This is a genomic window from Cellulomonas endometrii (genome assembly GCF_949769265.1).
GTDB classification, from domain to species: Bacteria; Actinomycetota; Actinomycetes; order Actinomycetales; family Cellulomonadaceae; genus Cellulomonas; species Cellulomonas endometrii.
In genome coordinates this window covers 1-115,343 of sequence record NZ_CATKPC010000008.1, presented here as the reverse complement: position 1 = coordinate 115,343, position 115,343 = coordinate 1, and the positions used below count along the sequence as shown (strand labels likewise).

Sequence of the window (115,343 nt, the reverse complement as noted above, 5' to 3'; positions counted from 1 at the left end):
GGCGTCCGAGCTGGCCGCGCGCCAGCGCGCGATGCACACCGCGACGGAGAACGCCGAGGACCTCGTCCGCATGTACACGCGGCTGGCGAACCAGGCCCGCCAGGCCGAGATCACCCAGGAGATCAGCGAGATCGTGTCGGGCGCCGACGCGCTCGCCTCCTGACCAGCAGTCCCCCAGAACCACGCCGCCGGGCTCCGGCGGACGACCGAAGCGAGGCAGACATGACCGCGACCACCGTCGACGCGAAGGACTCCACCCGCACGCCGGGCGTGGGCCGCGTCGCCCGTGTGATCGGGCCCGTCGTGGACATCGAGTTCCCCGCGGACCAGATCCCGGAGATCTACAACGCGCTGACCGTCCCGATCGACCTGTCGGGCCAGGGCGAGGGCGAGGCGTCGTTCACGCTGACGCTCGAGGTCGCCCAGCACCTCGGTGACTCGCTCGTCCGCGCCATCGCGCTGAAGCCCACGGACGGCCTCGTCCGCGGCGCCCAGGTCACCGACACCGGTGCCCCGATCAGCGTCCCGGTCGGCGACATCACCAAGGGCCACGTCTTCAACGTCACGGGCGAGGTGCTCAACCTCGCCGAGGGCGAGAAGTTCGAGGTCACCGAGCGCTGGCCGATCCACCGCAAGCCCCCGGCCTTCGACCAGCTCGAGTCGAAGACCCAGATGTTCGAGACCGGCATCAAGGTCATCGACCTGCTGACGCCGTACGTGCTCGGCGGGAAGATCGGCCTCTTCGGCGGTGCGGGCGTCGGCAAGACGGTCCTCATCCAGGAGATGATCCAGCGCGTCGCCCAGGACCACGGCGGCGTGTCGGTGTTCGCCGGCGTCGGCGAGCGCACCCGCGAGGGCAACGACCTCATCGTCGAGATGGAGGAGGCGGGCGTCTTCGACAAGACCGCCCTCGTCTTCGGCCAGATGGACGAGCCGCCGGGCACGCGTCTGCGCGTCGCCCTGTCCGCGCTGACGATGGCGGAGTACTTCCGCGACGTGCAGAAGCAGGACGTGCTGCTGTTCATCGACAACATCTTCCGGTTCACGCAGGCCGGTTCCGAGGTGTCGACGCTGCTCGGCCGCATGCCGTCCGCGGTGGGCTACCAGCCGAACCTCGCCGACGAGATGGGCCTCCTGCAGGAGCGCATCACCTCGACGCGCGGCCACTCGATCACCTCGCTGCAGGCGATCTACGTGCCCGCCGACGACTACACCGACCCGGCCCCGGCCACGACGTTCGCGCACCTGGACGCCACCACGGAGCTGTCCCGCGAGATCGCCTCGCGCGGTCTGTACCCCGCGGTGGACCCGCTGGCGTCGACGTCGCGCATCCTCGACCCGCGGTACGTGGGCCAGGAGCACTACGACGTCGCCACCCGCGTGAAGTCGATCCTGCAGCGCAACAAGGAGCTGCAGGACATCATCGCGATCCTCGGTGTGGACGAGCTCTCCGAGGAGGACAAGACGGTCGTGGCGCGTGCGCGCCGCATCCAGCAGTTCCTCTCGCAGAACACCTACATGGCCGAGAAGTTCACCGGCGTCGTGGGCTCCACGGTCCCGGTGTCGGAGACGGTCGAGGCGTTCAAGAAGATCGCGGACGGCGAGTTCGACCACATCGCCGAGCAGGCGTTCTTCAACATCGGCGGGCTCGAGGACCTCGAGCGCAACTGGGCCCGCATCCAGAAGGAGTACGGCGTCTGACGCTGACGCCACCCGCGTCACGTCCGCCGTCCCACCGTCACCGCAGGAGGTTCCCCCACATGGCCCAGCTCGAGGTCGACCTCGTCGACACCGACGGCACCATCTGGTCCGGCGAGGCACGCCAGGTCAGTGCGCCCGCCTCCGACGGTGAGATCGGCATCCTCGCAGGTCACACCCCGGTCCTCTCCGTGCTCCGGCGCGGAGAGGTCCGGGTGATCGAGGCCGGCGGCGCCGTGCACCGGTGGACGGTCGAGGGCGGGTTCCTCTCCGTCGACGCCGACCAGGTGACCGTCGTCGTGGACGCCGCCGAGGCGGTGGCCTCCGGCACGTCCGGCCGCTGACGGACCGGCGGTGAGCGGGCACCAGATCGCGCTCGTCGCGCTGCTGCTCGTCCTGGCTGCGGTCGTCGTGGTCGGGCTCGGGGTGTCCCGCTGGCACACGCTCACGCGGCGGGTGGGCTCGTTCCGCTGCTCCGTGCAGCAGGGCGGGCGCGGGGTGCGGGGCATCGCGCACTACGGCGCGCGGCACCTGTACTGGTGGCGGCTGCGGTCGCTCGCGCCGCGCCCGGAGCACGTCTGGCCCCGCGGGGCGATCGCGGTCGTCGAGCGGCGGCCGGTCGCACCGGGCGGCGACCTGCGCGGGCCGCTGCTCGTGCGCTGCGAGGTGGGCGGCGGCGAGTCCGTCGACCTGCTGATGACCGCCGAGGCCTACGCCGGGCTGACGTCCTGGCTCGAGGCCGCGCCGCCGGTCGCGCACACCGTCATCTGACCCGGGCCCTCGCGGGCGGCGCGAGCCCGGGCGACCCGTCGCCGCGAAGGAGATCCCGATGCGCCTGCTCGTCGCGCGCTGCTCGGCCCGGTACAGCGGCCGGCTGAACGCCCACCTGCCGCTCGCCACCCGCCTGGTCGTGGTCAAGGCCGACGGCTCGGTGCTGCTGCACTCGGACGGCGGCTCGTACAAGCCGCTGAACTGGATGAGCCCGCCGTGCACCCTGCGCACCGAGGACGCCGCGGGGGAGGCCCTGGAGCGCGGCGTCCGGCAGGTGTGGACCGTGCAGCACACGAAGAGCGACGACCGGCTCGTGATCGAGCTGCACGAGGTGCTGCACGACTCCGAGCACGACCTGGGCGTCGACCCGGGGCTGGTCAAGGACGGCGTCGAGGCGCACCTGCAGGAGCTGATGGCCGCGCAGATCGACGTCCTCGGCTCCGGGCACACCCTGGTGCGGCGCGAGTACCCGACGGCGATCGGGCCGGTCGACATCCTGGCGAAGGACGCCTCCGGCGTGACCGTGGCGGTCGAGATCAAGCGCCGGGGCGACATCGACGGCGTCGAGCAGCTGACCCGGTACCTGGAGCTGCTCAACCGCGACCCGCTGCTCGCACCGGTGCGCGGGGTGTTCGCGGCGCAGGAGATCAAGCCGCAGGCGCGCGTCCTGGCGACCGACCGCGGGATCGCCTGCCTGGTCCTGGACTACGAGGCGATGCGCGGCGTCGACGACGTGGACTCCCGCCTGTTCTGACGCCCCGTCCCGCGGCGCGGACCGCTCGGGTGGGACGTCCCGACCGACGCGCCGACGGCGTGTCCGCTCGAACCGTCCACTCAGGGTGCGAGGTGCGGCCGATGAGGGCGTCCCGTGGGCCAGAATGGGCGGGTGACCCGCGCTCAGAGCCCCGCCGCCGACCTCGTGCTGCGCGGGGAGGTGGTGACGCCGACGGAGGTCGTGCCCGACGGGGCCGTGGTCCTGTCGCAGGGACGGATCGCCTGGGTCGGTCCCGCCTCCCAGCTGCCCGGCACGTGGGCCGACGACCTGCCCACCGACCCGGCGCCCGGGACCACGCTGCTGCCGGGGCTCGTCGACCTGCACGACCACGGCGGCGGCGGGGCCAGCTTCCCGGACGCGACGACCCGCGAGGACGCGCTGGTCGCGGCCCGGGAGCACCTGCGGCACGGGACGACCAGCCTGGTGGCCTCCCTGGTGACGGCGCCCCGCGACGTGCTGCTGTCGCGGGCCGCGCTGCTCGCGGACCTCGTCGAGTCGGGCGACCTCGTCGGCATCCACTCGGAGGGGCCGTTCCTGTCGGTCGACCGGTGCGGCGCGCAGAACCCGGCGGACATGCTCGCGGGCGACCCCGGCCTGGTCGCCGACCTCGCGGCCGCCGCGCGCGGTCACCTCGTCACGATGACCGTCGCGCCGGAGGTGCCGGGCGTCGCCGACGGGCACGGCGGGGCGGACGGGCCCGGCACCGGGGGCGACGACGTGCTGGCGGCGCTCGTGCGCAGCGGCGCGGTGCCGTCGGTCGGCCACACCGACGCGTCGTCCGAGCAGGTCGACGCCGCGGTGGCGCGCACCCGGGCCCTGCTCGCGGGCGGCCGGCGCAGCGCCGCGGCCGGCGGCGGGGGCGGCCGCGGTCGCTCGCCGCGCCCCACCGCGACCCACCTGTTCAACGGGATGCGCCCGCTGCACCACCGGGACCCGGGCCCGATCGCGGCGTGCCTCGCCGCCGCCGCGCGCGGGGACCTCGTGGTGGAGCTCGTCGCGGACGGCACGCACCTCGCGGACGGCACCGTGCGGGCGGTCTTCGACCTGGTCGGGCCGGGCTCGATCGCGCTGGTGACCGACGCGATGGCCGCGGCGGGCATGGCCGACGGCGACTACCGCCTCGGCCCGATGGCGGTGCGGGTCGGTGACGGCGTCGCGCGGATCCTCGAGGACGACGGCGCCGCCGGGGCGATCGCCGGCGGCACCGCGCACCTGCTCGACGTGGTGCGGACCGTGGTGGGGTCGGGCATCGGGATCGTCGCCGCCGTGCGCGCCGCCGCGACCACCCCCGCCGAGGTGCTCGGGCGGCCCGACCTCGGGGCGCTGGCCGTGGGCCGTCGCGCCGACGTGGTGGTCACGGACCAGGACCTCGCGCCCGTGGCGGTCTACCGGGCGGGGCGGCTCGTCACGGACTGAGCCGCCCGGACCGCCGGGCCGCACCGGCGGTCCGTGCCGGTCGGCGTCACGACCGGGGCGTCGTGACGCTCCCGTGGTCCGTGTACGCGGGCCCGACCAGGCGGGTCTCCGCCAGGTCCTCGCCGCCCAGGCGCGCCATCACCATCTCGACCGCGATCCGGCCGATGCGCTCGCCCGGCACCTCGATGGTCGACACCGGCACGGGCAGCGCGGCGGCGATGTCCGCCGGGCTGACCGCCACGACGGACAGGTCCTCGGGCACCCGCAGCCCCCGCTCCGCGGCGCGCGCGAGCACGCCGCCGAGCGCTGCCTCGTTGTGCACGACCAGGCCGGTGGTCCCGGGGTGCTCGTCGAGCACCCGGTCCATCGCGAGCGCGCCGCCGGTGAACGTCGGGTCCGCGGGGACGACGACGGCCTCGACGCCGCTCGTCGCCGCCTGGTCGAGCACGCCGTGCCGCATGCGCACGGCGTAGTTCGCGCGGTGGTCGAGCCGGTCCTGGGAGGCCCCGACGAGCGCGAGGCGCGCGTGGCCGTGCCGCGCGAGCTCCCGGACCGCGAGGCGTCCGGCGCCGTCGAAGTCCAGGTCCACGCAGCTGAGGCCGGTGGTGTCGTCCGGCACGCCGATGAGGATGCTCGGCAGGGTCAGCGCCCGCAGGGCGGGCAGCCGGGCGTCGTCGGCCTCGATGTCCATGACGATCAGCGCGTCCGCCGTCGAGCTCGCGGCGACCCGGGTCATGCCCTGCGGGTCGTCCTGCGTGAGCACCAGCACGTCGTGGTCGTGCTCCCGGGCGGTCGTCACCACGCCGCCGACGAACTGCATGATGATCTGCACGTTGATGCCCGGCCGGAACGGCACCATGAGGGCGATCACGTTGCTCCGGCTCGACGCGAGCGCCCGTGCGCCGGCGTGCGGGCGGTAGCCGAGGTCCGCGACGGCGCGCTGCACGCGGTCGCGGGTGGGGGCGGAGATGGTGCGCTTGCCGCTGAGCACGTAGCTCACGGTCGACACCGAGACGCCCGCCGCCCGGGCCACGTCGCCGATGGTCGCCATCCGCCCAGGGTAGTAGCGCGTGCGCCCGCGTCGGCGCAGGTCCGGGGCCTGGACGCGCCGGGAGGCGGGACCCGCCGGCACGCAGGCGCGAGCCGGGCCGGTTCCGCCCCCGGCGCGACGGGCGCACCGGGCGTCCGGAACGGTCCTGACGTGTGCAAACGCTTCGACGATCGCGTCTCGCGCGACGCGCTCCGACGGAGGGTCGCGGGGAGGCCGCCGCCCGATCACACGGGTGGACACGCCGGGCGCGTCGTGACATAGTATCGAACCGCTTCGACGAACGCCGTGACCGATTCGATATCTCCGGGTCTGGACGCCATGCACCGAGCCGTCCTACAGTGGCGGCGCGCGAAGCGCTTCGACACCCCATCGACGAGGTGTCGCGACGGCCGTCGAGGAGGAGGGCGAGGGGATGGTGACCATGCAGGACGTGGCCCGTCGCGCCGGCGTCGCCCTCTCGACCGTCTCGGCCTCGCTCACCGGCGCCCGCCCGGTCGCCGCGACGACCCGTGCCCGCGTCACGGCGGCGATGGACGAGCTCGGCTACCGGCCGAACGCCCTCGCCCGCGGCCTGGCCTCCCGCCGCAGCCGCGTGCTGGCGCTCACCTACCCCGTGGGGGACGCCGGCCTGAGCCGCACGTCGGCGGAGTTCGTGCTCGGCGCGGCGGAGGTCGCCCAGCAGCGGGGGTACCAGCTGGTGCTCTGGCCGTTCGCGGTGGACGACGCCGAGGGGATCGTCGAGGTCGCCCGGCAGGGACTCGCGGACGGCGTGCTCCTCATGGAGGTGCACCTGGACGACGCGCGGGTGCGTGCCCTCCGCGCGGCGGGCGTCCCGGTCGCGCTGATCGGCCGGACCGCCGACGACGCCGACCTGCCCAGCGTGGACGTGGACTTCGCGGCCACGCTGGACGAGGCGGTCGCGCACCTGGCAGGCCTCGGGCACCGCCGCATCGCGTTCGTCAACCACGCCGCCCACCGCGTCGCCGAGGGCCACGGCCCCACGGTGCGGGCGTCGGCGGCGTACGAGCGGGCGATGGCGGACCGGGGTCTGACTCCCGTGCAGGTGCACGCCGAGGAGTCGGTCCCGGGCGGGCGCGCCGCCCTGGCCGGGCTGCTCGACTCCGGCGACCGCCCCACGGCCGTCATCACGATGAACGAGGACGCCACGTTCGGCGTCGTCGCGGAGCTCGCCGCCCGGGGCGTCGCGGTCCCGGACGGCCTGTCCGTCCTGGCGGTCGTGTCGTCCCCGGCGGTCGCGGGGCAGACCGTCCCGCCGCTGACCACCATGCACGCCCCGGGCGCCCGGCTCGGCGCGGCGGGCGTCGACGCGCTGCTCGCCCTGCTGGACGACGGCCGCACGCCGCCGCCCGCGCTGGTGCCGTGCCGGCTCGTGGACTGCGGCAGCACCGGACCGGCCCCCGTCCGCGCGGGCGCCGCCACCTAGACAGCACGACACGGCGACCGGCACCCGCCGGCCCGAGACAGCACAGCAGGAACTCGACGAGGAGGACGTGTGATGGCAGTTCAGCGCAGGAGGTACCTGGCGGGCGCCCTGGTGCTCGCTCTACCGCTGGCCCTGGCGGCGTGCGGTGGGGACAGCGGGAGCAGCGGCGGCGGGGATGCCGACACGCTGACCATCTGGCACTACGAGAACGAGGACTCGGCGATGGGCCAGGCGTGGGCCAAGGCCATCGAGATCTTCGAGGACGAGAACCCGGACGTCGACGTCGTCGTCGAGAACCAGACGTTCGAGCAGATCCAGAAGAACGCCAAGATCTTCCTCACCGGCGACGACGTGCCGGACGTCATGGAGTACAACAAGGGCAACGCCACGGCCGGGCAGCTCGCGTCGCAGGGCCTGCTGACCCCGCTGACGGAGGAGGCCGAGTCCCGCGGCTGGGACGAGACGCTCCCCGCGTCCATCCAGACGACCGCGACGTACGACGAGCAGGGCCTCATGGGCTCGGGCGACTGGTACGGCGTCCCCAACTACGGCGAGTTCGTGGGCGTCTACTACAACCAGGACATGCTGGACCAGTACGGCATCGCGGTGCCGACGACGTTCGACGAGTTCGAGGCGGCGCTGAAGACCTTCAAGGACAACGGCGTCACGCCGCTGGCCGAGGCCGGCGCCGAGTACCCGATGGGCCAGCTCTGGTACGAGCTGGTGCTGCACTACGCCGACCGCGACCTGATCGACGACTACCAGCTGTTCAACGCCGACGTGGACTTCCAGAACGAGGCGTTCACGCAGGCCACCGAGAAGCTCGACGAGTGGGTCAAGGCCGGCTACATCGCGTCGGACTCGGCGGCCCTGACCGCCGAGGACATGGGCGTCTCGTTCATCAACGGCACCTACCCGCTGATGGTCTCCGGCTCCTGGTGGTTCGGCCGCCTGGCCGAGGAGATCCCGTTCACCTGGGGCCAGACGCTGTTCCCCGAGAACACGATGCACCCGGGCTCGTCCGGCAACCTCTGGGTCGTCCCGGAGAACGCGACGGCGAAGGACCTGGCGTACGAGTTCATCGACATCACCCTGCGCCCGGAGGTGCAGGAGATCCTCGGCCAGGCCGGCGGTCTGCCGGTCGCCGGTGACTCCTCGACCATCACGGACGAGAAGACCAAGGAGATGACGGAGAACTTCGAGGCGATCCTCGACGAGGACGGCCTCGCGTACTACCCCGACTGGCCGGTCCCGGGCTACTACGACGTGATCGTCAGCGAGCTCCAGTCGCTGGTCAACCAGTCCAAGACCCCCTCCGAGGTGCTGGACGGCCTGTCGTCCGCCTACGAGGACGGCAAGACGGACCTGCTCGAGGGCTGACCCTCGCACCCCGCCCGGCCGGCGGCGCGACCCGCGTCGCCGGCCGGGCACCCCGGACGAACCTCGAGGAGCCGCATGACCACCGTCGACCGCACCGCGCCGCCCGCGGCCACGCGGGCCGGACGCACCCCGCGCCGCCCGCGCCGCTCGCGGGAGCGGCTGGGGTACCTGCCCTACCTGCTGCCCGGGCTGATCGCGTTCACCGTCGTCATCCTGATCCCGTTCGGGATGAACATCTACTACAGCCTGCACAAGTGGAAGGGCGGGAACGCCCCGCTGCGCTGGTACGGGCTCGGCAACTACACCGACCTGCTGGCCGACGAGCAGTTCTGGACGTCGTTCCGGAACTCGATCGCGATGATCATCGCGATGGTGGTGGTGCCGACGCTGATCGGCCTGCTGCTCGCGACGACGCTGTTCGACGTCCTGGGCAAGCGGTTCGGCCCGCGCGTGGCCTCGGTGCTGCGCGCCACGTACTACCTGCCGCAGATCCTGCCCGTCGCCGTCGCCGGCGTGCTGTGGAACTGGATCCTCAACTCCCAGACCGGCGCGGTGAACGTGATCCTGCGGGAGATCGGCGTCGCGAACCCGCCGAACTGGCTGGGGTCGACCGACACCGCGCTGCCGACCGTGATGGTCGTGCTGATCTGGATCCAGATCGGCTACCCGGTCGTCATCTTCATGTCGGCCCTCCAGCGGGTCGACCCGGAGCTGTACGAGGCCGCGGAGCTGGACGGCGCGGGCTGGTGGCACCGGTTCCGGGCGATCACGCTCCCGCAGATCAAGCCCGAGACGTTCGTCATCACCCTGACCTGCACCGTGGCCGCGCTCAAGGTGTTCGGCCCCATCTACGTGCTGACCCGCGGCGGCCCGGAGTCCTCGACCCTGGTGCCGAGCTACTACTCGTACCTGAACTTCTTCGACAAGTCGAAGGTCGGCTACGGCGCCGCGATCGCGAACGTCCTGACGGTGCTCATCATCCTGATCGCCGTCGCCATCATGGTGCTGCAGGCCCGCAGCGCCCGCCGTGAGGAGGAGGGTCGCTGATGGCTGCCCCGATCGAGACGCTGCCCCCGCGGGCGGTGGGGTCGCGCAAGCCGCCCGCCCCCGCCAAGGCCACCGACGCCGACCGACGGCACCGCCGCGGCACCGCCCGCTGGTTCGTGCTCGCCGGCGCCGTGCTGGTCGCGGCCGTCATGCTCGTGCCGTTCGTGATCATGGTGCTCAACGCGTTCAAGGCGCCGGCGGACTACTCGCAGAACGGCCCGCTCAGCTGGCCGGTCGAGCTCTACACCGAGGGCCTGCGGAACTTCTGGGAGCGCGTGAACTTCCCGGAGAAGCTGGTCAACTCCATCTGGATCTCCGCCACGGTCGCGATCTTCGGCACCGGGCTGTCGCTGTTCAGCGCGTACGCGCTGGGCGTCGGCAAGGTGAAGGGCCGGATGTCGATCGTCACGCTGTTCCTGCTCGCGAACATGCTGCCGCAGGAGGTGCTGGTCTACCCGCTGTTCCAGATGGCGCAGGAGGTCGGCCTGTCCAACAACCAGTGGTCGGTGATCATCATCTTCACCGTCATCCAGTCGGCGTTCGGCACGTACCTGCTGTCGTCGGTGCTCGGGACGTTCCCGAAGGCGCTGCTCGAGGCCTCGGCGCTCGACGGCGCGGGCCGGTGGCGCACGCTGTGGAGCATCGTGTTCCCGGTCGTCCGGCCGACGCTGTCGGTCCTGGTGATCTTCTTCTTCATCTGGACCTGGAACGAGTTCTTCATCCCGCTGGTCATGCTGACCACGAACGCCACCCAGACGATCCCCGTGGCCCTCGCGTCGCTGCAGGGCGACCGGATGATGGACGCCCCCACGACCAACGCGGGCGCCCTCGTGTCGATGATCCCGGCGATCGTCTTCTTCCTCATCTTCCAGCGCACGCTCACCCGCGGGATCACCGCGGGCGCGGTCAAGTAGGACGGGTACCACCACATGAAGTTCACCGACGGCTACTGGCAGAACCTGCCCGGGGTCACGGTCCTGCGGCCCCGCGCGGTCGACGAGGTCGTGCTCGGCGAGCGGTCCCTGACCGCCTACGCGGGCACCGGCCGCCTCGAGACCCGCGGCGACACGCTGAACAGCCCCCTGATCACGTTCACGCTCGACTCCCCGGCCGAGGGGGTGCTCGGCGTGACCATCGAGCACCACCGCGGCGGGGTCGATCCCGGGCCGGCGTTCGCGCTCGCGGGCAACCGCCCCGACGTGACCGTCACCGGGCCGACGGCCGAGGACCCGCGGGCGACCCTCACCACCGGCAACCTCACCGCGCGCGTCGCGACGTCGGGGGAGTGGGCGCTGGACGTCGAGGTCGACGGCCGGCACGTCACCGGGGCGACGTCCCGCGGCGTCGGCGTGGTCACCGACGCCGAGGGCCGGCACTTCGTGCGCGAGCAGCTCGGGCTCGGCGTCGCCGACCACGTGTACGGGCTGGGCGAGCGGTTCACGCCGTTCGTCAAGAACGGCCAGACGGTCGAGGTCTGGAACGCCGACGGCGGCACCGCCTCCGAGCAGGCGTACAAGAGCGTGCCGTTCTACCTGACCGACGCCGGGTACGGCGTGTTCGTCGACCACCCCGGCCACGTGTCGTTCGAGATCGGGTCCGAGGTCGTGTCCCGCACGCAGTTCAGCGTCGAGGGGGAGCGGCTGCGGTACCTCGTCATCGCGGGCCCGACGCCGAAGGACGTGCTGCGCCGCTACACCGCGCTGACCGGCCGGCCGGCGCGCGTGCCGGACTGGTCCTACGGGCTGTGGCTGTCCACGTCGTTCACGACGGACTACGACGAGGACACGGTCATGTCGTTCATCGACGGCATGGCCGACCGGGGGCTGCCGCTGTCGGTCTTCCACTTCGACTGCTTCTGGATGCGCCGGTTCCACTGGTGCGACTTCGTCTGGGACCCGGCGACGTTCCCGGACCCGAAGGGCATGCTCGCCCGGCTGCACGACCGCGGCCTGCAGGTGTGCGTGTGGATCAACCCGTACATCGCGCAGCGCTCGCACCTGTTCGAGGAGGGCCGCGAGCTCGGCTACCTCGTGAAGCGCGCGGACGGCTCGGTGTGGCAGTGGGACCTGTGGCAGGCGGGCATGGCGCTCGTCGACTTCACGAACCCCGACGCCACCGCCTGGTACCAGGGCAAGCTCCGCGAGCTGCTGGACATGGGGGTCGACGCGTTCAAGACCGACTTCGGCGAGCGGATCCCCACCGACGTCGTGTGGCACGACGGCTCCGACCCCGAGCGGATGCACAACTACTACACGCACCTGTACAACAAGGCGGTCTTCGAGCTGCTGAAGGAGGTCCGCGGCGAGGGCGAGGCCGTGCTGTTCGCGCGCTCCGCGACGGCCGGCGGCCAGCAGTTCCCCGTGCACTGGGGCGGCGACTGCGAGTCCACGTTCGTCTCGATGGCCGAGTCCCTGCGCGGCGGGCTGTCGCTCGCGTCGTCGGGGTTCGGGTTCTGGTCGCACGACATCGGCGGGTTCGAGGGCACGCCCGACGCCGCCGTGTTCAAGCGGTGGCTCGCGTTCGGCCTGCTCTCGTCGCACTCGCGGCTGCACGGGTCGTCGTCGTACCGGGTGCCGTGGGCGTTCGACGAGGAGTCCGTGGACGTCACGCGCCGGTTCACCGAGCTGAAGCTGTCGCTCATGCCGTACCTGTCGGCGGTCGGGCGCGAGGCGCACACCGACGGCCTGCCCGCGATGCGGCCGATGGTCGTGGAGTTCCCCGACGAGCCGGGCGCCGCGACGGTCGACACCCAGTACATGCTGGGCGGGTCGCTGCTGGTGGCGCCGGTGTTCTCGGCGGACGGCACGGTCGAGGTCTACGTGCCCGAGGGGGAGTGGACGTCGCTGCTCGACGGGTCCACGCTGTCCGGCCCGCGCTGGTACACGCAGACCCACGGGTTCGACTCGCTGCCGCTGCTCGCGCGGCCCGGGACGGTGCTCCCGGTCGGCGCGCGGACCGACCGGCCGGACTACGACCACACGGAGGGCGTCACGCTGCGGGTGTTCGGCCTGGGCGACGGCGACGAGCGCGTCGTGACGGTCGCGGGCGCTCGCGGCGACGCGGTGTTCCACGTGACCCGCGCCGGCGGCACGGTCCTGGTCGAGGCGAGCGGCGCGGTGCCCGCGGCGTGGTCGGTCGCGGACGGGCTGGGCGCCCCGGTCGCCGCGGAGGGCGCCACGGCGGAGGCGGCCGCCCCCCTGGCCGCCCCGGCCCCCCCCGGCGCCCCCCCCTCGCCCCCACCCCCGGCGAGCCGGCGCCGAGACTGCAGCAGCCGGGCGGTTCGACGCGCTCGAACCCCCCGCCTGCTGCAGTCTCGGGGGCGGAGGCCTGAGGAGGCGTGCAGGGAGGCGCACAGGCCGCCCGCGCAGGAAGCCGTGCGGGAGCGCTTCCACGCTCGTGTATCGTATCGATTCGACAGTGTCGTCCCGTCCTACCGACAGCCCCGAGGAACCCCATGACCACGTCCCGTCCGTCCGGACGCCAGTTCCCCGCCGACTTCCTGTGGGGGTCGGCCACCGCCTCGTACCAGATCGAGGGTGCCGCGACCGAGGGCGGCCGCGGCCCGTCCATCTGGGACACGTTCTCCGCGCAGCCCGGCGCCGTGCTCAACGGCGACACCGGCGCGGTCGCCGCCGACCACTACCACCGCGTGCCCGAGGACGTCGCCCTCATGCAGGGTCTCGGCCTCCAGGCCTACCGCCTGTCGATCGCCTGGCCGCGCGTGCAGCCCACCGGCTCGGGCGAGTTCAACCAGGAGGGCATCGACTTCTACGTCGACCTGGTCGACCGGCTGGTCGAGGCCGGCATCGCCCCGGTCGTCACGCTGTACCACTGGGACCTCCCGCAGGCCCTGGAGGACGCGGGCGGCTGGACCAACCGCGAGACCGCCTACCGGTTCGCCGACTACGCGCGCCGCATGGCCGAGGCGCTGGGCGACAAGGTCACCGTGTGGACCACGCTCAACGAGCCGTGGTGCTCGGCCTACCTGGGCTACGCCTCCGGCGTGCACGCGCCCGGCCGCACCGACCCGGCCGCGTCCCTCGCCGCGGTGCACCACCTCAACCTCGCCCACGGGCTCGCGGCCCGGGCCGTGCGGGACGTGCTCGGCGACGCCGCGCAGGTGTCCATCACCCTGAACCTGCACGTCACCCGCGCGGCGTCGGACGCCCCGGAGGACGTCGCCGCGAAGCAGCAGGTCGACACCGTGGCGAACGAGGTGTTCCTGCAGCCGCTGCTCGAGGGCCGCTACCCCGAGCAGGTGTTCGCCCAGACCGCCGCGGTCAGCGACTGGTCCTTCGTGCAGGACGGCGACCTGGAGCTGATCCGCCAGCCGATCGACCTGCTGGGCGTCAACTACTACTCGACGGGCCGGGTCCAGCGCCTGCAGGGCGAGCCGGTCGTCGGCGACGGCAGCCCGGGCGTCGACGGCCACAAGTCGTCCGAGGTCAGCCCGTGGGTCGGCTGCGACGACGTCGAGTGGCTGCCGCAGCCCGGCCCGCACACCGCGATGGGCTGGAACATCGAGCCCGCCGGCCTCACGGAGCTGCTGGTCTCGCTGCACGAGCGCTACCCCTCGCTGCCCCTGGCGGTCACAGAGAACGGCGCGGCGTTCGCCGACGAGGTGTCGGCCGACGGCCGGGTGCACGACCTGCCCCGCGTGGAGTACCTGCACGACCACATCGACGCGGTCGGTGCCGCGATGGACGCCGGCGCCGACGTGCGCGGGTACTTCGTGTGGTCGCTGATGGACAACTTCGAGTGGGCCTACGGGTACGACCGCCGGTTCGGCATCGTCCGCGTCGACTACGACACCTGCGAGCGCACCCTGAAGGACTCGGCGCTCTGGTACCGGGACCTCATCGCGACGCGCACCATCGCGCCGGCGGAGACGGCCGCCGCGCTGTCCTGATCCCGCACGCCCCGGAGGGCGGTCACCGCGCGTCGGTGGCCGCCCTCCGGCGCGTCCGGGAGAATCGGTGCGTGCCGTCCAGCCGCCGCTCCAGCAAGCGCCCGTACTCCGCGGAGCACGTGCCGCTCGACACGGAGCGGGTCCGCGGCGGCCGGTCGACCGAGGACGCCGCCGACGGGACGTGGACCGTGCAGCGGGTGGCCGGGTCGGAGCGCACCTACCGCTGCCCCGGCTGCGACCAGGAGATCGCGCCCGGCACGCCGCACGTCGTCGCCTGGGCGTCCGACGGGCTGTTCGGTCCGGAGGCCGCGGTCGCCGACCGCCGCCACTGGCACGCCACCTGCTGGTCCGCGCGGGCCCGCCGCCGTCCGACCCGGCGCTGACCGGTGGGGTCCGGGCGGGGTCCGGACTACCCTCGACGGCGATGACCACCGACGCCGCGCCCACCACGATCCGCTCGCTCACCGTGCTGCCCGCGCACCGCGAGGACGTCGAGCTGCACACCGCCGACGGCCTGACGCTGGTCGGCGAGCTCGCCCTCCCGGTCCAGCCGGACGGCACGCCGAAGACGCCCGCGGCGACCCTCGTCACGCTGCACCCGCTGCCCACGCACGGCGGCTACATGGACTCGCACGTCCTGCGCAAGGCCGCGTGGCGGCTCCCGGCCCTGGCGGACCTGGCCGTGCTGCGGTTCAACACCCGCGGCACGTCGAGCCCGCGCGGCACCAGCGGGGGCGCGTTCGACGAGGGACGGGCGGAGAGGTTCGACGTGCACGCGGCGATCGAGCTCGCGGAGTTCCGGGACCTGCCGCACCCGTGGCTGGTCGGCTGGTCGTTCGGCACCGAGCTGGCCCTGATGCACGGCCTGGACCCCAGCGTCGAGGGTGCCGTCCTGCTCTCGCCGCCGCTGCACCGGGCCACCGACGCGGACCTCGACGCCTGGGACGCCGACGGCAAGCCGCTCGTCGTGCTGGTCCCGGAGCTCGACGACTACCTGCGTCCCGACGAGGCGCGGCGGCGGTTCGCCCGCGTGCGCCAGGCGGAGGTCATCGGCGTCGACGGCGCGAAGCACCTGTGGGTGGGGGAGCCGTACGTGCGCCGGGTGCTCGACGAGATCGTGCGGCACGTGCGGCCCGAGGTCGCGGTGCCGCTCCCGACCACGTGGGACGGTCCGAGCGAGCAGGCGGACCCGCCGCCGGTGCCGCGGTCGCAGGAGGACACCGGTTTCGCCGGGTCCGCGGAGGAGGACGCATGACGCACCACCAGCCGCACGCCACCGCGGTGCTGCACGCCCTGCGCCCGGGCACCGGCGTGCCGCTGGTGCTTCTGCACGCCTTCCCGCTCGACGCCCGCATGTGGGCGGACGTCGCCGCGCTCCTCCCGGCCGGGCTGCCGGTCCTCGCGCCCGACCTGCCCGGGCTCGGAGCGGCCCAGGGCGTCCCGCTGCCCGAGCCCGCGCTCGAGGCGTCCGCCGACGCCGTCGCCGCCGCCCTGGCCCAGGCCGGGCACCACCGGGCGGTCGTCGCCGGGCTGTCGATGGGCGGCTACGTCGCCCTGGCGCTCGCCGAGCGGCACCCGGAGGTCGTCGCCGGCCTCGGCCTGCTGGACACGAAGTCGACCGCGGACACCGAGGAGGCGCGGGCGAACCGCCTGCGCGTGGCCGGCGTGGTCGAGGACGCGGGCTCCGTCGACGAGGTGCTCCCGATGGCGACCGGCCTGCTGGGCGCGGCGTCGCGCGAGCGGCCCGAGCTCGTCGGGCGCCTGGAGGCCTGGATCGGGGCGCAGCCCCCGGCCGGCGTCGCCTGGTCGCAGCGCGCGATGGCCGCCCGCCCGGACCGCACGGCCGTCCTGGAGGGGTTCGCCGGGCCCGGGCTGGTGCTCGTGGGCGAGGAGGACGTGCCGACGCCCGTAGCGGAGGCGCAGCGGATGGCGGACGCCCTCGGCGTGCAGCCCGTGGTCGTCCCGGACGCCGGGCACCTCACGGCGGTGGAGGCACCGACCCGGGTGGCGGCGGCACTCGGCGACCTGGTGACGCGCGCCCGCGCCTGAGCCTGCGACGGACCCCGCGCCCGACCCCGCGACCGGCTCAGCGCGGTGCAGCGTCGTCGCCGAGCGCGCGGGCCAGCGCGACCGGCAGGTCCAGGGACTCGCCGTCCTTGCCGCCGGCGCCGAGCACGAGCGGCGGGTCCTGCGGCTGCGGGCTGACCCCGCGCAGCCGCGCGGCCAGCGACGGCGGGACCGTCAGCACGTAGAAGCCGCCGTCCGTCCCGACCGCGACCGTCCGGTCGCGGCGCAGGTACCAGCCGTGCAGCGGCGTGCGGTACCGGCCCCGGCCGCCGTACCCCTGCGCGTGCAGGGGCACCGGCGCCACGCCCCGCGCGGTGGCGTCCGCGACGAACCGGGCGATCAGCTCACGGGCCTTCGCGGACTCCGCCTGCCGGCGCGCGCGCAGGGCCGCCTCGTGGGCGTCGGCGGCCTCCCGGCGGCGGGACCGCCAGTCGGCGCCGGCGTCCGGGGCGGGGTCGGTCACTTGTCGGCCGGCGCCGTGGCGACCTCGTCCGCTCCGCCCTCGGCCGGCGTGCCCTCGGCCGGCGTGCCCTCGGCCGTCGAGCCTGCGGCCGACGCGCCCGCGGGTGCGTCGGCCGGGGTGGCGTCGGCGTCCTCGGCCGGCGTCACCGCGGGCTGGTCACCCGTCGGCTCGCCACCGGCGGGGGCCGGGGCCTGCGCGTCGGCGGGCGCCTCGCCCGCAGCCACCTCGTCGGTCCCCGGCTTCGCGTCGCCCGCGGGGCCGGCGTCCTTCGCGCCCTGGGCCGGCTCCGCCTCGGGGGCGGGGGCGGGGGCAGCGGCGGACACCGGCGCCGGCCGGCCCTTGGCACCGCGGGCCGGTCGTGCGGCGGGACGCGCCTGCTTCTGCTCGAACTGCGCCTGCGCCTGGTCCGCCCGCTCCAGCGTCTTCTTGCTGGGGACCGGGTCGTGGCCGAGCAGGTTGCGCAGCTCGTCCAGGTACGACGTGATCGACTCCCGCTGACGGTTGAGGTCCTCGACCTGCCGCTGCGCGGTGGTGCGCTCGCGCTCGGCCTCGGACATCGACTCCGACAGCGTCTTCTCGGCGTGCTCGCGGGCCTCGGCGACGACGCGGTCGGCGTTCTGCCGGGCGTTCGACAGCAGCTCCTTGGCGTGCTCCTGGGAGTCGACGCGGATCTTCTCCGCCTGCTCGAGCGCCTTCGCGACGCGCTGCTCCGCGTCGGCGGCGTGCGCCTCGGCGTCCGCGACCAGCTTCTCGGTCTCGGCGCGCGCGACGGCGTGCCGCTCGGCGTCCGCCCGCTCGGCCGCCTCGCGCTGCGCGGCGATGGACAGCTCCGCGTCCGCCAGCGCCTGGCGGGCCTGGGCGAGCAGGGCCTCGGACTCGGTGCGCGCCTGCGCCCGCAGCTCGTCGGCCGTGCGGGACGCCTCGGTGACCTGGCGCTCGACGTCGAGGCGGGTGGCCTCGCGCAGCTCCGCGACCTCGCGGTCCGTGCGCTCCCGGAGCTCGGCGGCCTCCCGCTCCGTGCGCTCGCGCAGCTCGGTCGTCTCCCGCTCCACGAGGGCCCGCAGGTGGCTCGTCTCGTGCTGGGTCCGCTCGCGCAGCTCGGTGGTCTCGCGCTCCGCGGTCGCCCGCAGGTCGGCCGCGTACTGCTCGGCCTCGACGCGCTGCGCGGTGATCGCCTGCTCCGCCTCCTGCCGGGCGGCCGCGATCTCGTCCGCGACGGCCGCGCGGAGCTCGCCGGTCTCCCGGTCGGCGCTCGCCCGGACGAAGCCGGAGTACTGCTCGGCCTCGGCGCGCAGCGCGGTCGTCTCGGCGACGGCGCGCTGCTGCAGCTCGGCGGCGGCGCGCTCGGCGGCGGACCGCACGGCGTCCGCGTGGGACTGCGCCTCCGCGCGCAGGGAGGTGATCTCGTCGCCGGCGGCCTGCCGCGCCCCGGCGATCTCCGTGGCGGCGACGGACCGCTGCATCGCGGCCCACCGCTCGGCCTCGGTGCGGAGCTCGGCGAGCTCGGAGGTGACGCGCTGCCGCAGCGCGGTGGTGTCCGCGTCCGCCCGCTGGCGCAGGTCCTGGTCGTAGCGCTCCGCGTCGGCGCGCAGCGCGGTGGTCTCGGCCTCGGTGCGCGTGCGCAGCTCCTCGGCGGCCTGCTCGGTGCTGATCCGCAGCTCCGTGGTCTCGCGCTCCACGGTCGCCCGCAGCGTCCCGAGCTCCCGCTCCAGCGTCGCGCGGCGCTCGCTCTCCTCGGTCTGGATCGCGGCCTGGATGCGGGCGGCCTCGCGCTCGGCGGACCCCACCAGCTCCTCCGCGCGGCGCTGGGCGCCGGTCAGCACGCTCTCGGCCTCGGTGTGGGCCGTCGAGCGCTCCTCGGTGGCCTCGCGGCGCGCGGTCGCCAGCATCTCCGCGACCTCGTTCTCGGCGCGGGCCCGCAGCTGCCCCGCGGCGAGCCGCGCCCGCGCGAGGGCGTCGGACGCCTGCGCGTTGGCCTGCTGCACGACGTCGGAGGACTGCTCCTCGGCCGACCGCAGCAGCATCTCGATCCGCGAGCCGAGCCCCGAGTACGTGGGCCGCTCGGCCTCCCGCAGCTGGCGGTGCGCCTCGGACAGCTCGCCGGAGATCTGCAGCACGCGCTCGTCCAGCGAGGACACCTGGCTGCGGGCGTCGTTCAGCGCCCGCTCCAGCTCGTCCATCCGTGCGTCGACGGGTGCGCGGTCGTAGCCACGGAAGTTGACCACCGGGAAGGGCGTACGGTCCTCTGCCACGAAGTTCCTCCTGCGGGCGCGCGTGCGCTTGTGGGGACGGCCTCCGGGCGGGAGGCTCAGGGCGTCGGTCGGCCCGCGTCCGCCGCCCAGGGTATCGGGACGATCCCGGCACCGGGCACCGGTCGTCCCGCAGCCGCCGTGAGGGGCCGCGGGGGCCCGACTTGCGCCGGCCCACAGGTGGCACGCCTATCCTGGGACGTCACGTTCGAGAGGAAACCGCGTGCTCCAGCGACTGATCGCCGCCCTCCTCGGGGTGCTCGGCATCGCCGCCATCGGGCTCGGCATCGCGTCGGCCACGGCCTGGCGTGCCGACGACCCCCTGGTCGCGACCGCAGCCCCCGGGGGTGACGCCCGCACCCTCGTCACCGACCCGGGCGTGCTCGAGCTCGCCGGCGACCCGGTGACGGTGACCGTCCGTGCGGAGGGTGCGCCCGTCGTGCTCGCCGTCGGCCGCGACACGGACGTCACCGGCTGGGTCGGGACCGACCCCTACGTCCGCGTGACCGGCCTGTCCGACTGGCACACGCTCGCGACCACCGCGGTGGAGCAGCCCGCGCCGGAGCCGTCCGGATCGGCCGCCGCCACCCCGGCGCCGACGCCGAGCGCGAGCGCCGGGGCCGAGGAGGTGCCCGTGCAGGCCGCCGACCCGACCGGGTCGGACATGTGGGTGGCGGAGGTGTCCGGGGACGGCTCCGCGACGCTCGAGTGGCCGGTGACCGAGGGCCGCTGGTCGCTCGTCGCCGTCAGCCTGGGCGACACCGCGCCCACCCTCGACCTCTCCTGGCCGCAGACCGTCACCACGCCCTGGCTGTGGCCGGGCGTCGCGGTGGGCGTCCTCCTGCTCGCGGTCGCCGCGATCCTGCTCGTGCGGATCCTGCGCGCGCGCCGCGAGGGCCCCGACGCAGGGTGGCACTCGGTGGCCACCGGGCAGATCGCCACGGTGCCCGCCGCCGGCGCCTCCGCCACGGGGGCGTCCAGCTCCGGACCGTCGTCCGGTGCGACGAGCACCGTCACCGGAGCGATCCCGGTCGCGACCGTCGCCCCCGACGGCACGCCGCTGACCCGCCGGCAGATCCGCGAGGCCGAGGCCGCTGCGGCGGCGGCTGCCGGACGGCGCGGGCGCCGCACGGCGACCGGCGCGATCCCCGTCGTCACCGGCGCGATCCCCACGGTGACGGGCTCCGTCCCGGCGGTCGCGCAGCCTGCGGCCACCGAGCCCCCCGCAGCCGACGCGCCGACCCCGTCCGGCGCGCAGGCCGGCGGCGGCGCGCCCACGGCCCCGCGCCCGTCCGGCGCCACGGCGACGCCCGGAGGGCCGAGCGCGACACCGAGCTCCGGCGGCCCGACCGCTGCCGCTCCCGCTACCGGCGGCCCGTCGGCCGCGGGCGCACCCGCGGGCGCACCCGTGGCCCCGGCCGGCGGATCCGGCGCGCCCGCCCGTGCTGGTGCCGCCCCGGCCGGCCCCGCCGAGCGACAGGGGCCGAGCGCACCCACCGCGCCGGTCCCCGCGACGGCACCCGCGGCTCCCGCTCCGGCCGCAGCAACGCCGGCCGCGACGGCCGGCCCCGCACCCGCACCGACCGCGGCCTCCGCACCGAGGGCGGCCTCCGTACAGAGCGCGGCCTCCGTACAGAGCGCGGCCTCCGTACAGAGCGCGGCCTCCGCACCGAGCGCGGCCTCCGCACCGAGCGCGGCCTCCGCACCGAGCGCCGCCTCCGCACCGACCGCGGCCCCCGCACCGAGCGCGGCGCCCGCACCGACCGCGGCTTCCGCACCGGTGGACGACGACAAGCCGCGCGGGCTCGCCGCCCGGCTGCCGTGGCGTCGGGGTCGCGCCGAGGGCGGGGCCCGGCCCGGACCGGCGCCGGAAGACGCCACCCCGGCATCGGGCCCGGCCTCGGCGTGGACGCCGGTCCCCGGCGGCGCGCCCGCCTCGGCCGGTGCGCCCGGCGTGCCGACCGCACCCGCCGCACCCGCCTCGCCCACCGCACCCGCCTCGCCCACCGCACGTCCGGGCGCAGCACCCGCCGCCCCGGCCGCTGCCGCCCGACCGGGCGCGACGCCGCTGGCTGCGGCCGGGGACCCGCGCGGCGCCGACCCCGAGGACGACGCCGCGTCCCGCGCCCAGCGCGCCGACGCGTGGCGACGGATGTGGGGGTTCCCCGCCGACGCCGCCGGTGGTACCGGCCCGGGGGACGGCGACCAGGGGACCGCACGACCGCAGGACGACGCGCAGGGGACGGAGGAGGGCCGATGACCGCACGCAGCACGAACCCCGGGGCCCGGGCCGGCGCCCGCCGCTCAGCCCTCCGCCGCCGGCTGGCCGGCACCGCGCTGGCCGCGGTCGCGCTCCTCGGGCTCGGGGCCTGCGCCGACCCGGTCCCGGAGCCGCGGCCCGACGCGGTCCCCGCGGTCCCGCCGCCCGCCCTCACGGTCGCGCAGTCCACCGACGTGCTGACGGACGTCGGCGAGGTGCTGGCCGCCGGAGACGCCGCACTGGACCCGGCGGGGCTGCCCGCGCGGCTCAGCGGCCCCGCTCTGGCCATCCGCACCGCGGAGTACGTCCGGGCGAGCGCCACGGCGGGGCAGCGCCCGCCGGTGTCGCTGCCGATGTCCGCGCAGACGACGATCGTCCCGGACACCGACACCTGGCCCCGTACGCAGATGGTCGTCACCGTCCAGCCCGACGACCTGCAGGCGCCGCTGCTGCTGGTGCTGCAGCAGAACGGGCCGCGGGAGCCCTACCGCCTCTGGAGCTGGGCGCGGCTCGGACCCTCGGTGCAGATGCCCGCGACCGCCGACCCGACCGTGGGGAGCGAGCCCGTCGCGCCCGACGACACGTCCCTGGTCGTCCCTCCGGCGGAGGCCCTCGCCCAGTACGCGGACGTGCTCACGAACGGGGACGCCTCGGCCTACGCGGCGACGTTCCCGGCGGACTTCTTCCGGACCGCGCTGACGGAGGCCCGCAACCAGACCACGGCGAGCCTCCAGGCGGTGGCGACCGTGGCCGAGACCGTCACGCCGGTCGACGGCCAGGTGACCGCGCTGCGCACGGCCGACGGGGGAGCGATCGTCGTGGGGCAGCTGAGCACGGTCACCACGGTGACCCTCAGCCAGGGCAGCATCACGCTCAACGACCCGTTCGACGCGGCGCTGGCGGGGAAGCCCAGCGTGACCAGCAACCTGGTCCGGACGTGGACCGACGTGGTCGCGATGTACGTGCCGCCGGCGGGGGCCACCACGCCGGTCCAGGTCCTCGCCGCCGAGCACGCCCGCACGGCGGTCTCCGGTCAGTGACATCCTCGACACCACGCGACAGCAGGAGCAGAGCAGCATGAGCCAGAACCCGGCCCCCCAGCCGCGCCTCGACGTGCGCGGCGCGGTCGACCTGTCCGGTCTCGGGCGTCCCGCCACCCCGGCCCCCGGCACCCCGGGCGGTCTGCCCGCACCGGGGCCGTACGCGGTCGACGTCGACACCGAGGGCTTCCCGGCGCTGGTGCAGTCCTCGACCCAGCACCCCGTCGTCGTCCTGCTCTGGGCGTCGTGGAGCGAGACGAGCATCGACCTCGCCCGGGACATGGGCGCGGTGGTCGACCAGTACGGGGGCAGGCTGCTGCTCGCGCGGATCGACTCCGAGGCCAACCCGCAGATCGCCGCCGCGTTCCAGACGCAGTCGGTGCCCGCGGTGATCGCCGTCATCGCCGGCCAGCCGCTGCCGCTGTTCCAGGGCGCCCCGCCCGCGGACCAGCTGCGCGGCGTGCTCGACCAGGTGCTCGAGGCGGCCGCGGCGAACGGCATCACCGGGACCGTGGAGCCGCGCGACGCCGCTCCCGTGCCCGCCGAGCCCGAGGAGCCGCCGCTGCCCCCGCTGCACCAGGAGGCGTACGACGCGATCGAGCGCGACGACCTGCCCGCGGCCGCGGCCGCGTACGAGCAGGCGCTCCGGGAGAACCCCCGCGACGACATGGCGCGAGCCGGCCTCGCCCAGGTGGGGCTCCTGTCCCGGACGCACGACGCGGACCTGGCGGCGGTGCGCAAGGCCGCGGCCGACGACCCGGCGGACGTCGACGCGCAGCTCGCGGTCGCCGACGTGGACGTGCTGGGCGGCCAGGTCGAGGACGCCTTCGCCCGGCTGGTGGACACGGTGCGCGCGACGTCCGGCCCCGACCGGGAGCGGGTGCGCCTGCGGCTGGTCGAGCTGTTCGACGTCGTCGGGAGCGACGACCCGCGCGTGGCTGCCGCTCGCCGGGCGCTCGCCAGCGCCCTGTACTGACAGGGCCGCCCGCCGCCCTGCACCGACAAGGGGAGCCCGCCGCGCTGCACCGCGTGCGCACCGAGGTCCGCGAGGCCCGGTCGACCGTCCTGGTCGGCCGGGCCTCCGTCGTCCGGCGACCCGGCCGTGGTCCGCCGGCGCCTGCGGGCCCCCGCCCAGCCGGTCGGGCAGGCCGCTCAGAGCGGGCCGATCGGGGCAGATCCGCGTGATCATGCGGGTGACCGGGGTCACGCCCCACCGGAGTTGACGGTCCCGACGGCGGGTGCGTAATGTTCTACGACGTCGCCCCGACAGGGAGGAACAGACACCAGGGATCACCCCGGTGGCTGGTCCCGCGGGGGACCACCCCCTTGGTACGGCTTCGACGGGACACATGCGCCCGCTGACGAACGTGCCGAGGATCGATCATCTCAGATGGAACGGTCCGAACGGACTTGACCGGATGACGAAGATCGGATAAGTTTGAACGGTTGCCTCCGGCCAGGAGCCCGCAAGGGTGAGTGGGGGATGCGCGTCTGTTCTTTGAGAACTCAACAGTGTGCCAAGTAGTTGATGCCAAGATGGTTCATCGGCTCGGGTGGTCGCCTCAATCGGGGTGGACGCGAGAGTGGGTGAGTCTTGGTTGACGTGGGATCGGCCCTGCTCCGTCTGGGTCGGTTGCACAACAGCCGAATTCAACTGACTGCCTTGTCGCCAGCGACGGGGTGGTCGTTTCGTGTGTCGGTGGATCACCGCTTTCGGGTGGTGGTTGCCATGTAGACATTAACGGAGAGTTTGATTCTGGCTCAGGACGAACGCTGGCGGCGTGCTTAACACATGCAAGTCGAACGGTGAACCCCAGCTTGCTGGGGGGATCAGTGGCGAACGGGTGAGTAACACGTGAGTAACCTGCCCCTGACTCTGGGATAAGCCTTGGAAACGAGGTCTAATACCGGATACGTGACGCTCAGGCATCTGATGCGTCTGGAAAGATTTATCGGTCAGGGATGGACTCGCGGCCTATCAGCTTGTTGGTGGGGTAACGGCCCACCAAGGCGACGACGGGTAGCCGGCCTGAGAGGGCGACCGGCCACACTGGGACTGAGACACGGCCCAGACTCCTACGGGAGGCAGCAGTGGGGAATATTGCACAATGGGCGCAAGCCTGATGCAGCGACGCCGCGTGAGGGATGAAGGCCTTCGGGTTGTAAACCTCTTTCAGCAGGGAAGAAGCGAAAGTGACGGTACCTGCAGAAGAAGCGCCGGCTAACTACGTGCCAGCAGCCGCGGTAATACGTAGGGCGCAAGCGTTGTCCGGAATTATTGGGCGTAAAGAGCTCGTAGGCGGTTTGTCGCGTCTGCTGTGAAAACTCGAGGCTCAACCTCGGGCTTGCAGTGGGTACGGGCAGACTAGAGTGCGGTAGGGGTGACTGGAATTCCTGGTGTAGCGGTGGAATGCGCAGATATCAGGAGGAACACCGATGGCGAAGGCAGGTCACTGGGCCGCAACTGACGCTGAGGAGCGAAAGCATGGGGAGCGAACAGGATTAGATACCCTGGTAGTCCATGCCGTAAACGTTGGGCACTAGGTGTGGGGCTCATTCCACGAGTTCCGTGCCGCAGCAAACGCATTAAGTGCCCCGCCTGGGGAGTACGGCCGCAAGGCTAAAACTCAAAGAAATTGACGGGGGCCCGCACAAGCGGCGGAGCATGCGGATTAATTCGATGCAACGCGAAGAACCTTACCAAGGCTTGACATACACCGGAAACTTCCAGAGATGGTTGCCCCGCAAGGTCGGTGTACAGGTGGTGCATGGTTGTCGTCAGCTCGTGTCGTGAGATGTTGGGTTAAGTCCCGCAACGAGCGCAACCCTCGTCCTATGTTGCCAGCACGTGATGGTGGGGACTCATAGGAGACTGCCGGGGTCAACTCGGAGGAAGGTGGGGATGACGTCAAATCATCATGCCCCTTATGTCTTGGGCTTCACGCATGCTACAATGGCCGGTACAAAGGGCTGCGATACCGCGAGGTGGAGCGAATCCCAAAAAGCCGGCCTCAGTTCGGATTGGGGTCTGCAACTCGACCCCATGAAGTCGGAGTCGCTAGTAATCGCAGATCAGCAACGCTGCGGTGAATACGTTCCCGGGCCTTGTACACACCGCCCGTCAAGTCACGAAAGTCGGTAACACCCGAAGCCGGTGGCCCAACCCTTGTGGGGGGAGCCGTCGAAGGTGGGACTGGCGATTGGGACTAAGTCGTAACAAGGTAGCCGTACCGGAAGGTGCGGCTGGATCACCTCCTTTCTAAGGAGCATCTGACACGCCGGCCCACTGGGTGCGGGGTGCAGAGGCCAGGCTCGGACCGTATGCGTCCGGGGTGGTGCTCAAGGGTGGAACATCAACTACGGCGGCCGTGGTGGTCAGCACCGCGTCAGTACCTCGCTCCTTGTGGGTGGGTGGAACCTCGCATCGCTGGTCGGATCGGTCGCCTGGCACGCTGTTGGGTCCTGAGGGAACAGCCCGCTTTGGGGGTGTTGCTTCATGACGGGCCCGGTCGGTCGGTCGAACCGTCCGCCACTTCGGTGGTGGGTAGGCGCCGGCAGCTGGTCGGGGATCGTTCGTTGTTTGAGAACTGCACAGTGGACGCGAGCATCTTTTAAAGTAATGTCTTTGTGGTCAAGTTTTTAAGGGCACAGGGTGGATGCCTTGGCACTAGGAGCCGAAGAAGGACGTTGTAGCCTGCGATAAGCCTCGGGGAGTTGGCAAACGAACCGTGATCCGAGGATGTCCGAATGGGGAAACCCCGCACGAGTCATGTCGTGTGACCCGCACCTGAATATATAGGGTGTGTGGGGGGAACGCCGGGAAGTGAAACATCTCAGTACCGGCAGGAAGAGATATTCCGTGAGTAGTGGCGAGCGAAAGCGGATGAGGCCAAACCGTATGCGTGCCAAGCCGGCAGGCGTTGCGTGTACGGGGTTGTGGGACCTTTCAGATGATTCTGCCGAGTCATCAGGGAGTCAGAAAGTCGCGTTATAGTCGAAGGGCATTGAAAGGCCCGGCACAGAGGGTGGTACCCCCGTAGACGAAATGACGTGACCTCCCGAAGGGGATCCCAAGTAGCACGGGGCCCGAGAAATCCCGTGTGAATCTGGCAAGACCACTTGCTAAGCCTAAATACTACCTAGTGACCGATAGCGGACAAGTACCGTGAGGGAAAGGTGAAAAGTACCCCGGGAGGGGAGTGAAATAGTACCTGAAACCGTGTGCCTACAATCCGTCGGAGCCTCCCTAGCAGGGGTGACGGCGTGCCTTTTGAAGAATGAGCCTGCGAGTTAGTGGTACGTGGCGAGGTTAACCCGTGTGGGGAAGCCGTAGCGAAAGCGAGTCCGAATAGGGCGACACAGTCGCGTGCTCTAGACCCGAAGCGAAGTGATCTAGCCATGGGCAGGTTGAAGCGCGGGTAAGACCGCGTGGAGGACCGAACCCACCTGGGTTGAAAACCGGGGGGATGACCTGTGGTTAGGGGTGAAAGGCCAATCAAACTTCGTGATAGCTGGTTCTCCCCGAAATGCATTTAGGTGCAGCGTCACGTGTTTCTTGCCGGAGGTAGAGCTACTGGATAGCCGATGGGCCCCACCAGGTTACTGACGTTAGCCAAACTCCGAATGCCGGTAAGTGAGAGCGTGGCAGTGAGACTGCGGGGGATAAGCTCCGTAGTCGAGAGGGAAACAGCCCAGACCACCAGCTAAGGCCCCTAAGCGTATGCTAAGTGGGAAAGGATGTGGAGTTGCACAGACAACCAGGAGGTTGGCTTAGAAGCAGCCACCCTTGAAAGAGTGCGTAATAGCTCACTGGTCAAGTGATTCCGCGCCGACAATGTAGCGGGGCTCAAGTATACCGCCGAAGCTGTGGCATTCACACTTGCGCTAGGCCTTCGTGGTCCAGGCGTGTGGATGGGTAGGGGAGCGTCGTGTGGCGGGTGAAGCTGCGGGGTAACCCAGTGGTGGACGCCACACGAGTGAGAATGCAGGCATGAGTAGCGAAAGACGGGTGAGAAACCCGTCCGCCGAATGACCAAGGGTTCCAGGGCCAGGCTAATCCGCCCTGGGTAAGTCGGGACCTAAGGCGAGGCCGACAGGCGTAGTCGATGGACAACGGGTTGATATTCCCGTACCGGCGAAGAACCGCCCATACCGAGCCCGGTGATGCTAAGCGCCCGAGCCCGCACACCGTCTCCTTCGGGAGACACCGTGCGGGGGAGCGCGCGACCCGATCCGGTAGTAGGTAAGCGTATTAACAGGAGTGACGCAGGAAGGTAGCCCAGCGTGGCGATGGTAGTCCACGTCCAAGGCCGTAGGGCGAGTGGTAGGCAAATCCGCCACTCATCAAGCCTGAGAACCGATGGTGACAGCGTATGCTGGATGATTGGGTGATCCTATGCTGCCGAGAAAAGCTTCGACGCGAGGTTCTAGCCGCCCGTACCCTAAACCGACTCAGGTGGTCAGGTAGAGAATACCAAGGCGATCGAGAGAATCGTGGTTAAGGAACTCGGCAAAATGCCCCCGTAACTTCGGGAGAAGGGGGGCCTGAAGCGTGTACCGGCTTGCCCGGGAAGCGTGGAGGGCCGCAGAGACCAGGGAGAAGCGACTGTTTACTAAAAACACAGGTCCGTGCGAAGTCGCAAGACGATGTATACGGACTGACGCCTGCCCGGTGCTGGAAGGTTAAGAGGACGGGTCAGCCGCAAGGCGAAGCTCAGAATTTAAGCCCCAGTAAACGGCGGTGGTAACTATAACCATCCTAAGGTAGCGAAATTCCTTGTCGGGTAAGTTCCGACCTGCACGAATGGCGTAACGACTTCTCCGCTGTCTCAACCGCGAACTCGGCGAAATTGCACTACGAGTAAAGATGCTCGTTACGCGCAGCAGGACGGAAAGACCCCGGGACCTTTACTATAGTTTGGTATTGGTGTTCGGTGCGGCTTGTGTAGGATAGGTGGGAGACTGTGAAGCCGGCACGCCAGTGTCGGTGGAGTCAACGTTGAAATACCACTCTGGTCGCTCTGGATATCTAACCTCGGTCCGTGATCCGGATCAGGGACAGTGCCTGATGGGTAGTTTAACTGGGGCGGTTGCCTCCTAAAATGTAACGGAGGCGCTCAAAGGTTCCCTCAGCCTGGTTGGCAATCAGGTGGCGAGTGCAAGTGCACAAGGGAGCTTGACTGTGAGACTGACAGGTCGAGCAGGGACGAAAGTCGGAACTAGTGATCCGGCGGTGGCTTGTGGAAGCGCCGTCGCTCAACGGATAAAAGGTACCCCGGGGATAACAGGCTGATCTTGCCCAAGAGTCCATATCGACGGCATGGTTTGGCACCTCGATGTCGGCTCGTCGCATCCTGGGGCTGGAGTAGGTCCCAAGGGTTGGGCTGTTCGCCCATTAAAGCGGTACGCGAGCTGGGTTTAGAACGTCGTGAGACAGTTCGGTCCCTATCCGCTGCGCGCGCAGGAAACTTGAGAAGGGCTGTCCCTAGTACGAGAGGACCGGGACGGACGAACCTCTGGTGTGCCAGTTGTTCCGCCAGGAGCACGGCTGGTTGGCTACGTTCGGAAGGGATAACCGCTGAAAGCATCTAAGCGGGAAGCCTGCTTCAAGATGAGGTTTCCACGCCCCCTCGAGGGGTGAGAGGCTCCCGGCTAGACCACCGGGTAGATAGGCCGGATGTGGAAGAGGGGACGCAAGACCCTCGCAGCTGACCGGTACTAATAAGCCGACAACTTCACCACAACACTTTTTGTTGCTACGCGTCCACTGTGCGGTTCCCGAACCACGAGCACGCCCCCACCTCGATGTGGGGGTCCCGTGCTTGACATGTTCGACAGAGTTACGGCGGTCATAGCGAAGGGGAAACGCCCGGTCCCATTCCGAACCCGGAAGCTAAGCCCTTCAGCGCCGATGGTACTGCACTCGCCAGGGTGTGGGAGAGTAGGACGCCGCCGGACACCATTCACGAAGAGCCACCCCAATCGGGGTGGCTCTTCGTGTTTCCCGGACATTCCACCGCGCCGGCACCGCTGCGACGACGGCCCCCGTGCTGACCCCCGTCCGGGGGTCGATCCCCGGACGCGCCGAGATGACACAGCGCGCCTGCACCCGACGCCGTGCGCCGTGCGCCGTGCGCATAGGCCACCACCGCCATCTCGGCGCCTGCACGCGTCGTTTCGGTGCCTGCTTCGCATTGTTGCGTGGAGCTGGGTGGCGGGTGCCCGCCGTGACGTTCCGGACACCGGCGACGTTGCCGCGCGGCGGGCGATCGGCTTCAGCGCCGATCGGCGTCGATCGGTCAGCGGCGGACCTGGTAACGCAGGTGGAGCACGCGGTTCCCCTGCAGCGCCACGTCGGGGCCGTCCAGCAGGTGCTGGGCGTCGACCGCGCCGAAGAAGCGCCTGCCCGACCCGAGCACGACGGGCGCCATGTCCATCCGCACCTCGCCGACGAGGCCCGCGGCGAGGACCTGGCCACCGACATCACCCGCGGCGACCTCGACGATGCGGTCGCCCGCCAGCTCCCGCGCCATGGCCACGGCCGCTTCGACGCCGTGCACGAAGTGGAAGGGCGCCGCGGGGTCCCAGCCCTCGGGCGGCGGCCGGTGCGTCACGACGACCACGTGGTCGATCCCGCTCGGCGGCGTCCCGTCCCAGCCGTCCGTGAGGTCGAAGACGCGGCGCCCCGCGATGGTCGCGCCGATCTGGTCCCAGTACGGCCGGGTGTAGTCGTAGGAGGTCTGGGACACCGTCAGGGCGCCGCCCTCGTCCAGCGGGACGTCCCCGTCGGTCAGCCAGTCGAACAGCGGCCCAGGCTCGTCGTGCCGGTCCGCGATGAAGCCGTCCACCGACACCGAGCCGTACATGACGACCTTGCCCACGGGGCTCTCCCTCCGGTCTGCGGCGGCGGTCTCGAGCCGCACGCCCGGGCCACCTCGACGCGCCCGACGGTATCGGGGCCTGTCGCAATCCAGGCCTGTGTGCTGCGGGTACCCGGGGAGCCGCGTCGAAGCCCCGGCCCCACCGGGGCCAGGACCCGCCGGCGTGCGTCAGGCCGGGACGAGGTACAGCACGCCCAGCGGGGGAACGCGCACCGTCGCCGAGAAGGCGCGCCCGTGGTACGGCTCGGGGCGGGCCTGCACCTGACCGAGGTTGCCCACGCCGGACCCGCCGTACTCCGCGGCGTCGGTGTTGACGGCCTCGATCCAGGTACCTCCCTGGGGGAGCGCGAGCCGGTAGTTCTCGTGCGGGACGCCGGAGAAGTTCACGACGACGGCGACGACGTTGCCGCGGTCGTCCCGGCGCAGGTACGCCAGGACGTTCCGGTCGGCGTCGTTCGCGTCGATCCACTCGAACCCCTGGGGGCTGTGGTCCAGCGCCCACATCGCGGGGTGCTCGCGGTAGAACCGGTTGAGGTCGCGGACAGCCGCGTGGACGCCCCGGTGCTCCTCGTGGTCGAGCAGGTACCAGTCGAGCGAGCGGGACTCGGCCCACTCGGTGCCCTGCGCGAACTCCGAGCCCATGAACAGCAGCTGCTTGCCCGGGTGGGACCACTGGTACCCGAGCAGCGCCCGGACGCCGGCGCGCTGCTGCCAGTCGTCGCCGGGCATCTTCCGCAGCAGGGAGCCCTTGCCGTGCACGACCTCGTCGTGGCTGATCGGCAGGACGAACTGCTCGGAGAAGGCGTAGACGAGCGAGAACGTCGCCTCGTGGTGGTGGTAGCGGCGGTTGATCGGCAGCTCCGCGAGGTAGCGGAGCGTGTCGTTCATCCAGCCCATGTTCCACTTCAGGCCGAAGCCGAGCCCGCCGCCGCTGGTCGGCGTGGTGACGCCGGGCCAGGCGGTCGACTCCTCGGCGATCATCATGACGCCCGGGGTCCGCCGGTACGCGGTGGCGTTGGCCTCCTGCAGGAAGGCGATCGCCTCGAGGTTCTCGCGGCCGCCGTGCTGGTTGGGCTGCCACTGCCCGGGCTCGCGCGAGTAGTCCAGGTAGAGCATGGAGGCGACGGCGTCGACCCGCAGGCCGTCGACGTGGAACTCCTCGAGCCAGTAGGTGGCGTTGGCCACCAGGAAGTTCCGGACCTCGTTGCGGCCGAAGTTGAAGACGTAGGTGCCCCAGTCGGGCTGCTCGCCGCGCATCGGGTCCGGGTGCTCGTACAGCGGGGTGCCGTCGAACCGCGCGAGCGCCCACTCGTCCTTCGGGAAGTGCGCGGGGACCCAGTCGAGCAGGACGCCGATGCCCGCGCGGTGCAGGGTGTCGACGAGGTACCGGAAGTCGTCCGGGTGACCGAACCGGGAGGTGGGGGCGTAGTACGACGACACCTGGTAGCCCCAGGACCCGCCGAACGGGTGCTCGGAGACCGGCAGGAACTCGACGTGCGTGAAGCCGAGGTCGAGCACGTACTCGGTGAGCTGCGCCGCGAGCTCGCGGTAGGACAGGCCCTGCCGCCAGGAGCCGAGGTGCACCTCGTAGATGCTCATCGGGCCGGCGTGCGGGTCGTGGGAGCGCCGGCGCTCCAGCCACTCCTCGTCGCCCCAGCCGAAGACGGACTCCACGACGACCGAGGCGGTGGCCGGCGGGACCTCGGTGCCCTTGGCCAGCGGGTCGGCCTTCTGCCGCCAGCCGCCGTCGGCGCCCAGGATCTCGAACTTGTACCGGGCACCGGCGGTGACACCGGGCACGAAGATCTCCCAGACGCCCGAGTCGCCGAGCGACCGCATCGCGTGGGTGCTGCCCTGCCAGTGGTTGAAGTCACCGATGACGCGCACCGCGCGCGCGTTCGGCGCCCACACGGCGAACGCGGTGCCCTCGACCTCGCCGAGCGCGCCGGGGTAGCGGTGGGTGTTCGCCCCGAGGACGGTCCAGAGCTCCTCGTGCCGTCCCTCGCGGATGAGGTGCCGGTCGAGCTCCTGGACGGTCGGAAGGTACCGGTAGGGGTCGTCGACGCGGGTCGTCTCGCTGCCGTACGTCACGTCGATGCGGTAGTCCACGACCTCGTCGTGGGGGAGCAGCGCGGCCCAGACGCCGTCCTGCTCGTGCGCGGCGGGCGTGCTGCCCTCCGCGGTCACGACGACGACCGCGTCGGCCAGCGGGCGCAGGGTCCGCACGACGACGCCGCTCGGCGTGACGTGCGGACCGAGCACGGAGTGCGGGTCGTGGTGCGTCCCGGACGCGACGGCGCGCAGCGTCTCGGGGTCGACGGTCACGGGCGACGTCTCTGCCGGGCGGTTCATGTCCCTACCCAACCACCACCGCGACGTTCCCGCAGCCAGAGGGCGTGCGGCGTCAGTCCGCCAGGTCGGCGCCCGACGCGGTGGCCCACCAGAGGTCGGCCAGGGCCCGGTGCCCCTCCGGGGTGGGGTGCACGCCGTCCGCGGCGAGGGCCGCGGCACCCCGCGTCGCGGCGAGCGTCGTCAGGTGCGTGGCGGCGGGGACGAGCGTCGCGTCGAACGCGGCCGCGAGCCGGTGCACCGCGGCGACCCGGTCACCGAGGTCCTCGTCCCACCAGCGCTCCTGCTGAGCGGTGACGGGCAGGACGAACGGCTCGACCAGCACGAGATGACGCACCCCCGCGGCCCGCGCACTCTCCAGCAGCCCCCGGTAGCCGGCCTCGAACTCCGTCACCGGCGTCGGCGACCCGGAGTCGTACCGGCGCCACGTGTCGTTGACGCCGATGAGGACCGACAGCACGTCCGGGCGCTCCGCGAGGACGTCGGCGTCCCACCGGCGGGCGAGGTCGGCGAGCCGGTCGCCGCCGACGCCGCGGTTGGTCACCCGCGCCCCGGCCCGCGGCCCGGCGGCGAGCAGCCCGACGTAGCCGTCACCGAGCCCGGCGGGGTCGCTGCGGCGGCCGCAGTCGGTGACGGAGTCCCCGGCGAGCAGGACGTGGGCGTGGGGCAGCTCGGCGCGCAGGTCGGTCACGCGCGGCAGTCTCCCACCCCGGGGCCGGTGCGGCACGGGGCGGTACCGGCCGGGTGGGCGCGTCAGCCGATGAGCCGCTGCACCGCGCGCAGCGGGATGGCGAGCCACGTCGGGCGGTTCCGCGCCTCGTAGACCGCCTCGTACAGCGCCTTGTCCAGCTCGAGCACGCGGAGCAGGTGCGCGCGGGTCGCGGGGTCGAGGTCCCCGGTCTCGCCCGAGTACCCCGCGAGGAACGCGGTGCGGGCGACCTCCGTCCAGGCACCAGGCGCGCCCCCGACCGCGGCGGCGTAGTCGAACGAGCGCAGCATGCCGGCCGCGTCCCGCAGGGCGAGGTCGGGGCGGGTGCGCTGCGCGACGGGGACGAGCGGCTCGCCCTCGAAGTCCAGCACGTACCAGGTGCCGTCGCCGCGGAGCACCTGGCCGAGGTGCAGGTCGCCGTGCACGCGCTGCCGGGGCGGGACGTCGGCGAGCAGGCGGGTGCGCTCCGCGAGGGCCGCGACGGCCTCGGCGTGCTGATCGAGCTCCGGGACGGCGTCGACGGCCCAGGCGAACCGCGCGGCCAGCCCGTCGGCGACAGCGCCGGCGGCGGGGGACAGGCCGGGGTCCGGCTCGGCGGCGTGCCTGCCGGGCGACCCGGACGGGCCCGACGTCCCGGACGAGCCGTCGGACGCGGGCGGCTCGCCCGCCGCGGTCGCGTCGTCGGTGGGCAGGGCCTCGGACAGCGCGCGGTGCATCTGGCCCACGACGGCCCCGAGCTCCTGCGCCAGGTCGGCGAACGACTCGCCGCGCCGCGCCAGCTCGCACGCCAGCTCGAACCCGTCGGTGGCGCCCGGCACGAAGGCGCTGAGCACGCCGAGGTGCCCGTGCGCCGTCCCGTCGCCGTCGGGCCACTGCGCGCCGAGCCACGCCAGCGGCCGCGGGACGTGCGTCCAGCCGACCTCGGCGAGGGCGCGCGGCACGTCGACGTCCGGGTTGTCCCCGTCGGACAGGCCGCGGAACACCTTGAGCATCGCCGTGCTGCCGTCGGGGCCGGCGCCGGGGAGGATCACGGACGTGTTGGACTGCTCCCCGGGAAGCACCTTCGGGGTCCCGAGCCCCGACGCGGGCGCGGCCTGGGCGCCCTCGGGGCGGTCGGCCTCGGCGAGCCAGGCTCGCTCGAACTCGGGCCGGCCGGCGCCGTCCAGCACCGCGGTGCCGTCGGGCAGGCGGCCGACCAGCGCCGGGTCGTCGGCGTGGACGTCGGCGCCGCTCAGCACGAGCGGCACCTGCAGCACCGCGCCGGTGCCCGCCCCCTCGGCGCGCAGGAGCAGCAGGCGGACCTCCGCCGCGCCGTCGGGGTCCGCCAGCGTGAGCCCCCCGATGGCGCTGATCCGCGCCTCGGTGCCCTTCACCGGGAACCAGCGTCGCCCGGGCAGCCACGGCCCGAGCAGCGCGGCGAGGGTGTCGTCGCGCTCCTCGTGGGCCACCTGTCGATCGGTCACGCCTCGGTCACCGCCAGCCAGTAGAAGTCGCGGGAGCCGAGCGTCATCGACACGGTCCCGTCCGCCCCGACGGTGGGGAAGGCGCCCCCGCCGAACACGTCCCGCAGCCCCGCCCCCGCCAGCGACGCGGGCAGCCGCAGCGTGCTGGCCCGCGCGGTCGACGCGAGGTTCGCCACGACCAGCAGGGTCTCCGTCGGCGTCCGCCGCAGGAACGACAGCACCGCCTCGTTGTCGCCCGGCACGACCTCGAACGATCCGAGCCCGAGCGCCGGGTGGTGCCGCCGCACGGCGAGCATGCCCCGCACCCAGTGCAGCAGCGACGTCGTCTGGGCGAGCTGCGCCTCGACGTTGACGTTGTTGTAGTGGTGCACGAGCGACTGGATGACCGGCAGGTACAGCTTGCCGGGGTCCGCGGTGGAGAAGCCGGCGTTCCGGTCCGGCGTCCACTGCATGGGCGTGCGCACCGCGTCCCGGTCGGGGAGCCAGATGTTGTCGCCCATGCCGATCTCGTCGCCGTAGTACAGGCACGGGCTGCCCGGCAGGGACAGGAGCAGGGCGTGCGCGAGCTCGACCTCCTTGCGGGAGTCGTCGAGCAGCGGCGCGAGCCGGCGCCGGATGCCGATGTTCGCGCGCATCCGGGAGTCCGGCGCGTACCACCCGTACATGGACGCGCGCTCCTCGGTCGACACCATCTCGAGCGTCAGCTCGTCGTGGTTGCGCAGGAACGTGCTCCACTGCCCGCCGCCGGGGATGCTCGGGGTGTCGGCGAGGATGTCGACGATCGGCGTGGCCCGCTGGTCGCGCAGGGAGTAGAAGATGCGCGGCATCACCGGGAAGTGGAAGCACATGTGGCACTCGGGCTCGTCCTCGGTGCCGAAGTAGTCGACGACGTCCTCGGGCCACTGGTTCGCCTCGGCGAGCATGATCCGGCCCGGGAACTCCCGGTCGATCATGGCGCGCAGGTCCCGCAGGAACCGGTGCGTCTCGGGGAGGTTCTCGCAGTTGGTGCCGTCGCGCTCGTAGAGGTACGGGACGGCGTCCAGCCGGAAGCCGTCGACCCCCAGCCGCAGCCAGAACCGCGCGACGTCGTGCATCGCCTCGACCACCCGCGGGTTGTCGAAGTTCAGGTCCGGCTGGTGGCTGAAGAACCGGTGCCAGAAGTACTGCCGCCGCACCGGATCGAACGTCCAGTTGGACGTCTCGGTGTCGACGAAGATGATGCGGGCGTCCTGGTACTTGGTCGGCTCGTCCGCCCAGACGTAGAAGTCGCCGTAGGGGCCGTCCGGGTCGGACCGCGAGGCCTGGAACCACGGGTGCTGGTCCGACGAGTGGTTCATCACCAGGTCGACGATGACGCGCATGCCCCGCTCGTGCGCCGCGGCCACGAGCGCGGTGAAGTCCTCCAGCGAGCCGTACTGCGGGGCGACCGCGGTGTAGTCGGACACGTCGTACCCGCCGTCGCGCAGCGGCGAGGGGTAGAACGGCGGCAGCCACAGGCAGTCGATGCCGAGCCACTGCAGGTAGTCCAGGCGGGCGGTCAGCCCGCGCAGGTCGCCGCTGCCGGTGCCGTCCGAGTCGGAGAACGACCGGATCATCACCTCGTAGAACACGGCGGTGCGGTACCACTCGGGGTCCGCGCGCAGACCGCCCGAGTCCGCCTGCGGCACGGGCGGCTGGCGGCGCTCCGGCAGCGCGGTCACCGCGATCTGCCCGGTCATCGGGCCCGTGCCGTGCGGGCCGGTGGCGTGCACCGCGGGTGCGGCGCCGACGGTCGCGTGCGCGGCGGGCGCGTGGGTCCCGGGCGCGTGGGCCGCCCCCGGCACGTGCGCACCCGTGGACGTCCCCGTGGTGGGCAGGGAACCGCCGGCGGACGCCGACGGCAGGGCGCCCGTCGTCCCGTCGTGGCTCATCCGCGCTCCACCTGCACCACGTGCGCCACCCGGCTGTACGGGTCGAGGCGCACCCAGGGCCGGCCGTCCCAGGCGTAGACCTCCTGGGACAGCACGTCGTGGGCCACGAACCGGGCGCCCGGCTCCAGCCCCAGGGCCTCGAGGTCGAGCTCCACGACGCCGTCGTGCGCCCCTCGCGGGTCGATGTTGACGACCACGACGACCGTGTCCGCGACCCCCGTCGGCGACAGGTGCGCCGGCAGGTGCCGCGAGAACGCGACGAGCGCCGGGTCGGTGGTCGGGTGCACGGTGAGGTTGCGGAGCTGGCGCAGCGCAGGGTGCGCGCGGCGGATCTCGTTCAGCGACCGCAGCAGCCGCGCGATGCCCAGCGGCTCGCCGGCCGCCCAGTCCCGGGGCTTGAACTCGTACTTCTCGTTGTCGATCTGCTCCTCGACGCCCGGGCGCGGGACGTCCTCGACCAGCTCGTAGCCGGAGTAGATGCCCCACGTCGGTGCGCCGAGCGCCGCGAGGACGGCGCGGATCGCGAAGCCCGCGGTGCCGCCCGTCTGCATGTAGGGCGTGAGGATGTCGTGGGTCGTCGGCCAGAAGCTCGGCCGCATCCAGGACCCGCGCTCGTCGGAGACCTCCGCGAGGTACTCCTCGAGCTCCTCCTTGGTGTTCCGCCAGGTGAAGTACGTGTACGACTGGTGGAACCCCACCCGCGCGAGGTTGAGCATCATGGCCGGGCGCGTGAACGCCTCGGACAGGAACACGACCTCCGGGTGGCTGCTGCGGACGTCCGCGAGGATCCGCTCCCAGAACGACAGCGGCTTGGTGTGCGGGTTGTCGACGCGGAACGCGGTGACGCCGTGGTCGATCCACACCTGGAGCACCCGGCGGATCTCGGCGTAGATGCCCTCGGGGTCGTTGTCGAAGTTCAGGGGGTAGATGTCCTGGTACTTCTTCGGCGGGTTCTCGGCGTAGGCGATCGTGCCGTCCAGCCGCGTGGTGAACCACTCCGGGTGCTCCGCGACCCACGGGTGGTCGGGGGAGCACTGCAGCGCGAGGTCGAGCGCCACCTCCAGCCCGTTCTCCCGGGCGCGCGCCACGAACGCGTCGAAGTCCTCGAAGGTGCCGAGCGCCGGGTCGATGGCGTCGTGCCCGCCGTCCGGCGAGCCGATCGCGTACGGGGAGCCCGGGTCGCCGGGGCGGGCGTCGAGGGTGTTGTTGCGGCCCTTGCGGTGCGTGGTGCCGATCGGGTGGATCGGCGTCAAGTACACGACGTCGAACCCGAGGCCCGCGATGCGCGGCAGGTCCTCGGCGGCCGTGCGCAGGGTGCCGGTGCTCCAGGTGCCCGTGGCGTCGTCGTACGTCGCGCCGATGGACCGCGGGAAGATCTCGTACCAGGCGCCGGTGAGCGCGAGCGGACGGTCGACCACCAGCGGGTACACCGGCGACGGGCTGACCATGTCGCGGACTGGGTGCGCGGCCAGGACCTCGCGGACCTCGGCGGCGAGGCCCGCGGCCAGGCGGACCTCGGCGGGCCGGTCGGCGTCCCGCAGCGCGGTCACGGCGTCGCGCAGCACCTGCTGCAGCTCCGCGGGGATCGCGGCGCCCGCGTCGTCGGCGCTGCGGTCCGCGGCGCGCTCCAGCAGCCGCGCGCCCTCCTCCAGGACCAGGTCGACGTCGACGCCGGCGCCGACCTTGAGCGGGGCGTCGTGCAGCCACGTGCCGTACGGGTCGGACCAGCCCTCGACGCGGAACCCCCAGGAGCCGGGCTCGTCGGGCACCAGGCGCGCCTCGTAGCGGTCCAGGCCCGGGGCGATGTCCACCATCGTGGCGCGGGACCGGTCGCGGCCGTCGGGGCCCACCAGGACGGCCGTGGCGGCGCAGGCGTCGTGCCCCTCGCGGAACACCGTGGCGCGGATCGGCACGGCCTCGCCGACCGTCGCCTTCGCGGGCCAGCGGCCGGCCTCGGCGACGGGGGAGACGTCGACGACGGGGATCCGGCCGATCGGGGCCCGCCCGGGCGCCGCCGCGGGCGTCGCCACGGCGGAGGCCGGTGCGGTCGTCGCCCGGCTCCGTCGGGTGGGCGACGGGGCCGCGGGCGCCGGCGCCTCCGGGGCCGGAGGGACGGAGGCGCTGGTGGTCCCGGTGGGCGACTCGGCGGCCACGGCGGGGGCCGTCGGGCGCGTGCGGGCGCGGCGCGGAGCGGGCTGGCGCGGCGAGGGGGTCGACGTCACGGTCCGAACCTATCCACTGGTGCCGGGGACCGGCATCCGGACGAGGCGCGCGCCGGCGGCCGGCGCGTACCCGGTGGGACGGAAGTGCTGTCGTGACGCCCCTGGTCGTGCGTACTCTCGGGCGGTGTGAGAGCCATCCGCCGATTCACCGTCCGCACCTCGCTGCCTGCTGAGCTCGCCGACCTGGACGAGCTCGCCCACAACCTCCGGTGGTCGTGGCACGCACCGACCCGCGACCTGTTCGCCCACATCGACCCGGAGCTGTGGGACGAGGTCGGCGGGGACCCGGTCGCCCTGCTCGGCGCGCTGCGTCCCGAGCGGCTGGCCGAGTTGGCCGCCGACCCCGACGTGGTCGCGGGCGTGCGCGCCGCCACCGCCGACCTGCACGAGTACCTCCAGGCGCCGCGCTGGTACCAGCGGCGCCAGGCCTCCGACCCGACGCTGCCGTCCGCCATCGCCTACTTCTCCCCGGAGTTCGGCATCACCGCGGTGCTCCCGCAGTACTCCGGGGGCCTCGGCATCCTGGCCGGTGACCACCTCAAGAGCGCGTCCGACCTGGGCGTGCCGATCGTCGGCGTCGGCCTGCTGTACGGCTCGGGCTACTTCAAGCAGTCGCTCACCCGGGACGGCTGGCAGGTCGAGACCTACCCGGTGCTGGACCCGGACGGCCTGCCCCTGACCCTGGTGCGCGAGCACGACGGCACCCCGGCGGTCGTGCGGATCGCCCTGCCCGGTGACCGCACGCTGCACGCGCACATCTGGACCGCCACGGTCGGGCGCGTGCCGCTGCTGCTGCTGGACTCCGACGTGCCCGAGAACGACGACGCGGCCCGCAAGGTCACCGACCGGCTGTACGGCGGCGGTGGCGAGCACCGGCTGCAGCAGGAGCTGCTGCTCGGCGTCGGCGGCGTGCGCGCCCTGCGCGTGTGGTCGCGGCTGACCGGCGCGCCGGAGCCGGAGGTCTACCACACCAACGAGGGGCACGCCGGGTTCCTCGGGGTGGAGCGGATCCGCGAGCTCGTCACCGGGGCCGACCTCGGGTTCGACGAGGCGCTGGAGGCCGTCCGCGCCGCGACGGTGTTCACGACGCACACGCCCGTCCCGGCCGGGATCGACCGGTTCGAGGCGCAGCTGGTGCAGCAGTACTTCGGCGGCGCCAACGCGACGGAGGGCGTGCCGGTCGAGCGGGTGCTCGCCCTCGGTGCGGAGGACTACCCCGGCGGCGACCCGCTGATGTTCAACATGGCGGTCATGGGCCTGCGGCTGGGCGGGCGCGCGAACGGCGTCTCCCTGCTGCACGGCGAGGTGTCCCGCGACATGTTCAGCGGGCTGTGGCCGGGCTTCGACGACGTCGAGGTGCCCATCACCTCGGTCACCAACGGCGTGCACGCGCCCACCTGGGTGGACCGCCGGCTGGTGGACCTCGCGGCGGAGCGGCTGGGCGGGGAGGAGATCGCCAGCGGCCTCGGCTGGCTCCGCACGGACGCGATCACCGACGACGAGCTGTGGGCGATGCGCCGGACGCTGCGCGCGCAGCTGGTCGCGGACGCCCGGCGCCGGGTGCGCTGGTCGTGGTCCCGCCGGGGCGCGAGCCCGGCGGAGCTCGGCTGGGTGGACGACGTGCTGTCGCCGGACGTGCTCACCATCGGCTTCGCCCGCCGGGTGCCGACGTACAAGCGGCTCACGCTCATGCTGCGGGACCCGGAGCGGCTGACGGCCCTGCTCACGCACCCCGAGCGCCCGGTGCAGCTGGTCATCGCCGGCAAGTCCCACCCCGCCGACGAGCAGGGCAAGCGGCTGATCCAGCAGCTCGTCCGGTTCGCCGACGACGCCGGCGTGCGTCACCGCATCGTGTTCCTGCCGAACTACGACATCGCCATGGCGCAGACCCTGTACCCGGGCTGCGACGTCTGGCTGAACAACCCGCTGCGGCCGCTCGAGGCCTGCGGCACGTCGGGCATGAAGGCGGCGCTCAACGGCGGGCTGAACCTGTCGATCCTCGACGGGTGGTGGGACGAGTGGTTCGACGGCGAGAACGGCTGGGCGATCCCGACGGCCGACGGCGTCGAGGACCCGGACCGCCGCGACGACCTCGAGGCCGCCGCGCTGTACGACCTCATCGAGCACCAGGTCGCCCCGCGGTTCTACGACCGGGACGAGCGGGGGCTGCCGCTGCGGTGGCTGGAGATGGTCCGGCACACGCTGGCCACGCTCGGCCCGAAGGTCCAGGCCACGCGGATGGTCGCGGACTACGTGGAGCGGCTGTACGCGCCCGCCGCGGTCGCGGGCCGCACGCTCGGGGGCGGCGACGGGTTCACCGGCGCGCGGGAGCTCGCGGCGTGGAAGGGCCGGGTCCGCTCGGGCTGGCAGCACGTCCGGGTGGACCACGTCGAGTCCGGCGGCGTCGGCGAGGTGCCGCAGGTCGGCGACGCCCTGCACGTCAAGGCGTACGTGACCCTGGGCGACCTCGCGCCGGACGACGTGGAGGTGCAGGTCGTGCACGGCACGGTGACCGAGGCGGACGAGCTGCACGGGTACGCGGTCGACCCGCTGGCGCTGGCCGAGACCTACGAGGCCGGCCGGTACGCGTTCGCCGGGGACGTGCTGCTCGACTCGTCCGGCCCGTTCGGGTACAGCGTGCGCGTCGTGCCGCGGCACGAGGGCCTGGCGTCGGTCGCCGAGGTCGGTCTGGTCGCGAACGCCGGCTGACCCGGGTGCCGGTGAGGCCCCGTCCGGTGCGTCCGGGCGGGGCCTCGTCCGTCCCCGGTCAGGCCACGTAGACGCGCAGGCTGAGCGGCTCCAGCACCGCCCGCGTGCCGGCGTCCTGGTGGAGCCCGCCGTTGACGTCCGCGCCGTGCGCCTCGTCCGGGTGCTCCCACGTCGAGTCCCACGCGAGCTCCCAGCGCGTCGGCCGGTCGTCCGCGAGCACGACGTCCATCGGGTCCAGCGACCCGTTGACCACCACGAGCACCGTGTCGCGGTCGACCACCCGCAGCATCTGGAGCGTCCGCAGGTCGGCGTCGTGCCACCGCTCGTGGGTGAACACCGCCCCCGACGGGTCGAACCACGTGAGGTCGGGCCGCCCGTCCTCGCCGGGCCGGCCGGTGAAGAACCGGTCCGTGCGCAGCGCCGGGTGCGCCCGCCGCAGCGCGGTGAGGTGCCGGGCCGTCGCGAGCAGGTCCTGCCGCCAGGGGGCGAGCTCCCAGGACACCCACGACAGGTCGGTGTCCTGGCAGTACGCGTTGTTGTTGCCCCGCTGCGTGCGGCCCATCTCGTCGCCGGCGGTGAGCATCGGCGTGCCCGCGGCCAGCAGCAGCGTGGCCAGCAGGTTCCGGATCGACCGGCGGCGCAGCGGCACGATGTCGGAGGCCACGGAGTCCGCGCCGATCGGCCCCTCGACCCCGTGGTTCCACGACCGGTTGTCGTCCGAGCCGTCGCGGTTGTGCTCGCCGTTCGCCTCGTTGTGCTTGTGCTCGTAGGCGACCAGGTCCGCGAGGGTGAAGCCGTCGTGGGCGGTGACGTAGTTGATGCTCGCGCGGGGCCCGCGGGCGAGCGGCGGGTCCGAGTGCCCGAACAGGTCGACGGATCCCGACAGCCGGGTCGCGAGGTCCCGGACGCGGTGCTCGGGGAGGCCGTGCGCGGCGCGGGCGGGGTCGGCGAGCCAGAACGAGCGCACCGAGTTGCGGAACTTGTCGTTCCACTCGGCGAACGGCATGGGGAACTGCCCGGTCCGCCAGCCGCCGGGCCCGACGTCCCACGGCTCGGCGACGAGCTTGAGCCCGTGCAGCGCCGGGTCGGTGGCGGCGGCCACCAGGAACGGGTGGTCGGGGTCGAACCCCCCGTGCCCGCGGCCGAGCGTCACCGCGAGGTCGAACCGGAACCCGTCGACGCCGACCTCCTGCGCCCAGTACCGCAGGGAGTCGAGCGCCAGGCGCACGACCTCCGGCCGGCGGAAGTCCAGCGTGCTGCCGGTGCCGGTGACGTCGGCCAGGGCCGCGGGGTGCCCGCCGTCGTGCAGGTAGTAGACGCCGGAGTCGAGCCCGCGCCAGGACAGGTGCTGGCCGCCCATGCCGCCCTCGCAGGTGTGGTTGTAGACCACGTCGAGCAGCACCTCGATGCCGGCCTCGTGCAGCGCGTGCACCGCGGCGCGCACCTCGTCGAGGACGGCGGCGGGCCCGGCGGCGCGGGCGGCGGCCGTCGCGTAGGGGGCGTGCGGGGCGAAGAAGCCCAGCGTGCTGTACCCCCAGTAGTTGGTCAGCCCCTTCTGCACCAGGTGCGGCTCGGACGAGAACGCGTGCACCGGCAGCAGCTCGACCGCCGTCACCCCCAGGGCGCGCAGGTGCTCGATGACCAGCGGGTGCCCGAGACCGGCGTACGTCCCCCGCAGGTGCGCCGGCAGGCCCGGGTGCCGCAGGGTCAGGCCGCGGACGTGCGCCTCGTAGACGACGGTGTCGGACCACGGCGTGTACGGGCGGTTCGCCGCGGGGTCGACCGCGTCCCCGGCGCCGCGGTGCCCGGGGCGGCGGTCGACGACCACGGCGTGCGGCACGTGGGCGACCGAGTCGCGGGGGTCGGCGGGACCGTACGGGTCGCCGGCCAGCGCGTCGTCCACCACGTGCCCGTACGTCGCGGGGCCGTGGTCGACCTCGCCGAGCAGGCCGTACGCATACGGGTCCACCAGCAGCTTCGCGGGGTTGTACCGCAGGCCCGACTCCGGCTTCCACGGCCCGTGCGCCCGCAGCCCGTAGCGCTGACCGGCGCGGACGCCGGGCACCCGGGCGGCGAACACGCCGAGCTCGGGGCCGGCGAGGCGGACCCGGCGCTCGGCCCAGCCGGTGGGGGCGCCCGGGTCCGGGTCCAGCAGGCACAGGTCCACGGCGTCGGCGTGCGGCGCGAGCACGGCGACCTCGACCCCGTCGTCCGTCACGTGGACGCCGAGCCGGGGCGGTCGGCCGTGCGTCGGCGGGGTCGGCGGGGTCGCCGGGCTCGGCGGGCTCACCGGGGTCGGCGGGGTCGGCGGGGTGGTCACCTGCCCATTCTGACCCCCGACGGCGCTGCGGCCTGCAGCGGGACCGGCCGGGCGGGGCCCGCGGGTGGTGCGCGGGCGCCCGGGCGGTCGGTGCCCGGGGCTCGCGGGGCGGGTAACGTTCCCGACGTGAGAATCGTGGTGTGCGTCAAGCACGTGCCCGACATCCAGTCCGAGCGGGCGCTGGGGCCCGACGGCCGCCTGGTGCGCGACGGCGGTGACGGGACGATCAACGAGCTGGACGAGAACGCCGTCGAGGCGGCCGTCGTCCTGGCCGAGCAGACCCGGGACGCGGGTGGCGAGGCGGAGGTCGTCGTCGTCACCGTGGGGCCCGACGACGCGGAGGACGCCGTCCGCCGCGGGCTGCAGCTCGGCGCCGACGCCGCGGTCCACGTCCTCGACGACGCGGTCGCCGGCTCGGACGTGTTCGGCACCGCCGCCGTGCTCGCCGCGGCCGTCCGGCACGTCGGGGACGCGGACCTGGTCATGACCGGGATGGCCGGCCTGGACGGGCTGACGTCGCTGCTGCCGGCGGCGCTCGCGGACCTGCTGGACCTGCCGCAGCTCACCCTCGCCGCGTCGGTGACGCTCGCCGACGGGGCCGTGACGGTCCGGCGCGACCTCGACCACGCCACCGAGGTGCTGACCGCGCCGCTGCCCGCGCTGGTGTCGGTGACCGACCGCGCGAACGAGCCGCGGTACCCGAACTTCCAGGGCATCATGGCCGCCCGCAAGAAGCCGGTCGAGACGCTGACCCTCGCCGACCTGGGCGTCGACCCCGGCACCGTCGGCGCCGCGGGCGCCCGCACCGAGGTCGTGGAGGCCGCCCCCCGGCCGCCCCGCACCGACCGGGTGCTGGTGAGCGACGACGGCCAGGCGGGCGCCCGGCTGGCCGCCTGGCTGGTCGAGCGCGAGCTGATCCGGACGACGCCCGCGACGGGAGAGGTGCTGTGACGGCGGAGGTGCTGGTCCTGCTGGACCACGCGGACACGGGGGCCCTGCGGGGCAACGTGCTGGAGCTGGCGACGGCCGCGCGCGACCTGGCGGGCGGCGGCGAGGTGCACGGCCTCTGGGTCGGCGACGAGCCGCTGGACCCGGCGCTGCCGGTGCTCGGGCGGCACGGGGTCTCGGTCGTGCACGCGGTCACGACGGGCGACGCGGACCCGCGCCTGACGCCGGTGCTCGCGGAGGTGCTCGCGGACGTGGTGCGGGACACCGGCGCGCGCGTCGTGCTGACGCTGTCGACCTTCGAGAACAAGGAGGCCGCCGCCCGGCTCGCCGTCGCCACCGGGGCGGGCGTCGTCACCGACGCCGCCGCGGTCGAGCGGGACGCCGAGGGCCGGGTGGTCGCCGCGAAGACCGTGCTGGCCGGCTCCTGGACCACCCGCTGCGCGATCCGCACCGACCTGGCCGTCGTCACCCTGAAGGCGGGCGCCGTCGTCTCGCGGCACGTCGAGGAGGAGGCGCCGCTCATGCCGGAGGTGCGGTCCCGCGAGGTCGTCGCCTCCGAGCGCGCCACCCGCGTGCGGGTCGTCGAGCGCGTGACGCAGGAGCCGTCCGACCGCCCCGACCTGGCGTCGGCCGACGTGGTCGTCGTGGGTGGGCGCGGCACCGAGGGCGACTTCGCGCCGCTCGAGGCGCTCGCGGACGAGATCGGCGCGGCCGTCGGGGCGACCCGCGTGGCCACCGACGAGGGCTGGGTCGGGCACGAGGCCCAGATCGGGCAGACGGGCGTCACGGTGTCCCCGCGGCTCTACATCGGCGCGGGCGTGTCCGGCGCGGTGCACCACCGCGGCGGCATGCAGGCGTCCGGGACGATCGTCGCGATCAACGACGACCCCGAGGCGCCGATCTTCGAGATCGCCGACTACGGGATCGTCGGCGACCTGTTCGCCGTCCTGCCGCAGCTCACCGACGAGATCCGCCGCCTGCGCTGACCTGGGCAGGGCCGCGCCGGACTCGGCCGAGCCCCGCCCGGGCGCCGGCGGGTCAGGCCAGCGCGCGCAGCCAGGCCACGGCGTGCTGCGCCTGCGCCGCCTGGAACCGGCGCAGGTTCGGGATCCCGACGGGCGCCGGCTGCAGGGCGCCGTGGGCGAAGTACCCGGCCAGCCCCGCGACGGCCGCCCGCAGCCGCTCGGGCTCCACGCCGCGCGACGCGGGCCGCGACCAGAAGAGGTCCTGCGGGGCGCCGCCGCCCTGCATCGCGACGCTGGGCAGCATGAACGCCAGGTCCAGCCAGCGCGCGCCGACGCTGGCGTGCGGCCAGTCGATCAGCGCGACGCGGCCGCCGTCGTGGTCGTGGTCGATCATCACGTTGTCCGCCCGGAGGTCCCCGTGCACGAGCGCGGTGCCCTCGCAGGCAGCCAGGGCGTCCTGCTCCCACGCCACCAGCAGGTCGAGGTTCGCGAGCGCCCACTCGCCCGTCTCGCCGGCCCGCGCCGCCAGGCGGAGCACGTCCTCCGCCGGCTCCGCCGCGATCCGCCGCCAGCCGGTGAAGTCGTCCTGGAGCTGGTCGGCGGTCGACGGCAGCTCGTGGCCGGGCAGCGGCTCCGCCTCGGCGAGGGTGTCCAGGGCGCGCAGCACGACGGCGAGCTCGTCCGCGCGCCACGGCAGCAGCGGGGGCCGGCCGGCCGAGACCTCGAAGCCCAGCAGCACCCAGTCGCCGTCGTCGTCGGACCACAGCAGCCGCGGCGCCGGCACCTGCGGGGGCAGCGCGGCCGCGGCGCGCACCTCGGCCCGGGCGAGCTGCGGCGACTCCGGGTTCTGCTCCGGGGAGACCGCCTTGACGAAGACGCCCTGCCCGTCGGCGAGCTCCAGCACCGCGGCGAACCCCGGGCTGAACCCCGTGGTCGCGCTGGTCTCGGCGGTCACCTGGGACCCCGCGAGCTCCTGGATCCGGGCGCGCACGGGCCGCGGCAGGTCGCGCCAGTCCAGGCGTTGGCCGCTGAAGGCCAGCGGAGGCGTCGTCGCGTCGTCGGCACTCACGGGGCACATCCTGCCAAAACGATTCGTAGACTCGTGCGGGTGAGCGCGTATCTGGACCACGCGGCCACGACGCCCGTGCTCCCGGAGGCGGCTGCCGTCCTGGTCGAGCACCTGTCCCGCACCGGCAACCCCTCGTCCCTGCACGCCTCCGGACGGTCCGCGCGGCGCGCCGTCGAGGAGGGCCGCGAGCGCCTGGCCGCCGCACTGGGTGCCCGGCCGAGCGAGGTCGTGCTCACGGGTGGCGGCACCGAGGCGGACAACCTCGCGGTCAAGGGCCTGTTCTGGGCGCGCGCGGCGCAGGACCCCGCCCGGCGCCGGGTGCTGGTGTCGGGCGTCGAGCACCACGCGGTGCTGGACCCGGCGTTCTGGCTGGCGGAGCACGCGGGCGCGGAGATCGTGCTGCTGCCCGTGGACGACGAGGGCCGGGTCCGCCTCGACGCCCTGCGCGACGAGCTGGCGGAGCACGGGGACACCACGGCGCTGGTGTCCGTCATGTGGGCGAACAACGAGGTGGGGGCGCTGCAGCCGCTCGCCGAGGTGGTGCGGCTGGCGCACGCGCGCGGCGTCCCCGTGCACGCCGACGCGGTGCAGGCCGTCGGGCAGGTCCCGGTGGACTTCGCGGCGTCCGGGCTCGACGCGATGACGGTGTCGGGGCACAAGGTCGGCGGTCCGGTCGGGGTGGGCGCGCTGCTCGCGCGGCGCGACCTCGGGCTGGTGCCGGTGCTGCACGGCGGCGGCCAGGAGCGCGGCGTGCGGTCCGGGTCGCTCGACGTGCCGGCGATCGCGGCGTTCGCGGTCGCCGTCGAGCGCGCCGTCGCCGACCGGGAGACCACCGCCGCCCGGTTGTCCGCCCTGCGCGACGCGCTGGTGGCGGGGGTGCGGGCCGCGGTGCCCGACGCGGTGCTGCGCGGGCCGGCCGATCCCGCGCTCCGGCTGCCGGCGAACGCCCACTTCACGTTCCCGGGCTGCGAGGGCGACTCCCTGCTCTACCTGCTCGACACCGCGGGGGTCGAGTGCTCCACCGGGTCGGCGTGCCAGGCCGGCGTCCCGCAGCCCAGCCACGTCCTGCTCGCGATGGGCCTGGAGGAGGCGGAGGCCCGCGGCGCGCTGCGGTTCAGCCTCGGCTGGCCGTCGACGCAGGACGACGTCGACGCCCTGCTGGCCGCGCTGCCCGGGGTCGTCGAGCGGGCGCGCGCCGCCGGGCTCGCGGGACGCGCGCGGGCGGGGGTCGTCTGATGCGCGTGCTCGCGGCCCTCTCGGGCGGGGTGGACTCCGCGGTCGCGGCGGCCCGCGCGGTCGACGCCGGCCACGACGTCGTCGGCGTGCACATGGCGCTGTCCCGCAACCGCGCCCAGATGCGCACCGGCTCGCGCGGGTGCTGCTCCATCGAGGACGCGGGCGACGCCCGGCGCGCCGCCGACGTCCTCGGCATCCCGTACTACGTGTGGGACCTGTCCGAGCGGTTCGAGGACACGGTCGTCGCGGACTTCCTCGCCGAGTACGAGGCCGGCCGCACCCCCAACCCGTGCGTGCGGTGCAACGAGCACATCAAGTTCGACGCCCTGCTGGACAAGGCCCTCGCGCTCGGCTTCGACGCCGTGTGCACCGGCCACTACGCCCGCGCGACGACCGGCCCGGACGGGACGCCCGTGCTCCGCCGCGCCGCCGACCTCGCGAAGGACCAGTCGTACGTCCTCGCGGTCATGGGCCCGCAGCGGCTCGCGCGGGCGATGTTCCCGCTCGGCGACGTCGCCTCCAAGGAGCAGACGCGCGCCGAGGCCGCCGCGCGCGGGCTGAGCGTGTCCGCGAAGCCGGACTCCTACGACATCTGCTTCGTCGCGGACGGCGACACCCGCGGGTTCCTGCGGGACCGCCTCGGCTCCCGGCCGGGGGAGGTCGTCGACGCCGGCGGCACCGTGCTGGGCACCCACGACGGCGCGTACGGGTACACGGTCGGGCAGCGCAAGGGCCTGCAGCTCGGGCGGCCGGCGCCCGACGGGAAGCCCCGGTACGTCCTCGCGATCGAGCCCGTCGCCAACCGCGTCGTCGTCGGCGCCGCCGATGCACTCGCGGTCGAGTCGGTCGACGCGACCGACGCGGTCTGGTTCGGGCCGCCGCTCGCGGACTGGACCGCGTGCCGCCTGCAGGTCCGCGCGCACGGCGAGACCGTGCCGGTGCGGGCCCGGGGCACGGCCGACGGCGGGCTCGAGATCCGCGTCGACGGGGACCTCCGGGCCGTCGCGGCCGGGCAGTCCGCCGTGCTGTACGGCGGCACCGACGACAGCGTGGTGCTCGGCCAGGCGACCGTCGAGGCCACGCGCCGCCGCGTCCCCGCGGGGACGCCGGCGTGACGGCGGTCAGCGGCACCGGCCCGTGGCCCGGCACGGACCCGCTCGAGGCCCAGCAGACGGTCGTCGGCGACCTCACGGACCTGCCCGACGGGATCGAGGGCCTGCCCTGGACGGTGCGCCTGCCCGCGCGCGGGCCCTACGGCACCCTCGCCGCACACGCGCTGGGCCTGCTGGTCGACATGCCGTCGGACCTCGGGCCGCACGGCTGGCGGCTCGCCGACCGCCCCGGCCTCGACGCGAACCGGCTCGCGTCCGCCCGGCGCGCGGACCTCGACGCGCTGGCGGTCGCCGCCCACGGCTACGAGGGGCCGCTGGTCGTGCCGGTGTCCGGGCCGCTGACGCTCGCGGCGAGCGTGTACCTCGCGCGCGGGGACCGGGCGGTGGGCGACCCCGGTGCCGTCGCGGAGCTCGTCGAGTCCCTCGCCGCCGGCGTGACGGAGCACCTGGCGGCCGTCTCCCGCTCGGTCCCCGGCGCGCGGCCGACCGTCCTGCTGCACGAACCGCTGCTGGCCCAGGTGGTCGCGGGCGTGCTCCCGTCGTTCTCCGGGTACGCGCGGCTGCGCGCGGTCCCCGCACCCGTCGCCTCCGAGCACCTGGCCCGGGTCGTCCGGCTCCTGCGGGACGGCGGCGCCGGGTCGGTCGTGCTGCACGTCGGCACCGGGGCGCCGGCCGTCGGGGCCGCGCGCGGTGCGCAGGCCGACGCGCTCGGGATCGACGTCGCAGGCCTGGACGAGCGGTGGTGGGAGACGATCGCCGAGGCGGTCGAGGGCGGCACCCGGCTGTGGGCCGGCGTCCCGCAGCCCGCCACCTCCCAGTGCGCGGGCCCCGACGTCCGCGGCGTCGCCGACGCGGTGCTGCGCGGGTGGGAGCGGGTCGGGCTCGAGCGGGCGGGGCTGCGTGACGTCGTGCTGCTCGCGCCCGCGGGACCGGCCGTCCCCGACGGCGGGGGCGTCGACCCGGCCGCGGCGCGGGCCACCCTGGCGACCGTCGCCCGGGCGGCGGCGGTCATCGCCGAGCGGGCCGAGGCGTGAGCGCGCGGGGCCGAGGCGTGAGCGCGCGGGGCCGGGGCGCGAGCGCGCGGGGCCGGGATGCGCGCGGCGGCCCTCAGGTGCGGCGGGCGGCGCTGCTGCTCGCGGGGTCGGGTCTGGCGCTCGTCGGGCTGGTGGTCCTCGCCGTCCTCTGGGTCGGCCTGGTCGGCGCGACGCTGCGGACGGGCCTCGCGGAGGACGGCACCTGCGTGGCCGCCGCGACCGCGGGGGAGGGCGACGCTGCCGTCACGTCCTCGATGCTCCCGCCGCGCGCCGTGTGCACCTGGACGGTCGACGGGCGGCCCGAGGAGACGGTCCTCGCCGAGCGCTCGCCCACGGTCGCCGGCCTCGCGGCGGGCGCCGCGGGCCTGGGGCTCGCGACGGTCGCGGGGACGCTGGCGTGGTCGGCCGTGTCGCGCCGCCGCGCGGACGGGGTGCGCTCGGCTGCCTGACACGGCTGCCGACCCCGCAGCACGCGCCGGGGCTGGTGCAGGAGTGTGCCGGGGTCGCGGCCGGGGGGACCGGGACGGTGCGCTGGGCGCGCCGACAGCGTGTCCGGTCCGGCGCTCCGCTCCGTCGGTGGGTGGCCGCCGCGTGATCGTCGTCCAGCCACTCATCTGGGTGTGGACCCGCGCGGGCCGGTCACCCAGCGTCGGGCGGGTGGACGGCGAGCTGCAGCGTGTGGTGGGACGGAACATCCGGCGGATCAGGAACGGGCGCGGCCTCAGTCAGGAGGCGCTGGCGGACGACATCGACGTGCACCGCACCTTCCTGGGCGCGGTCGAGCGCGGGGAGCGGAACCTGACGCTGCGGACGGTCGAGCGCCTCGCGCAGCGGCTGGGCGTGCCGACGCGCGAGCTCGTCGACGACGGCGGAGGCACCGACGGCGCGGGGGACCCGGGGGGCGGTGCGGCGACCGGGGCCACGGCCGGGACGGCGTCCGGGTGAGCGCGCGACCACGCTCCGGCAGGCGGTCCCACCTGCGCGGCCGTCCTCCGTGCTACTCATAGGTCTGTAGACGCACAAGTAGCGAGGCCCGGACCGTGTCCGGGTGGAAGGGGATCTGCAGCGCGTGGTCGGTCGGCACGTCCGACGCATCCGGGTCGACCGTGGGATCAGCCAGGAGGCGCTCGCGGACGCCCTCGGGTACCACCGGACGTACCTCGGCGGGATCGAGCGGGGCGAGCGGAACCTCACGCTCCGCTCGGTCGAGCGGCTGGCCGAAGGGCTCGCGGTGGATGTCCGGGTCCTCCTGGAGACGTCCGAGAAGTCCGAGATGTCCTGACAGGTCCGCCTGTGGACGACCGCCCCCCGATGTCGGTGCCCCCACCCATGGTGTTCCCACACGAGGGGCGCCGCTCCGGACCCCCTCGCGAGACGAGCTGAGGAGGAGCCGTGGGAACGAGTGACGACCGGCCGCACTGGCAGCGGGAGCACTGCCCGCCCTGGTGCGTGGTGCTGCACGGGCAGGACGACCACGAGCGGGACCGCAAGCACGTCAGCGCCTCGCTGTCGGTGCCGGTGCACCAGCTGCTGGCGGAGGTGGGGCCGGCGGTGTCGCCGTTCGCCGAGCCGGAGGTGACGGAGGTGCCGGGCGGCGTCGAGCGCACCGCGCAGGTGGACCTCGCGGTGGCGCTGCACCGCCGCGACGGGGCGGCCACGACCTGGCTGTACGTCGGCGACGGCGCGGAGCAGTCGCTGGAGCTGACGGTCGAGTCGTGGGCCCGGCTGGTGCCCGCGCTCGAGCGTGCGCTGGACCGGGCACGGCCGTGACGGGCGGCCGGGTCCGTGTCGGCGCCGCGGGGCATGATGTGCCGGTGGACGCGACACGAGCCGAGACGACGACCCCCGACGACGCCGGTCTGGACGAGGCGGCGGCCCGCCAGCTCTGGTCGGACCTGGCCGACCGCGTGCGCGAGCTGCAGTTCGCCTACTACGTCCGGGACGAGCCGCTGGCGAGCGACGCGGAGTACGACGTCACGATGCGCCGCCTCGAGGCGCTCGAGGACGCGTACCCGGACTACGGCCTGCGCACCCCCGACTCGCCGACGCAGAACGTGGGCGGCACGTTCTCGACGGAGTTCCGGGCGGTCGACCACGTGGAGCGGATGCTCTCGCTCGACAACGCGTTCTCCGCGGAGGACGTCGCGGCGTGGGCCGAGCGGGTGCACCGGGACCTCGAGCGGTCCGCGGACGCGGGCCTGCACTACCTGACCGAGCTGAAGATCGACGGGCTGGCGATCGCGCTGCTCTACGAGCGGACGGGGGACGGCCCGGCGCGGCTCGTCCGTGCCGCCACGCGCGGCGACGGGCGCACGGGCGAGGACGTGACGCTGAACGTGCGCACGATCGGCAGCATCCCGGACACGCTCGCCGGGGACCCCGCGACGCACCCCGAGCAGATCGAGGTCCGCGGGGAGGTGTTCCTCCCGGTCGCGGCGTTCGAGCGGCTGAACGCGGCCCAGGTGGCGGCGGGCAAGGCGCCGTTCGCGAACCCGCGCAACGCCGCCGCGGGGTCCCTGCGCCAGAAGGACCCGCGGGTGACCGCCGGCCGGCCCCTGCAGATGTACGCCCACGGCATCGGGGCCCTGCGCTGGGGACCGGGTCGCGCCGCCGGGCTCGAGCGGCAGTCCCAGGTGTACGACCTGCTGGCCGGCTGGGGCGTGCCCGTCTCGCCCCACAGCCGGGTCGTGCCCGGGCTGGCCGGCGTGCAGCAGATGATCGACCACTACGGCGCGCACCGGCACGAGGTCGAGCACGAGATCGACGGCATCGTCATCAAGGTCGACGAGATCGCCCTCCAGCGGCGCCTCGGCGCCACCAGCCGGGCGCCCCGGTGGGCGATCGCGTACAAGTACCCCCCGGAGGAGGTCAACACCCGGCTGCTCGCCATCGAGGTGAACGTCGGCCGCACCGGCCGGGTCACCCCGTACGCCGTGATGGAGCCGGTGCGCGTCTCGGGGTCGACCGTGGCGATGGCGACCCTGCACAACAAGGACGTCGTCGCCGCGAAGGGCGTCCGGCCCGGGGACATGGTGGTCCTGCGGAAGGCCGGCGACGTGATCCCCGAGATCGTCGGCCCGGTGTCGGCGCTCGCGGACGACGGCTACCCCCGCACCGACTGGACCATGCCGACGCAGTGCCCGGAGTGCGGGTCGACCCTGCGTCCCATGCGTGAGGGCGACGTCGACCTGCGGTGCCCGAACGCCCGGACGTGCCCCGCGCAGGTGCGCGGCCGCGTCGAGCACATCGGCTCCCGGGGAGCGCTCGACATCGAGGCGCTCGGCGAGGTGACGGCCGCGGCGCTGACGCAGCCGGAGGTGCCCGACACCCCGCCCGTGGTGAACGAGGCCGACCTCTTCGACCTGGTCGCGTGGCCAGCGGACGCGACCCCCGAGCAGCGCGAGCGCGTCCGGGAGCGGAGCTTCGCGCTGCTCAAGCGCGTGGAGGTCGTGGTCCGCGACCCGGAGTCCGGCGAGCCCCGCGTGGACGACGACGGCGTGGTGCGCCGCCGGACGCCGTTCCGCCGGCGCGTGACCTTCAGCGTCAAGGCGCGCCGCGAGGCGGAGGCCCGCGGGGAGTCCCTGCCCCCGTACGAGGAGGTGCCGTCCGAGCAGGCCAAGACGCTGCTGGACGAGCTCGACGCGGCGAAGACCAAGCCGTTCTGGCGGGTGCTCGTGGCGCTCAGCATCCGCAACGTCGGTCCGACGGCCGCGCGCGCCCTCGCGCAGCACTTCGGGTCGATGGACGCGCTCCAGGAGGTGCTCGCCGACGCCGGGAACGCCCGCGCGACGCTGTCCGCCGTCGAGGGCGTCGGCCCGACGATCGCGGACTCCATCGTCGACTGGTTCGCCGAGGACTGGCACGCCGAGATCGTCCGGCGCTGGCGGGACGCCGGCGTGGTCATGCGCGACGAGACCGACGCCTCGGTGCCCCGGACGCTGGAGGGCCTCACGGTCGTCGTCACCGGCAGCCTCGAGGGGTTCAGCCGCGACCAGGCCAAGGAGGCGGTGCTGTCCCGCGGCGGGAAGGCGTCGGGCAGCGTGTCCAAGAAGACGGACTACGTGGTGGTCGGGGAGAACGCCGGCTCGAAGGAGGCGAAGGCCCGGGAGCTGGGGCTCCGCGTCCTCGACGAGGCGGGGTTCGTGGCGCTGCTGGCGCAGGGCCCGGCCGGCGTGGGCGACGTGCCCGCGGACGAGGGGGCGGGGGACGAGGCGACGGCGGACGGGACGGCAGCAGACGACGCCGCCGCGGACGAGGCAGCCGCGGACGACGCAGCCGCGGACGAGGCAGCCGCGGACGACGCAGCCGCGGACGAGGCGGCGACGGACGAGACCCCGTGACCGGCGTGCGCGTCCGCGTCGCGCGGCCCGACGAGTACGACCAGGCGGGGGCGCTCACGGCGGAGGCGTACCGCGCCGACGGGCTGCTGGCGCTGGACGAGGAGTACGAGACCGAGCTCCGCGACGCCGCGCAGCGCGCCCGGGAGGCCGTGCTGCTCGTCGCGACGGTGCCGGCGGACCCGGACGCCCCGGGGAGCGGCAGCGCTCCGGCGGCTCCCGAGGTGGTGGTGGGCACGATCACCCTCGCCCCGTACGGGACCTCGTACGCGGAGATCGCGGAGCCCGGCGAGCTCGAGCTGCGGATGCTCGCCGTCGCGCCCGAGGCCCGGCGCCGGGGCGTGGCGGAGCGCCTGATGACCGCGGCGCTGCGCGAGGCGGTCGCGCGGCGAGCGCGGCGGGTCGTCCTGTCGACGCTGGACGAGATGGCGGCGGCGCGGCGCCTGTACGACCGGCTCGGCCTGGTGGCGGCCCCGGCGCGGGACTGGGCGCACGAGTCGATCGCCGTGCGCGTCCTGACCTGGGAGCCCCCCGCGGCGCCCGGTGCGCTCGTCGAGGCGGCGACCTGGGTGCCGGCGGCGACCGAGGTCGTCGACGGCTGGCGCCTCGGCCTGTCCGGCGGGTTCACCCGCCGGGCGAACAGCGTGCTCCCGCTGGGCGCGCCCGCGGACGTCCGCGCGACGCTCGCCCGGGTCGAGGAGCGGTACGCCGCCGCGGGGCAGCCGTCCGTCGTGCGGGTGTGCTCGGCGGCGCCGCCCGGGCTCGCCGACGTGCTGGCGGAGCGCGGTTACGCGTCCGTGGCGGCGACCGACGTGCTCGTGCGCGACCTCGCCGCGGCGCCGCCCGCCGAGGTGCACACCGGCCCGGACGTCCGGGTGCGGGTCGGGGACCGGCCGGACGACGCGTGGCTCGCGGGCTGGCTCGACGTCAAGGCGGCCGGTCGCGCGGTCGACCACGGCGTCGCCCGGCGGGTGCTCACCGGCTCCGCGGCGCTGTACCTCACGGCGACGGCCCCGGACGGGGCCGTGCTCGGGGTGCTGCGCGCCGCGCTCGCCGAGGACTGGACCGGTCTGTCGTGCCTGGTCGTCGCCCCGGCGGCGCGCCGGCGCGGTCTCGGGCGGCTGCTGACCCGCGCGGCCCTGCGGGCCACCGCCGACCGGGGTGCGCGACGGGCCTTCCTGCAGGTGGAGGTCGCCAACCACGGTGCCGCCGACCTGTACGCGGGCGAGGGGTTCGGGCCCTCCGAGCGGTACGCGTACTGGCAGCGCTGAGCCGGTCGGTGCACGCCGGGCGACGCCCGGGACCGCGCACCATACTGGGCCGATGATCGCGATCGACCGCGCCGAGGCGCTCCAGGCGGCGGGCCTGCGGTGGACTCCGCGCTCGGGGGACCGGTTCGTGCTGAAGCAGCCGGCGCTCGCGGGCGAGGTCTTCACCATCAGCGAGATGACCATCGAGCCGCACGCCTACCCGACGGGCACCGTCCTGGGGTTCAACGGCACGACGGAGTGGGCGCTGGACTCCGTCACCCAGGACGACGCCGTGTGGCTGCCGCGCGAGGACCAGCTGCGCGAGCTGCTCGGCGGGACGTTCCGCAGCCTCGCGCGGGCGCTCGACGGGTCCTACCTGGTCGTGGTGGAGCTGCCGGGCCAGCCCGAGCGTTCGTTCTCCGCCGACCAGGCGGCCGACGCCTACGCCGACGCGGTGCTCGCGCTCGTCTCGGCCGCACGCGTCTGACCCCGCGGACCGGGCCTGGGGACGGCGGCGGCGACCGGCCCCCGCGCGTCTAGACTCGGGGCATGTCCTCCCTCTCTCGTGACGAGGTCGCGCGCGTCGCGGGCCTGGCGCGGATCGACCTGACCCCCGAGGAGCTCGACCGCCTCGCCGGCGAGCTCGACGTGATCGTCGAGTCGGTCGCCCGGGTCAGCGAGGTCGCCACGCCCGACGTGCCGGCCACCAGCCACCCGCTGCCGATGACCAACGTGTTCCGCCCGGACGTGCCGGAGCAGCCGCTCGCGCAGGCCGACGTGCTCGCGGGCGCCCCCGCGGCCCAGGACGGCAAGTTCCTCGTCCCGCAGATCCTCGGGGAGGAGTGACATGACCGACCTGACCCGCCTGTCCGCCGCCGACCTGGCCGCGCGGCTCGCCGCGCGCGAGGTGTCGAGCGTCGAGGCCACCCAGGCGCACCTGGACCGCATGGCCGCCGTCGAGCCCGCCGTGCACGCCTACCTGCACGTCTCGGGGGACGAGGCGCTCGCCACGGCCCGCGAGGTCGACGACCGCCGCGCCGCGGGCGAGGAGCTGCACGCCCTCGCCGGCGTGCCCATCGCCGTCAAGGACGTCGTCGTCACGAAGGGCCTGCCCACCACGGCGGGCTCCCGGATCCTCGAGGGCTGGGTGCCCCCGTACGACGCCACGCTGGTCGAGCGGATCAAGGCCGCGGGCCTGCCGATCCTCGGCAAGACCAACATGGACGAGTTCGCGATGGGCTCCAGCACGGAGCACTCCGCGTACGGCGACACCCACAACCCCTGGGACCTCGACCGGATCCCCGGCGGGTCCGGCGGTGGTTCCGCGGCCGCCGTCGCGGCGTACGAGGCCCCGCTGGCCATCGGCACCGACACGGGCGGCTCGATCCGGCAGCCCGCCGCCGTCACCGGCACGGTCGGCGTCAAGCCGACGTACGGCTCGGTGTCGCGCTACGGCCTCATCGCCCTGGCGTCGAGCCTCGACCAGGCCGGTCCGGTCACCCGCACCGTGCTCGACTCGGCGCTGCTGCACGAGCTGATCGGCGGGCACGACCCGCGCGACTCGACCTCCATCCCGGAGCCCGTGCCCGGCCTGGTCGCCGCGGCGCGCCAGGGTGCGACCGGCAACCTCACGGGCGTGCGCGTCGGCGTGGTCCGCGAGCTGCAGGGCGAGGGCTACCAGGCCGGCGTGCTCGCGCGGTTCGAGGAGTCCCTGGAGCTGCTGCGCGGGGCGGGCGCCGAGATCGTCGAGGTCTCCTGCCCGCACTTCGAGTACGCCCTCGGCGCGTACTACCTGATCCTGCCGAGCGAGGCGTCCAGCAACCTGGCGAAGTTCGACGGCATGCGGTTCGGCCTGCGGGTCGAGCCGAGCGAGGGCCCGGTCACCGCCGAGCGCGTCATGGCCGCCACCCGAGGCGCCGGGTTCGGCGACGAGGTGAAGCGCCGGATCATCCTCGGCACGTACGCCCTGTCGGCCGGCTACTACGACGCCTACTACGGCAGCGCGCAGAAGGTCCGCACGCTGATCCAGCGGGACTTCGCGGCGGCGTTCTCCGCCGCGGACGTCCTGGTCTCGCCGACGGCGCCGACCACGGCGTTCAAGCTCGGTGAGAAGCTGGACGACCCGCTCGCGATGTACCTCAACGACGTGGCCACCATCCCGGCGAACCTCGCCGGGATCCCCGGCCTGTCGCTGCCGAGCGGCCTGTCGGACGACGGCCTGCCCGTGGGCTTCCAGGTGCTGGCCCCCGCGAAGGCGGACGACCGGCTGTACCGCGTGGGCGCCGCGCTCGAGGCGCTGCTGGAGAAGAAGTGGGGCGGCCCGCTGCTGGCGCAGGCCCCCGAGCTGGAGGTGTCCGAGTGACCGCCCAGACCGTCGACCTGGTCGACTACGACGAGGCCGTGGCCCGGTTCGACCCGGTCATCGGCATCGAGGTGCACGTCGAGCTCGGCACGCGCACGAAGATGTTCGACGCGGCGCCGCAGACCTTCGGCGACGAGCCGAACACGGCCGTCTCGCCGGTGTCGCTGGGCCTGCCGGGCGCGCTGCCCGCGGTCAACGGCACCGCCGTCGAGTACGCGATCCGGATCGGCCTGGCCCTGAACTGCCAGATCGCCGAGTCGTGCCGGTTCGCCCGGAAGAACTACTTCTACCCGGACGTCCCGAAGAACTTCCAGACCTCCCAGTACGACGAGCCCATCGCGTACGAGGGCTACCTGGACGTCGAGCTCGAGGACGGCACGGTGTTCCGCGTCGAGATCGAGCGAGCGCACATGGAGGAGGACGCGGGCAAGAACACCCACGTCGGCGGCTCCACCGGCCGGATCCAGGGCGCCGAGTACTCGCTCGTCGACTACAACCGCGCCGGCATCCCGCTCGTGGAGATCGTCACCAAGCCGATCGTCGGCGCCGGTGCACGCGCCCCCGAGGTCGCCCGCGCGTACGTGCAGACCCTGCGGGACATCTTCCGGTCGCTCGGCGTCTCGGAGGCCCGGATGGAGCGCGGCAACGTGCGCGCCGACGTGAACGTGTCGCTGCGCCCGACGCCCACGTCGCCGCTCGGCACCCGCACGGAGACCAAGAACGTCAACTCGTTCCGGTCGGTCGAGCGCTCGGTGCGGTACGAGATCAGCCGTCAGGCCGCCGTGCTGGACGCCGCGGGCACCGTGGTCCAGGAGACCCGGCACTGGCACGAGGACACCGGCATCACCACCGCGGGCCGCGTGAAGTCGGACGCCGAGGACTACCGGTACTTCCCCGAGCCCGACCTGGTGCCGATCGCCCCGGACCGCGCGTGGGTGGAGGAGATCCGCTCGAACCTGCCCGAGCTGCCCGCCGCCCGGCGGCGCCGGCTCCAGGGCGACTGGGGCTACGCCGACGCCGAGATGCGTGACGTGGTGAACGCCGGGGCGGTCGAGCTGATCGAGGCGACGGTGGCCGCGGGTGCCAGCCCGGCCGCCGCGCGCAAGTGGTGGATGGGCGAGCTTGCCCGCACCGCCAAGACCCAGGACGTCGAGCTCGGCGACCTCCCGATCACGCCGACGCAGATCGGGCAGCTCCAGCAGCTCGTCGACGCGGGGCGGATCAACGACAAGCTGGCCCGTCAGGTGCTCGAGGGCGTGCTCGCGGGGGAGGGCGACCCCGAGGCGGTCGTCGTCGCGCGCGGGCTGGAGGTCGTGTCCGACGACGGCCCGCTGCTCGAGGCCATCGACGCCGCGCTCGCCGCGCAGCCCGACATCGCCGCGAAGATCCGGTCCGGGAACCTCGGCCCGGTCGGCGCGATCATCGGCTCGGTCATGAAGGCCACGCGCGGGCAGGCGGACGCGGGCCGCGTCCGGGAGCTCGTGCTGGAGCGCGTCGCCCAGGCCTGAGCGCGCCGACGCTGGCGACCTCGACGGCGGCGCACCCCCGCGGGGGTGCGCCGCCGTCGTCGTGCGGGCGGCGGGCGTAACCGCGCGCCGAAACATCCCGGTCACCCGCAGTGCCTAGCATCGGGTGGACGACGGGAGGCCCCATGGACAAGCCCACGCTCGAGGGCGAGATGATCCACCTGCGACCCATCCGGGCGGAGGACGCCCCGGCGATGTGGGACATGGTGAACGACCCGGACGGGCGGCGCACCACCGGGACGACGACCGTCTACACCCGCGCGCAGATCGACGCCTGGTGCGCCACCGTCTCCCGGCAGGAGGGCCGGATCGACCTGGCCATCACGGCGAACGGCTCGGACGAGTACCTGGGCGAGATCGTGCTGACCGACATCGACGAGGCGCTCGGGTCGACGAACCTGCGCCTCGTGATGCGCCCCGGCTACCGCGGGCGCGGGTACGGGACCGAGGCGATCGAGCTGGTGCTGGGGCTGGCGTTCGACGGGATCGGGCTGCACCGCGTCGAGCTGGACGTGCTGAGCATCAACGCCCGGGCGCACTCGCTGTACGAGAACATCGGCTTCGTGGTCGAGGGGCGCCGCCGCGACGCGTACCCCGACGGCGACGGCTGGTGCGACGGGATCATGATGGCGATGCTCGAGGACGAGTACCGCGCCCGGCAGGCGGACTGACCCCTCGGCGCCGTCCCGGACGCGGCGAGGCGCCGGTCCCGGAGGGGGGACCGGCGCCTCGCGACCGGGCGGCGGGCGGTGCGCCCGCCGGGTGGGTCAGCGGAGCCAGCCGTGCGAGCGGACGAGCGGGAGCTCGCGCCACCGGCGGCCGAGGCCCCAGGTGTCGCCGGCCAGGGTGAACGCCACGACGACCAGCGCCAGCGCGTAGATGATGTGGTAGTCCATCACCGGGTTGGTCGAGCCCGAGGTGAGCGGCCACTCGGCGGCCCACATCATCAGCATGATCGCGGAGCCGGCCCACGCGGCGACGCGGACGCCGACGCCGAGCATCACCGCGAGGCCGACGCCCAGCATGCCGAGCATGAACAGCACGTCGGTGGCGGGGCTGGCGATCGACTGGAAGAGGTCCTTGAAGGGGCCGACGACGGCGGGGCTGTTGAGGAAGCCCTGGCTCGGGGTCCCGCCGTTCAGCCAGGACTTCTCCGACGGCGTGGAGTAGCCCAGGCCGAACGTCTTGTCGAGGAACGCCCACAGGAAGATGAACCCGGTGGCGAGGCGGAGCACCGCGAGGGAGCGGCGGGCCTTCACCGTCGTGACGATGTTCTCCTGGGTCCGCACGGTCACCGATCCGGCGTCGGTGCGGGGAGTGGCTGTGGCGGTCATGATCGTGCCTTCGTGTTGTCGGGTTTGTCGCCTTGTGACTACATTCCCAATCTCCTCCGGACCGGCCGCTCGCACCCGGGTCGAAGGTCCCGACCTTCGGCTGCGGAGGGCTGCACCCCCGCCCGGGAGGGGTCGGTCCGGGACCGACGTCCCACCGCACCGGCGTCCTCGCCGGGGCTCAGCGCAGCGAGTGGTACGCCCCGAGGCTGACCGCGCGCTCGGTGGCGTGGTCGACGATCCGGTCGGGGTAGTCCGGGGCCGCTGACCGCGGCAGCTTCCACGGCTCGTGCACGGCCCTGCCCGGGACGTCCCGCAGCTCCGGGACCCAGCGGCGCACGTACCGGCCCGCGGGGTCGAACTTCACGCCCTGCGTCACGGGGTTGAAGACCCGGAAGTACGGGGAGGCGTCGCGGCCGGTGCCGGCGACCCACTGCCAGTTGAGCTGGTTCTGCGGCACGTCGCCGTCGACGAGCCACGCCAGGAAGTGGTCGGCGCCGCGCTGCCAGCGCACGTGCAGGTCCTTGACCAGGAACGACGCGACGAGCATCCGCAGGCGGTTGTGCATCCAGCCCTCGGCCAGCAGCTGCCGCATCCCCGCGTCGACCATCGGGTAGCCGGTGCGGCCGGCGGCCCACGCGTCGAGCAGGTCCTGCTCCGTGCTGCCGTTCACCCACACGCTCTCGGGCACCACCGGGGTGAGGGACTCCCGCCGCGCCGACGGGTGGTGGAACAGGACGTCGGCGTGGAACTCGCGCCACGCGATCTGGCTGCGGAAGGTCTCGGCCCCGTCGCCCCCGCGCCCGGCGAGGTCGGCGAGCAGGGTGCGCGGGTGGATCTCCCCCCACTTCAGCGGGACGGACAGCCGGGAGGTGCTGTCCAGGTCGGGGCGGTCGCGCTCGGTCGCGTACCGCGTCAGCGGCCCGTCGAGCATCTCCGCCCACCGGGCCAGCGCCGCCGGCTCCCCGGCCTCCGGCAGGGTCATCCCGGCGGGCACCGGCGCGTCCGGCACCGGGTCGCCCCGCCCGCCGTCCACGAACGTGACCGTCGCCGCGGTCGTCTCGGCGTCAGGTGCGGGGGGCCGCCAGCCGTGCTCGGACCACGCCCGCCGGAACGGCGTGAACACCTTGTAGTCGCCGCCGGACCCGTTGCGGACCCGACCGGGCGCGACGGCGTAGGGGGAGCCGGTGCGCACGAGGGGGACGCCGGCATCCTCGAGGTCCCACTCGACGGCGTCGTCCCGGCGGCGCCCGAACGGCTCGTAGGACGCCGCCACGTGCACCGCCGTGGCCGCGACCTCGCGGGCGACGGCCGGGACGACCTGCCGCGGGTCACCCTGCCGGACGAGCAGCCGGCCGCCGGTCTGGGCGTCCAGGGCGGCCAGGCTCCGCGCGAGGTACGCCCGCCGGGGTGCGCCGGCGGACGCCCACAGCCGGGGGTCGAGGACGTACAGGGCGAGGACGTCGCCCGTCCCGGCCGCCGCGTGCAGGGCCGGGTTGTCGCCCAGGCGCAGGTCGCGGCGGAACCAGTGGATGGCGGTCACCCGGCGACGGTAACGAGGCTCCGGGCGGGCCGCGAGCGGTCCCGCGGCGGTGCCGACCCGGGCTGCCGGCGCGGAGCGGACCGGGCAGAGATCGAGGCACCACCGGCCCGGGCGATGAGCCGATGGTGCCTCGACCGGGGTCCCTGGTGACTGGTCGTCGTCGCCAGGAGACCGGAGCGGACCGCGAGCCTGTGGCCCGGTGGCCGCCCCGGGGGAGAGACGGCCGGTGGTCCGGCACCTGACCCAGCCTGCCGCGCGGGGCCCCGCCGCGGTTGGGCCGTAGGTCCCGATGTGCGTCGGGCGGTCAGGCGCCGGCCACGGCGTCCGCGTGGGCGTCGATCGCGTCCCGCAGGTAGGCCGCGAGCCCCGGCGCCACGCCGTCGTAGGTCGCGGCGAACCGGGCGTCGTCCACGTACGTCGCGCCCAGCGCGCGGTACGCCTCGGCGTCCGGGGTCCAGAACCGCGCGACCCACGCGTGGTGCCGGGCGACGAGGTCGCGGACGGCGGGGTCGGCGACGGGCGTCCCGGCGGCGAGGTGCTCCGCGAGCCGCTCGCTCACCGCCCGGCCCTCGCCCTGGTGCGCGTCCCGCTCCGCGGCGGACATGGACGCCCACGCCCGGTTGCTCCGGTCCACCGCCGGGTCGCCCCAGCGCTCGCGGGCCTCGGCCTCGTACTGCGTGTGGTCGAACCCGTCGTACATCTGCTCCGCCGGCATGGCAGCGCCCCCTTCCAGGGACTCGATGGTGGAGGCGACGGTGCGGGCCAGCCGGTCGAGCCGGTCCCGCTCCGCCAGGAGCCAGGCGTGGTGCTCGCGCAGCCGCCCGGCGTGGAGCTGCGGCGACCCCTCGGGCGCGCCCGCGAGCATCTCGGCGATGGCGCCGAGGCCGACGCCGAGCTCCCGGAGCACCAGCACCTGCTGCAGACGCAGCAGCTCCCGCCGCCCGTACTCCCGCTGGCCGCCCGGCGTGGTCCCGGCCGGGGGCAGCAGCCCGATGGCGTCGTAGTGCCGCAACGTCCGCGACGTGACGCCCGACAGGCGCACCACCTCCGCGGTGGTCCACCGCTCCGCGTCGGTCGTCATGGTCCGCTCCTCCCCTCCGACGGCGGCGTCTCCGCCGTCGTCACCCGACGGTAGGCGTTGACGCGACGTCAACCGCAAGCCGGCCCCGGCGGCCGTGTCGGAGGGCGGTGGCAGGCTCTCGGCATGGACGCGACAGACGTGATCGGACCGGGCGCCGCGACGGAGCGGGTCGACCCGCGGCACTGGCGGGTGCTGCTGCTCTGGCTGGAGGCCGCCTTCCGCACCCCCGACCTGGCCGCGGGGGCCGCGTTCGTCGCCCGGGTCGCCGACGCCGCGCGCGAGGTCGGCGCGCAGCCGGACCTCGTGCTCCGCCCGGACCAGGTCCACGTCCGGACCACCACCGCGCCGGCGCACGGCCTCACCGAGCGGGACCTCGCCCTGGCCGCGCAGGTCACCCGGATCGCCGACGAGCTCGGCCTCGGGGGCGACCCGGGCCTGCTCACGACGCAGGAGGTCGCGATCGACGCCCTCGACATCGCGGCGGTCGCGCCGTTCTGGCGGGCGGTGCTCGGCTACGTCACCGAGGCCGGCACCGACCCGGACGACCACGTGCTCGCCGATCCCGGGGCGCTCGGGCCGGGCTACTGGTTCCAGCAGATGGACGCGCCCCGCCCGCAGCGCAACCGCATCCACGTCGACGTCACGGTCCCGCACGACCAGGCCGAGGGCCGCGTCGCCGCCGCGCTGGCCGCGGGTGGCACGCTCGTCTCGGACCGGCGCGCGCCGGCGTTCTGGGTCCTGGCCGACCCGGAGGGCAACGAGGCCTGCGTGTGCACGTGGCAGGCGCGAGGGCAGGGGTGAGGAGCGCGGCGCCGTCTCGCGGGCTGGTCGATCACAGGACGGACGGGCGAGGCGCCGGCGACGTGCCCGGACGTACCGTGACGGCGCGTCGCCGCCGCGGTGCCGCCCTGCTTGCTGAAGGAGCTTCCACGTGAGTCGTCCGCTGCGCTCTCGTACCTCGACCCACGGCCGCAACATGGCCGGTGCCCGCGCGCTGTGGCGTGCGACCGGCATGGGCTCGGAGGACTTCGGCAAGCCGATCATCGCGATCGCGAACTCGTACACGCAGTTCGTCCCCGGGCACGTGCACCTCAAGGACATGGGCGACCTCGTGGCCTCGGCGATCCAGGAGGCCGGCGGCGTCGCGAAGGAGTTCAACACCATCGCCGTCGACGACGGCATCGCGATGGGCCACGCGGGGATGCTCTACTCCCTGCCCAGCCGCGACCTGATCGCCGACTCGGTCGAGTACATGGTCCAGGCGCACTGCGCCGACGCCCTGGTCTGCATCTCCAACTGCGACAAGATCACCCCCGGCATGCTGAACGCCGCCCTGCGGCTGAACATCCCCGTCATCTTCGTGTCCGGCGGGCCGATGGAGGCCGGCAAGGCGGTCGTGGCCGACGGCGTCGCGAAGACGCCCCTCAACCTCATCAACGCGATCAACGACTCCGCGGACGACGACGTGTCGGACCAGGCGCTGGCCAGCGTCGAGGAGAACGCGTGCCCGACCTGCGGCTCGTGCTCCGGCATGTTCACCGCGAACTCGATGAACTGCCTGACCGAGGCGCTGGGCCTGTCGCTCCCGGGCAACGGCTCGACCCTCGCGACCCACAGCGCCCGCCGCGAGCTGTTCCTCGAGGCCGGGCGCACGATCGTCGACCTGGCGCGCCGGTACTACGACGACGAGGACGACACGGCCGCGCCGCGCGGCATCGCGACCAAGGCCGCCTTCACGAACGCCATGACGCTCGACGTCGCGATGGGCGGCTCGACCAACACCGTCCTGCACATCCTCGCCGCCGCGCAGGAGGCCGGGGTCGACTTCACGCTGGCCGAGATCGACGCGATCAGCCGCCGCGTGCCGTGCCTGGCGAAGGTGGCCCCGAACCACCCGGACTACCACATGGAGGACGTGCACCGGGCGGGCGGCATCCCCGCGCTGCTCGGCGAGCTCGACCGCGGCGGCCTGCTCGACCACGACGTGACGAGCGTGCACACCCCGACGCTGCGGGCGTGGCTCGACGACTGGGACGTCCGCGGGGGCCGCGCGACCGAGCGGGCGGTCGCGCTGTTCCACGCGGCGCCGGGCGGCGTGCGCACGACGCAGGCGTTCTCCACGTCGAACGTGTGGGAGTCGCTCGACACCGACGGTGCGGCCGGCTGCATCCGCGACGTGCCGCACGCGTACACGGTCGAGGGTGGCCTGGCGGTGCTGCGCGGCAACCTCGCCGAGGACGGCGCGGTCATCAAGACCGCGGGCATCGACCCGGACGTCTTCCACTTCGTCGGCACCGCGCTGGTGTGCGAGTCGCAGGACGAGGCGGTCGAGAAGATCCTGCGCAAGGAGGTCCAGCCGGGTCACGTCGTCGTGGTCCGGTACGAGGGCCCGGCGGGCGGCCCCGGCATGCAGGAGATGCTCTACCCGACGTCGTTCATCAAGGGCCGCGGCCTGGGGAAGGTCTGCGCGCTCATCACCGACGGCCGGTTCTCGGGCGGGTCCAGCGGCATCTCGGTGGGGCACGTGAGCCCCGAGGCGGCCGCCGGCGGGACCATCGGCCTGATCGAGGACGGCGACGAGATCGAGATCGACGTCGAGACCCGCCTGATCCGCGTGAACGTGCCGGACGAGGTGCTGGCCGAGCGCCGCGCCAAGATGGAGGCGCGCGAGAACCCGTGGCAGCCCGTCGACCGGGACCGCTACGTCTCGCCGGCGCTGCAGGCGTACGCGGCGATGGCGACCAGCGCCGACCGCGGCGCGGTGCGCGACGTGAGCCGGATCCGCCGCCGCTGAGACCTCGCCGGACCGCCCCGGGGGACGACCCGTGCCCCGGGGCGAGACGCCGGACCGCGACGCGCTTACGCTCGGCTCATGACGACCACCTCTCCGCAGACGCCGGACATCAAGCCCCGGTCGCGCCAGGTCACGGACGGCATCGAGGCCACCGCGTCCCGCGGCATGCTCCGTGCCGTCGGCATGGGCGACGACGACTGGGCCAAGCCGCAGATCGGCGTCGCGAGCTCCTGGAACGAGATCACGCCCTGCAACCTGTCGCTGCAGCGGCTCGCGCAGGCCGTGAAGAACGGCGTGCACGCCGGCGGGGGCTACCCGCTGGAGTTCGGCACGATCTCCGTCTCGGACGGCATCTCGATGGGCCACGAGGGCATGCACTTCTCCCTCGTGAGCCGCGACATCATCGCGGACAGCGTCGAGACGGTCATGCAGGCCGAGCGCCTGGACGGCTCCGTGCTGCTGGCGGGCTGCGACAAGTCGCTGCCGGGCATGCTGATGGCCGCCGCCCGCCTGGACCTGTCGAGCGTCTTCCTCTACGCCGGCTCGATCATGCCGGGCTGGGTGAAGCTCGAGGACGGCACGGAGAAGGACGTCACGCTGATCGACGCGTTCGAGGCCGTCGGTGCCTGCGCGCGCGGGCTGATGAGCAAGGGCGACCTGGACCGCATCGAGCGGGCCATCTGCCCGGGCGAGGGCGCGTGCGGCGGCATGTACACCGCGAACACGATGGCGTCCGTCGCCGAGGCGATGGGCATGTCGCTGCCGGGCTCCGCCGCCCCGCCGAGCGCCGACCGCCGCCGCGACAACTTCGCCCACAAGTCGGGCGAGGCGGTCGTGGAGCTGCTCCGCAGGGGCATCACCGCGCGGCAGATCATGACGAAGGAGGCGTTCGAGAACGCCATCGCGGTCGTCATGGCGTTCGGCGGCTCGACCAACGCGGTGCTGCACCTGCTGGCCATCGCGCACGAGGCCGAGGTCGACCTCACGCTGGACGACTTCAAGCGCGTCGCCGCCAAGGTCCCGCACCTGGGTGACCTCAAGCCGTTCGGCCGGTACGTGATGGCCGACGTGGACCGCATCGGCGGCGTGCCCGTCGTGATGAAGGCGCTGCTGGACGCCGGTCTGCTGCACGGCGACTGCCTCACGGTCACCGGCAAGACGGTGGCGGAGAACCTGGCGGACATCACCCCGCCGGACCCGGACGGCAAGATCCTGCGCGCGCTCGACAACCCGATCCACCACACCGGCGGCATCACGATCCTCGACGGGTCGCTGGCCCCGGAGGGCGCGGTCGTGAAGTCCGCGGGCTTCGACACCGACGTCTTCGAGGGCACCGCCCGCGTGTTCGAGCGGGAGCGCGCGGCCCTCGACGCGCTGGAGGACGGCACGATCCAGGCCGGCGACGTCGTGGTCATCCGCTACGAGGGCCCCAAGGGCGGCCCGGGCATGCGCGAGATGCTGGCCATCACCGGCGCCATCAAGGGCGCGGGCCTCGGCAAGGACGTCCTGCTGCTCACCGACGGCCGGTTCTCCGGCGGCACCACCGGCCTGTGCGTCGGGCACGTGGCGCCGGAGGCCGTCGACGCCGGGCCGATCGCGTTCGTGCGGGACGGCGACCGGATCCGGCTGGACGTCGCGAACGCGACGCTGGACCTGCTGGTCGACGAGGCCGAGCTCGCCGCCCGTCGCGTGGGCTGGGAGCCGCTGACCCCGCGGTACACCCGGGGAGTCCTGGCCAAGTACGCCAAGCTCGTGCAGTCCGCGTCGAAGGGCGCCGTCCTCATCTGAGCAGCCGGAACGCGCACCGGCGCGCCCGGGCGGCCGCTAGGGTCGGCCCGGGCGCGCCCGGCGCCCGGCGAGGGGGCGAGCGTGACGGACGAGGCGCCGGCGGGGACCACCGCCGTCAGCACCCGCGGGCTGCGGAAGACCTACCGGCACCGGGGGCGGCGCGTCGTCGCCGTCGGGGGCCTGGACCTGGACGTGCCGCTCGGCGGCGTGCACGGGTTCCTCGGCCCGAACGGCGCGGGCAAGACGACGACCATCCGGATGCTGCTCGGGCTGATCCGCCCGGACTCCGGGACGGTGCGGGTGCTGGACCGGCCGGTGCCGCAGGCGCTTCCGGAGGTGGCGCGGCGCGTGGGCGCGATCGTCGAGCAGCCCCGGTTCTTCCCCGCGTTCTCCGGGCAGCGGAACCTCGAGCTGCTCGCCGCCGCGATCGGGACGCCCCCGGCGCAGGTCGACCGCGTCCTCGCCGACGTGGGGCTCGCGGACCGGTCGTCGAGCCCGGTGAAGACGTACTCGCTCGGCATGAAGCAACGGCTGGCCATCGCCGCCACGCTGCTGAAGGACCCGGACCTCGTGATCTTCGACGAGCCGACCAACGGGCTGGACCCCGCCGGCATCCGCGAGGTGCGGCAGACCATGCGGTCGCTCGCCGACGCGGGCAGGACCGTGCTGGTGTCGAGCCACATCCTGGCCGAGGTGCAGCAGGTCGCGGACACCGTGTCGATCGTGACGCAGGGACGGCTGGTGGCCAGCGGCCGGGTGGCGGACCTCGTCGGTGCGGCGGAGGCCGCCGAGACGCGCGTGGGCGTGCTCGAGCCCGAGCGCGCCGCGGCGGTCCTGGGTGCGCGGGGCTGGTCCGTGCGGCCGGACGGCGCCGACGCCCTGCGCGTGGTCGGCCCGCAGCCCGCGGAGATCACGCGGGCGCTCGCGGACGCGGGCCTCTACCTGCACGAGCTGGTCCCCGCGCGCGCGGACCTGGAGCAGGTGTTCCTCGCGCTGACCGGCGCGGACGCGGACGGCACGGCAGCCCCGCACCAGGGCCGGCCCGCGCCGCACGGACGGCGGGTGCGGGCATGACCGGGCTGGTGCGGGTCGAGGGCCGGCGGTTCCGGTACCGGGCGGCGGTGCGGTGGCTGGCGGTGATCGCCGTCGTCGCGGGTTTCGCGGTCGCGGCCCTGGCGTGGGGCGCGACGCGGCCGCCGTCGGCGCAGGCCGTCACCGCGGCGGAGGCGCAGTTCGCGCAGGCGCAGGCGGACTGGGCGGAGAACGGCGAGCAGTACGTCGAGGACTGCCGCGAGGGCGAGGCGCAGGAGCGCGAGACCTTTCCCGACGCGGACTGGGCGTGCGACGACATGGAGCCGCGGGCCGAGTGGTACCTGCTCCCGCAGCCGACGTTCGCGGACACCGCGTCGAGCTGGGTGTCGGGCGTGACGATGCTCCTCCTGCTGGTCGCCTTCGCGGTCGGGATCACGTTCGTGACCGCGGAGTCGGGCTCCGGCTCGCTCGGCATGTGGCTGACCTTCGTGCCCCGGCGCGGCCGGGTGTACGCCAGCAAGGTCGTGGTCGCGGCGCTCGGCGTGCTGCCGGTCGCTGCGGTCGCGCTCGCGCTGACGGTCGGCGGGTCGTGGGCGGCCGCGACGGCCAACGACGCGGTCGGCGACGTCACCGCCGACGTGTGGCGCGACCTCGGCGAGCAGGCGCTGCGCGTGCTCGCGGCGGCGGCCGTCGTCGGGGCCGTCGGTGCGGCGCTCGGCTTCCTGACCCGCAGCGCCGCCGCCTCGCTCGGGATCGGTGTCGGCTGGCTGCTGGTCGTCGACTCCGCCGTCGCGGGGTTCCTGCCCCGGCTGACGCCCTGGACGCTGCGCAGCGGGCTGCAGGCGTGGATCGACGACGGCCTGGTCTACTTCGTCGACGTCCCGTGCCCGCCGGGCGACGGCGGCGCGACGTACGTCTGCACAGCCGAGCGGACGGTGTCGGTGTGGCAGGGCGGTGTCGTCGTGGCGGCGGTCGCGGTCCTCGTCGTGGTGGTGGCGGCGCTGGTCTTCCGCCGGCGGGACGTGGACTGACGTCCCTGCGCGGCCCGCGAACGCGTGAGAAGGTCGGAGCCATGGGCTGGACCGTCGAAGACGCACCGTGGTGGACCCGAGCCGTCGTCTACCAGATCTACCCGAGGTCGTTCCAGGACTCGGACGGCGACGGGATCGGTGACCTGCGGGGGATCATCTCGCGGCTCGACCACCTGAGCGCCCTCGGCGTCGACGTGGTGTGGCTGTCGCCGATCTACCGCTCCCCGCAGGACGACAACGGCTACGACATCAGCGACTACCAGGACGTCGACCCGTCGTTCGGCACCATCGCCGACCTGGACGAGCTGATCGCCGAGCTGCACGCGCGCGGCATGAAGCTGCTCATGGACCTCGTGGTCAACCACACGTCCGACGAGCACCCGTGGTTCGTCGAGAGCCGGTCGTCGACGGACAGCCCGAAGCGCGACTGGTACTGGTGGCGGCCGGCGCGCGACGGCATGGCCCCGGGGCAGCCCGGCGCGGAGCCGACCAACTGGCACTCCTTCTTCTCGGGCTCCACGTGGGAGCTGGACGAGGCGTCGGGCGAGTACTACCTGCACCTGTTCAGCCGCAAGCAGCCGGACCTGAACTGGGAGAACCCGGAGGTCCGGCAGGCGGTCTACGCGATGATGCGGTGGTGGCTGGACCGCGGGGTCGACGGGTTCCGGATGGACGTCATCAACCTCATCTCGAAGGACACGTCGCTGCCGGACGGGCCCGTCATCGCGGGGGTCTGGGGCGACGGCAGCCCGCACTACACGGACGGCCCCCGGGTGCACGAGTACCTGCAGGAGATGCACCGCGAGGTGTTCGAGGGCCGCGCGGCGCAGCTGCTGACCGTCGGGGAGACCCCGGGGGTGACGCTCGACGAGGCGCTGAAGTACACCGACCCGGCGCGGCGCGAGGTCGACATGGTGTTCCAGTTCGAGCACGTCGGCCTGGACCACGGGCCGGGCGGGAAGTTCGACCCGAAGCCGCTGCGGCTGACCGACCTCAAGGCGACGTTCGGGCGGTGGCAGGCGGGGCTCGCGGACGCGGGCTGGAACAGCCTGTACTGGGACAACCACGACCAGCCGCGGGTGGTGTCCCGGTTCGGCGACGACGGCCGGTACCGCCGCGAGTCGGCGAAGGCGCTGGCGACGCTCCTGCACCTGCACCGGGGGACGCCGTACGTCTACCAGGGCGAGGAGCTCGGGATGACGAACGCCCACTTCACGCGGTTCGACCAGTACCGGGACATCGAGTCGCTGAACCACGTCGCGCAGGCCCGCACGCTCGCGTCGGCGACCGACGAGCAGCTGCTGGCCGGGCTCGCGGCGATGTCCCGCGACAACGCGCGGACGCCGGTGCAGTGGGACGACTCGCCGCACGCCGGGTTCACGACCGGCCGCCCCTGGCTGGGCGTCAACCCGAACCACCGCGAGCTCAACGCCGCCGCGGAGCACGCGGACCCGGACTCCGTGTTCCACCACCACCGGCGGCTGATCGAGCTGCGGCACACCGACCCGGTCGTGGCGCTCGGCGACTTCACGATGCTGCTGCCCGAGGACGAGCACGTGTACGCGTTCACGCGCGCCCTGGACGGGGACGCGCTGCTGGTGGTCGTCAACGTGTCGGGTGACGAGCAGGCCGTCGACCTGGGGGAGGCGTGGCCGCTCGACGGCGACGGCGGCTGGGGCGACGTGGTGCTCGGCACGCACGCCGCCGAGGGTGCGCGCGCGGGCCTGCTGCGCCCGTGGGAGGCCGTGGTGGTGCGGCGCCGCTGACGCCGGTCCCGGCCGTCGGGCCGGGCCGCGGGGTCAGGCCATCGAGCGCTGCACGTCGACGACGATCCGCGTGGGGTTCTCGAGCAGGAAGACGCGGTACGGCGCCTGCGGGTCGACCAGGCCCAGGAAGATCTGCGTCTGCCCCTCGAACGTCCCGGTGAACTCGGCGCCGGTCACGACGGTGCCGCCGGGGGTCCGGGTACCGACCGGCAGCTCGGTGACGCCCGTCTCGAACGGGTACCCGAGGCCCGTGACGTACAGCGCCAGCACCCCGTCGCCGCCCAGGTCGACGACGTCGCCGGTGGGGTCCTCCACGGCGCGGTCGGTGCGCTGGACGAACCAGCCCGGGGTGCCGGTCCCGCCGAGGTCGACCACCACCCGGTCGAAGCCCTCGTGCGTGCCGATGCGCAGGCCCGTCACCGTCAGCGCGGCACCGGCGGAGGCCTCGGCGTCGCCGGTGGCGCCGAACTCCGGTGCGGCGGCGTCCGCGTCGGGGTCCTCGGTGCCCGCCGACGCGGACGGCGAGGCGGTCGGCGGGTCCGAGGGCGAGGCGGACGGCGACGCCGACGTGTCCTGCGGCGCCGGCGCCGAGGAGCGCGGCGGGTCGTCGTCGCCGGTGCCGCCGCACCCGGCGAGGGCGGCCAGCGGCACGGCGAGCGCGAGGGCGAGCAGCGGGCGGTGGCGGGGTCGGCGCATCCACCGAGGCTAGGGCGCCACGCGCGACCGCACCCGCAACCGCACCGGTGGGACGGTGGAACGGACGGACGGACACGCCGACGGCGTGTCCGTCCGAACCGTCCACCCGGGACCGGTGCCCCGCGCCGTTCGTCCGTAGAGTGGACCCGTGGACCACGATGTGAGATGGCGTGCTGCGGGCGTGACACCTCGCCGGGCGCGGCGTAGTGTCCTGGACATGCGGACGAACCTCCTCGTAGTACTTCCCGAGCGCGCCGGCTGAGCCCACGCACGGAAGGCTTCGTCAGCGCGCGCACCCCTCGACCGGCCCGACCCCACGGGCCCGAGGGGTTTTTTCGTGCCGACGACGCGCCACCGTCGGCACCACAGCACCCAGCAGCACAGCCGCTCCACCAGCACCGACGCCAGGAGACACCGATGGTCCAGGGCCCTCACCCGGCACCGCCCCGCAGGCCGGCAGCCCCCGGTACGTCCGCCGAGCAGCAGCAGCCGCGCCTCGCGGCCGAGCCGGCACCGACCAGCCGCCCGCGCGCGGTCATCACCGAGCAGGTCACGGGGGCGAAGTCGATCGTCCGCTCGCTCGAGGAGGCCGGCGCGGAGGTCGTGTTCGGCATCCCCGGCGGCGCGATCCTGCCGACCTACGACCCGCTGATGGACTCCAAGCGGCTGCGGCACATCCTCGTGCGGCACGAGCAGGGCGGCGGCCACGCGGCCGCCGGGTACGCGCACGCCACCGGCAAGGTCGGCGTGACGATGGCGACCTCCGGCCCGGGCGCGACCAACCTGGTGACGCCGATCGCCGACGCGAACATGGACTCCATCCCGCTGGTGGCGATCACCGGCCAGGTCGGGGCGTCGCTCATCGGCACGGACGCGTTCCAGGAGGCCGACATCGTCGGCATCACGCTGCCCATCACCAAGCACAACTACCTGGTGACCGACCCGGCGGACATCCCGCGCACCATCGCCGAGGCGTTCCACATCGCGTCGACCGGCCGCCCCGGCCCGGTGCTGGTGGACATCGCCAAGTCCGCGATGCAGACGGACACGACGTTCACCTGGCCGCAGCAGCTCGACCTGCCCGGGTACCACCCGGTGACCAAGCCGCACGGCAAGCAGATCCGCGAGGCCGCCCGCCTGCTCGCGACCGCCCGCCGGCCGGTGCTGATGGTCGGCGGCGGCGTGATCCGCTCCGGCGCGTCCGCCGAGCTGCGCCGCCTCACCGACGAGTCGGGCGCCGCGGTCGTCACCACGCTGATGGCCCGCGGCGCGCTGCCCGACACCCACCCGCAGAACCTCGGCATGCCCGGCATGCACGGGACGGTCGCCGCGGTGGCCGCCCTGCAGAAGGCGGACCTCGTGGTGGCGCTGGGCGCGCGGTTCGACGACCGCGTGACCGGCAAGCTCTCGTCGTTCGCGCCGAACGCGACCATCGTGCACGCGGACATCGACCCGGCGGAGATCGGCAAGAACCGCACCGCCGACGTGCCGATCGTCGGCGACCTGCGCGAGGTGATCGCCGACCTGCTGCCGGAGCTCGCCCGCGAGCACGTGCAGCACGGCAAGCCGGACCTCGAGGCCTGGTGGCGCCAGATCGACACGTGGCGCGAGACGTTCCCGCTCGGCTACGACGAGCCGACCGACGGCCACCTGGCCCCGCAGCACGTCATCTCCCGCATCGGCGAGATCTCGGGCCCGGAGTCGATCTTCGTCTCGGGCGTGGGGCAGCACCAGATGTGGTCGGCGCAGTTCATCAAGTACCAGCGGCCGAGGTCGTGGATCAACTCCGGCGGCCTGGGCACGATGGGCTTCTCGGTGCCCGCCGCGATGGGTGCCAAGGTCGGCGCGCCGGACCGCACGGTGTGGGCGATCGACGGCGACGGCTGCTTCCAGATGACCAACCAGGAGCTCGCGACCTGCACGATCAACGAGATCCCGATCAAGGTCGCGGTGATCAACAACTCCTCGCTGGGCATGGTCCGCCAGTGGCAGACGCTGTTCTACGAGTCGCGCTACTCGAACACCGACCTGCACACCGGCCACGGCACGCGCCGCATCCCGGACTTCGTGAAGCTGGCCAACTCCTACGGGGCCGTCGGCCTGCGCTGCGAGACGCTCGCGGACGTGGACGCGACGATCAAGCGCGCCATGGAGATCGACGACCAGCCCGTGGTCGTGGACTTCACCGTCTCGCGCGACGCGATGGTGTGGCCGATGGTCGCCGCCGGTGTGCCGAACGACGACATCCAGTACGCCCGGGGCATCAGCCCGGCGTGGGACCGCGAAGACTGACGCGGCGAGAGAGAGACCAACTATGAGCCGTCACACCCTCTCCGTCCTGGTGGAGAACAAGCCCGGTGTCCTGACCCGCGTCGCGGGCCTGTTCGCCCGGCGCTCGTTCAACATCCACTCCCTGGCCGTGGGCCCGACCGAGCACGAGGAGATCTCGCGCATCACGGTCGTCGTCGACGTCGACGAGCTGCCGCTGGAGCAGGTCACCAAGCAGCTGAACAAGCTGATCAACGTCATCAAGATCGTCGAGCTCGAGGACGCCTCCTCGGTGGGGCGCGAGCTGCTGCTGGTGAAGGTGCGCGCCGAGGGCGCCACCCGCACGCAGGTGCTCGAGGTGGTGGACCTGTTCCGCGCGCACGTCGTGGACGTCGTCCCGGACACCGTCACCATCGAGGCCACCGGCAGCCCGTCGAAGCTCGCGGCGCTGCTCGCGGCCCTGGAGCCGTTCGGCATCCGCGAGATCGTCCAGTCCGGCACCGTGGCCATCGGCCGCGGCCCGCGCTCCATCACCGACCGCGCGCTCGAGCGCGTCAGCCGGTCCGCCTGACCCGTCCCACTGCACCACCTGTCGCACACATCAAGGAGATCCATCGTGGCTGAGCTGTTCTACGACGACGACGCCGACCTGTCGGTCATCCAGAGCAAGAAGGTCGCCGTCATCGGGTACGGCAGCCAGGGGCACGCGCACGCGCTCAACCTGCGCGACTCGGGCGTCGACGTGACCGTCGGCCTCCGCGAGGGCTCCGCGTCCCGCGACAAGGCGGCGAACGAGGGCCTCGCGGTCGCGTCGGTCGCCGACGCCGTGAAGGGCGCCGACGTCGTGGTCATCCTCGCGCCGGACCAGGTGCAGCGGCACATCTACCGCGACGAGATCGCCCCGAACCTGCGCGAGGGCGCGGCCCTGGTCTTCGGCCACGGCTTCAACATCCGGTTCGGCTACATCAAGCCGGAGGCCGGCCACGACATCGTGATGGTCGCGCCCAAGGGCCCGGGCCACCTGGTGCGCCGCGAGTACGTCGACGGCCGCGGCGTGCCCGTGATCGTCGCCGTCGAGCAGGACGCGTCGGGCTCCGCCTGGGACCTCGCGCTGTCCTACGCCAAGGGCATCGGCGGCCTGCGCGCCGCGGGCATCAAGACCACGTTCACCGAGGAGACCGAGACCGACCTGTTCGGCGAGCAGGCCGTCCTGTGCGGTGGCGTGTCGCAGCTGATCCAGTACGGGTTCGAGACCCTGACGGAGGCCGGCTACCAGCCCGAGGTCGCGTACTTCGAGGTGCTGCACGAGCTGAAGCTGATCGTCGACCTCATCTTCGAGGGCGGCATCACCAAGCAGCGCTGGTCCGTCTCCGACACCGCCGAGTACGGCGACTACGTCTCCGGCCCGCGGGTCATCACGCCCGACGTGAAGGAGAACATGAAGGCCGTTCTCGGCGACATCCAGAACGGCGCCTTCGCCGAGCGGTTCATCGCCGACCAGGACGCCGGCGCGCCGGAGTTCAAGCAGCTGCGTGAGCAGGGCCAGAACCACCCGATCGAGCCGGTCGGCCGCGAGCTGCGCAAGCTGTTCGCCTGGGTCAAGCCGTCCGACACGGACTACGTGGAGGGCTCGGCCGCGCGCTGACCCGCCTGCCCCGCGCAGGGAGAGCCCCGCCCGACACGCCCGGCGTGCCGCGGCGGGGCTCTCCCTTTCGTCGTCCCGGGGCCCCGGGTCGGCGAGGATGGGGGCATGACGGACGACGCAGCCCCCGTGGACCACCGGCCCGAGGAGATCCTCGCCTTCTGGGAGATCGCGCGGGTGCGCGCCGGCGTGGTCCGGCTCGTGTCGGTCACGGGGCCCGACGTCCACGGCACGCTCGTGCCGCCGACGTGGTCGTTCGGGGACAACCCGGCGCTCGCGGACTCGCTGCTGGCCGCCGTGCTCGACGGCGAGAAGACGGGCACGTCCACCGCGCTGGCCGAGTTCCGGCACGGGGACGAGTCCCTCCCGGTCCGCGGCGACCTGTCGATCATCGTGGACTCGGCGGGGCACCCCGCGGCCCTCATCCGCACCACGGCGGTCGAGACGGTGCGGTTCGACGAGGTCGACGAGGAGTTCGCGGCCTCCGAGGGCGAGGACGACCGGAGCCTCGCCTCGTGGCGGGTCGAGCACGAGAAGTACTGGCGCCGGGTGCTGGAGCCGCTGGGGGAGCAGTTCTCGCCGGAGATGCCGGTGGTGACCGAGCGGTTCGAGCTGCTGTACCCGCGGCCGTCCGACCGCGGGGCGACCGCGACCGCGTCCGCTCATTGAGACGACCGTCCCGCGAGGTGGGACGGATCACTAGGGTGGAGAGCATGGCGCAGCAGATCAACCTGGCGGTCGTCGCGGGCGACGGCATCGGCACCGAGGTCGTGGAGCAGGGGCTGCTCGCGCTCGACGCGGCCCTGTCCGGCACCGGCACCACCGTGTCGACCACCGACTTCGACCTGGGCGCCCGCCGCTGGCACGCGACCGGCGAGACCCTCACCGACGAGGACCTGGCCGCGATCCGCACGCACGACGCGATCCTGCTCGGCGCGATCGGCGACCCGACCGTCCCGTCCGGCGTCCTCGAGCGCGGCCTGCTGCTGCGGCTGCGGTTCGCCCTGGACCACTACGTGAACCTGCGGCCCGCGAAGCTCTACCCGGGTGTGGCGTCGCCGCTGGCGGCCCCGGGCGACGTCGACTTCGTCGTCGTCCGGGAGGGCACCGAGGGCCCGTACGTCGGCAACGGCGGCGCGATCCGCGTCGGCACGCCGCACGAGATCGCCAACGAGGTGTCCGTGAACACCGCGTTCGGCGTCGAGCGGGTCGTCCGGGACGCGTTCGCCCGGGCCGCCGCGCGCCCCCGCAAGAAGCTGACCCTCGTGCACAAGCACAACGTCCTCGTGCACGCCGGCCACCTGTGGCGGCGGACGGTCGAGGCCGTCAACGCCGAGTTCCCGGACGTGACCGTCGACTACCTGCACGTCGACGCCGCCACGATCTTCCTGGTGACGGACCCGTCCCGGTTCGACGTGATCGTCACCGACAACCTGTTCGGCGACATCCTCACCGACCTGGCCGGCGCGATCGTCGGCGGCATCGGCCTGGCCGCGTCCGCGAACATCAACCCGGACCGCACCACGCCGAGCATGTTCGAGCCCGTGCACGGCTCCGCCCCGGACATCGCCGGCCAGGGCAAGGCCGACCCGACCGCCACCGTGCTGTCGGTCGCGCTGCTGCTCGACCACCTGGGCCAGACCGAGGCCGCCGCCCGCGTCGAGGCCGCCGTCGCCGCGGACGTCCTCGAGCGCGCCGGCCGAGTACGGTCGACGGCCGAGGTGGGCAAGGACCTCGCCGCGCGCATCGCCGGCTGAGCGACCCCGCGCCCGCCCCTCGCCGCACCCGCGGTCGAGGGGCGCAGGCGTGCCCATCCGGCCGTCGCCCCAGGTACCGTCAGATCAGACTCCTGGTGAAAGGCCGCAGACTCATGAGCATCTCCGACACGACCGACCTCGGCTCCGCCTTCGAGGTCCACCGCACCGACAGCCCCACGCCCGACGCCGAGCGGGAGTCGCTGCTGGCCACGCCGAAGTTCGGCACCGTCTTCACCGACCACATGGCCCGCGTCACCTGGACGCAGGGCCTCGGCTGGCACGACCGCCGCGTCGAGAAGTACGGCCCGCTGCTGCTCGACCCCGCGACGGCGGTGCTGCACTACGCCCAGGAGATCTTCGAGGGCCTGAAGGCGTACCGGCACGAGGACGGCTCGGTGTGGACGTTCCGCCCGTGGGCCAACGCCGAGCGGCTGCAGCGCTCCGCGCGCCGCCTGGCGCTGCCCGAGCTGTCGACCGAGGACTTCCTCGGCTCCGTGACGGCCCTGGTCCGCACCGACCTCGCGTGGGTGCCGTCCGGCGAGGAGACGAGCCTGTACCTGCGGCCGTTCATGTACGCCTCGGAGGCCTTCCTCGGCGTGCGGCCCAGCCAGCAGGCGGAGTACCTGGTCATCGCGTCCCCGGTGGGCTCGTACTTCGCGGGCGGCGTGCAGCCGGTGTCGATCTGGGTCTCGGAGGACTACCACCGCGCCGGCGCCGGGGGGATGGGCGCCGCCAAGACCGGGGGCAACTACGCCGCGAGCCTGCTCCCGCAGCAGGAGGCCTACGCCCGCGGGTGCGAGCAGGTGTGCTTCCTGGACGCGAGCACGAACACGCTGCTCGAGGAGCTCGGCGGCATGAACGTCTTCGTCATCGGGGCCGACGGCTCGGTGTCGACGCCGCGGCTGTCCGGGACGATCCTCGAGGGGGTCACCCGCTCCTCGATCCTGCAGCTGCTGAGCGAGGACGGCCGGGAGATCCGCGAGCGGGACATCCCGCTGGCCGAGCTGCTGGCCGGCCTGCGCGACGGCAGCGTCGCCGAGGTGTTCGCGTGCGGGACGGCCGCCGTCGTGACGCCCATCGGCCGGCTCGCGGGCACGGACTTCGACGAGACGGTCGGCGACGGCAGCGCCGGGACGGTGACGGCCAGCATCCGCCAGCGCCTCACGGACATCCAGTACGGCCGCGCCGCCGACCCGAACGGCTGGATGTACCGCCTGGCGTGAGCGGGTCCCGCGTCCGCCGAGGTCGGCACTGCGCGGTCGAGGTCGGCAGCCCGAGCTGCCGACCTCGGCCGCCGGCTGCCGACCTCGGCGGGGGGTGGGGCCGGTGGTCCGGAGCGTGGACGGGGCTGACGGGGTGCGTGGCGTGTGTCACGATGTGCGCATGACCGACCGTCACCCGATCGTCATCGCCTAGCGCGTCCGCCCACCACCGCGGACGCGCCGACCTCCCGATCCCGGGGGGTCTTTTTGTTGCTGTGCCTCCCACGCCCCGGCACCCTCGACCCTCGCCACCTCGCCGAGAGAAGCACGACCGTGACCCCTGAGTCCCGCGACGACGCCCCCGCCACGCTGCCCCGCGGCGGCGCGGCCCACCCCGCCTCCGACGGTCCCGCCGCGTTCGACGTCTACGACACGACGCTGCGCGACGGCGCCCAGCAGGAGGGCATGAACCTGTCGGTCGCCGACAAGCTCGCGATCGCGCCACTGCTGGACGAGCTGGGCGTGGGGTACATCGAGGGCGGCTGGCCGGGCGCGATCCCGAAGGACACGGAGTTCTTCGCGCGGGCTGCCAAGGAGCTCGACCTGCGGCACGCGGTGCTCGCGGCGTTCGGCGCGACCCGCAAGCCGGGCGTGCGGGCGTGGGACGACCCGCAGCTGCGGGCGCTGCTCGACTCCGAGGCGCCGGTCGTCACGCTGGTCGCCAAGAGCGACTCCCGGCACGTCGAGCGGGCGCTGCGCACGACCGGGCCGGAGAACCTCGCGATGGTCGCGGACTCGGTGCGGCTGCTGGCCCAGGAGGGCCGGCGCGTGGTGGTCGACGCGGAGCACTTCTTCGACGGCTTCCGGCACGACCCCGCGTACGCGCGCGACGTCGTGCTCGCGGCGGTCGAGGCGGGGGCGGAGACCGTCGTGCTGTGCGACACCAACGGCGGGATGCTGCCCGCCGGCGTCGCGGAGGTGGTCCGGGACCTGCGCGCCGCGCTCGGGACCGCGGACGCCCTGACCCGGCTCGGCGTGCACGCCCACAACGACTCGGGCTGCGCCGTCGCGAACAGCCTGGCGGCGGTCGAGGCGGGGGTCGTGCACGTGCAGGGCACCGTCAACGGCTACGGCGAGCGCACCGGCAACGCGGACCTGCTGGCCGTCGTCGCGAACCTCGAGCTCAAGACCGGCCGGGGCGTGCTCGTGCCCCCCGCCGACGGCTCCGGCGGGCTCGCGGGGATGACCCGGATCGCGCACCAGATCAGCGAGATCACCAACATCGCGCCGTTCGCCCGCCAGCCGTACGTCGGCGTGAGCGCGTTCGCGCACAAGGCCGGCCTGCACGCCTCGGCGATCCGCGTCGACCCCGACCTCTACCAGCACATCGACCCGCAGGCGGTCGGCAACGGCATGCGGATGCTGGTCTCCGAGATGGCCGGTCGCGCGTCGGTGGAGCTCAAGGGGCGCGAGCTCGGGTTCGACCTCGCCGGGCAGGACGACGTGCTGACCCGGGTCACCAACCGGATCAAGGACGCCGAGGCGCAGGGCTACACGTACGACGCGGCCGACGCCTCGTTCGAGCTGCTGCTCGCCGAGGAGGTCGACGGCGCCCGCCCCGCGTACTTCCGCGTGGAGAGCTGGCGGACCATCGTCGAGCGCGCCGGCTCCCGCGGCACCCCCGCCACCGCGGAGGCCACCGTGAAGCTGCACGCCGGCGGCGAGCGCGTCGTCGCGACCGGGGAGGGAAACGGCCCGGTGAACGCCCTGGACCACGCGCTGCGCCTCGCGCTGCAGCGGGTGTACCCGGAGCTCGCCGAGTTCGAGCTGATCGACTTCAAGGTCCGCATCCTCGACGCGATGCACGGCACCGACGCCGTCACGCGCGTGCTCATCGAGACCACCGACGGCCAGACCGCCTGGAGCACCGTCGGGGTGGGGCCGAACCTCATCGAGGCGTCGTGGGAGGCGCTGACGGACTCGGCGATCTGGGGCCTGCGGAACCGGGGGGTCGTGCCGCGCTGAGGCGCTGACCCGCGGCGACGTCCCGCCGTCGGTATCGTCCGACCCGGGCGAGCCGCGGCGCACCAGGCGCCGGGGCGTGGCGACGGGGGACCCGCGTGCTGTTCAACGACACCGTGCTGGGCATCGTGGGGATGAACGTCCTCGCCGTCGTGCTGGTCCTGGCGCGGGCCCCGCTGTTCCGCACCCGCCTGTACCGGCCGATGCTGCTCAACGTCGCGCTGTCCGTCGCGCCCGTGGTCGTCCTGGGCGTGGGGGTCCTGCTGGTCGCGGTCGTGCTCGCCGCCGGTCTGCCGGTGCCGGTCGCCGCCGCGCTCGAGGTCGTGGTCGTGCTGGTCTGGCTGCTGCTCCTGCCCAACGCCGGCTACCTGGTCACGGAGCTCAACCTGTCGCACCGGCGGCCGGGGGAGCGGGTGCCCGAGTGGTACGACGTGCTCCTGGTGCTGTCCCTGGCGATGTCCGGCGTGCTCAACATGCTGTTCAACGTGCTCCTCGTGCAGCTCGCGTACGCCGCGCTCCGGTTCGGCGAGGTGCGCGCCCTGGAGGGGACCGAGGTGCGGGTGCTGGTGGTGGTCGTGCTGCTGCTCGCCGCCTTCGGCATCTACCTCGGCAGGAACATCCGCGTGAACACCTGGGACGTGCTGCACCCGTGGTCGCTCGCGGCGAAGGTGGTGCGGCACCTGCGCGAGCCCGGGCGGGCCGCCTCCGCGGCGGGGTTCACCCTGGTGGCCGGGGTGTTCTTCGGGCTGATGTACCTGGTGGTGATCGGGCCGCTGGTGCGCGGCGTCCTCCTGCTGGAGGCGTGAGGAGCGCTCCGTCGGACCCATAGTGCTATTGGCTAGACGCCTTCTGTCATGCCAGTATGCATAAGTACTGTCCGGCTCACTGGGGAGCGAACATGCTGACTCCACGAACGGCGCGCCGTCGCGCCGTCGGTCTGGCCGCCGTCGCCGGCGTCCTGGCCACGACCGCCTGCGCGGGCGGTGATCTCGGCGGCCCGGACGACCGGCTCGTCGTGTGGACCATGGAGGCGCAGGAGCCGCGGATCGCGGTCCAGCGCGAGATCGACGAGGCGTTCACGGCGGCCACCGGCATCGAGGTGGAGCTCGTGCCCGTGGAGGAGTCGCAGACCGTCCAGCTGATCCAGTCCGCGGCGCTGTCCGGCGAGCTGCCGGACGTCGTGTCGCTGCTCAGCCTCTCCTTCGTCCGGCAGCTCGCCGGCCAGGAGCTGGTCGACACCGCCGCCAACGCCGAGGTCGTCGAGGCCCTGGGGGAGGAGACGTTCGCCGAGGCGGCGCTCGCGCTGTCCCGCGACGGCGACGTGCAGGTCGGCGTCCCGTCCGACGCGTGGTCGCAGATCCTCGTCTACCGGGCCGACCTGTTCGAGGCGGCAGGCCTGGAGCCGCCCACCACCTTCGAGGCGCTGGAGACGGCGGCGCGGGAGCTGACCACCGACGGGCGGTTCGGCATCTCGCTCGCCACCGACGCCGCCGACGTGTTCACCTCGCAGACCTTCGAGTCCCTCGCGCTGGGCAACGGCTGCGAGCTCGTCGACGACGACGGCGAGGCCGCGCTGGAGTCGCCCGCCTGCCAGGCGACCTGGGAGCTCTACGAGGCGCTCGCCTCCGACTACTCCCCGGCGGGCACGCAGAGCGTCGACTCGACGCGCGCCACCTACTTCGCAGGCCAGTCGGCGATGGTCATGTGGTCCACGTTCCTGCTCGACGAGCTCGCCGGGCTGCGGAACGACGCCCTGCCGACGTGCCCGGAGTGCCTGGACGACCCGGGGTTCCTGGCCGCGAACAGCGGGGTGATCACGACGGTCGCCGGCCCGGACACCGACGACCCCGGCTCGTACGGCGAGGTGCAGAACTTCGCCGTGATGGACGACGCCGACACCGACCTCGCGCAGCAGTACATCGAGTTCGTCATGGACGAGGGGTACGAGGACTGGATGCGCCAGGCACCCGAGGGCAAGATCCCCGTCCGGACCGGCACCCCGGAGGACCCGGACCGGTTCAGCGCGGCGTGGGACACCCTCGAGATGGGCGTCGACGCCAAGGCACCCATGGCCGAGGTCTACGGACCCGAGGTGGTCGCGACCATCGCGGCGGCACCGACCACGCTCGACCGGTGGGCCATCACCTCCGGCCACGGCGCGCTGCTCGGTCCCGTCACCACCCAGCTCCCGATCCCCAAGGCGATCTCCGACCTGGCCGCCGGCGCGCTCGACGCCGAGGGCGCGGCGCGGCAGGCCGACCAGGCCGTCGCCGACATCGCGGCAGGCCTGTCGTGACCGCGCTGCAGGCACGGCCGACCGGCACGCCGGCGGCGGAACGGCCCCAGCAGCGGGCGGCGCGCCGCAGGGCGCACCTCGAGGGCATCGGCCTGGTGCTGCCGGCCTCGATCATCATCGGCGTCACCATCGTGGTCCCGATCATCTGGAACCTGGTGCTGTCGGTCCAGGACGTCTCACTCACCACGCTGCGCCGCGGCGAGCTGTTCGGCACGTTCACGCTGCAGAACTACGTCGACGTGCTGACGTCGACCGGGTTCTGGCGCTCGCTGTGGACCACCGTCGTCTACTCCGTGTGCACCACGGCGGGCTCCATCGCGCTCGGGCTGGCGGCGGCGCTCGCGCTGCGCAGCAGGTTCCGCGGCCGCGGCGTGGTCCGGGCGCTCCTGCTGCTGCCGTACGTCGCGCCGGTCGTGGCGATGACGTTCGTCTGGCAGATGATGCTCAACCCGCAGTTCGGCATCGTGAACATCTGGGGAACCGACCTGCTGGGCTGGGACCAGCCGATCGACTTCCTCGGCCGGGCGCCGTACGCGCTCGCGACGGTCATCGCGTTCGAGATCTGGCGGTACTTCCCGTTCGCCCTGATCTTCATCGCGGCGCGGATGACGGCCCTGCCGAAGGACATCGACGAGGCCGCCGTGCTCGACGGCGCCACGCCCACCCAGACGTTCCGCTACGTCACGCTCCCGCAGCTCATGCCGGTGCTGGCGCTGCTGTCCGTGCTGCGCCTGATCATGACGTTCAACAAGTTCGACGACGTGTACCTGCTCACCGGCGGTGCCGCGGGCACCGAGGTCGCGGCCGTCCGGGTCTACAACCAGCTCGTCGGGTCGTTCGACATCGGCGGCGGGGCGACCACGGCGATGGTCCTCGCGATCGTCCTGGGCGCGCTGCTCGCGGCCTACTTCGTCCTCGTCGGCCGGAAGGAGACCCAGCCGTGAACCGCCTCGCCGTCGAGCGTCGCGTGCTCGCCGTCGCACGCCCCGTCCTGATCACGCTCCTGCTGATCGCCGCGGTGTTCCCGTTCTACTACATGGTCCTGCTCAGCTTCGTGCCGATCGAGGAGCTGCTGCGGCAGCCCGACCGGCTGGTGATCCCGCCCGACCAGCTCACCTTCGACACCTACCGGCAGGTGCTGGCGCCGCAGTCCGAGGGGGGTCAGGGGTTCGCCGGGTTCATGGGCAACTCCGCCCTGGTGGCGGTCGTGACGGCGGCGGTGACGATGCTGCTGGTGATCCCCGGCTCGTACGCGGTGTCCCGGCTGCGCTTCGTCGGGCGCCGGCACCTGTCGTCGCTGTTCCTGGTGGTGTACATGTTCCCGGCGATCATCATCGCGATCCCGCTGTTCGTGGCGTTCTCCCGCATGGGGATCCGCGAGTCGCTGGTCGGCCTGATCATCGTCTACGTGGCGCTCAACATCCCGGTGTCGATCCACATGCTGCGCAACTACTTCGACACGATCCCCGTGTCGATCGACGAGGCGGCGCGCGTGGACGGCGCGAGCCGGCTGCAGACGATGCGGCTCATCACCGTGCCGCTGGCGATGCCGACCATCATGTCGACGCTGCTGTACGTGTTCATGATCGCCTGGAACGAGTTCCTGTTCGCGCTGCTGTTCCTCACCGCCAAGCGCGACCTCTGGACCGTCTCCCTCGGGCTGTCGCAGCTGTCGAACGGCGTGGAGGTGCCCAAGACGGTGCTGATGGCCGGCTCGGTGCTGCTCACGATCCCGATCGTGCTGCTGTACGCGCTCGCCGAGCGGAAGCTCACCGACGGTCTGGCGGCCGGCGCCGACAAGGGCTGACGCCCGGCGACGAGAAGGGCCGACGCCCCGGTGCCGACGACGACGCGGTCAGCCGCCCAGCCGGCGGTTGACCGCGTCCGCCGCGAACTCCCGGTCGACGAGCATCCGCGCGAGCCCGGCCACGCCGGCGTCCTCGCCGAGGCGGGCGAGCCGCATGTCGAGGTGGCGCGTGGCCCGGGGCAGGGAGAGCGGGTAGACCGTCTCCCGCACCCCGGTCAGCAGCGCGGCGGACGCCAGGTCGCCGCCGAGCACGACGGTGCTCGGGTTGAGCAGCGAGACGACGGTCGCGAGCACCCGGCCGATCGTCCGGCCCGCAGCGCGGGTGGCCTCGGTGGCGTCGGCGTCACCGCGCTCGAGCAGCGCGTGCACGTCGCGGCCGGACGCCGTCTCGTGCCCCAGCGCCTGCAGCTCACGGGCGACGGCCCTGCCGGAGGCGACGGCGGCGAGGCAGCCCCGCGCCCCGCACTGGCAGAGCGCGTCCTCGTGGCCGGCGATCTTCACGTGCCCGATGTCCCCGGCGCCGCCGTCCGCACCGGGGTAGACCGCCCCGGCGAGCACGATGCCGACGCCGATGCCCGTCGACACCTTGACGTAGCAGAGGGCCGGCACCGGGGCACCGGCGGCGTGCTCGCCGACCGCCTCCGCGTCGGCGTCGTTCGCGACGAGCACGGGTGCGCCGAGGGCGTCGCCGAGCACGTCCGCGACGGGGTACCCGTCCCACCCGGGCATGATCGGCGGCTGGGACGGCCTGCTCGTGGCCGGGTCCACCGGCCCGGGCACGCTGATCCCCACGCCGGCGAGCTGCGTCGTTTCGGCCTCCCCGAGCAGGTCCCGGACGAGGTCGCCGACCACGGCGAGCGTGCGCTCCGGCCCGTCCGCGACCGCCACGTCCGCCGCGCCGCGGGCGAGCACCGTGCCGGCCAGGTCGGTGACCGCCGCGCGCGTGTGCCGGGTCGCCACGGTGACCGCCACGAGGTGCGCGTGCGCGTCGTTGAACAGGAGGCGGCGCGGCCGGCGGCCACCGGTAGCCCGGTCGGTGCCGCTCTCGACGACCAGGCCGGTCTCGAGCAGGCGGTCCACCCGCTGGGCGACGGTCATCCGCGACAGGCCCGTGAGCTCGAGGACGTCGCCCCGGGTCACCGCCTGCCCGCTGCGGATGAGCGCGAGCACGTCTCCCACTCCTGGAGCCACCGGCCGTCCTTTCCTTCTGCCCAGCGAATGTGCTTAACTCCTGTACACCATAAGTCTAGCCATTAGCCCGATGTTGCCGACGCTGTCGGCACAGCGGACGTGGTGGTCAGACTGCACCATCCCCCGGCGGAAAAGGACCAGCGTCGTGCCTGAAGTCGTCCAGTTCACCTCTCCGGGCAGGGTGGAGCTCGTCTCCTGCCCCGCCGAGCCGCTGCGGGAGGACGCCGTCCGGGTGCGGACCTGGTACTCCGGCGTCTCCGCCGGCACCGAGCTGACCGCCTACCGCGGCTCCAACCCCTACCTGACGCGGTCGTGGGACGCGGACCGCCGGCTGTTCACGGACGGGGAGCCGACGTTCGGCTACCCCGTGGTCGGCTGGGGCTACTCCGAGGTCGGTCAGGTGGTGGAGGTCGGCGCGCTCGTCCAGGACCTCGCCGTGGGCGACGTCGTCCACGGCATCTGGGGCCACCGCTCCGAGGCGGTCCTGCCCGCGGCGGCGCTCGCGGGTCGCACGCTGCCCGCGGGGGTGGACCCGGTGGTCGGCGTCTTCGCGCGCGTCGGCTCCATCGCGCTGAACGGCCTGCTCGCCGCGGGCACCCGGCTCGGGGAGGACGTCGCGGTGTTCGGCCAGGGCGTCATCGGGCTGCTGGCCACCCGGCTGGCGGTGCTCTCGGGGGCGCGGGTGCTCGCGGTGGACGCCCAGCCCCGCCGGCTGGCCGCCGCCGGCGAGCTCGGTGCCCACGACCTCGTCCCCGCGGACGTCCCGGGCGGTGCGGGGGCCGCGGTCCGCGGGCTCACCGGCGGCGGCGCGGACGCGGCGATCGAGCTGAGCGGCAGCACCGCGGCGCTGCACGAGGCGATCCGGTCCGTCGTGGTCACCGGCACCGTCGCGGCGTCCGGCTTCTACCAGGGCGGCGCGGACGCCCTGCGCCTGGGCGAGGAGTTCCACCACAACCGCGTGCGGCTCGTCTCCAGCCAGATCTCGGGGGCCCCGGCGGAGCTCGCGACGCGGTGGGACCAGCCGCGCCTCGTGCGGGTCTTCATGGACCAGGCCGTCCGCGGGGCGGTGGACGTGGCGTCGCTCGTGACGCACGTCGTGGACGCGGCCGACGTGGCGTCCGTGTTCGCCCTGCTCGACAGCGGGGACCCGGCGGTGCTGCAGGCCGTCCTCCGGTTCGACGCCGCGGGGGAGGACCTCCGATGAGCGTGCCCGACCACCGGCCGCGGTTCCCCGAACGCCCCCTCGGCGTCGGGCTGCTGGGCTGCGGCCAGATCGCCCGCACCGCGCACCTGCCCGCCTACGCCGCGTACGGCGTCCCGGTGGTCGCCGCGTGCGACCGGCCGGGGAGAGCCGCCGACCTCGGCGCGGTGCTGCCCGCGGACGCGACGGCGTACGACGACGTTGAGCAGTTCCTCGCCGACCCGCGGGTGGAGGTCGTCGACATCGCGACCGGCCCGGTGGGACGGGTGGAGCTCGTCGAGCGGTGCCTCGCGGCCGGCAAGCACGTGCTCGCGCAGAAGCCCGTGGTCACCACGCTCGACGACCTGGCCGTGCTCGAGGACGTCGCCGCGCGGGCCGCCGGGAGCGGGCTGCGGGTCGCGGTGAACCAGAACGGCCGGTGGGCGCCCGCCTGGCGCGTGACCACCCAGTTGATCCGGTCGGGCGCGGTCGGCGACGTCGTCGGCGTCACCCACCTGCACGACAAGCCGCTGCCGCCGATCGCGGGGACGCCGTTCGACGACCTCGACCACATGCTGCTCGCCGACTACCTGGTGCACTGGTTCGACATCACGCGGTGCTGGCTCGAGGGTGCGCGCGTCGAGACCGTCATGGCCCAGGACTCCCGGGTCCCGGGCCAGCCGGCGGACGCCCGCAACCCGTGGCACGCCTCGGTGCACGTCGGCACCGCCGGCGGTGCGAGCGCGTCGATCCGCGTGGTCGGCGACGCCCGCACGGGGGACGGCGGGTGCCCGTTCTGGGTGCACGGCACCCGCGGGACCATCCGCGGCAGCATCCTGCTCGGCTCCGACCGGGTGGCGCTCGAGGCCGACGGGACGACGACCACCTACGCCCTGGACGGCCAGTGGTTCGTCGACGGCTTCGCCGGCGCGATGGGCGAGCTGCAGTGCGCGGTCGTCGAGGGGCGCGAGCCCGAGAACGGCGTCGCGCACGTCGCCGGGTCGGTGCGGCTCGGTGCCGCCGCCCTGGCGGCGGTGCGCGCGGGCACGCCCGTCACGGGGCTCGGCCTGGACCTGCCGGGGGTGCCGCGGTGAGGGCCGTCGGCACGGTCGCGTCCCCGCGCGCGCGGATCTACACCGAGGGCTGGCAGAGCTGGAGCCCGACCGGCTGGTGGACCCCGGACCGTCCCTGGCCCGCGCCGCCCGCGCACGACGTGGAGGCGGCGATGCGCCGCCGGCCCGGCCGGCCGGTGACCGACGGCGTCCTGCGCGGGGAGGGCCTGGTCGTGGTCGACCCCGGCGACGGCGGGCCGGTGCGCGTGTACGGCGCGACGGACCCGGAGGGTGAGGTGCCGTCCCTGGACGTGCACGTCGAGCCCGGGCGCGTCACGGTGCACGCCGACGGCCCGGTCGCGGTCGCCGAGGCGCCGGACGTCGCCGCCGCGTTCGCGGGCTTCGCGGACGCGTGGGCGACCGCGGCCGGGGTGCCGGCCGCGAGGCCGCCCGCCCCGCGGGTGTGGTGCTCCTGGTACCAGTACTTCGAGGACGTCACCGCGGCCGACGTGGCCGAGAACGTCCGCGCGCTGGACGAGCACGAGCTGCCGGTGGACGTGGTGCAGCTGGACGACGGCTGGCTCCGCAGCACCGGCGAGCGCCTGGCCCCGCGGCCCGAGTTCGGCCCGGTGGCCGACCTCGTCGCCGAGATCCGGGCCTCCGGGCGGGAGACCGGCGTCTGGCTCGCGCCGTTCGTGGTCGGCGCAAGCAGCACGGTCGCGCGCGAGCACCCGGAGTGGCTGGTCGGCGACGCCGGGTTCAACTGGGGCGACCGGCTCGTCGGGCTCGACCTGACGCACCCCGGCGTCCGGGGCCTCCTCACCGACGCGGCCGAGCGGGTCCGTGACCTCGGGGTCCGGTACGTCAAGGCCGACTTCCTCTACGCCGGCGCCGTCCCGGGCCCGCGCCACGACCCGGCCGCCTCCGGGACCGAGGCCTACCGGTCGGGGCTCCGGCTGCTGCGCGAGCTGCTCGGGCCGGACGTGTACCTCGTGGGGTGCGGCGCGCCGATCCTGCCGAGCGTCGGTCTGGTCGACGCCATGCGCGTCTCGCCCGACACGTTCCACGAGGGCGCCGAGGACGGCTCCGCCGGGCTGCGCGGCCGGGCACCGCTGGAGGCGCGCGCCTGGCAGCACGGGCGGCTGTGGGCCAACGACCCCGACTGCGCCGTGCTGCGGCCGCAGTTCGCGCTCCGGGAGGAGTGGGACCGGGTCGTCACGCGGTTCGGCGGGCTGCGCTCGTTCTCCGACCGCGTGGCCGGGCTCGACGAGTGGGGACTGGCCGCTGCGCGCCGGCTGCTGACCGACGACCCGCCCGCGGGTCCGTTCCCGGACGACGTGGTGCTCGCGGCGGTGCCGCGGTGACGGCCGTGTGGCCCCGGCGCGCACCCGGGGCGCCCGGCGTCGACCGGCCCGCCTCCGGCCGGCCTGCCTTCGACCGGCCTGCCTTCGACCGGCCTGCGCTCGACGAGGCGCTGCGCCCGCTGCTCGACCCGCTGTACGGGGACGACGCCCCGCGCGTCCGCGCGGACCTGCTCGACCTCGCCGAGCGGTGGTCGGAGCGCCTGCCGCACCGGGAGGCCCGGTTGCCGGACCAGTCCACGGCGTACCTCATCACCTACGCCGACGCCGTGCAGCGCGCGGGGGAGCCGCCGCTGCAGACGCTGCGCCACGTGCTCGACGAGCACGTCGGGTCCGCGATCACCGACGTGCACCTGCTGCCGGTCTACCCGTGGACGTCCGACGACGGGTTCGCGGTGGTCGACCACCGGCAGATCGACCCGGCCCTGGGGACGTGGCGGGACGTGGAGGCGCTCGCGGGCGACCGGCGCGTCATGCTGGACCTCGTGGCGAACCACATGTCCGCGAGCAGCCCGTCGTTCACCGGGTGGCTGGCGGGCGACCCCGAGCTCGCGGGCTACTTCATCGAGCGGGACCCCGCGTTCGACGACGCGCGGGTGGTGCGCCCGAGGACCAGCCCGCTGCACCACCGCTACCCGCGCGGCGACGGCCCCGGCGAGGTCGAGGCGTGGACGACGTTCGGCCCCGACCAGGTCGACGTCGACGTCCGTGAGCCCCGCGTGCTGCTCGACCTGACCGACGTGCTGCTCGGCTACGTCGCGCACGGCGCCCGCACGATCCGGCTCGACGCGATCGGCTTCCTCTGGAAGGAGTCCGGGACCACCTGCCTGCACCTGCCGCAGACGCACGCCGTCATCAAGGCGTGGCGGGCGGTCCTCGACCACGTCGCGCCCGGCACGCTGGTGCTGACCGAGACGAACGTGCCGCACGCGGAGAACGTGTCCTACTTCGGCGACGGCGGCGACGAGGCCCACCTCGTCTACCAGTTCGCCCTGCCCCCGCTGGTGCTGGACGCGTTCGTGCAGGGCCGGGCGGACGTGCTCGGCGCGTGGGCGGCCGGCGTCGGCGCCGTCAGCGGCACGGCGACGTGGTTCACCTTCCTGGCGAGCCACGACGGCATCGGCATGCGGCCCAGCGAGGGGCTGCTCGACGACGCCGCCCGCGACGCCCTCGCCCGGCGGGCCATCGCGCACGGCGGGCGGGTGTCGATGGCCACCGACCCGGCCGGCCGGGAGCGGATGTACGAGCTCAACGTGGGGTTCCTGGACGCGCTCGCGGACCCCGGCGCGGCCGACCACGACGCGCAGGTCGTCACCCGGGGGCTGGCGGCGCACAGCATCCTGCTCTCGCTGGCCGGGGTGCCCGCGGTCTACTACCACTCGCTGCTCGGCTCGCCGCAGGACGTCGCGGGCATGACGGCGTCCGGGATCGCGCGGCGGGTCAACCGCGCGCGGCTCGACGCGGACGAGCTCGACGCGGAGCTGCGGCGACCCGGCCGGCGGCGCGAGGTGTTCACCGGCCTGCGGCACATGCTCACCGTGCGGGCGGGCCAGCCGGGGTTCGACCCCTTCGCCCCGCAGGACGTGTCGGTCGTCGCCGGGCGCGCGCTGGTGGTCCGCCGCGCCGCGGGCACCCCCGAGGAGGTCGTGGCGGTGACGAACGTGTCGGGCGCACCCGTCACGCTGGACGGGTTCAGCGGGACGGACGTGCTCACGGGCACCGCGCACGTCGACCCGGTGCTGCCGCCCTACGGGTACGTGTGGCTGCGCCCGTGAAGGTCGTGATCGCGCTCGACTCGTTCAAGGGCAGCCTCGGCAGCGCGGAGGCGGGGGAGGCGGCCCGGGCCGGCGTGCTGCGGGCCGTGCCCGACGCCGACGTCCGCGTGCTGCCGGTCGCCGACGGCGGCGAGGGCACGATCGACGCGCTGCTGCGGGCGGTCCCCGGTCGCCGGGTCGTGGCACCGACGCTCGACGCGGTGGGGCGCCCGGTCCGGGCGGGGTACGCGCTGCTCGACGACGGGCCGACGGCGGTGGTCGAGTCGGCGGCGTGCGTCGGCCTGGCGCAGGCCGGCCCGGTCGACGCGGGGCTGCCGCCGCGGGCCGGGTCGGCGGGGGTCGGGCTGCTGCTGCGGCACGCGCTGGACGGCGGCGCCCGGCGGGTGGCGGTGACGCTCGGCGGGACGGCGTGCACGGACGGCGGGCTCGGGCTGCTCGTCGCGCTGGGCGCGCGGGTGCTGGACGACGCGGGCCGTCCGGTCGAGGCCGCGGGGGGCAACCCGCTCTGGCGGTTCGGGTCGCTCGACCCGGCCTCGCTGCCGGACCTCGGGGGCGTGGAGCTGCTCGTGCTCACCGACGTGGACAACCCGCTGCACGGACCGCGCGGTGCGGCGCACGTGTTCGGGCCGCAGAAGGGGGCGACGCCTGACCAGGTGCGGCACCTCGACGAGCGGCTCGGCGCATGGGGTGCCGCGCTGGAGGCCGCCGGGCGTCCGGTCGCCGAGCTGCCCGGCGCCGGCGCGGCCGGGGGGCTCGGGGCCGCGCTGCTCGCGATCGGCGCCCGGCGGGAACCGGGGTTCGACTACGTGGCGCGGACGGTCGGGCTGCCGGCCGCCCTGGACGGCGCCGACCTGGTGCTCACGGGGGAGGGCCGCCTCGATGCGCAGACCGCGCACGGCAAGGCGCCGGCGGGCGTCGCGGCGCTCGGGCGGGCGGCCGGCGCGGTCGTGGTCGCGCTCGCCGGCTCCGTCGAGGTGGGTTCGGGGGCGCCGTTCGACGCCGTGTTCGGCATCCACCCGGGCCCCCTGGCGCTCGAGGAGGCGATGGACCCCGCGGTCACCGCCGCCGCCCTGACCCGCACCGCCGCCGAGGTCACGGCCCTGGTGGCTGCCCTCGCGCGCCGCGCCGCCCGCCCCTAGCGTGGGGAGCGCCGCCCTGCCCGAGGAGGACCCGATGGCCGAGCCCACGCCGCCCGACGGCGCGCGCGACCGCTCCCGGTTCTGGCCGTGGCTTCTGGTGCTCGTCGTGGCGCTCGCGGCGGGTGTGCTGCTCGCGTGGCACCCGTGGACGGCTCCGGCCGCGAGCCAGCCGCGGGCCCCCGGCTCGGCCTCGCCGAGCACCACCACGCCCGCGCCCACGGGCAGCACCGCGCCCGCGCCCGGGCCCGCGGCGAGGGCCGGGTTCGACGCCGCCTCGGCGGCCGACCTGTTCCTCACCGACGCGGAGCTCGCGGAAGCCGTGCCGGACGCCGCCGGCCTGACCCTCGACGCCGCGGACGAGGCGCGGTGGGGGCTGCCGACCGGGTCCCGGGTCTCCCCGTCGGAGTGCACCCCGGCGGTGACGGTGGTCGAGCAGGAGCCCGAGGTGTTCCAGCGGCAGTTCGCCACCGACGACACGGTCACGGTCATCCAGTCCGTGATGGTGCTGGCCGACGCGACGGCCGCTGGTGACGCGTTCGACGTGCTGGTCGGCACGCTGGGCGCGTGCGACACCTACGAGCAGTCCACCCCGGGCGTCGACGGCGCGGCCTGGTCGGCGGAGCAGCCCACGACCGCGCGCGGCGCGGTGTCCACCGTGGTGCGCCGCATGACGCTCACCGCCGAGGGGGCGAGCAGCCCGGAGGTCGAGGTCACCGCGCTGGCCGCGAACGCCCTGGTGACGACGACCGTCTCGGGCGCGGACGCGGCGATGGTCCCGGCCGACCCCGGCGTGCTCGCGGCGGTCGCCCGCAGCAGCGCCCAGCGCGCCCTCGACGCCCTGGGCTGAGCCCGTCCCGGGGCCGTCCCGCCGGACGCCCCGGTCAGGGGCCTACGATCGGGACCGTGCGCGGTGAGTACAAGGTCCCCGGTGGCAAGCTCGTGGCAGCGGACGTGGAGGTGGTCGACGGCGCGCTCGCGGACGTGAGCGTCAGCGGCGACTTCTTCCTGGAGCCCGACGCGGCCCTGGCGGTGATCGACGAGGCGCTGCGCGGGCAGCCCGCCGAGGCGCGGGTGCCCGACCTGACCGCGGCGGTGGAGGCGGGGCTGCGCCGGGCGGAGTCCGACGGCCGGCTCGACGTCCCCGTGCAGATGGTCGGGTTCTCCGCCGAGGCCGTCGCGATCGCGGTGCGCCGCGCGCTCGGGCACGCGACGAGCTGGCAGGACCACACGTTCGAGCTGATCCACCCGGGGCCGCTGCCGCCGGCCGTGCTGGGCGCGCTCGACCAGGTGCTCACCGAGGAGCTCGCCGCGGGCCGGCGCGGTCCCACCCTGCGGTTCTGGGAGTGGGAGGAGCGGGCCGTGTTCATCGGCTCGTTCCAGTCGCTGCGCAACGAGGTCGACCCCGAGGGCGTGGCGAAGCACGACGTCACCGTGGTCCGGCGGATCTCCGGCGGCGGCGCGATGTTCATGGAGGCCGGGAACTGCATCACGTTCTCGCTCGTGGTGCCCGCGTCGCTGGTCGACGGCCTGTCGTTCGAGCAGTCGTACCGGTTCCTCGACGACTGGGTGATCGGCGCGCTCGCGGAGGTCGGGGTGACGGCGACGTTCTCCGGCCTGAACGACATCGCCTCCCCGGCGGGCAAGATCGCGGGCTCCGCCCAGAAGCGCCTGGCCGGCGGCGCCGTGCTGCACCACATGACGATGGCGTACGACATCGACGCGGACAAGATGGTCGAGGTGCTGCGGATCGGCCGCGAGAAGCTGTCGGACAAGGGCACCGCCAGCGCGAACAAGCGCGTCGACCCCGTGCGGTCCCAGACGGGCATGCCCCGCGAGGCCGTGATCGACGCGTTCATCGCGTACTTCCGGTCCCGGTACCGGACGGTCGACGGCGCGCTGCGGCCCGAGGAGCTCGCGCGGGCCCAGGAGCTCGTCGAGACGAAGTTCGGCAACCCGGAGTGGACCGCGCGCGTGCCGTGAACCGGGGTCGGCTCGGGGGAGTCCCCGATGCGCGCGGCCGGTGCGGGCTGACAGGCTGGGGACCGTGAAGGCACTCCTCAACATCATCTGGCTGCTGTTCGGCGGCATCTGGCTCGCGCTCGGGTACGTGCTCGCGGGCGTGGTCTGCTGCGTGCTGATCGTGACGATCCCGTTCGGCATCGCGTCGCTCCGGATCGCCGGCTACGCGCTGTGGCCGTTCGGCCGGACGGTCGTCGACCACCCGCGCGCGGGCGCGATGTCGGCGGTCGGCAACGTGATCTGGGTGCTGGTCGCGGGCATCTGGCTCGCGATCGGGCACGTGACGACCGCCGTGGCCCAGGCGATCACGATCGTCGGCATCCCGCTCGCGATCGCCAACCTCAAGATGATCCCGGTGTCGCTGGTGCCGCTCGGCAAGGAGATCGTGCCGACGGACCGGCCGTTCGCGGCGTACGGGCGCTGACCGGCGCCCTCCCCCGCCCCCGCTCAGGCCAGGACGAGCGCCGCCGCGGCGCCGCCGAGCACGAGGCTGCCGAGCGCCGCGGCAGCCAGCAGGCCCGCACCCGGTGCGCGCACCGGGGGGTCGCCGTGGCCGCCGGCCAGCACCAGGGCCCACGCGCGGGACCGCCGGCCCCCGGCCCACCCGAGCGCGCCGGCCACCAGGGCGCCGGCCACCGCGAGCGCCCACACCCAGGCACCGGTCACCGGCTCCAGCACGCGGCCCGCCGCGAGGGCGCCGACCGCGAGCGACAGCGCCGTCCGGTGCCAGGCGAGCGTCGTCCGCTCCGCCTGGACCCCGGGCGGGGTCGCGCTGTCGCCGCTCAGGGCAGCACCATCCCGAGCAGCACGAGCAGGCCCGCGAGCAGGAGGCCGGCCGCGAGCGGCCCGGCGAGCACCGGCGCGGGCAGCGGCCGCCGCTCGCGGATCGCGCGCTCCGAGCGGGCCCAGCCGGCCCACGCCTGCACGGGTGCGAGCACCCCGAGCACGACGAGGACCACCGCGGCGGCGAGGCGCAGGCCGGGGTGCAGCGGCAGCTCCAGCGCCTCGAGCGCCACCCCGCCGGCCAGCAGCGCCAGCGAGGTGCGCAGCCACGCGAGGAACGTCCGCTCGTTGGCCAGCGAGAACCGGGCGTCCGGCTCGTCGCCGCGGCCGTAGACCGAGCGGGGGAACCGGCGGTCGTCGGTCACGCCGGCGCCCCGGGGGTCGCGGCCGCCGCGGGCCGGGCCCCGAACACCGCCGTCCCGACGCGGACGATCGTGGCCCCCTCGGCGACGGCCGCCTCCAGGTCCCTGCTCATCCCCATCGACAGCTCCAGGGCGTCGGCGGTCCCCGGCTCGCCGGAGTGCGCGACCTTGTCCCGCAGGTCGCGCAGCGCGGCGTAGCCGGCGCGGACCTCGCGGTCGTCGGTGGTGTTCGCGCCGACCGTCATGAAGCCGCGCAGCCGCAGCCGGTCCAGCCCGGCGACCGCGCGGACCACGTCCAGCGCGTCCGTCGGCGCCACCCCGTGCTTGGTCGGTTCCGCCGAGACGTTGACCTGCACGAGCACGTCCAGGCTCCGGTCCGTGTCGGCGCAGCGGCGGGCCAGGCGCTCGGCCAGCGCGGCGGAGTCGACGCTCTGCACGCAGGTCGCCCAGCGCAGCGCAGCGTTCACCTTGTTGGACTGCAGCGGCCCGATCACGTGCAGCTCCGGCGCGAGGTCGGCCAGGTCGGGGGCCTTGGCGACGAGCTCCTGCACCCGGTTCTCGCCGATCAGCGCGCGCCGCGCCGGGCCCGCGGTGGTCGCGGTCGCCGCCAGGTCCGCCAGCACGGCCGACCGGACCGTCGGGGCGTCGAGGGTCTTGGTCGCCAGCAGCAGCCGCACCGACCCGGGCTGCCGGCCGGCGGCCGCCTCGGCGGCGGCGATCCGGGCGCGGACGCGCGCGAGCCGCTCCGCCACGCCCGTCGCCCCCGAGGTCATGTGCCCGACCCTAACCGGTGGCGGCGCCCGCGCCGGAGGCCGCCGCGTACCGCCCGGCCAGCTCCCGCGCCGCCGCCCGGAGCTCCGGCGGGCCGACCACGGTCAGCGGCACGTCGAACATCCCCAGGGAGGCGGCCAGCCCGCCCCAGGACCACGAGCCGGAGACGATCCGGCAGCGGTGCGCGTCGATGGGCTCGACGACGTCCGTGGGGCCGGCCCACCGGGCGACCACCGAGGCCGGGGCCTCGAGCACGGCCTCGCCCCGGCAGGGGAGCGCGACCCCGGAGAACTGCCGCTGCAGGTACGCGGCGACGTCCGGGGCGGGCAGCCTCCGGCGCTCGAACCTGGGCCCGGTCGGCGTGCGCGGCCGCACCCGGTCCACGCGGAACGTGCGCCAGTCGGCGCGGTCGAGGTCCCACGCCACGAGGTACCAGCGCCGCCCGCGCGTCGCGAGGTGGTGGGGCTCCGCGCGGCGCGGCGCGGGGTCGGCGGGGCGGCCGGTGCCGTCGTCCGGTGCCCGGTAGTCGAACCGCAGCACCTCGCGGGCCCGGATGGCCGCCCCGATGGCCATGAGCGTCTCGGTGTCGACGCGCTCCTCGGCCGGCCCCTCCGGGCGGCGCACCGCGGTGAGCTCCAGCCCCTCGACGCGCGCGCGCAGGCGCGCGGGCAGCACCTGGCGGAGCGTCGCCAGGGCGCGGGCAGCGGCGTCGTCCAGCCCGTCGACCCCGGTGCTGGCCACCTGCAGCGCGACCGTGAGGGCCACCACCTGCTCGTCGTCCAGCATGAGCGGCGGCATCGCGGTGCCGGCGGCCAGCCGGTACCCGCCCTCCGGCCCCTTGGTGGCGTGCACGGGGTAGCCGAGGACGCGCAGCCGGTCGACGTCACGCCGGACGGTCCGCGGGCTGACCCCGAGGCGGTCCGCCAGGACGTCCCCGGGCCAGTCCCGGCGGGTCTGGAGCAGCGAGAGCAGAGTCAGCAGGCGCGACGACGGTGTCGCGGGCTCGGTGCCGAGGTGGGTCGACATGTCCCGAAGTCTGCACCCGGTAGCGGACAGGATCTGACCGCTACCCGGAGCAGGGTGGGGATCTCCACCGACACAGACCTGACTGAGGGAGGCGCTGTGATCCACACCAGCGGACTGACCAAGGACTTCGCGGGCGGCAAGGGCGAGACGGTGCACGCGGTGCGGGGCATCGACCTGGACATCGCGCCCGGCGAGCTCGTGGCCGTCCTCGGCCCGAACGTGGCCGGCAAGACCACCACCATCCGGATGCTCACCACGCTGATCGCCCCCACGGCCGGGACCGCGCGCGTCGCCGGCGCGGACATCCGGGAGCAGCCCGCGGCCGTGCGGCGGCGCATCGGGTACGTCGGGCAGGGCAACGGCGCCGGCCACGCCCAGCGGGCGCTCGACGAGCTCGTGGTCCAGGGCGTCGTCTACGGGCTCGACCGGCGCGACGCCCGGCGCCGGGCCGCCGAGCTCATGGCCCAGCTGGACCTCGAGCCGCTCGCGCGCCGGAAGGTCTCGGACCTGTCCGGCGGCCAGCGCCGGCGCCTCGACGTCGCGCTGGGCCTCGTGCACGCGCCGCGGCTGCTGTTCCTCGACGAGCCGTCGACGGGCCTCGACCCGCACAACCGCGCCAACCTGTGGGAGCACATCCTGCGGCTGCGCGCGGCGCACGACATGACCGTCGTCCTGACGACGCACTACCTCGACGAGGCCGACTCGATGGCCGAGCGGGTGGTCGTCGTCGACGACGGGCAGGTGATCGCCGACGACACCGCCGCCGCGCTCAAGCACACCCTCGCCGGCGACCGGCTCGCGCTCGCCGTCGCCGACCCGGTCGACGCCCCCGCGCTCGCCGCGGTGCTGGCCCGGGCCGACGGCGCCCGCGACGTCCGCGTCGACGGCCTCGCGGTCCAGGCGCGCGTCGCCGACGCCCCGACCGCCCTGCCCGCCGTCCTGACCGAGGCCGCCGCGCGCGGCATCCGCGTCGCCCGCGCCGAGGGGCACCAGCCCACGCTCGATGACGTGTTCCTGTCCCTGACCGGCCGCAGCCTGCGCGAAGAGGGCGCTGCGCGGCCGGGCGAGCCCGTGGAGGTGGCGGCATGACCGCGACGACGCCGACACCCGTGACCGAGACCCTGCCCGCGCGCGAGGCGTCGCGGTCCTGGTGGGGAGACGCGTGGCTCGTGATGACGCGCGAGCTGATGCCGACGCTCCGGGACCCGTTCTCGGTGGTGTTCGGGCTGATCCAGCCGGTCGTGTTCCTGGCGCTGTTCGGGCCGCTGCTCGCCGGTTCGGTCGGCGCGGGGCTGCCCGGGGGTGACGTGTGGGCGTGGTTCGTGCCCGGCATCCTCGTGATGACCACGCTGTTCGGCACCTCGACCACCGGGGCGAACCTGCTGTTCGAGATGCAGACCGGCGCGCACGAGCGGCTGCTCGTCACGCCGCTGGCCCGGTCCGCGCAGCTCGTCGGGCGCTCCTGGAAGGAGATGGTCCCGATCGTCGCGCAGTCCGTGGTGGTGCTGGCCGTGATGCTGCCGTTCGGGTTCACGTTCGACCCGGTGGGCGCGCTGACCGGGCTGCTGGTGCTCGCGGTGTTCGGCGTCGGCATCGGCTCGCTGTCCTACGCGCTCGCCATCGCGGTCCGGAAGCAGGACTGGATGTTCTGGGTCGTGCAGCAGACGCTGCTGTTCCCGCTGCTCATCCTGTCCGGGATGCTGCTGCCGCTGGAGACCGGCCCGCGGTGGATGCAGGTCGCGGCGGACCTCAACCCGCTGCGGTACGTGGTGGACGCGGAGCGCGCGCTGTTCGCCGGGGACGTGGTGTCGAGCACGGTGCTGTGGGGCGCGGTCGCGGCGGTGCTGACCGCGGCCCTCGGGCTGCTGGTCGGGGTGCGGACGCTCGCGCGCAGCTCGCGATGACGTGTGGCGGCAGTCGCCCGGGCTCAGTCCCGGGCGACGGCCGCCACGGTCGCGGAGGTGAGCCGGACCAGGTCGTCGGGCGCGAGCTCGACGTCCAGCCCGCGCCGGCCGCCGGAGACCAGCACCGTGTCGAACAGCAAGACCGTCTCGTCCACGACGGTCGGGTGCGGCGTCCTCTGCCCGAGCGGGGAGATCCCGCCGACCACGTACCCGGTGGCGCGCTCGGCCGCGGCGGGGTCGGCCATCACGGCCTTCTTGCCGCCCGCCGCCTGCGCGAGCGCCTTGAGGTCCAGCTTCCCGGTGACCGGGACGACCGCCACGGTGAGCTCGCCGTCGACCGACGCCATCAGCGTCTTGAAGACCCGTTCGGGCTCGACGCCCAGCACCTCGGCCGCCTCCAGGCCGTAGCCGACGGTGCTGCGCGGGTCGTGCTCGTACGGGTGGGCGGTGTGCGGGACGCCGGCCGCGGCGAGGGCCGCGAGGGCGGGCGTCCCCGAGGGCGACTGCTTCGACCGGCTCACGGCCCCACCCTAGGACGGTGTGGCACCCCGGGACCTGCTGCTAGCGTTCCGAGCAGCACGGGAGTCCGGTGAGCCGGGCTGAGAGGGAGTACTCGAACTCCGACCGTAGAACCTGATCTGGGTCATGCCAGCGCAGGGAGCGACATCGCAGGACGCCGGACTCCCGTCCGTGCGCCCTCCCGTGCTGAGACCGACCAGCGCAGGAGGACGACGATGACCGGGACCCGCACCGCCCCGCACCCGCGGACCGACGAGCCAGAGGACCTCACGGCCGACCCGCTGCGCTTCGGCGTGGGGGCGCGCGTGACGGTGGCCGTGATGGCGGACGACTACGCGGACGTGCTCCTCTCCGTGCTCGCCGGGGTCGACCGCAGCGGCCTGGTCGTGGCGACGGGCGACGTCAGCACGTACGTCGGCGGCCACGAGGCGGACCTGCTGCGCTACCTGACCGACCTCGTGGACGCTGTGGCCGCCACCGGGGAGCACGCCGCGGTGACGCTGCACCTGTCCCGCGGCTGCCCCGGCGAGGTCCGCTGCGAGCTGCCCGGCGGCGCGGGGCCCCGCCCGGTCGACCTGCCGCCCGGGCGCCGGACCGGTCGGGTGGCCGTCGCCGAGTGGGCCCTCTACCCGCTGGTGGACGACGTGCGGGCGGGGGTCGTGCCCGACCACATGCGCGACATCGAGGCGGCGATCGAGCTCGCCCGGGTCGCGGGGACGTTCCGCGGCTCCGAGCACTTCGTGACCCGGCTGGAGGGCGACGTCGGCGCGGTGGTCGAGACGGTCGTCGGCGCGTGGGCCCGGGTCGGGCGCGGCGTGCAGCACGTGACCAGCCACGTGACCCTGTCCCTCAACAGCCCGTCCCGGACCCGTGGCTGAGCCGGGGGCGCGGCGCAGGCCGCTCGCGACCAAGGACATCGTGCTGATGGTCGTGCTCGGGGTCGTCTTCGGCTTCCTGTACTGGGCGCTGGTGCAGGCGTGGAACGGCCTCGCCGTGCTCATGGGTCCGGCCGGCGACCTCGCGCAGCACGTGCTGCTGGGCGGCTGGCTGCTCGTCGCGCCGATCGCGCTCGCGATCATCCGCCGCCCCGGGGTCGGGGTCCTCGCGGAGGTGCTGGCGTCGGTCGTCGAGGTGGTCTTCCTCGGGTCCCCGGTGGGGCCGCTGCTGGTCGTCGCCGCCCTGCTCCAGGGCCTGGGGAGCGAGATCCCGTTCGCGCTCGGCCGCTACCGCCGGTTCGGCTGGGCGCGGTTCGCCGTGTCGGGGCTGCTCGGGGCGAGCCTGGTGTTCGCGTGGTCGGCGTTCCGGTTCGGCTGGTACGGGCAGGACGTGCTGCTGCTGCGCTTCGTGCTCCAGGCCGCGTCGGGCGTGCTGCTCGGGGGCCTGCTGGCGCGGGTGGTCGTCGACGCGCTGCACCGCACCGGCGTGCTGGACGGCTTCGCGATCGGGCGGGCGGCGGCCGACGGCGCGCCCGTGGCGGCGCGTCGTGCCGGCTGAACCCGCCCCGGGGGCGGACGTGCTCGTCGCGCGTGGCCTGGAGGCGGTGTTCCCCGGTGGCGACGGGATCGGGCCGGTCGACCTGCGGCTCGCACCGGGGGAGCAGGTCCTGCTGCTCGGACCGTCCGGCTCCGGCAAGTCGACGCTGCTGCGCTGCCTGCACGGCGCCGTCCCGCACGCCGTGCCGGCCCGGGTCACCGGCACCGTCCAGGTCGCGGGCCGCGCGGTCGCCGACCACGGTGTGGCGGGCCTCGCGGACGTGGTCGGCGTGCTGGCCCAGGACCCGGAGACCGGCGTGTGCCTGACCGAGGTGGCGGACGAGGTCGCGTTCCCGCTGGAGAACCTCGGGGCGGACCCCGCGGGCATGGGCCCCGCCGTGGGCGCCGCCCTGGGCGCGACGGGGGCCACGCACCTGCTCGGGCGGCGGACGGACGCGCTCTCGGGCGGCGAGCTGCAGCGCGTCGCGCTCGCCGCCGCGGTGGTCGCCCGGCCGCGCCTCCTCCTGCTGGACGAGCCGACCTCGATGCTGGACGGCGACGGCGTCGCGGCGGTGCGGGACGCCCTGCCCTCGGTGCGGGACGCGACCGGGGCGGCGTGCGTCCTGGTCGAGCACCGGCTGGACGAGCTCGCGGGGGACGCCGGGCTCGCGGCGCTGCCCGGGCGCTGGGTCGTGCTGGACCGGGCGGGGCGGGTGACGCACGACGGCCCCGCGCGCGACGTCGCGGCCGAGGCCGGGCCGGAGCTGCTGGCGCGCGGGTGCTGGCTGCCGCTCGAGGTCGAGCTCGCCGCGGTCCTCGGCGGCCCCGTCGGGTCGCCCGACCACCGCCGGGGGCTCCTGGAGCTGGCGTCCGGGGCGCCGCCGGCACCGTCGGCGCAGCCGCCGGCCGTCGCGGAGCCGTCCCCGGGTGCGCCCGTGCTCGCCGCGCGCGGCCTGGCGGTGTCGCCCGCGCGTGCCCGGGGGAGCCGGCGCGCGCCCGCCCCGGCCCCGGTCCTGCGCGACGTCGACCTGACGCTGCGCACCGGCGAGGTGGTCGCGCTGGTGGGGCCCAACGGGGCCGGCAAGTCGACGCTGCTCGCGTGCCTCGCCGGGCTGCTCCCGCCGGTCGCGGGGACCGTCGAGGGGCCGCGGCCGGGCCTCGTCCTGCAGAACCCGGAGCACCAGCTCGCGGGCAGCACGGTGCGAGCGGAGGTCGCCGTCGGACTCCCGCCCGGCCCCGCGACGCAGGCGCGCGTCGAGGCCGCGCTCGCGGACTTCGGCCTGACGCGGCTCGCCGACCGGGACCCGCACCGCCTGTCCGGCGGTCAGCAGCGACGGCTGAGCCTGGCCGCGATGCTGGTGCACGACCGCCCGTTCCTGCTGGCCGACGAGCCGACGTTCGGGCTCGACCGGCTCGGGACCGCCGGGGCGCTGCGGGCGCTGACCGACGCCGCGCGGGGCGGGCGGGGCGTGCTGTTCTCCTGCCACGACCTGCGGGCGGTGGCCACGTGCGCGGACCGCGTCCTCGCGGTGGCCGAGGGCCGGCTGGTCGCGGACGTCGACCCGCTCGCCCTGCTGCGCGACGCGGACCTGCTCGCGGCCGCGCGGCTCCGGCCGCCCCTGCTGCTGCGGTGGCTGGCCGACGCGGTCGACGACGCGGGGCGGCTGCGGGACGCGCTCGTCGCGCTCGACCGCCGCGCCCCGGTGCCTACGGAGGTGCGGGTCGCGTGACGCTGCTCGAGGCCCGGAACCCGACCGTCAAGCTCGCGCTCGTCGTCGCGGTGTCGGTGGTGACGCTCGCCCTGCTGGACGCGGTCACGCTGCTGGCCCTGTACCTGCTCGGGCTGGCCGCGGCGCGCTGGGCAGCCGGGGTGCGCGGGCGCACGCTGCTGCGCGCGCAGGTGCCGTTCTGGACCTTCGCCGTGGGCGTGCTGCTGGTCAACGCGCTGAGCCGGCCCGGGGAGCCGCTGGTCGCGGGCGGGGTCGTGCCGGGGACGCGCGAGGGCCTCGCCGTCGGGGCGGCGCTGGCGGCGCGCGGGCTGGTGATCGGGGTGTGCACGGTGGCGTTCCTCGCCAGCACGCCGCCGCGGGACCTCATGGTGAGCCTGACGCAGCACGCCCGGGTCGGCCCGCGCTACGCGTACGCGCTGCTCGCGGGGCACCGGGTGCTCGCCGGGCTGCCGCGCCGGTGGGCGACGATCCGGGCGGCGCACCTGGTCCGCGCCCCGCTGGCCCGCGACGGGCGGCCCCGCGGCGGGTGGCGGCACCTGGGGCGCTCGGCGTTCGCGCTGCTGGTCTCGTCGGTGCGGGACGCGGAGCGGATCGCGCTCGCGCTGGAGTCGCGCGGGCTGTCCACGCGGCCGCGCACCCTCTGGCGCCCGGTGCCGCTCGGGCCCCGCGACGCCGGGCTCGCGGCCGTGGTGCTCGCCGTCGTCGCCGTCGTGGTGGTCGGCGGTCGGCTCCTGGGCGGGTGAGGGCGCCCGAGCGTCAGACCGCGAGGCCGACCAGGGCGCCGATGCCGTAGGTGACGAGCATCGCGATCGAGCCGCCCACGACGTTGCGCAGCACCGCGCGGCTCGCGGGCGCACCACCGAGGCGGGCGCTGACGGTGCCGGTCACGACGAGCGCGAGCACGACGGCCGCGAACGTGGCGGCGATCCGCCCGCCGCCCCAGGGGGCGAGCACGACGAGCAGCGGGACGACGCCGCCGGCGACGAACGCCAGCAGCGACGCGAGCGCCGCGTGCCACGGGTTCGTCAGCCCCTCCTCGGCGTCGCGCAGCCCGTGGTCCCGCAGGACGCGCTCGGCGTCCCGCTGGCTGCTCACCGAGACGTACTCGCCGGCGGCCATCGACAGCGCACCGGCGACGAGCGCCGCGACGCCGGCCACGGCGAGCGTCGAGACCCCGGTCGCGGCGCCGGCCACGCCCACGACCGTCGCGGCCACGGAGACGATGCCGTCGTTGGCGCCGAGCACACCCGCGCGGAGCCAGTTCACGCGTTCGGCGGTGGGCAGGTCCGCGGCGGGCCGCGGGGTCGACGGTGCCGGGGCAGGGCGGCCGCAGCGGCGGGGCCGGTCCAGGAGGTGCGTCGACAGCGTGCTCATACCGCCACGGTAGGCCGGTCGGGGCGCGCTGTCATCGAAGGAAAGGCACGCCTGACCTGCGCAGATGCAGGTTTGCCTGTCCTTACGGCGACCGTTCCGCGATGCCCCCGCAGGTCAGAGCGGCCCGACCGCCAGCACCCGCAGCACGACCTCCCCGGCCGCGTCCGACGCGGGCAGGTCGACCAGGGCGTCGATCCGCCAGTCGTGGTCGCCGGCCGGGTCGTCCAGGAGCTGCCGGACGAACCACAGGTCCCCGCGCGCGCCGGCCTCGCCGTGCCCGTCGGGACGCTGGTCCACCTGGAACAGCGCCGGTCCGCGGGCGGCGGGGCCGGTGAGGATCTCGTCGTGGTCGTCGTAGAAGGGGTCGAGCGCCTCGGACCAGCGGTCGGCCGTCCACGGGGCGTCGTCGGTGTCCAGGTCGCCGAGCGCGGCCAGCGCCGGGTACGCCTCGCGGGCGGCGAGGTCGACCCGGCGGAACATCGCGCCGCGGACCAGTGCCCGGAACACGCGCTTGTTGGTGGTGACCGGCGGCGGTGCGTCGTCCTCGGGGCGGGACTCGGTGACGGTGGCGTCGTCCAGGTCCTCCGGGTGCGCGAGCCGCTCCCACTCGTCGAGCAGGCTGGAGTCGGTGCGCCGCACCAGGTCGCCGAGCCACTCGATGATCTCGTGCAGCTCCTCGGTCCGGGCGTCGTCCGGCACCGTCTGCCGGAGCGCCCGGAACGCGTCGGCGAGGTACCGCAGCAGCACGCCCTCGGTGCGGTCCAGCTGGTACAGGGAGACGTACTCCGCGAAGGTCGCGGCGCGCTCGTGCATCTCCCGGACGACGGACTTCGGGGAGAGCTCGTGGTCGGCCACCCACGGGTTCGTCTGCTTGTAGATCCGGAACGACGCGTCCAGCAGCTCGGCGAGGGGCTTCGGGTACGACACGTCCTCGAGCAGCGCCATCCGCTCCTCGTACTCGATGCCGTCCGCCTTCATGGCGGCGACCGCCTCGCCGCGGGCCTTGTTCTCCTGCGCGGCGAGCACCTGGCGCGGGTCGTCCAGCGTCGCCTCGATGACGGACACGACGTCGTGCGCGTACCCGGGGTCCTCGATGTCCAGCAGGTCGAGCGCGGCGTACGCGAACGGGGACAGCGCCTGGTTCAGCGCGAACGTCGGCGGGACGTCGACGGTGAGGCGGACGGTGCGGCGCAGGCGCTCCGGCCCGGGCCCGGGCTCGACGACGCGCTCGACGACGCCGGCGGCGCGCAGGGAGCGGTAGATCGCGATGGCCTGCCGGACCAGCCGGCCCTTGCTCGACTCCGGCTCGTGGTTGTCGAGCAGCAGGTGCTTCATCGCCTCGACCGGGTCGCCCTCGCGAGCCAGGACGTTGAGCACCATCGCGTGCGACACCGAGAACGACGACGTCAGCGGCTCGGGCTCGGAGTCCCGGAGGCGCTCGAACGTCTTGTCCGTCCAGTTCACCATCCCGGGCGGGGCCTGCTTGCGGACGATCTTCTTGAGCTTCTTGGGGTCGTCGCCGGCCTTGGCCAGGGCCTTGCGGTTCTCGATGACGTGCTCCGGCGCGAGCACCAGCACCTCGCCGGTGGTGTCGTACCCCGCGCGCCCGGCGCGCCCGGCGATCTGGTGGAACTCCCGGGCCGACAGGTGCCGCATGCGGGTGCCGTCGTACTTCACGAGCGACGTGAGCAGCACGGTGCGGATCGGCACGTTGATGCCGACGCCGAGGGTGTCGGTGCCGCACACGACGCGCAGCAGGCCCTTCTGGGTCAGCCGCTCGACCACCCGGCGGTACTTCGGCAGCATCCCGGCGTGGTGCACCCCGACGCCGTGCCGCAGCAGCCGCGACAGCGTCTTCCCGAAGCCCGGGCCGAACCGGAAGTCGCCGAGCTCGTCGGTGATGCGGTCCCGCTGCTCGCGCGAGGCCAGCGTCATCGACAGCAGCGACTGCGCCCGCTCGACGGCCTCCTTCTGCGTGAAGTGCACGACGTAGACGGGGGAGCGGCCGGTCTGCACCAGCATCTCCAGCAGCTCGTGCAGCGGCTCGACCTCGTAGGTGAACGACAGCGGCACCGGCCGCTCCGCACCCGCCACCACCGCGACGGGCACGTCGGTGCGGCGCTCGATGTCCTCGGCGAAGAACGAGACGTCCCCGAGCGTCGCGGACATGAGGAGGAACTGGGAGCGCGGGAGCTCCAGCAGCGGCACCTGCCAGGCCCAGCCGCGCTGCGGGTCGGAGTAGAAGTGGAACTCGTCCATGACGACCTGGCCGATGTCCGCCCGCGGGCCCTGGCGGAGCGCGACGTTGGCGAGGATCTCCGCGGTGCAGCAGATGATCGGCGCCCCGGGGTTCACGGCCGAGTCGCCGGTCATCATGCCGACGTTCGCGGAGCCGAACGCCTCCACCAGCGCGAAGAACTTCTCGCTGACCAGGGCCTTCAGCGGCGCGGTGTAGTACGTGCGGCGGCCCTGCGCGAGCGCGACGAAGTGCGCGGCCGTCGCCACGAGGGACTTCCCGGAGCCGGTGGGCGTCGACAGGATGACGTGCGAGCCGGTCACCAGCTCCAGCAGCGCCTCGTCCTGGTGCGGGTAGAGCGTCAGCCCCTGGTCGGCGGCCCATCCGGTGAAGGCGGCGTAGAGGGCGTCGGCGTCGTGCGGGTCCGCCGGGACCCGGTCGGCGAGGGTCCTGCGGGCGGGGGTGGGCACCGCCCGATCCTCCCATGTCCCGGCCCGCCCTAGAGTGGGCGACCGTGAGCGCAGCCGACACCTCCACCCCGCCCGCCGTCGAGATGTGGACCGACGGCGCCTGCAAGGGCAACCCGGGTCCCGGCGGCTGGGGCGCGCTGCTGCGGTCGAACGGCCACGAGCGCGAGCTGTTCGGCGGCGACAAGCTCACCACGAACAACCGCATGGAGCTGACCGCGGTCATCGAGGGTCTCAAGGCCCTGAACCAGTCGTGCCGGGTGGACCTGCACGTCGACTCGCAGTACGTGATGCAGGGCGTCACGAAGTGGATCGCCGGGTGGAAGCGCAACGGCTGGCGCACCGCCGACAAGAAGCCGGTGAAGAACCAGGAGCTGTGGCAGGCGCTCGACGCGCAGGTCGCCCGGCACGCGATCGCGTGGCACTGGGTGAAGGGGCACGCGGGGGACCCGGGCAACGAACGCGCGGACCAGCTCGCCAACAAGGGCGTCGACGAGGTCCGCGGCGGCTGAGTCCTGCCGCCTCGCCTTCCGCAGGTGGTCCAGACCAGTTACAGTCGGGGCGTGCCCAAAGCCGGGCACGACAGCCCCACCCCGGAGGTCGCCCCCATGGAACGGTCCGTCGTCGTCGCCATCGCCGAGGGTCTGCACGCCAGGCCCGCCGCCCTGTTCGTGGCGGAGGCAGGCAAGCAGCCGGTGCCCGTCACGGTCCGCAAGGGCGACGCCGCCCCGGTCCAGGCCGCCAGCATCCTCGGCATCATGACGCTCGGTGCGGCAGCGGGGGAGACCGTGGTGCTCGCCACCGAGGCCGACGGCCCCGACGCCGAGGCCAGCCTGGACGCCCTCGAGGCGTTCCTGCGGCAGACCGAGATCGCCTGACCGGCGCCCCGCGCCCGCACGACGAGGCCCCGCGCACCGAGGTGGTGCGCGGGGCCTCGTCGTCTGCGTCGGCGGGCGGCCGGCGGGCGGCTACAGCCCCAGGTCTGCCAGCACCGGGAGCGCGTCGCGCACGGCCGCGCGGCCGGCCTCCGCGGTCCCTGCGCCGACGGCCAGCGCGGCGACGCGGCGGCAGTCCTCCAGCGTGACCTCCGCCAGCACCGCCGCGACGTCCGCGAGCGCGCGCGGCGTCATCGACAGGGACGTCACGCCCAGCCCGACCAGCACCGGCGCGAGCACCGGGTCGGCGGCGGCCTCGCCGCAGACGCCCACGGGCCGGCCGGTGTCGGTGCCGCCGCGGCAGGTCGCCGCGACCAGCGCCAGCACCGCGGGCTGCCACGGGGTCGACAGGGGCGCCAGGTCGGCGAGCTCCCGGTCGGCCGCCATGGCGTACTGGGTGAGGTCGTTGGTGCCGAGGCTCGCGAACCGCGCGTGCTCCAGCACCGCCGTGGCGCACAGGGCCGCCGCGGGCACCTCGACCATGACGCCCGCCTGGCGCAGCCCGTGCGCCTCGCACTGCCGCACGAACGCCTCGGCCTCGTCGGGCGTGGCGACCATCGGGGCCATCACCCAGACCTCGGCGCTCTCGGCGCTCGCCGCCTGGGCGATCGCGTCCAGCTGTCGGTCCAGCACCTCGGGGTGCTTGACCGCCGTGCGCAGCCCGCGCACGCCGAGCGCCGGGTTCGGCTCGCCCTCGGCGGTGACGAACGGCAGCGGCTTGTCGGCGCCCGCGTCGAGCGTCCGGACGACGACCTTCTTGCCGCCGAACGCCGCGAGCACGGTGCGGTAGGCCCGGACCTGCTCCTCGACGGACGGCTCCTCGGTGCGGCCGAGGAAGCAGAACTCGGTGCGGAACAGGCCCACGCCCTCGGCGCCGGCGTCGGCCGCGGCCTGCGCGCCCGACGGGTCGGCCACGTTGGCGAGCAGCTGCACGTGGTGGCCGTCGGCCGTGGCCCCGACGCCCGTGAACGCGCGGTCCCGGCGGCTGCGGGCGCGGTCGGCGGCGGCGAGGTCCTCGGCCGTCGGCTCCCGCAGCAGCACACCGGCCGAGCCGTCGACGACGACCGTCTCCCCGTCGACCAGGTCGGCCGCGTCCGGCGCGGCCACGACCGCGGGGATGCCGAGCGACCGGGCGAGGATCGCGGTGTGGGACGTCGGCCCGCCGCCCACGGTGACGATCGCGACGACCCTGCCGGGGTCGAGCGTCGCGGTGTCGGCCGGCGCCAGGTCCCGCGCGACCAGCACGAAGGGGTGCCCCGGGTCCGGGACGCCGGGCGGGCGGACGTCGGTCAGCCGGGCGACCACCCGGTCGCGGATGTCCGCGACGTCGCGGGTGCGCTCGGCCATGTAGCCGCCGAGCGCGGCGAGCTGGTCGATCACCACCGCCGCGGCCTCCCAGACGGCGCGCTCGGGCGTGCGGCCCTCGGAGCGGACCCGCCGGCCGGCGTCCGCGGCGAGCGCGGGGTCGGCGGCCATCGCGGCGGCCACGGTCAGCACCTCGGCGGCGGTCCCGGAGGCCGTCGCCGCCGCGGCGGTCAGGTCGGCCTGCACGCCGGCGGTGGCGGCCTCGATCGCCGCGACGGCGGCCTCGGGGTCGGCGCCGGCGGGCAGGGAGGCGGCGGGGGGCTCGGCGACGGGCGCCGGCATGGTGAGGACCATGCCGGCGCCCGTCCCGGGGCTGACCCCGACGCCGCGCAGTGCGAGCGTCACACCCGTCCTCCGTCGGCGCTGCCGGCGCCGTCGGCACGGCGGGCCGGGTCGTCGGCCCGGGTCTCGGCGCGACCGGCCGGGACCGTCGCCGGCTCGGTGCGCTCCGTGCGCTCGGTCCGCTCGGCGACCTCGTCGCCCGCACCCTCGGCGACGGGGTCGTCCTCGCGGCCGGGGGTCTTGAAGTTGAACTTCAGGATCATGAAGCGGAACAGGAAGTAGTAGATGACCGCGTAGACCAGTCCGATCACGATGAGCAGCAGCGGCTGCTCGGCGATCCGGAAGTTCAGCAGGTAGTCGATGGCGCCCGCGGAGAACCCGAACCCGCTGCGGATGTCGAGCGCGTTGACGAGGGCCAGCGAGGTGCCGGTCAGCACGGCGTGGATCGCGTACAGCGGGTAGGCCACGTACACGAACGCGAACTCGAGCGGCTCGGTGACGCCGGTGACGAACGCGACGAGCGCGGCCGAGCCCATGATGCCGGCGATGACCTTGCGGTTCTTCGGCTTCGCGGTGTGCACGATGGCCAGGGCGGCGGCCGGCAGGGCGAACATCATGATCGGGAAGAACCCGGTCATGAACGTGCCCGCGGTCGGGTCGCCGTGCAGGAAGCGCGCGATGTCGCCGTTCCAGGTCTGGCCGTCGGCGTCGTAGGAGCCGAACTGGAACCACGGCAGCGAGTTGAGCAGGTGGTGCAGGCCGAACGGCAGCAGCAGGCGGTTCAGGGTGCCGAACACGAACGCGCCGATGATGGTCGAGCCGGTGACCCACTCGCCGACCGAGGTGAAGACGGTGTCGAACGCCGGGTAGATCAGCGAGGCGAGCACGCCGATGAGCACGGCCGCGCCGGCGGTGACGATCGGCACGAACCGGCGGCCGCCGAAGAACGCCAGGTAGGGCGGGAGCTTGATCCGGTAGAACTTCTGGAAGAGCAGCGCCGCGGTCAGGCCGATCACGATGCCGCCGAGGACGCCGTAGTTGATCAGCTCCTGGGTCTCGCCCTCGGCGGCCCGGTCGAGGATGTACGGCGACAGGGCGTCGGTGACGCCCGTGAACACCAGGTAGCCGATGAGCGCGGCGAGGCCGGTGGAGCCGTCGGCCTTGCGGGCGTAGCCGACGGCGACGCCGAGCGCGAAGAGCATCGGCAGGTTGCCCAGCAGGGCGTTGCCGGCGCCGGCCAGGACGTCGGCGACCGGGAGCAGCCAGTCGGCGCTCCGGCCCAGGCCCTCGGCGCCGAGCATGTCGGCCTGGCCCAGGCGCAGCAGCAGCGCGGCGGCGGGCAGGGAGGCGATCGGCAGCATCAGCGAGCGGCCCACGCGCTGCAGCTGCGCGAGGCCGGGGATGCCCCGCTTGGGGGCATCGACCGTGGTGGCGGTCATGGTGTCTCCTCGTCGGAAGATCGGCTCCGGGGCGTCCCGCAGGGCGGCCCGGGGCGGAGGGGAGGACCCGTCGGCGACGGGTGTCTTCAGGTGTGCGGAGTGCGTGCGAGCGGTGTGCGTCCGGGGGAGGAGGCACGGAACTTGCGTGTTCGCCGTCGAGTCCGGCAAGTTGTCTGGACCAGTTGCGGTCAGAGTGGTCTAGACCGGAAGATGTGTCAAGGACCACAGCCCGACCGCACGTCGATCCGCGACGCGCCGGTGGTGTCCGGACGACGTCGACCGAGGTGGGAGGGTGAGGCCGTGCACGCGCAGCAGACCCCGCCCGCCCACAAGTACCAGGCGGTCCGCTCCTTCCTCACCGGCCTTGTCGAGGCCGAGCTGCACGTGGGCGACGCCATCCCGTCCGAGCGGACGCTGTGCGAGCGGTTCGGCGTCTCCCGCATGACGGTCCGGCAGGCGGTCGACGCGCTCGTCTCCGAGGGCGTCCTGGTGCGCGAGCAGGGCCGCGGCACGTTCGTCGCCCCGCAGCCCATGGACTTCGAGATGCGGCTCACGACATTCGGCGAGGAGATGCGCCGCCGCGGGATGCGCCCCGAGACCCGGGTGCTCGGCACCCGCACGGTCCCCGCCACCCCCGAGGCCGCCGACGCCCTCGGCACGGACGTCGGCGCCCCGCTGCACCACCTGTCCCGCGTCCGGTACGCCGACGGCAGCCCCATGAGCATCGAGCAGCACTGGCTGCCGGTCGCGCTGCTGCCCGGCCTGTTCGCCGACGGCGCGCCGCCGAGCCTGCACGACGCGCTGCGGGCCGCCGGGCTCGACCCGTCGTGGGGCGAGGAGACGCTCACCGCGTCGGAGGCGAGCGACGAGGAGGCCGCGCTGCTCGACCTGCGCGCCAGCCGGGCCGTCCTGCGCGCCACCCGCCGCACCTTCAGCAGCGACACCCCCTGCATGTACTCGCGCGCCTGCTACCGCGGCGACCGGTACAGCGTGTGGGTGCCGCTCAGCGCCCCCGGCCCCGCCCTCGTCCCGCGGGTCCGTTCCGCGCAGCCCGAGGCCGTCGGGGCCCAGCCATGACCAGCGGGAGGAACCGGATGACGCGCGCAGGCACCGACCAGGCGGCGGCGATCCTCGCCGGCCTCGGCGGCGTGGGCAACATCGACGAGATGGAGCCGTGCACGACCCGGCTGCGCTCGCTGGTCAAGGAGCCGTCCCGCGTCGACACCGCCGCCCTGCGTGCCGCCGGCGCGTTCGGTGTGATGGTGTCCGGCCGCGTGGTCCAGGTCGTCATCGGACCGAGCGTCGACACCCTCGCGTCCGACCTCGAGGACCTCATGTGACCGGCCCCCGCACCGGGGCCACCCCCGACCCCACCGACTGAGCCACCCGAAGGAGAACACCATGAGCAAGGCAGAGCAGATCCTCGCCGGACTGGGCGGGGACGCCAACATCGTCGACCTGGAGCCGTGCATCACGCGGCTGCGCGTCGAGGTCGAGGACCCGTCGAAGGTCACCGAGTCCGTCCTGAAGGCGGCGGGCGCGATCGCCGTCATGCAGTCCGGCACCGTCGTCCAGGTCATCGTCGGGCCCGAGGCGGACACCCTCGCCTCCGACATCGAGGACCTGCGCTGATGGCCGCTCTGACGGTCCTCGCCCCGGTCGCCGGGCTCGTGCACGCCCTCGCGGACGTGGACGACCCGGTGTTCTCCGGCGAGATCGTCGGGCCCGGCCTGGCGGTGCAGCCCGACCCCGACGCGGGCCGCGCGGTCGTCGCCCCCGTGGCGGGCACCGTCGCGAAGCTGCACCCGCACGCGTTCGTGCTGCTCGCCGAGGGCGGGCGCGGGGTGCTGGTGCACCTCGGCATCAACACCGTGCAGCTCGGCGGCGAGGGGTTCACCCTGCACGTCGCCGAGGGGGACGCGGTCGAGCAGGGTCAGCTCCTCGTCGAGTGGGACCCCGCGGTGGTCGAGGGCGGCGGCCGGTCGGCCATCTGCCCGGTCATCGGCCTCGAGGCGCAGCCCGACTCGCTCACCCGGCTCGCGGAGCCGGGCACCCGGGTCGCCGCGGGCGACCCGCTGCTCGCGCTGGACTGACGCGCCGGCGCCGGCACGCCGGCCGGGGCCCCGAGGTCCCGGCCGGTGTCCCGGCCGCGGCCGTCGCGCCCGGTCGATACTGGGTCGATGATGCCGCGACCGACGATCCGGGACCGGATCCGGGCCCTGCCCGCGCTGACCGGTGACCTGCCCGAGGTCGACCCGTACGCCCTGCCCGGCGACCCGGAGCAGGCGTTCGGCGAGTGGTTCGCCGCCGCGGTCGCCGCGGGGGTCCCCGAGCCGCACGCCATGACCGTCGCGACCGTCGGCGCCGACGGGGCGCCCACCTCCCGCGTCGTGCTGCTCGCGGACGTCGTGGACGGCGCCTGGGTGTTCGCGACCGACGCCCGCACGACCAAGGCCCGGGACCTCGCCGAGAACCCGCGGGCGGCGCTCACGTTCTACTGGCAGCCGCTCGGCCGGCAGGTCCGGCTGGCGGGCCCCGCGCGCCCGCTCGACGACGGCACGTCCGCCGCGGACTTCCTCGGGCGCTCGCCGAGCTCCCGCGCCGCGGCCCTCGCGTCCCGCCCGGGGGAGGTGCTGCACTCGGTCGGGGAGATGACCACGGCCATCGCCGAGGCGCGCGCCCGCGTCGACCGCGAGCCGCGCCTCGTGGTGCCGACGTGGCAGCTGTGGGCGGTCGTGCCGGACCACGTCGAGCTCTGGCAGGGCGACTCGGACCGCGCGCACCTGCGCGTGCTGTACACCCGCACCGACGACCGCTGGGACCGGCACCTCGGCTGGCCGTGACCGCCGCGAAGCCCTCGGGTGGAACGTCCCGACGGACACGCCGTCGGCGTGTCCGTCGGGATCGTCCACTCGGCGGTCAGGGGCGCGGGGC

98 protein-coding genes, 3 rRNA genes and 1 riboswitch (1 of these 102 running past the window's edge) are annotated in these 115,343 nt (G+C 74.3%); of the genes, 76 read left to right on the top strand and 25 right to left on the bottom strand.

Translation table 11 applies throughout. From position 1 onward, the window contains the following. The 6 genes from QNH85_RS10730 to QNH85_RS10705 all read left to right on the top strand — a co-directional run. Positions 1-163: the final stretch of a F0F1 ATP synthase subunit gamma gene (locus QNH85_RS10730; protein WP_213282261.1), read on the top strand. The gene continues 728 nt to the left of window position 1, outside the view; only the last 163 of its 891 coding nucleotides appear in the window; its start codon lies off the left edge, out of view; its stop codon occupies positions 161-163. A 59-nt stretch (positions 164-222) separates the two neighbouring features. Next, on the top strand, positions 223-1,701 hold the full coding sequence (gene atpD / locus QNH85_RS10725) for a F0F1 ATP synthase subunit beta (protein WP_282946394.1): 1,479 nt from the start codon (positions 223-225) through the stop codon (positions 1,699-1,701). A gap of 59 nt (positions 1,702-1,760) precedes the next feature. Next, positions 1,761-2,042 carry a F0F1 ATP synthase subunit epsilon gene (locus tag QNH85_RS10720; protein WP_213282263.1) on the top strand — a complete coding sequence of 94 codons (282 nt, stop codon included), beginning with the start codon at positions 1,761-1,763 and terminating at the stop codon, positions 2,040-2,042. A 10-nt stretch (positions 2,043-2,052) separates the two neighbouring features. Continuing rightward, complete coding sequence (locus QNH85_RS10715) at positions 2,053-2,469, top strand: DUF2550 family protein (RefSeq protein WP_282946391.1); 417 nt, start codon at positions 2,053-2,055, stop codon at positions 2,467-2,469. Between the two features lie 58 nt (positions 2,470-2,527). Continuing rightward, the gene (nucS, locus tag QNH85_RS10710; protein ID WP_282946389.1) at positions 2,528-3,223 is read left to right on the top strand and encodes an endonuclease NucS; all 696 of its coding nucleotides are present in this window, start codon (positions 2,528-2,530) and stop codon (positions 3,221-3,223) included. Positions 3,224-3,355: 132 nt separating this feature from the next. Continuing rightward, a complete protein-coding gene (locus tag QNH85_RS10705; protein WP_282946387.1) occupies positions 3,356-4,660 on the top strand; it encodes an N-acetylglucosamine-6-phosphate deacetylase in 1,305 nt (434 codons plus the stop codon). 46 nt (positions 4,661-4,706) lie between these two features. On the opposite strand, the gene QNH85_RS10700 is transcribed toward QNH85_RS10705, so the two are convergent. Beyond that, entirely contained in the window at positions 4,707-5,711 is a 1,005-nt protein-coding gene (locus tag QNH85_RS10700) for a LacI family DNA-binding transcriptional regulator (RefSeq protein WP_282946385.1), read from the bottom strand. Positions 5,712-6,123: 412 nt separating this feature from the next. Here QNH85_RS10700 and QNH85_RS10695 point away from each other — a divergent pair, with 412 nt between their 5' ends. The 9 genes from QNH85_RS10695 to QNH85_RS10655 all read left to right on the top strand — a co-directional run bounded on the left by QNH85_RS10695 (position 6,124) and on the right by QNH85_RS10655 (position 16,540). Then, complete coding sequence (locus QNH85_RS10695) at positions 6,124-7,155, top strand: LacI family DNA-binding transcriptional regulator (RefSeq protein WP_282946383.1); 1,032 nt, start codon at positions 6,124-6,126, stop codon at positions 7,153-7,155. A gap of 72 nt (positions 7,156-7,227) precedes the next feature. Next, positions 7,228-8,535 carry an ABC transporter substrate-binding protein gene (locus QNH85_RS10690; protein ID WP_282946382.1) on the top strand — a complete coding sequence of 436 codons (1,308 nt, stop codon included), beginning with the start codon at positions 7,228-7,230 and terminating at the stop codon, positions 8,533-8,535. Positions 8,536-8,610: 75 nt separating this feature from the next. Continuing rightward, a complete protein-coding gene (locus QNH85_RS10685) occupies positions 8,611-9,582 on the top strand; it encodes a carbohydrate ABC transporter permease (RefSeq protein WP_282946380.1) in 972 nt (323 codons plus the stop codon). Then, positions 9,582-10,496, top strand: coding sequence for a carbohydrate ABC transporter permease (locus QNH85_RS10680; RefSeq protein WP_282946378.1), 915 nt, complete (start codon positions 9,582-9,584; stop codon positions 10,494-10,496). Before QNH85_RS10685 ends, QNH85_RS10680 begins: the two co-directional genes overlap by 1 nt. A 15-nt stretch (positions 10,497-10,511) precedes the next feature. Then, positions 10,512-13,040 (top strand): alpha-xylosidase, encoded by a 2,529-nt coding sequence (gene yicI / locus QNH85_RS10675; protein ID WP_282946376.1) that lies wholly within the window; start codon positions 10,512-10,514, stop codon positions 13,038-13,040. After that, positions 13,037-14,491, top strand: a complete 1,455-nt coding sequence (locus QNH85_RS10670) for a glycoside hydrolase family 1 protein (protein ID WP_282946375.1) — start codon at positions 13,037-13,039, stop codon at positions 14,489-14,491. The genes yicI and QNH85_RS10670 overlap by 4 nt, the downstream gene beginning before the upstream one ends. Positions 14,492-14,562: 71 nt before the next feature. Then, complete coding sequence (locus tag QNH85_RS10665) at positions 14,563-14,874, top strand: hypothetical protein (protein ID WP_282946373.1); 312 nt, start codon at positions 14,563-14,565, stop codon at positions 14,872-14,874. A 41-nt stretch (positions 14,875-14,915) separates the two neighbouring features. Then, entirely contained in the window at positions 14,916-15,746 is an 831-nt protein-coding gene (locus QNH85_RS10660) for an alpha/beta hydrolase (RefSeq protein WP_282946372.1), read from the top strand. Continuing rightward, positions 15,743-16,540 carry an alpha/beta fold hydrolase gene (locus QNH85_RS10655; RefSeq protein ID WP_282946370.1) on the top strand — a complete coding sequence of 266 codons (798 nt, stop codon included), beginning with the start codon at positions 15,743-15,745 and terminating at the stop codon, positions 16,538-16,540. Before QNH85_RS10660 ends, QNH85_RS10655 begins: the two co-directional genes overlap by 4 nt. 37 nt (positions 16,541-16,577) lie before the next feature. On the opposite strand, the gene QNH85_RS10650 is transcribed toward QNH85_RS10655, so the two are convergent. Beyond that, positions 16,578-17,021, bottom strand: a complete 444-nt coding sequence (locus QNH85_RS10650) for a hypothetical protein (RefSeq protein WP_282946368.1) — start codon at positions 17,019-17,021, stop codon at positions 16,578-16,580. After that, entirely contained in the window at positions 17,018-19,273 is a 2,256-nt protein-coding gene (locus QNH85_RS10645) for a coiled-coil domain-containing protein (protein ID WP_282946366.1), read from the bottom strand. The genes QNH85_RS10650 and QNH85_RS10645 overlap by 4 nt, the downstream gene beginning before the upstream one ends. Before the next feature lie 220 nt (positions 19,274-19,493). On the opposite strand from QNH85_RS10645, the gene QNH85_RS10640 reads away from it, so the two are divergent. From QNH85_RS10640 to rrf, 6 genes are all read left to right on the top strand, one after another. Then, a complete protein-coding gene (locus tag QNH85_RS10640; protein WP_282946365.1) occupies positions 19,494-21,530 on the top strand; it encodes a hypothetical protein in 2,037 nt (678 codons plus the stop codon). Then, complete coding sequence (locus QNH85_RS10635; protein WP_282946363.1) at positions 21,527-22,570, top strand: DUF8094 domain-containing protein; 1,044 nt, start codon at positions 21,527-21,529, stop codon at positions 22,568-22,570. The genes QNH85_RS10640 and QNH85_RS10635 overlap by 4 nt, the downstream gene beginning before the upstream one ends. 37 nt (positions 22,571-22,607) lie before the next feature. Next, entirely contained in the window at positions 22,608-23,546 is a 939-nt protein-coding gene (locus tag QNH85_RS10630) for a tetratricopeptide repeat protein (protein WP_282946362.1), read from the top strand. Positions 23,547-24,308: 762 nt separating this feature from the next. Continuing rightward, positions 24,309-25,829: ribosomal RNA gene (locus tag QNH85_RS10625) — 16S ribosomal RNA — on the top strand. Positions 25,830-26,199: 370 nt separating this feature from the next. Next, positions 26,200-29,311: ribosomal RNA gene (locus tag QNH85_RS10620) — 23S ribosomal RNA — on the top strand. 99 nt (positions 29,312-29,410) lie between these two features. After that, positions 29,411-29,527, top strand: a 5S ribosomal RNA gene (gene rrf, locus QNH85_RS10615). Together the 16S, 23S and 5S rRNA genes form the textbook arrangement of a ribosomal RNA operon. 341 nt (positions 29,528-29,868) lie before the next feature. On the opposite strand, the gene QNH85_RS10610 is transcribed toward rrf, so the two are convergent. The 6 genes from QNH85_RS10610 to QNH85_RS10585 form a co-directional block, all read right to left on the bottom strand. Next, positions 29,869-30,450 (bottom strand): dihydrofolate reductase family protein, encoded by a 582-nt coding sequence (locus QNH85_RS10610; protein WP_282946361.1) that lies wholly within the window; start codon positions 30,448-30,450, stop codon positions 29,869-29,871. A 168-nt stretch (positions 30,451-30,618) separates the two neighbouring features. Next, the gene (gene glgB, locus QNH85_RS10605; protein WP_282946360.1) at positions 30,619-32,802 is read right to left on the bottom strand and encodes a 1,4-alpha-glucan branching protein GlgB; all 2,184 of its coding nucleotides are present in this window, start codon (positions 32,800-32,802) and stop codon (positions 30,619-30,621) included. A gap of 52 nt (positions 32,803-32,854) precedes the next feature. Then, entirely contained in the window at positions 32,855-33,490 is a 636-nt protein-coding gene (locus QNH85_RS10600) for an SGNH/GDSL hydrolase family protein (RefSeq protein WP_282946358.1), read from the bottom strand. Positions 33,491-33,552: 62 nt separating this feature from the next. Further along, positions 33,553-34,971 (bottom strand): maltokinase N-terminal cap-like domain-containing protein, encoded by a 1,419-nt coding sequence (locus QNH85_RS10595; RefSeq protein WP_282946356.1) that lies wholly within the window; start codon positions 34,969-34,971, stop codon positions 33,553-33,555. Further along, a complete protein-coding gene (treS, locus tag QNH85_RS10590) occupies positions 34,968-36,689 on the bottom strand; it encodes a maltose alpha-D-glucosyltransferase (RefSeq protein WP_282946474.1) in 1,722 nt (573 codons plus the stop codon). Before treS ends, QNH85_RS10595 begins: the two co-directional genes overlap by 4 nt. Positions 36,690-36,877: 188 nt before the next feature. Beyond that, on the bottom strand, positions 36,878-39,034 hold the full coding sequence (locus QNH85_RS10585) for an alpha-1,4-glucan--maltose-1-phosphate maltosyltransferase (protein ID WP_428830395.1): 2,157 nt from the start codon (positions 39,032-39,034) through the stop codon (positions 36,878-36,880). A gap of 195 nt (positions 39,035-39,229) precedes the next feature. On the opposite strand from QNH85_RS10585, the gene glgP reads away from it, so the two are divergent. After that, entirely contained in the window at positions 39,230-41,812 is a 2,583-nt protein-coding gene (glgP, locus tag QNH85_RS10580) for an alpha-glucan family phosphorylase (protein ID WP_282946354.1), read from the top strand. A 58-nt stretch (positions 41,813-41,870) separates the two neighbouring features. Here glgP and glgX read toward each other — a convergent pair whose 3' ends face one another. Beyond that, a complete protein-coding gene (gene glgX, locus QNH85_RS10575; RefSeq protein ID WP_282946469.1) occupies positions 41,871-44,102 on the bottom strand; it encodes a glycogen debranching protein GlgX in 2,232 nt (743 codons plus the stop codon). A gap of 156 nt (positions 44,103-44,258) precedes the next feature. Between glgX and QNH85_RS10570 the strand changes: the two genes are divergently transcribed. Continuing rightward, positions 44,259-45,083, top strand: coding sequence for an electron transfer flavoprotein subunit beta/FixA family protein (locus QNH85_RS10570; RefSeq protein WP_282946352.1), 825 nt, complete (start codon positions 44,259-44,261; stop codon positions 45,081-45,083). Next, positions 45,080-46,066 (top strand): electron transfer flavoprotein subunit alpha/FixB family protein, encoded by a 987-nt coding sequence (locus QNH85_RS10565; RefSeq protein ID WP_282946350.1) that lies wholly within the window; start codon positions 45,080-45,082, stop codon positions 46,064-46,066. Before QNH85_RS10570 ends, QNH85_RS10565 begins: the two co-directional genes overlap by 4 nt. Before the next feature lie 52 nt (positions 46,067-46,118). Here the strand turns inward: QNH85_RS10565 and QNH85_RS10560 are convergent, their stop codons facing one another. Further along, positions 46,119-47,123 carry a phosphotransferase family protein gene (locus tag QNH85_RS10560; protein ID WP_282946348.1) on the bottom strand — a complete coding sequence of 335 codons (1,005 nt, stop codon included), beginning with the start codon at positions 47,121-47,123 and terminating at the stop codon, positions 46,119-46,121. A gap of 30 nt (positions 47,124-47,153) precedes the next feature. Here QNH85_RS10560 and QNH85_RS10555 point away from each other — a divergent pair, with 30 nt between their 5' ends. The 14 genes from QNH85_RS10555 to QNH85_RS10490 all read left to right on the top strand — a co-directional run bounded on the left by QNH85_RS10555 (position 47,154) and on the right by QNH85_RS10490 (position 60,642). Continuing rightward, positions 47,154-48,350 carry a cysteine desulfurase family protein gene (locus tag QNH85_RS10555; RefSeq protein WP_282946346.1) on the top strand — a complete coding sequence of 399 codons (1,197 nt, stop codon included), beginning with the start codon at positions 47,154-47,156 and terminating at the stop codon, positions 48,348-48,350. Continuing rightward, complete coding sequence (mnmA, locus tag QNH85_RS10550; protein WP_282946345.1) at positions 48,350-49,465, top strand: tRNA 2-thiouridine(34) synthase MnmA; 1,116 nt, start codon at positions 48,350-48,352, stop codon at positions 49,463-49,465. The genes QNH85_RS10555 and mnmA overlap by 1 nt, the downstream gene beginning before the upstream one ends. Continuing rightward, complete coding sequence (locus QNH85_RS10545; protein WP_282946344.1) at positions 49,462-50,496, top strand: uroporphyrinogen decarboxylase/cobalamine-independent methonine synthase family protein; 1,035 nt, start codon at positions 49,462-49,464, stop codon at positions 50,494-50,496. Before mnmA ends, QNH85_RS10545 begins: the two co-directional genes overlap by 4 nt. 17 nt (positions 50,497-50,513) lie before the next feature. Beyond that, positions 50,514-50,945 carry a hypothetical protein gene (locus QNH85_RS10540; RefSeq protein ID WP_282946343.1) on the top strand — a complete coding sequence of 144 codons (432 nt, stop codon included), beginning with the start codon at positions 50,514-50,516 and terminating at the stop codon, positions 50,943-50,945. A 127-nt stretch (positions 50,946-51,072) separates the two neighbouring features. Beyond that, entirely contained in the window at positions 51,073-51,441 is a 369-nt protein-coding gene (locus tag QNH85_RS10535) for a helix-turn-helix domain-containing protein (RefSeq protein WP_282946341.1), read from the top strand. A gap of 103 nt (positions 51,442-51,544) precedes the next feature. Continuing rightward, positions 51,545-51,778 (top strand): helix-turn-helix domain-containing protein, encoded by a 234-nt coding sequence (locus QNH85_RS10530; RefSeq protein WP_282946339.1) that lies wholly within the window; start codon positions 51,545-51,547, stop codon positions 51,776-51,778. Positions 51,779-51,888: 110 nt separating this feature from the next. Continuing rightward, the gene (locus QNH85_RS10525; RefSeq protein ID WP_282946337.1) at positions 51,889-52,266 is read left to right on the top strand and encodes a DUF6907 domain-containing protein; all 378 of its coding nucleotides are present in this window, start codon (positions 51,889-51,891) and stop codon (positions 52,264-52,266) included. Positions 52,267-52,310: 44 nt separating this feature from the next. Then, positions 52,311-54,836 carry an NAD-dependent DNA ligase LigA gene (gene ligA, locus QNH85_RS10520; protein ID WP_282946335.1) on the top strand — a complete coding sequence of 842 codons (2,526 nt, stop codon included), beginning with the start codon at positions 52,311-52,313 and terminating at the stop codon, positions 54,834-54,836. Further along, positions 54,833-56,104: a GNAT family N-acetyltransferase gene (locus QNH85_RS10515; protein ID WP_282946333.1), complete on the top strand. Its 1,272-nt coding sequence runs from the start codon at positions 54,833-54,835 to the stop codon at positions 56,102-56,104. The genes ligA and QNH85_RS10515 overlap by 4 nt, the downstream gene beginning before the upstream one ends. A gap of 52 nt (positions 56,105-56,156) precedes the next feature. Then, a complete protein-coding gene (locus QNH85_RS10510; protein WP_282946331.1) occupies positions 56,157-56,570 on the top strand; it encodes a pilus assembly protein CpaE in 414 nt (137 codons plus the stop codon). A gap of 62 nt (positions 56,571-56,632) precedes the next feature. Next, a complete protein-coding gene (gene gatC, locus QNH85_RS10505; RefSeq protein ID WP_213281043.1) occupies positions 56,633-56,929 on the top strand; it encodes an Asp-tRNA(Asn)/Glu-tRNA(Gln) amidotransferase subunit GatC in 297 nt (98 codons plus the stop codon). A gap of 1 nt (position 56,930) precedes the next feature. Then, positions 56,931-58,445: an Asp-tRNA(Asn)/Glu-tRNA(Gln) amidotransferase subunit GatA gene (gatA, locus tag QNH85_RS10500; RefSeq protein WP_282946329.1), complete on the top strand. Its 1,515-nt coding sequence runs from the start codon at positions 56,931-56,933 to the stop codon at positions 58,443-58,445. Then, positions 58,442-59,953: an Asp-tRNA(Asn)/Glu-tRNA(Gln) amidotransferase subunit GatB gene (gatB, locus tag QNH85_RS10495; RefSeq protein WP_282946327.1), complete on the top strand. Its 1,512-nt coding sequence runs from the start codon at positions 58,442-58,444 to the stop codon at positions 59,951-59,953. The genes gatA and gatB overlap by 4 nt, the downstream gene beginning before the upstream one ends. Positions 59,954-60,096: 143 nt before the next feature. Next, positions 60,097-60,642, top strand: coding sequence for a GNAT family N-acetyltransferase (locus QNH85_RS10490; RefSeq protein ID WP_282946326.1), 546 nt, complete (start codon positions 60,097-60,099; stop codon positions 60,640-60,642). 96 nt (positions 60,643-60,738) lie between these two features. Here QNH85_RS10490 and QNH85_RS10485 read toward each other — a convergent pair whose 3' ends face one another. The 3 genes from QNH85_RS10485 to QNH85_RS10475 form a co-directional block, all read right to left on the bottom strand. Beyond that, positions 60,739-61,305: a DoxX family protein gene (locus tag QNH85_RS10485; RefSeq protein ID WP_282946325.1), complete on the bottom strand. Its 567-nt coding sequence runs from the start codon at positions 61,303-61,305 to the stop codon at positions 60,739-60,741. 178 nt (positions 61,306-61,483) lie between these two features. After that, the gene (locus QNH85_RS10480; RefSeq protein WP_282946324.1) at positions 61,484-62,845 is read right to left on the bottom strand and encodes a cryptochrome/photolyase family protein; all 1,362 of its coding nucleotides are present in this window, start codon (positions 62,843-62,845) and stop codon (positions 61,484-61,486) included. 304 nt (positions 62,846-63,149) lie between these two features. After that, on the bottom strand, positions 63,150-63,926 hold the full coding sequence (locus tag QNH85_RS10475) for a MerR family transcriptional regulator (RefSeq protein ID WP_282946323.1): 777 nt from the start codon (positions 63,924-63,926) through the stop codon (positions 63,150-63,152). A 123-nt stretch (positions 63,927-64,049) separates the two neighbouring features. Here QNH85_RS10475 and QNH85_RS10470 point away from each other — a divergent pair, with 123 nt between their 5' ends. From QNH85_RS10470 to QNH85_RS10445, 6 genes are all read left to right on the top strand, one after another. After that, positions 64,050-64,727, top strand: a complete 678-nt coding sequence (locus tag QNH85_RS10470) for a VOC family protein (protein ID WP_282946321.1) — start codon at positions 64,050-64,052, stop codon at positions 64,725-64,727. A gap of 130 nt (positions 64,728-64,857) precedes the next feature. Beyond that, the gene (gene ilvD / locus QNH85_RS10465; RefSeq protein ID WP_282946319.1) at positions 64,858-66,720 is read left to right on the top strand and encodes a dihydroxy-acid dehydratase; all 1,863 of its coding nucleotides are present in this window, start codon (positions 64,858-64,860) and stop codon (positions 66,718-66,720) included. Between the two features lie 78 nt (positions 66,721-66,798). Beyond that, a complete protein-coding gene (ilvD, locus tag QNH85_RS10460) occupies positions 66,799-68,508 on the top strand; it encodes a dihydroxy-acid dehydratase (RefSeq protein WP_282946318.1) in 1,710 nt (569 codons plus the stop codon). A gap of 81 nt (positions 68,509-68,589) precedes the next feature. Next, positions 68,590-69,582 (top strand): ABC transporter ATP-binding protein, encoded by a 993-nt coding sequence (locus QNH85_RS10455; protein ID WP_282946317.1) that lies wholly within the window; start codon positions 68,590-68,592, stop codon positions 69,580-69,582. Next, positions 69,579-70,571, top strand: coding sequence for an ABC transporter permease subunit (locus tag QNH85_RS10450; RefSeq protein ID WP_282946316.1), 993 nt, complete (start codon positions 69,579-69,581; stop codon positions 70,569-70,571). The genes QNH85_RS10455 and QNH85_RS10450 overlap by 4 nt, the downstream gene beginning before the upstream one ends. Positions 70,572-70,612: 41 nt before the next feature. Beyond that, entirely contained in the window at positions 70,613-72,337 is a 1,725-nt protein-coding gene (locus QNH85_RS10445) for a glycoside hydrolase family 13 protein (RefSeq protein WP_282946315.1), read from the top strand. 33 nt (positions 72,338-72,370) lie between these two features. Here QNH85_RS10445 and QNH85_RS10440 read toward each other — a convergent pair whose 3' ends face one another. Continuing rightward, on the bottom strand, positions 72,371-73,033 hold the full coding sequence (locus QNH85_RS10440) for an AMIN-like domain-containing (lipo)protein (protein ID WP_282946313.1): 663 nt from the start codon (positions 73,031-73,033) through the stop codon (positions 72,371-72,373). A gap of 417 nt (positions 73,034-73,450) precedes the next feature. On the opposite strand from QNH85_RS10440, the gene QNH85_RS10435 reads away from it, so the two are divergent. The 11 genes from QNH85_RS10435 (at position 73,451) to QNH85_RS10385 (ending at position 86,027) form a co-directional block, all read left to right on the top strand. Continuing rightward, positions 73,451-75,325 carry an acetolactate synthase large subunit gene (locus tag QNH85_RS10435; RefSeq protein WP_282946311.1) on the top strand — a complete coding sequence of 625 codons (1,875 nt, stop codon included), beginning with the start codon at positions 73,451-73,453 and terminating at the stop codon, positions 75,323-75,325. A 22-nt stretch (positions 75,326-75,347) separates the two neighbouring features. Then, on the top strand, positions 75,348-75,872 hold the full coding sequence (gene ilvN, locus QNH85_RS10430; RefSeq protein WP_213281058.1) for an acetolactate synthase small subunit: 525 nt from the start codon (positions 75,348-75,350) through the stop codon (positions 75,870-75,872). A 45-nt stretch (positions 75,873-75,917) separates the two neighbouring features. Then, positions 75,918-76,946 (top strand): ketol-acid reductoisomerase, encoded by a 1,029-nt coding sequence (gene ilvC, locus QNH85_RS10425; protein WP_213281059.1) that lies wholly within the window; start codon positions 75,918-75,920, stop codon positions 76,944-76,946. A 105-nt stretch (positions 76,947-77,051) separates the two neighbouring features. Then, positions 77,052-77,612 carry an ASCH domain-containing protein gene (locus QNH85_RS10420; protein WP_282946308.1) on the top strand — a complete coding sequence of 187 codons (561 nt, stop codon included), beginning with the start codon at positions 77,052-77,054 and terminating at the stop codon, positions 77,610-77,612. A gap of 44 nt (positions 77,613-77,656) precedes the next feature. After that, positions 77,657-78,700 (top strand): 3-isopropylmalate dehydrogenase, encoded by a 1,044-nt coding sequence (locus QNH85_RS10415; protein ID WP_213281061.1) that lies wholly within the window; start codon positions 77,657-77,659, stop codon positions 78,698-78,700. Between the two features lie 113 nt (positions 78,701-78,813). After that, positions 78,814-79,923 carry a branched-chain amino acid aminotransferase gene (locus QNH85_RS10410; protein ID WP_282946305.1) on the top strand — a complete coding sequence of 370 codons (1,110 nt, stop codon included), beginning with the start codon at positions 78,814-78,816 and terminating at the stop codon, positions 79,921-79,923. Between the two features lie 348 nt (positions 79,924-80,271). Next, the gene (gene cimA, locus QNH85_RS10405) at positions 80,272-81,927 is read left to right on the top strand and encodes a citramalate synthase (RefSeq protein ID WP_282946468.1); all 1,656 of its coding nucleotides are present in this window, start codon (positions 80,272-80,274) and stop codon (positions 81,925-81,927) included. A 95-nt stretch (positions 81,928-82,022) separates the two neighbouring features. Next, positions 82,023-82,730, top strand: a complete 708-nt coding sequence (locus QNH85_RS10400; protein ID WP_282946303.1) for a DUF1361 domain-containing protein — start codon at positions 82,023-82,025, stop codon at positions 82,728-82,730. 92 nt (positions 82,731-82,822) lie between these two features. Then, positions 82,823-84,220 carry an ABC transporter substrate-binding protein gene (locus tag QNH85_RS10395; protein WP_282946301.1) on the top strand — a complete coding sequence of 466 codons (1,398 nt, stop codon included), beginning with the start codon at positions 82,823-82,825 and terminating at the stop codon, positions 84,218-84,220. Next, a complete protein-coding gene (locus QNH85_RS10390) occupies positions 84,217-85,164 on the top strand; it encodes a carbohydrate ABC transporter permease (protein ID WP_282946299.1) in 948 nt (315 codons plus the stop codon). The genes QNH85_RS10395 and QNH85_RS10390 overlap by 4 nt, the downstream gene beginning before the upstream one ends. Further along, complete coding sequence (locus tag QNH85_RS10385) at positions 85,161-86,027, top strand: carbohydrate ABC transporter permease (RefSeq protein WP_213281065.1); 867 nt, start codon at positions 85,161-85,163, stop codon at positions 86,025-86,027. The genes QNH85_RS10390 and QNH85_RS10385 overlap by 4 nt, the downstream gene beginning before the upstream one ends. A 48-nt stretch (positions 86,028-86,075) precedes the next feature. On the opposite strand, the gene QNH85_RS10380 is transcribed toward QNH85_RS10385, so the two are convergent. Further along, entirely contained in the window at positions 86,076-87,197 is a 1,122-nt protein-coding gene (locus QNH85_RS10380) for an ROK family transcriptional regulator (protein ID WP_282946296.1), read from the bottom strand. Between the two features lie 166 nt (positions 87,198-87,363). Here QNH85_RS10380 and QNH85_RS10375 point away from each other — a divergent pair, with 166 nt between their 5' ends. The 8 genes from QNH85_RS10375 (at position 87,364) to QNH85_RS10340 (ending at position 96,168) form a co-directional block, all read left to right on the top strand. After that, complete coding sequence (locus QNH85_RS10375) at positions 87,364-88,422, top strand: zinc-dependent alcohol dehydrogenase (RefSeq protein ID WP_282946294.1); 1,059 nt, start codon at positions 87,364-87,366, stop codon at positions 88,420-88,422. Beyond that, complete coding sequence (locus QNH85_RS10370; RefSeq protein WP_282946292.1) at positions 88,419-89,492, top strand: Gfo/Idh/MocA family protein; 1,074 nt, start codon at positions 88,419-88,421, stop codon at positions 89,490-89,492. Before QNH85_RS10375 ends, QNH85_RS10370 begins: the two co-directional genes overlap by 4 nt. Next, positions 89,489-90,814: a glycoside hydrolase family 36 protein gene (locus QNH85_RS10365; RefSeq protein ID WP_282946291.1), complete on the top strand. Its 1,326-nt coding sequence runs from the start codon at positions 89,489-89,491 to the stop codon at positions 90,812-90,814. Before QNH85_RS10370 ends, QNH85_RS10365 begins: the two co-directional genes overlap by 4 nt. Beyond that, positions 90,811-92,586: an alpha-amylase family glycosyl hydrolase gene (locus tag QNH85_RS10360; protein WP_282946290.1), complete on the top strand. Its 1,776-nt coding sequence runs from the start codon at positions 90,811-90,813 to the stop codon at positions 92,584-92,586. Before QNH85_RS10365 ends, QNH85_RS10360 begins: the two co-directional genes overlap by 4 nt. Continuing rightward, a complete protein-coding gene (locus tag QNH85_RS10355) occupies positions 92,583-93,725 on the top strand; it encodes a glycerate kinase family protein (protein WP_282946289.1) in 1,143 nt (380 codons plus the stop codon). The genes QNH85_RS10360 and QNH85_RS10355 overlap by 4 nt, the downstream gene beginning before the upstream one ends. 34 nt (positions 93,726-93,759) lie before the next feature. After that, a complete protein-coding gene (locus QNH85_RS10350; RefSeq protein ID WP_282946288.1) occupies positions 93,760-94,572 on the top strand; it encodes a sensor domain-containing protein in 813 nt (270 codons plus the stop codon). A 56-nt stretch (positions 94,573-94,628) separates the two neighbouring features. After that, positions 94,629-95,705: a lipoate-protein ligase LplAB gene (gene lplAB / locus QNH85_RS10345; RefSeq protein ID WP_282946287.1), complete on the top strand. Its 1,077-nt coding sequence runs from the start codon at positions 94,629-94,631 to the stop codon at positions 95,703-95,705. Positions 95,706-95,769: 64 nt separating this feature from the next. Then, positions 95,770-96,168, top strand: coding sequence for a YccF domain-containing protein (locus tag QNH85_RS10340; RefSeq protein ID WP_282946286.1), 399 nt, complete (start codon positions 95,770-95,772; stop codon positions 96,166-96,168). Positions 96,169-96,191: 23 nt separating this feature from the next. Here QNH85_RS10340 and QNH85_RS10335 read toward each other — a convergent pair whose 3' ends face one another. The 4 genes from QNH85_RS10335 to QNH85_RS10320 all read right to left on the bottom strand — a co-directional run bounded on the left by QNH85_RS10335 (position 96,192) and on the right by QNH85_RS10320 (position 98,686). Next, positions 96,192-96,422: a hypothetical protein gene (locus tag QNH85_RS10335; protein ID WP_282946284.1), complete on the bottom strand. Its 231-nt coding sequence runs from the start codon at positions 96,420-96,422 to the stop codon at positions 96,192-96,194. Positions 96,423-96,526: 104 nt separating this feature from the next. Further along, the gene (locus tag QNH85_RS10330; protein ID WP_282946282.1) at positions 96,527-96,892 is read right to left on the bottom strand and encodes a YidH family protein; all 366 of its coding nucleotides are present in this window, start codon (positions 96,890-96,892) and stop codon (positions 96,527-96,529) included. Further along, the gene (locus QNH85_RS10325) at positions 96,889-97,662 is read right to left on the bottom strand and encodes a YggS family pyridoxal phosphate-dependent enzyme (RefSeq protein WP_282946280.1); all 774 of its coding nucleotides are present in this window, start codon (positions 97,660-97,662) and stop codon (positions 96,889-96,891) included. The genes QNH85_RS10330 and QNH85_RS10325 overlap by 4 nt, the downstream gene beginning before the upstream one ends. A gap of 10 nt (positions 97,663-97,672) precedes the next feature. Next, on the bottom strand, positions 97,673-98,686 hold the full coding sequence (locus tag QNH85_RS10320) for a helix-turn-helix transcriptional regulator (protein WP_282946278.1): 1,014 nt from the start codon (positions 98,684-98,686) through the stop codon (positions 97,673-97,675). 96 nt (positions 98,687-98,782) lie between these two features. Here QNH85_RS10320 and QNH85_RS10315 point away from each other — a divergent pair, with 96 nt between their 5' ends. Both QNH85_RS10315 and QNH85_RS10310 read left to right on the top strand, forming a co-directional pair. Then, entirely contained in the window at positions 98,783-99,775 is a 993-nt protein-coding gene (locus tag QNH85_RS10315; RefSeq protein ID WP_282946277.1) for an ATP-binding cassette domain-containing protein, read from the top strand. After that, positions 99,772-100,590, top strand: coding sequence for an ABC transporter permease (locus QNH85_RS10310; protein WP_282946276.1), 819 nt, complete (start codon positions 99,772-99,774; stop codon positions 100,588-100,590). The genes QNH85_RS10315 and QNH85_RS10310 overlap by 4 nt, the downstream gene beginning before the upstream one ends. 23 nt (positions 100,591-100,613) lie before the next feature. On the opposite strand, the gene ybaK is transcribed toward QNH85_RS10310, so the two are convergent. Further along, positions 100,614-101,111 carry a Cys-tRNA(Pro) deacylase gene (gene ybaK, locus QNH85_RS10305; RefSeq protein WP_282946274.1) on the bottom strand — a complete coding sequence of 166 codons (498 nt, stop codon included), beginning with the start codon at positions 101,109-101,111 and terminating at the stop codon, positions 100,614-100,616. Between the two features lie 47 nt (positions 101,112-101,158). Beyond that, a riboswitch (TPP riboswitch) is annotated at positions 101,159-101,267 on the top strand. A 57-nt stretch (positions 101,268-101,324) separates the two neighbouring features. Between ybaK and QNH85_RS10300 the strand changes: the two genes are divergently transcribed. From QNH85_RS10300 to QNH85_RS10285, 4 genes are read left to right on the top strand one after another with little or no spacing between them, the layout of a single operon-like run. Beyond that, entirely contained in the window at positions 101,325-101,987 is a 663-nt protein-coding gene (locus QNH85_RS10300; protein WP_282946272.1) for a YkoF family thiamine/hydroxymethylpyrimidine-binding protein, read from the top strand. Then, the gene (locus QNH85_RS10295) at positions 101,980-102,603 is read left to right on the top strand and encodes an ECF transporter S component (protein WP_282946271.1); all 624 of its coding nucleotides are present in this window, start codon (positions 101,980-101,982) and stop codon (positions 102,601-102,603) included. The genes QNH85_RS10300 and QNH85_RS10295 overlap by 8 nt, the downstream gene beginning before the upstream one ends. Beyond that, positions 102,593-104,311: an ABC transporter ATP-binding protein gene (locus QNH85_RS10290; protein WP_282946270.1), complete on the top strand. Its 1,719-nt coding sequence runs from the start codon at positions 102,593-102,595 to the stop codon at positions 104,309-104,311. The genes QNH85_RS10295 and QNH85_RS10290 overlap by 11 nt, the downstream gene beginning before the upstream one ends. Then, entirely contained in the window at positions 104,308-105,054 is a 747-nt protein-coding gene (locus tag QNH85_RS10285; RefSeq protein ID WP_282946269.1) for an energy-coupling factor transporter transmembrane component T family protein, read from the top strand. Before QNH85_RS10290 ends, QNH85_RS10285 begins: the two co-directional genes overlap by 4 nt. 13 nt (positions 105,055-105,067) lie before the next feature. Here QNH85_RS10285 and QNH85_RS10280 read toward each other — a convergent pair whose 3' ends face one another. Then, positions 105,068-105,685 carry a VIT1/CCC1 transporter family protein gene (locus tag QNH85_RS10280; protein ID WP_282946267.1) on the bottom strand — a complete coding sequence of 206 codons (618 nt, stop codon included), beginning with the start codon at positions 105,683-105,685 and terminating at the stop codon, positions 105,068-105,070. A 114-nt stretch (positions 105,686-105,799) separates the two neighbouring features. After that, the gene (locus tag QNH85_RS10275; protein WP_282946265.1) at positions 105,800-108,391 is read right to left on the bottom strand and encodes a DEAD/DEAH box helicase; all 2,592 of its coding nucleotides are present in this window, start codon (positions 108,389-108,391) and stop codon (positions 105,800-105,802) included. 44 nt (positions 108,392-108,435) lie between these two features. On the opposite strand from QNH85_RS10275, the gene rnhA reads away from it, so the two are divergent. Both rnhA and QNH85_RS10265 read left to right on the top strand, forming a co-directional pair. Next, entirely contained in the window at positions 108,436-108,900 is a 465-nt protein-coding gene (gene rnhA / locus QNH85_RS10270) for a ribonuclease HI (protein WP_428830392.1), read from the top strand. 51 nt (positions 108,901-108,951) lie between these two features. After that, positions 108,952-109,266 (top strand): HPr family phosphocarrier protein, encoded by a 315-nt coding sequence (locus tag QNH85_RS10265; RefSeq protein ID WP_346016309.1) that lies wholly within the window; start codon positions 108,952-108,954, stop codon positions 109,264-109,266. A 90-nt stretch (positions 109,267-109,356) separates the two neighbouring features. Here QNH85_RS10265 and ptsP read toward each other — a convergent pair whose 3' ends face one another. Both ptsP and QNH85_RS10255 read right to left on the bottom strand, forming a co-directional pair. Next, positions 109,357-111,033 carry a phosphoenolpyruvate--protein phosphotransferase gene (gene ptsP, locus QNH85_RS10260; RefSeq protein WP_428830391.1) on the bottom strand — a complete coding sequence of 559 codons (1,677 nt, stop codon included), beginning with the start codon at positions 111,031-111,033 and terminating at the stop codon, positions 109,357-109,359. Next, on the bottom strand, positions 111,030-112,409 hold the full coding sequence (locus tag QNH85_RS10255; protein ID WP_282946263.1) for a PTS transporter subunit EIIC: 1,380 nt from the start codon (positions 112,407-112,409) through the stop codon (positions 111,030-111,032). The genes ptsP and QNH85_RS10255 overlap by 4 nt, the downstream gene beginning before the upstream one ends. 300 nt (positions 112,410-112,709) lie before the next feature. On the opposite strand from QNH85_RS10255, the gene QNH85_RS10250 reads away from it, so the two are divergent. From QNH85_RS10250 to QNH85_RS10230, 5 genes are all read left to right on the top strand, one after another. After that, entirely contained in the window at positions 112,710-113,486 is a 777-nt protein-coding gene (locus QNH85_RS10250) for a GntR family transcriptional regulator (protein WP_282946261.1), read from the top strand. A 17-nt stretch (positions 113,487-113,503) separates the two neighbouring features. Beyond that, positions 113,504-113,749, top strand: coding sequence for a PTS sugar transporter subunit IIB (locus QNH85_RS10245; protein WP_282946259.1), 246 nt, complete (start codon positions 113,504-113,506; stop codon positions 113,747-113,749). Positions 113,750-113,810: 61 nt separating this feature from the next. Then, entirely contained in the window at positions 113,811-114,041 is a 231-nt protein-coding gene (locus QNH85_RS10240) for a PTS sugar transporter subunit IIB (protein ID WP_147796028.1), read from the top strand. Then, the gene (locus QNH85_RS10235) at positions 114,041-114,502 is read left to right on the top strand and encodes a PTS sugar transporter subunit IIA (RefSeq protein WP_282946255.1); all 462 of its coding nucleotides are present in this window, start codon (positions 114,041-114,043) and stop codon (positions 114,500-114,502) included. Before QNH85_RS10240 ends, QNH85_RS10235 begins: the two co-directional genes overlap by 1 nt. A gap of 87 nt (positions 114,503-114,589) precedes the next feature. Next, positions 114,590-115,252, top strand: coding sequence for a pyridoxine/pyridoxamine 5'-phosphate oxidase (locus tag QNH85_RS10230; RefSeq protein ID WP_282946254.1), 663 nt, complete (start codon positions 114,590-114,592; stop codon positions 115,250-115,252). The last annotated feature ends 91 nt before the right edge of the window (positions 115,253-115,343 follow it).

Coding starts and splice junctions, on each gene's coding strand:
- atpD (WP_282946394.1), top strand. CDS start 223: ATGACCGCGACCACCGTCGACGCGAAGGACTCCACCCGCACGCCGGGC.
- QNH85_RS10720 (WP_213282263.1), top strand. CDS start 1,761: ATGGCCCAGCTCGAGGTCGACCTCGTCGACACCGACGGCACCATCTGG.
- nucS (WP_282946389.1), top strand. CDS start 2,528: ATGCGCCTGCTCGTCGCGCGCTGCTCGGCCCGGTACAGCGGCCGGCTG.
- QNH85_RS10700 (WP_282946385.1), bottom strand. CDS start 5,711: ATGGCGACCATCGGCGACGTGGCCCGGGCGGCGGGCGTCTCGGTGTCG.
- QNH85_RS10695 (WP_282946383.1), top strand. CDS start 6,124: ATGGTGACCATGCAGGACGTGGCCCGTCGCGCCGGCGTCGCCCTCTCG.
- QNH85_RS10690 (WP_282946382.1), top strand. CDS start 7,228: ATGGCAGTTCAGCGCAGGAGGTACCTGGCGGGCGCCCTGGTGCTCGCT.
- QNH85_RS10685 (WP_282946380.1), top strand. CDS start 8,611: ATGACCACCGTCGACCGCACCGCGCCGCCCGCGGCCACGCGGGCCGGA.
- QNH85_RS10680 (WP_282946378.1), top strand. CDS start 9,582: ATGGCTGCCCCGATCGAGACGCTGCCCCCGCGGGCGGTGGGGTCGCGC.
- yicI (WP_282946376.1), top strand. CDS start 10,512: ATGAAGTTCACCGACGGCTACTGGCAGAACCTGCCCGGGGTCACGGTC.
- QNH85_RS10670 (WP_282946375.1), top strand. CDS start 13,037: ATGACCACGTCCCGTCCGTCCGGACGCCAGTTCCCCGCCGACTTCCTG.
- QNH85_RS10660 (WP_282946372.1), top strand. CDS start 14,916: ATGACCACCGACGCCGCGCCCACCACGATCCGCTCGCTCACCGTGCTG.
- QNH85_RS10655 (WP_282946370.1), top strand. CDS start 15,743: ATGACGCACCACCAGCCGCACGCCACCGCGGTGCTGCACGCCCTGCGC.
- QNH85_RS10635 (WP_282946363.1), top strand. CDS start 21,527: ATGACCGCACGCAGCACGAACCCCGGGGCCCGGGCCGGCGCCCGCCGC.
- QNH85_RS10630 (WP_282946362.1), top strand. CDS start 22,608: ATGAGCCAGAACCCGGCCCCCCAGCCGCGCCTCGACGTGCGCGGCGCG.
- glgB (WP_282946360.1), bottom strand. CDS start 32,802: ATGAACCGCCCGGCAGAGACGTCGCCCGTGACCGTCGACCCCGAGACG.
- treS (WP_282946474.1), bottom strand. CDS start 36,689: ATGACCGGGCAGATCGCGGTGACCGCGCTGCCGGAGCGCCGCCAGCCG.
- QNH85_RS10560 (WP_282946348.1), bottom strand. CDS start 47,123: ATGTGCCCCGTGAGTGCCGACGACGCGACGACGCCTCCGCTGGCCTTC.
- mnmA (WP_282946345.1), top strand. CDS start 48,350: ATGCGCGTGCTCGCGGCCCTCTCGGGCGGGGTGGACTCCGCGGTCGCG.
- QNH85_RS10510 (WP_282946331.1), top strand. CDS start 56,157: ATGATCGCGATCGACCGCGCCGAGGCGCTCCAGGCGGCGGGCCTGCGG.
- gatC (WP_213281043.1), top strand. CDS start 56,633: ATGTCCTCCCTCTCTCGTGACGAGGTCGCGCGCGTCGCGGGCCTGGCG.
- gatA (WP_282946329.1), top strand. CDS start 56,931: ATGACCGACCTGACCCGCCTGTCCGCCGCCGACCTGGCCGCGCGGCTC.
- QNH85_RS10490 (WP_282946326.1), top strand. CDS start 60,097: ATGGACAAGCCCACGCTCGAGGGCGAGATGATCCACCTGCGACCCATC.
- QNH85_RS10485 (WP_282946325.1), bottom strand. CDS start 61,305: ATGACCGCCACAGCCACTCCCCGCACCGACGCCGGATCGGTGACCGTG.
- QNH85_RS10475 (WP_282946323.1), bottom strand. CDS start 63,926: ATGACGACCGACGCGGAGCGGTGGACCACCGCGGAGGTGGTGCGCCTG.
- QNH85_RS10470 (WP_282946321.1), top strand. CDS start 64,050: ATGGACGCGACAGACGTGATCGGACCGGGCGCCGCGACGGAGCGGGTC.
- ilvD (WP_282946318.1), top strand. CDS start 66,799: ATGACGACCACCTCTCCGCAGACGCCGGACATCAAGCCCCGGTCGCGC.
- QNH85_RS10450 (WP_282946316.1), top strand. CDS start 69,579: ATGACCGGGCTGGTGCGGGTCGAGGGCCGGCGGTTCCGGTACCGGGCG.
- QNH85_RS10445 (WP_282946315.1), top strand. CDS start 70,613: ATGGGCTGGACCGTCGAAGACGCACCGTGGTGGACCCGAGCCGTCGTC.
- QNH85_RS10440 (WP_282946313.1), bottom strand. CDS start 73,033: ATGCGCCGACCCCGCCACCGCCCGCTGCTCGCCCTCGCGCTCGCCGTG.
- QNH85_RS10435 (WP_282946311.1), top strand. CDS start 73,451: ATGGTCCAGGGCCCTCACCCGGCACCGCCCCGCAGGCCGGCAGCCCCC.
- ilvN (WP_213281058.1), top strand. CDS start 75,348: ATGAGCCGTCACACCCTCTCCGTCCTGGTGGAGAACAAGCCCGGTGTC.
- QNH85_RS10420 (WP_282946308.1), top strand. CDS start 77,052: ATGACGGACGACGCAGCCCCCGTGGACCACCGGCCCGAGGAGATCCTC.
- QNH85_RS10415 (WP_213281061.1), top strand. CDS start 77,657: ATGGCGCAGCAGATCAACCTGGCGGTCGTCGCGGGCGACGGCATCGGC.
- QNH85_RS10410 (WP_282946305.1), top strand. CDS start 78,814: ATGAGCATCTCCGACACGACCGACCTCGGCTCCGCCTTCGAGGTCCAC.
- QNH85_RS10395 (WP_282946301.1), top strand. CDS start 82,823: ATGCTGACTCCACGAACGGCGCGCCGTCGCGCCGTCGGTCTGGCCGCC.
- QNH85_RS10370 (WP_282946292.1), top strand. CDS start 88,419: ATGAGCGTGCCCGACCACCGGCCGCGGTTCCCCGAACGCCCCCTCGGC.
- QNH85_RS10350 (WP_282946288.1), top strand. CDS start 93,760: ATGGCCGAGCCCACGCCGCCCGACGGCGCGCGCGACCGCTCCCGGTTC.
- QNH85_RS10325 (WP_282946280.1), bottom strand. CDS start 97,662: ATGACCTCGGGGGCGACGGGCGTGGCGGAGCGGCTCGCGCGCGTCCGC.
- QNH85_RS10320 (WP_282946278.1), bottom strand. CDS start 98,686: ATGTCGACCCACCTCGGCACCGAGCCCGCGACACCGTCGTCGCGCCTG.
- QNH85_RS10310 (WP_282946276.1), top strand. CDS start 99,772: ATGACCGCGACGACGCCGACACCCGTGACCGAGACCCTGCCCGCGCGC.
- QNH85_RS10300 (WP_282946272.1), top strand. CDS start 101,325: ATGACCGGGACCCGCACCGCCCCGCACCCGCGGACCGACGAGCCAGAG.
- QNH85_RS10280 (WP_282946267.1), bottom strand. CDS start 105,685: ATGAGCACGCTGTCGACGCACCTCCTGGACCGGCCCCGCCGCTGCGGC.
- QNH85_RS10255 (WP_282946263.1), bottom strand. CDS start 112,409: ATGACCGCCACCACGGTCGATGCCCCCAAGCGGGGCATCCCCGGCCTC.
- QNH85_RS10245 (WP_282946259.1), top strand. CDS start 113,504: ATGACGCGCGCAGGCACCGACCAGGCGGCGGCGATCCTCGCCGGCCTC.
- QNH85_RS10240 (WP_147796028.1), top strand. CDS start 113,811: ATGAGCAAGGCAGAGCAGATCCTCGCCGGACTGGGCGGGGACGCCAAC.
- QNH85_RS10235 (WP_282946255.1), top strand. CDS start 114,041: ATGGCCGCTCTGACGGTCCTCGCCCCGGTCGCCGGGCTCGTGCACGCC.
- QNH85_RS10230 (WP_282946254.1), top strand. CDS start 114,590: ATGATGCCGCGACCGACGATCCGGGACCGGATCCGGGCCCTGCCCGCG.